The sequence below is a fragment of the Pseudomonas sp. UMAB-40 genome (genome assembly GCF_900095275.1).
In the GTDB taxonomy this organism is placed as follows: domain Bacteria; phylum Pseudomonadota; class Gammaproteobacteria; order Pseudomonadales; family Pseudomonadaceae; genus Aquipseudomonas; species Aquipseudomonas mandelii_B.
The window spans coordinates 46079-158265 of record NZ_LT607557.1 but is presented as its reverse complement, the minus strand read 5'-3'; the positions used below and the strand labels follow the sequence as shown (position 1 = coordinate 158265).

The window sequence follows — 112187 nt, the reverse complement described above, 5'->3', positions numbered from 1 at the left end:
GTCGTCCGGCACCACCGATGTGGTGTCAAGCAGCGAACCCGGCAGACCGCTGAAGATTCTGGTGGTCGAGGACGTGGCGCTGAACCGTGAAGTGGTCAGCGGCTTGCTGCAACGGGACGGGCATCAGGTCTGGCTCGCCGAAGACGGTGAGCAGGCGCTGACGCAATGCGCCGCGCAGACGTTCGATTTGATCCTGCTCGATGTGCACCTGCCGGGCATCAGCGGCGTCGAGTTGTGCTCGCTGATTCGCCGCACCGAAGGCCCGAACCGCCAATGCCGAATCTTCGCCTTGACCGCCAGCGTGCAACCGGCGCTGGTGCGCGGTTATCTGGACGCCGGGATGGACGGCATCCTCGCCAAACCGCTGAAGCTCGACAATCTGCGTCAGGCCCTGGCCGGGCATTCACCAATACTCGCGCCGCAACCTGTTGACGAGGCGATGGATTGGCCGTTGCTGGACACTCACCGCACCTTGCTCGGTGAACAGAAACTGCAGGGGTTGCTGGCGGTGTTGCGCGATTCCATCAGTCAGCATCGCGAAGCGCTCACGGAAGCGATCGAAGCCGACGATTGCACCGAAGTCGCTCACCTGGCGCATCGCCTGGCCGGCAGCAGCGACTCATTGGGCTTCCGTGCGTTGGCCACTTTTTTACGCGCGCTGGAGGAGGCCGCTCTGGTCAACGACGAATCAAGGTTGCGCGCATTGGCGCCGCAGGTTCATGCGCAATTGCAGCAGTCGCAACAGACGCTGATCGGCCTGCTGCACAGCTGACGTACAAGTTTGTTACGACTTTTTACAACTTCGAGCTTTAAGGTCAACGTGAGCTTACATGGTCTTCCAATAATCGAGACAACCGCCACAGCGCGGTCTTCGAAGCTTATTGGAGATAATAATAATGAACCGCCGTAAAGCTCATCCATCCTTGCGCCACGCGCACCTTGCTGATTATTGAGGTGCCGATATGAGCGAAGCTACCGAACGCAAAGGCATCCATCTGACCCGCGCCCTGAAGAGCCGGCACATTTTCATGTTGTCCCTGGGCGGCGTGATTGGCACCGGGCTGTTTATGGGCTCTGGCTTGACGATCAATCAGGGCGGGCCGGTGGGGGCGATTCTGGCCTACCTGGTCGCCGGTTTCCTGATGTACCTGGTGATGGTGTGCCTGGGCGAACTGTCCGTGCACATGCCGGTTTCCGGCTCTTTTCAAACCCATGCCACTAAATACATCGGGCCGGCCACCGGGTTCATGATCGGCTGGGTGTACTGGATGAGTTGGGCGACCACTGTGGGCCTGGAGTTCACGGCGGCAGGCATGCTGATGGAACGCTGGTTTCCAACCATTCCGATCTGGTACTGGTCGGCGCTGTTCGTGGTGGTGCTGTTCGGCCTGAATGCGTTGGCGACACGTGCTTTTGGTGAAGCGGAATACTGGTTCTCCGGGATCAAAGTCGCGGCGATTCTCGGTTTTATCGTGGTCGGTGTGCTGGTGATTTTCGGCGCCATCCCGCTGACCAGCGGCGCACCGGCGCCGATGGCGTCCAACTTGATCGGCGATTCATTGTTCCCGAATGGTCTGTCTGCGGTGTTCGCGGTGATGATGACCGTGGTCTACGCTTTCCAGGGCTGCGAGATCATGGGCGTGGCCGCCGGCGAAACCGACCAGCCGGAAAAAAGCATCCCGCGTGCCGTGCGCAACGTGGTGTTTCGCGTGTTGATTTTCTATGTGCTGGCGATCGTGGTGCTGTCGGCAATCGTGCCGTGGCAGCAGGCCGGGTTGATGGAAAGTCCGTTCGTGCAGGTGTTCGACATGGTCGGCATTCCTTATGCGGCTGACTTGATGAACTTCGTGATTCTTACGGCGATTCTGTCGGTGGGCAACTCCGGCCTGTATGCCTCGACGCGCATTCTGTGGGCGATGTCGAAGACCGGCATGGCGCCGAAAAGCCTGTCGCCGTTGAGCAAGCGTGGCGTGCCGTTGCGGGCGCTGAGCATCACCTTGTGCTTCGCGCTGGTGTCGTTGATGACCAGTTTCGTCGCGGCGGACACGCTGTTCATGGTGCTGATGGCGGTGAGCGGCATGTCGGGCACCGTGACCTGGATCGTGATCGCACTGGCGCAGTACAAATTCCGCAAGGCTTACCTGCGCGATGGCGGCAAGCTCAGCGACTTGAAATACCGCGCGCCGTGGTTCCCGTTGTTGCCGCTGACGTGCATTGCGTTGTGCTGTTCGCTGTTCGTTTTCCTGGCATTGGATGAAACGCAGCGCCCTTCGTTGTATTGGGGCTTCGGGTTTATCGCGGTGTGCTATGCCGCGTATTTCCTGACTCAACGCAAGCGCCAGGCGGTGCTGGCAGCGAGCTTGCCGACGGCGTAACCGCACACCCCAAGACAAAACCATGTGGGAGCGAGCCTGCTCGCGATGACGGTGGATCGGTCAACAGAGATGTTGAACCGAATTCCGTCATCGCGAGCAGGCTCACTCCCACAGTTGTTTGCGGCGGGCTGTAAATCGGCGATGCGGCACGCAGTTGTGCAAAGTTGTAACAGTGCAGTCGCTGCAAAGGCGGATGCGGAGAATTAATTCAATAAAATCAATTGGTTATTAAGTAAATGGCGTTGTTACAGCCTATTTCCCTGCCAATTGCCGTCTTACTGAACACTCGTTTAGTATGGCCTCAAGTCGCATCACCTCACGCCAAACACAATAATTCGAGGATTCGCATGACTACTCACATTTCTCTGCTCTGCCAGGTAAAAGCCGGCGTGGCCTGGATCACCCTCGATCGCCCCGCTCAGCGTAATGCGCTGGACATTCCGACCCTGAAAAACCTGCACGCCTTGCTCGATGAGTACAACGCCGATCCCGCCGTTCGGGTTGTCGTGCTGACCGGCAGCGGCCGCAGTTTCTGCTCCGGCGCGGATCTCGCCGAATGGGCCGAAGCCGAAGCCCGTGGCGCCCTCGAAATCTACGGCTGGACCGAAACCGCCCACGCCCTGATGAGCCGTTTGTACAGCCTCGAAAAACCGACCATCGCCGCCATCAACGGCACGGCCGTCGGCGCCGGGATGGACCTGACGCTGTGCTGCGACCTGCGCATCGCCGCGCAATCGGCGCGCTTCAAGGCCGGCTACACCAGCATGGCCTACTCGCCGGACGCCGGTGCCAGCTGGCATCTGCCTCGCCTGATCGGCACTGAACAAGCCAAGCGCCTGCTGTTCCTCGACGAGTTGTGGGGGGCTGATCGTGCCTTGGCGGCCGGTCTCGTCGGCGAAGTCTGCGCCGATGATCAACTGCACGACGTGACCACTGAATTGGCCACGCGCATGGCCAACGGTCCGACGTTCGCTTTCGCCCAGACCAAAAAACTCATGCGCGAAGGCGCCCAGCGCAGCCTCCCGGAGCAACTGCAAGCCGAGCTCGCCGCCGGCCTGCTTTGCGGTCGCAGCAAAGACGGCGCCGAAGCCTTGCGCGCCGCCATCGAAAAACGCCCGGCACACTTCAGCGGCCAATAGGCCCGTCGGTTGGCCCCGTACACCTACTCAGCACATGAACAACAGGTAGCCCCATGAATTTCCAACTGACCCAAGAACAAGACATGTTGGTGGACGCGGTACGCAGCTTTGTCGCCAAGGAACTGCTGCCTCATGAGGAAGCGGTCGACCGCGCCGACGAAGTCTCCCCGGAGCTGGCGGCACAGATCCGTGGCAAGGCGATTGCGGCGGGTTTCTATGCCTTCAACATGCCGGAAGAAGTGGGCGGTGGCGGCCTCGATTACCTGTCCCAGGCGCTGATCGAACGTGAACTGTCCAAGGTCTCGTGGGCGCTGCATGTATTCGTCGCGCGGCCGTCGAAAATCCTCATGGCCTGCACCGGTGACCAGATCAACGACTACCTGCTGCCGTGCATCCAGGGCGAGAAGATCGATTGCTTCGCGCTGACCGAGCCGGGTGCCGGTTCCGACGCCAACGCGATCAAGACCCGTGCCGTGCGCGATGGCGATGACTTCATTCTCAACGGCAGCAAGCACTTCATCAGCCACGCCGGTCATGCCGATTTCGCCATCGTTTTCGCCGTCACTGACACTTACGAACACAACGGCAAACAGCGCAACGCCGTGACCTCGTTCCTGGTCGACCGCGACACGCCGGGCATGACCATTCGCCGTGGTCCCAAGTGCGTGAGCAACCGCGGTTACCACACCTTTGAAATGTTCTTCGACGACTGCCGCGTCCCCGCCAATAAAGTGCTGGGCGAAGTCGGCAAGGGCTGGGACGTGGCCAACGCCTGGCTCACCGCCGGGCGGGTAATGGTCGCCGCCAACTGCGTCGGCCAGGCGCAACGCGCGCTCGACGTGTCGCTGCAATGGGCCGCCGACCGCAAGCAATTCGGCCAGCCGATCGGCACCTACCAGGGCATCTCGTTCAAGCTCGCCGACATGGTCACGCAGATCCGTGCCGCCGAACTGCTGACCTTGCACACCGCCTGGAAAATGGACCAGGGCACCATGACCGACGGCGAGGCCGGCATGGCCAAGCTGTTCGCCAGTGAAGTGCTCGGCAAGGTCGCCGATGAGGCGGTGCAGATCTTTGGCGGCATGGGCCTGATGGACGAATGCCCGGTGGAACGCATCTGGCGCAACGCGCGGATCGAGCGCGTCTGGGAAGGCACCTCGGAGATCCAGCGCCACATCATTTCCCGCGAATTGCTGCGGCCATTGTTGCGCTAACCGGCCCGGAGAATGGCTATGTCGCAGACGATTCGTGACAACCTCAAACGCTTGCTCGCACCGCGCCACCTGGCGTTTATCGGTGGCCGCAGCATGGCCCGCGCGCTCAAGCGCTGCGCCGACGGCGGCTACCTTGGCGAGATGTGGCTGGTCAATCCGCAGCACGACAGCCTTGAAGGCGTGCCGTGTGTGCGCAGCATCGCCGAACTGCCGTGCGGCCCGGACGCGGTGTTCATCGCGACCAACCGCGAGCTGACCCTGACCTGCGTTGCCGAACTGGCTGCCAAAGGCGCAGGCGGGGCAATCTGCTATGCCTCCGGGTTCGCCGAAACCGGTGCCGAGGGCCAGGCCTTGCAGCAACAATTGCTGAAAGCCGCCGGCAACATGGCCTTACTCGGCCCCAACTGTTACGGCCTGCTCGACTACTTGCACAGCTCCGCGCTGTGGCCGGTGGCCCATGGCGGCAAACCGGTGGAGAAGGGCGTCGCCGTCCTGACCCAAAGCGGCAACTTTGCCTACAACGTGTCCATGAGCGACCGCTCGCTGCCGGTGGCCTACATGGCCTCGGTCGGCAATCAGGCGCAACTGGGCGTCGCCGAACTGATGGACGTGTTGCTCGATGAGCCGCGCGTCACCGCCATCGGCTTGCACCTCGAAGGCCTGAAAAACGTCCCGGGTTTCGCCCGCGCCGCGCACAAGGCATTGGAGAAGGGCATTCCGATCATTGCCCTGAAAACCGGCGTGTCGCAGATCGGTGCCGAACTGGCGCTGAGTCACACCAGCTCGCTGTCCGGTTCCGATGCGCTGTACGACAGTCTGTTTGCGCGCCTCGGCGTGATCCGCGTCAGTGGCCCGGTGAGTTTTGTCGAAACTCTGAAAGCGGCGGCGTGCGGCAAGCTGCCCGCGGGCAACAGCCTGATCGCGCTGGCCTGTTCGGGAGGCGACGCCGGGCTGATTGCCGACTACGCCGAGCGTAACGACTTGAACCTGCCCAAACTCAATGAAGGCCAGATCGGAGAACTGGCGCAGGTGCTGCCGAGCTACGCCAATCTGGTCAATCCGCTGGATTTCACCACGGCGATCTGGGGCGACGGCGAAGCCTTGAACCACATGCTCGACAGCGCCCTGCGCACCGAAGCCGATGCGGCGATGCTGGTGCTCGATTACCCGGCGCAATTTACCGGCGAGCGCAAGGAATGCGACCTGCTGCTGGAGCTGTTCTGTGCTGCCCTTATCCGCCACGGCAAGACGGGTTTTGTCACCTCGGCCTTCCCGGAGTTGCTGCCGGCCCACGCTCGCGAACGTCTGCATGCCCAAGGTGTGGCGGCGTTGCAAGGGGTCGAAGACGGGCTGGCGGCGTGGGGCCGAATCGCGGGTTATCAGCGTAACCGTCAGGCGTTGCTGGCGCTCGGTGAATCGGCGCTGGTGCCGCACTGCCCTCAGGCGTTGGAAGGCGAAGGTCGCTTGCTCAATGAATGGGATTCGAAAAAAGCGTTGCGCGCCTTCGGCCTGCAGACGCCCAACGGCGTATTGAGCACCCCGGACGAGGCATTGAGCGACGCCAACGCGCTGGGTTATCCGTTGGTATTGAAAGCGGTCAGCTCCCAACTGCCGCACAAAACCGAAGCCGGCGCCGTGGCGTTGAACCTCAAGGACGGCGCCGCCCTGAGCGCCGCCCTGGAAAAAATGCGCGCCAGCATCGCCGATTACGCGCCGCACGTGCCGTTCGATCACGTGCTGCTGGAGCCCATGGCCAAGCCGCCGTTGGCCGAGCTGATCGTCGGTATCAAACGCGAAAACGACTTCGGCCTGGCCCTGGTCATCGGCGCGGGCGGGATTCTGGTGGAGTTGCTCAAGGACAGCCGTAGCCTGTTGCTGCCGACTACCGACGGCGCGATTCGCCAAGCGTTGCTCGGCCTGCGCAGTGCCCCGTTGCTGCAAGGTTTTCGCGGGCGCGAAGCGGCGGATCTGGACGCGCTGGTGGCGGCGATTCGTGCGGTGGCCGATTACGCCTGCGAGAACGCCGGGCAGTTGCTGGAACTCGATGTGAACCCATTGTTGGTCGGTGCCGATGGCACGACTGCGGTCGATGCGTTGATTCGCCTCGGCCACGAGTGAGGAAGTGAACATGCAAAGCACAATATTGACCGGCGGCCAGGCCCTGGTACGCCTGCTGGCCAACTACGGCGTCGACACCGTGTTCGGAATCCCCGGCGTACACACGCTGGAGTTGTATCGTGGCCTGCCCGGCAGCGGCATTCGTCATGTGCTGACGCGCCACGAGCAAGGCGCCAGTTTCATGGCTGACGGCTACGCGCGGGTCAGCGGCAAACCGGGTGTGTGCTTCATCATCACCGGGCCGGGCGTGACCAATGCCGCGACCGGCATCGGCCAGGCCTATGCCGACTCGATTCCGATGCTGGTGATATCCAGCGTCAACCACACCGCCAGTCTCGGCAAAGGTTGGGGGTGTCTGCACGAAACCCAGGATCAGCGTGCAATCACCGCGCCGATCACCGCGTTCTCGGCGGTGGCGCTCAGCGCCGAAGACCTGCCCGAGTTGATCGCCCGTGCCTACGCGGTGTTCGACAGTGAACGTCCACGTCCGGTGCACATCTCGGTGCCGCTGGACGTGCTGTCGGCAAAAGTCAGCCGCGACTGGAGTAATGAAGTGGTGCGTCGCCCAAGCCGTGGCGTGCCGGCAGCCACGGCGCTGGATCAGGCTGTCGCCAAACTGCAAAGCGCCAAACGACCGATGATCATCGCCGGTGGTGGCGCATTGAATGCGCAGCGGCAAGTGCATGAACTCAGCACCCGACTCGCCGCGCCGCTGTTCACCAGTGTCGCCGGCAAAGGCCTGTTGCCGCCGGATGCACCGCTCAATGCCGGCTCGACCCTGTGCGTAGAGCCGGGCTGGCAACTCATCGCCGAGGCCGACGTGGTGCTGGCGGTCGGCACCGAAATGGCCGACACCGATTTCTGGCGCGAGCGTCTGCCGCTGAATGCCGAACTGCTGCGCGTGGACATCGACCCGCGCAAATTCAACGATTTCTACCCGTGCGCGGTGGCGCTGCAAGGCGATGCGCAACACACCCTAGCCGCGTTGCTGGAGCGTCTGTCGCCCGCCAACCGCGATGCCAGTTCAGCGATCGCGTCTGTCGCAGCACTGCGTGAAGCGGTGAGAAACAGCCACGGCCCGTTGCAGTCGATCCATCAAGCGATTCTCGAACGTATCGCCGCCGAGCTGCCGGACGATGCCTTCATCAGCACCGACATGACCCAACTGGCCTACACCGGCAACTATGCCTTCAACAGCCTGGCGCCACGCAGCTGGTTGCATCCGACCGGTTACGGCACCTTGGGTTATGGCTTGCCGGCGGGCATCGGCGCCAAGTTCGGCGCGCCGCAGCGGCCAGGTCTGGTGTTGGTCGGCGACGGCGGTTTCCTCTACACCGCGCAAGAACTGGCCACCGCCGTCGAAGAGCTGGACAGCCCGCTGGTGGTGTTGCTCTGGAACAACGATGCGCTGGGGCAGATCCGCGACGACATGATCGGGCTGGATATCGAGCCGATTGGCGTGCTGCCGCGCAACCCGGACTTTGCCGCCCTTGGCCGCGCGTTCGGTTGCACGGTGACCGAGCCGCAAAGCCTGGCCGAGCTGCAAACCGATCTGCGCCACGGCTTCAAGCGCAACGGCGTGACCCTGATCGAGCTCAAGCATGCGTGCGCGCTCTGACGCCATTTTTACAATAGGGATACCGCCATGCGCTTCTCCGATCTGACGCAACGCATCGCTGGTGACGGCGCTGCCGCCTGGGACATTCATTACCGCGCACTGGCGCTGCAAGAGCAGGGTGAGGACATCCTGCTGTTGTCAGTCGGCGACCCGGATTTCGACACCCCGGTGCCGATTGTGCAGGCAGCCATCGACAGCCTGTTGTCCGGCAACACCCACTACGCCGATGTGCGCGGTAAACGCGCACTGCGTGAAAGCATCGCAAAACATTACGGGAAACGCAGTGGCCAGCACGTCTCGGCGGAGCAGGTCACCGTGCTCGCCGGGGCGCAATGCGCGTTGTTCTGCGTGGCTCAGTGCGTACTGAATCCGGGCGACGAGGTGATCGTCGCCGAACCGATGTACGTCACCTATGAAGCGGTGTTCGGTGCCTGTGGTGCGGTGGTGATTCCGGTGCCGGTGCGTTCTGAAAACGGCTTTCGGGTGTTGCCCGAAGACGTCGCTGCACGCATCACCCCGCGCACTCGGGCGCTCGCGCTCAACAGTCCGCATAACCCGTCGGGCGCCAGTTTGTCCCGTGGCACGTGGCAGGCGCTGGCGCAGCTGTGCATCACTCACGACCTGTGGCTGATTTCCGATGAGGTCTACAGCGAGTTGCTGTTCGACGGCGAACACATCAGCCCGGCGAGTTTGCCGGGCATGGCCGAGCGCACCGCGACGCTCAACAGCCTGTCGAAATCCCACGCCATGACCGGCTGGCGCATCGGCTGGTCAATCGCACCGCCCGCCTTGGCCGAACACCTGGAAAACCTCGCGCTGTGCATGCTCTACGGTTTGCCGGATTTCGTGCAGGACGCCGCCGTCGTCGCACTCGAAAGCCACTTGCCGGAACTGGAAGCCATGCGCGAAGCCTATCGCCAACGTCGCGATCTGGTCTGCGACTGCCTGGCCGATTGTCCCGGCGTGCGGGCCTTGAAACCCGATGGCGGGATGTTCGTGATGGTCGATATCCGCGACACCGGGCTCAGCGCCCAGGCGTTCGCCGACCGCCTGCTTGATCGCCACGGCGTCTCGGTGTTGGCCGGCGAAGCGTTCGGCCCGAGCGCTGCCGGGCACATTCGCCTGGGACTGGTGCTGGGGGCGGCGCCGTTGCGTGACGCCTGCCAGCGAATTACTCGTTGCGCCACTGAACTGATGGAAGCCCAAGTCTATGCATAACCACAAGACGCTGTTTATCGATGGCCGCTGGCAAACCCCGTCGGGGCAGGGCATCGCCGAGGTCATCAACCCGGCCACTGAAGAGGTCGCAGGTTCGGTGCCGCTGGGCGATGAGCGCGATGTCGACAATGCGGTGGCTGCGGCGCGCCGGGCCTTCGGTTCATGGTCGCGAACGCCGTCGAGTGTTCGCGCCGGTTACCTGCGTGCGCTCGCCGAGCAGTTACGTGCGCGGGCCGACGAGATGGCAGCGGTCATCACCACTGAGTTGGGGATGCCGGTGCAATGGTGCCGTTCGGTGCAGGTTGACGGACCCATCATCGGCCTGGAGCAATACGTCGAACTCGCCGGCTTGATGGATGAAGTGCGCGAGGTCGGCAATTCGCTGGTCATCCGCGAGGCGGTCGGTGTCTGCGCTTTCATCAACCCGTGGAACTACCCGCTGCATCAACTGATTGGCAAGCTCGCGCCGGCGTTGGCAGCCGGTTGCACCGTGGTGGTCAAACCGAGTCAGGAAACTCCGCTCCACGCGTTTTTGCTGGCGCAGATAATCGAAGCGATCGGCTTGCCGGCGGGGGTGTTCAACCTGGTCAGCGGTCCGGGTTCGAAGGTCGGCGAAGCGCTGGCCAAACACCCGGACGTGGACATGGTGTCGTTCACCGGCTCCACTGGTGCCGGGGTTCGCGTGGCACAAGCGGCGGCGCCTTCGGTGAAGCGTGTGTGCCTGGAACTGGGCGGAAAGTCAGCGCTGTTGATTGCCGAAGACGCGGACCTGGCCGCCGCCGTGCGCTACGGCGTGCAGGACGTGATGATCAACTCCGGGCAGACCTGCACCGCGTTGACCCGCATGTTGCTGCCCGCCAGTCGTTACGCCGAGGCCGTGGAACTGGCGATTGCCGAAACCCAAAGCCTGCGCATGGGCGATCCGCTGGACCCGCAGAGTTTCCTCGGGCCGATGTGTTCGGCGGCGCAACGGCGCACCGTGCTTGACTACATTCAGGTCGGCCAGCAGGAAGGCGCGCGGCTGCTGTGTGGTGGTGACACCGCGCTCGAATTCGAGCGCGGCTATTACGTCAGCCCTACGCTGTTCGCCGATGTCGACAACCGCATGCGCATCGCCCAGGAAGAAATCTTCGGCCCGGTGCTGTGCCTGATTCCCTACGCCGATGAAGCGCAAGCGATTCAGATCGCCAACGATTCGCCGTTCGGCTTGTCTAGCGGTGTCTGGGCCGGCAGCACCAAACGCGCTTTGCAGCTTGGGCGGCAGTTGCGCGCCGGGCAGTGCTTTCTCAACGGCGCGGCGTTCAATTATCAGGCGCCGTTCGGGGGCTACAAACAATCGGGCAATGGCCGGGAATGGGGAGAAGAAGGGCTCAACGAATTCGTGGAAGTGAAGGCGATCCAGGTGTGACCTTTGGCGATTCAAACGATCTGCGCACCGTTATCGTCCGCCCATACAAAACCTGTAAACGTTTAGGGAATTGCCATGAAAGTTTTGATTGTCCACGCTCACCCGGAGCCGAAATCCTTTACCGCTGCCCTGCGTGACCAGGCGGTGGCGACCCTTGAGGCCCAGGGGCATGAGGTCCGGGTCAGCGACCTGTACGCCATGAACTGGAACCCGGTGGCCAGCGCCGATGACTTTTCCTCGCGGGAGAATCCCGAGTACCTGGTGTATGCACTGGAGCAACGCCTGGGGGTGAAGAGCCAATCGCTGGCGCCGGACATCCAGCAAGAACTCGACAAGCTGTTGTGGGCCGACTTGCTGATCCTGAACTTCCCGATTTTCTGGTTCTCGGCCCCGGCCATGCTCAAGGGCTGGATTGATCGGGTGCTGGTGTCGGGTATCTGCTACGGCGGCAAGCGTTTTTACGATCAGGGCGGGTTGAGCGGCAAGAAGGCGCTGGTTACCGTCACCTTGGGCGGCCGTGAGCATATGTTCGGTGATGGCGCGATTCATGGTCCGCTGGAGGATATGTTGCGGCCGATCCTGCGCGGCACGCTGGCCTATGTCGGATTTGACGTGCTGGAGCCATTCGTGGCCTGGCATGTGCCTTACATCAGTGATGAAGCGCGCAAGGGATTCCTGCAAAGTTATCAGCAGCGTCTGGAGCATCTGAGTGATGACCGGCCGATGCAGTTTCCGCGGTTGTCGCAGTTTGATGAGGCGTTGTATCCATTGCCTGGTTAAAAAAGGCTTTTGGCCAGGGCTTGGAGGTGAACTCACTGGCCCTATCGCGGGCAAGCCCGCTCCCACAGGGTTTTGTGTCCATCGCGATAATGTGACCGACACAAAACCTGTGGAAGCGGGCTTGCCCGCGATGGGTCCCGAAAGCCCAACCCAAAAAACGAAAACTGCCGAAGCTGTTCATAGCCTGAACAGTTTCGGCAGTGTCCTCAGGTTTAGATCTCCTTCACCGGCGTTTCACCCTCAACCCCTTTGATCAACCCGATGGCATGCAGGCAATCCGCCTTGTTCACATACGATTCGCCACTGGCGATCGTCTCGTGGTTCCCCGCCCTCAAGCGCCAGCGCCATTGTCCTTTACCGGTGCTCGGCGTGCCTTTGGATTGCCTGTAAATCTCGAAATACATTCTGCTCGCTCCATGCGATGGGTCATTGCGACAACCTGTGTGCCGCATCGGGGGCAAGCCTAGCGGAGCTGGGTTTTTTGGCCATCAGGCATTTGTTTCCAGGCATTTGAAAATATTTCAGCCGGCGCAACCGGGCCGGTGCGACTGGCCAAAACCCCCGCAGTTTCGCCCTTGCATCACCTCCCTTGGTCCTGCTTAATACGACACGGCTCATGGCGTCGAGCAGCTGTCGGCGATCTCGGATTGTAGAAAAATCACTATAAAAAAGAGCAATCAATTGACTCATCAGCACGGAACGCAACTGACCGGGCATGTGCAGCTTTCGCTGGTGATCCCGGTGTTAAATGAAGCGGCGACCATTGATTTGTTCATCGCGCGGATCACTGACGTCTTCAAGGATGAAACGCTGATCGGTCTGGAAATGGTGTTCGTCAACGACGGCAGCACCGACACCACGCTCGACCTGCTGCTGGAACGTCAACAGACCGATACGCGCCTGCGCATCGTCGATCTGAGCCGCAATTTCGGCAAGGAAGCGGCCCTGACCGCCGGCTTGCAGACCGCCACCGGCCAGGTGGTGGTGCCGATCGATGTCGATTTGCAGGACCCGCCAGAAGTCATCCTCGAGATGATCGCCCTTTGGCGTGAAGGCTATGAAGTGGTGCTGGGGCATCGTGTGAGTCGCAAGACCGACTCCTGGGCCAAGCAAACCTCGGCCAACTGGTTCTACCGCCTGCACAACAAAATCGCTGAGCAACACCTGCCGGAAAACGTCGGTGATTTTCGGCTGATGGACCGTTGTGTGGTGGATGCCCTGCAAACCCTGCCCGAGTCCCGGCGCTTCATGAAAGGCCTGTTTGCCTGGGTCGGGTTTCGCACCACTCACGTGAACTACGAGCGCCTTGAACGGGTGGCGGGGGCGAGCAAGTTCAACGGCTGGCGGTTGTGGAACTTTGCGCTGGAAGGCATCACCAGTTTCAGCACCGAACCGCTGCGCATCTGGACCTATCTGGGGCTGTTTGTCTCGCTGATCTCGTTCTCGTTCGCCATTTTCATCATCTTGCGAACCTTGATCTCCGGTGTCGATTTGCCGGGTTATGCCTCGCTGATGGTCGCCGTCACGTTTCTGGGCGGCCTGCAATTGATCGGTATCGGCGTGCTGGGTGAATACCTGGGCCGGACGTATATCGAGTCAAAACGCCGCCCGGTGTACTTGGTGCGGCGTGTCTACGACCCCAAGGACTGAACCATGGATCTCAAGGAAACCGACATCCTCGGTTCAAGCATCGATCAGCACTGGTATTACGCCTCGAAAGCAGCGGCCACCACGCGAATGCTGGGTAACACGCCGTTCACAAGGATTCTCGACGTGGGCGCAGGCTCGGGGTTCTTTTCCCACCATTTGCTGACGCATTCGGCGGCCCGAGAAGCCTGGTGCGTCGACATCAGTTACGACGATGATTCGGACGTCACCACCGCCGGTAAACCGGTGCATTACCGTCGCGGCATCGACTCGGCGGACGCCGATCTGGTGCTGCTGATGGACGTGCTGGAGCATGTCGACGACGACGTCGGGTTGCTCAAGGCTTACGTCGATAAAGTCCCCTCCGGCAGCCGTTTCCTGATGACGGTGCCGGCGTTCCAGTTTCTCTGGAGCGGGCACGACGAGTTCCTGGAACACAGGCGCCGCTATACCTTGCCGCAGCTGGAAACGGTGGCTCGGGACGCCGGCCTGAGCGTGAAGCAGGGCGCGTACTACTTCGGTCTGGTGTTCCCGATTGCCGCCACCCTGCGTTTGTTGCCCAAGGGTGCACAACCGTCGCCACCACGCTCGCAACTCAAGCAGCACCATCCACTGGTGAATACGGTTTTGAAGACGCTGTGCAGCGTCGAACTGCCCTTCATGGGCGCGAATCGTCTGGCCGGGTTGACGGTGTTTGTCCTGGCGCAGAAGCCGTGACGTCAGCTGAAAAATCCGCCTTGATCCAGCGTGGCCTGCGTTTTGCCGTGACCGGGCTGTTCGTCACGGCCCTGCATGCGCTGGTGGCCGTGTTGTTTATCCATTACGTGCTGCCTCTGCCGCCCTTGGCCAATGGCGCGGCATTCGCCGTGGCGACCGTGGTGTCTTACCTGATCAATACCACCTGGAGCTTTTCCGCCCGGTTGCATGGCCGGACGCTGCTGCGCTTCATGATGGTTTCCGCTGCCGGTTTCCTGCTGGCGATGCTGGTGGCCTGGGCTGCGCAAATGGCCGGGCTGCATTATTTGCTGGGGATTGGCGCGGTGGCGCTGACCCTTCCGGCCTTCACCTTTGTATTGCATAACTTCTGGACGTATCGATGAAGGCTTCAGGCAAACAGTGGGTGGTCGCATGGCTGCCACTGTTAATGGGCGTTGTGTCGTTTCTCATGGTGATCGGGCCACGCGCGCTGGACCCGCAAAACATTGCCTGGCTGGAAAGCGGTGACCCGGCGACTCATTATTTGGGCTGGGCGTTTTTCCGACACGCTCCATGGACATTTCCGCTCGGGCTGAACCCTGCCTACGGGTTGGAACTGGGCAACGCGATCATCTTCTCTGACTCCAATCCGCTATTGGCTTTGCTGTTCAAACCCTTCAGTGCATGGCTCCCCGAGACGTTTCAATACTTCGGCATCTGGCTGTTGATGTGCTTTGTGCTGCAAGCCTGGTTTGCCTGGAAATTGATGGGGCTGGTAACACCCAGTGTCTTGCTCGGGCTGTTGGGAACGGGTTTGTTCCTGTTTTCGCCGCCAATGTTCTTGCGCATGGGCAGTCATCTGTCACTTGCCGGCCATTTTCTGATCCTCGCGGCGCTGTACCTGGCATTGCTGCCCAATGTGGCGCGACGCCGACTGGCTTGGGGTTCGCTGTTGGCGGCTACCGCGCTGGTGCATGCGTACCTGTTGGCGATGGTGGCCTTAATCTGGGTGGCCGATCTTGTCGGCAGAACTTTCAAACATCAGCTGAAATGGCGCACTGCACTGATCGAGTTGGCCCTGCTGTTTTTGCTGGTGAGTGTGTGCTGCTGGCAGGCCGGGTATTTCAGCGTCGGCGACGGTACCGTTTCCGCCGGTTTTGGTCTGTATCGCATGAATTTGCTGGCGCCGATCGATGCGAACGGTTGGTCGCTGGTATTGCCGAATCTGCCGGAAGGCAGCGGCGACTACGAAGGTTTCAACTACCTGGGGGCGGGCCTGCTGTTGCTGGCGATCTGCGCTGGCGTCGTGCTGTTTCGTCGCACGACGGGCGTTGGCAACACGCTACGTGGTCTTCCTGTTCTGTTGTTGACCCTGATCGGCTTGACGCTGTTTGCGCTCTCGAACGACATCGGCGTTGGCCGGTTCGGTTTTCATTACTGGCTGCCGGAGCGATTCGTCGATCGGGCCAACATTTTTCGCGCATCGGGACGGATGTTCTGGCCGGTGTTCTACGCCATCGTGCTTGTCGTCATTTATCTGGTGGTGCGCGGCCATCGACCGCGTGTTGCCGCCTGTTTGCTGGCGTTGGCGATGTGTGTCCAGGTCGTGGATACCCAGGATGGCTGGGCGGGGCTGCGTCAAAACCGGATGATGGCCAAGGCTTCGCAGTGGTCCACCCCACTGCGCGATCCATTCTGGGCCAGTGCGGCCTTGCACTATGCAAAGGTTCGTTCGTTGCAGCCACAGAATCAGTCGGATACCTGGCAGCCCATCGCCAATTACGCCGCCAGCCAAGGGCTGAAAACCGACACCGCTTATCTGGGCCGCATGAGTTCGAAGGCGCTGGAACGGGCTCGACAAAACGCCGCACGGATGCTGCAAACAGGCCAGTACGAGCCGGATTCGCTGTACATCCTTGATGAAAAATCGATGCTTGAGGCCGTCAAAAGTGTCCGCAGCGACACCGATCTGCTGGCCCGCATTGACGGACTGGTGGTGTTGGCTCCGGGCTGGAAGCAATGCGCTCAATGCCTTGCGATGGAAGACGGGGGACGCTCGATGCAGTCGGTCCCGTTGATCAGACAGGGGCAACAACAACTGTTCAACTACAGGACGTCGAGTCTGGCCAACGGGTGGTCGCCCCCTGAAACCTGGGGCACCTGGTCGGAAGGCGCAGAGGCCGAGATTCTGCTGCGGGTTTCGCCCAAGGCTCAGTCCATCGCAATCGAGGCGCTGGCCTTCGTGCAGCCCAATCACGAGAGTCAGACGATGGTCTTTACCATCAACGGCGTACAGGCGTTGTCGACTCGTCTGACGAGGTTGCAGGGTAATCACATCGAAATCCCCCTCACACCGGCCATTCACGACGCCATCGCCCGGGACTCGATGATGCGCATCCACGTGCAATTGCCCGACGCTATCAGCCCGAAACAACTGGGGCTGGGGGATGATCAGCGCGTCATGGGCCTGGGGTTGAAGTCGCTGACCGTGCAGTGATTCACCCGTACACGGCGCCCATGCGGATAGACGCCGGCCCCAAGGTCTTTCTACACTGCCTGCAGTGTTGAGGAACGGGGGCAAGGAATGAATCGCAACGAACTGCGCAAGGCTGACATCAACCTGATGGTGGTGTTCGAAACGTTGATGCTCGAGCGCAACGTCACGCGGGTGGCGGAGAAGCTGTTTCTCGGCCAGCCGACCATCAGTGCCGCGCTCAACCGACTGCGGACGATGTTCAACGATCCGCTGTTCATTCGGGTCGGCCATCGCATGGAGCCGACGGCGCGGGCCGAGGAAATTATCCTGCACCTGTCGCCGGCGCTGGACTCGTTGTCGGTGGCCCTGAGCCTGACCCACGATTTCGACCCGGCCAGCAGCACCATGACCTTTCGCATCGGGCTGTCGGATGACGTCGAGTTCGGCCTGCTGCCACCACTGCTGCGCGCCTTGCGCCAGGAAGCGCCGAAGGTGGTGTTCGTGGTTCAGCATGTCGATTACTGGCGCATTCCCGACTTGCTGGCCTCCGGCGATATCACGGTCGGCATCAGCCAGACCCGCGGCCTGCCAGCCAACGCCAAGCGCAAGTTGTTGCGGCACATCCAGCCGAGCATTTTGCGCGCCGATGCTTCGGACACCCCGCTGACCCTCGACGAATATTGCGCGCGCCCACATGTGTTGGTGTCGCACACGGCCAACGTCAGTGGCTACGCCGATGAATGGCTGGCGGAAATCGGCCGTACCCGTCAGGTCGTGCTTTCGGTGCCGCAATACAGTTCGTTGCCGGCCCTGCTGGCCGGCACCGACCTGATCGCCAGCCTGCCGGATTACGCGGCCGAGGCGATGGCCGCGTCCGGCCATCTATTCAAGGAACCCTTTCCGTTCAAGACCCCGACGCTGGACTTGTCCATGGTCTGGCTCAGCCACGTCGATACCGACCCGGCCGAACGCTGGTTGCGTGCGCGGCTGGAGGCGTTCATGAGTGAGCGCCCGGAGTTGCCGCTGCCCAAATGAGTCAGACGACGCTGTGTTATATGTAAGACCTTTCTGCACACTACCAGGAGCCAGACCATGCCCCACCTGCACATGGAATACACCGCCAACCTGCCCGGCCTGAACGCCGACGTGGCGTTGATCCGGCTCAATAATGCCTTGGTGGCTTCCGGTCAGTTTGCTGCGGAGTTCGATATCAAGAGCCGTGCGGTGAAGGTCGCGACGTTCAAGGTCGGCACGGCGATGGGGGAAAGGGCGTTTGTGCATGTGAAGCTGGCGCTGCTGAGCGGTCGCCCGCCGCAGATCAAAAAGCAGTTGTCCGATAGCCTGCTGGCCGTGGTGCAGGAACTGTGTGAATGGCCGACAGGGGTTGAAGTCCAGTTGTGCGTGGAGATCCTCGACATCGACCGTGAGTCCTACACCAAGACCGCCATTGGCCACTGAGTTTCAGGCCATTTCCTGCTCGGCGCAGGCTTTGATCACTTGCTCGCGCAGCCAGGTGTTGGCGCTGTCCTGATCGACGCTTTGACTCCACTGCATGTCCAGGGTGAAACCCGGCAAGCCGTTGGGCGCTTCGCAGTGATTGAAGATCGCCTCGTTGGCCAGCAATTGCTGGATACGGCGGGGCAACGTCAGGATGAAGTCGGTGCCGGTGATCATTTTCAGCGCCGCGCTGTAGCTGTTGGAGCGCGCGATAATTTGCCGTTTGTGCGCCTGTTGCGCCAGCCAGCCATCGACCATGTTGGTGGTGGATGTCCACGGCGTCGGAAACACATGCCGGCGTTCGACAAAAGCCTTCAGGCTTAAACGGGGTTCCAGTGGCGTGGCGCGCTTGTCAAAGACGCAGACCAGATCATCTTCCAGCAACAACCGGGATTTGAGGTCGCTGTGGCTGCGATGAAGATGGGGGCCGAAACAAATCACCAGGTCGAGGCTGCCATCGCGCAGGTCTTCGGCGGGGATGTCGGTTTCGAACTTGTGCATGTTGACCATCACCGGCAGGTCGGCGAAATCGAAGCTTTTCAACAGGCGCGGCAGGATCAACTGCTCGAAGTATTCCGGTGCGCAGATATTGAACGTGACCGGTTGCAAGGTCGGGTCGAACGACTGGGCGCCGGCGTGGCAGAGGTTGATGCTTTCGAGGATCTTCAGCACATGGGTGTACATGGTGCTGGCTTTGTAGGTGGGGCGCATACCCGTGCGGGTATTGATGAATAACTCGTCTTCAAAACTGGTGCGCAGTTTCTTCAGGCAGTAACTCACGGTGGACTGGCTGACGCACAGCGCCTCCGACACACCGGTGACGCTGCTTTGCTCATACACGGCGACAAACACCATGAGGTCCTGCATATCGAGCTTTCTAAGCAAGTTACTGTTCAGCATCCATTCGGTCTCGCTGTGCTCCTTGCGCTGACTGTGCGCAAACGTGTGCGAACGATCCTAACGGAACGATGGTGCCAGGAGAATGCCCCGTAGGACGTTTCACAGTCAGTTGTGGGACAGAAAATGTTACGAACACGACTTATGAATTTAATCCCACAAAACATGGCCGAAGGCCTTTACCCATGACCGGTGGCAGGCACTGCGCGGTAAGGTGCTGAACAGCGTGCTCAGGCAGCGGCAGGAAATTGCCTGGCGTAATGCCGCGGATTGAAACGCAGGGCCATCAGGATCATCAGCGCCATGACACCGGTCAGGCACCACCAGGCCGATTCGAAGCTGCCCGACTGATCGCGGACCATCCCGGCCATCAGCGGCGAGAGGCCGGCGATCAGGTAGCCGATGCCTTGTACGAAGGCCGTCAGCCCGCCGGCGCGTTGCGGGTTGTCGAGGTGATCCAGCGACACAATCAGGCTCATCGGGAACAGGCCGCCGATGCCCAGCCCCAACAGGCACGGCCATAGCAGGCTGAAGTGTTGCGGGCTGAGGATAAGCCCACAGAAACCGGCCATGATCAGCGCCAGCAACACCACCAGCACCAGGCGTCGGTCACGGCTGCGGTTGGCGATGGCGGGGGTCACCAGCCCGGACAGCACTTCCATGGCCGTCAAGAAGCCCAGCAGCAAACCGGCATTTTGTTCGCTCCAACCCTTTTCCACGTAGTACGGCGCCAGCCAAGCCAGCACACAGGTGTAGGACGCAGTGCCCAAACCGAAGAAGAGGGCGAGTAACCAGGCGCGGGAATGAGTGAAGAACGATGTGTTGCGTGGTGCCGGTGCCGGTGCCGTTGATGTCCCCGGCCGCCCGAGGGGCCAGAACAGCAATGCCACCAGGGCCAGCGCGGCCCAGATTGCCAGCCCCACGCGCCAACTGCCGGTGCGGGCCATCACCAGGGGCGCAAACGAGGCCGCTATCGCCGCTCCGCCCATGATCGACGTCACATAGAGTCCCATGCACACGGCAACGTTGTCGCTGAAGCGGGATTTGATCAGCGCCGGCATCAATGCCTGGATCAGCGCAATACCGATGCCGGCCAGCATGGCGCTGAGGATCAGTTCGGCGGCCGAGTCCACGAACAGCCGCAAGACCGTGGCCAGGCCAATGATCATCAGCGAAATCACCACTGTGCGCTGTTCGCCAAGGCGTTGGCTGACGCTCAGGCCGAAGAACATCGCCAGCCCCATGGCCATGACCGGCAACATGGTCAGCAGCGAGGCCAGGCTGAAACTCAACGGGATGTCCCCGCGAATGGCCGACAGCAAAGGCCCGACGGCCGCCATCGACGGACGCAGGTTCAGGGCGACGAGGACAATACTGACCATCAGCCAGAGGGCAGGGCGGGAGGTTGTGCGAACGTTTTCCATCAATCGGGCCTTCAATAACAAGGAGCCGATTAGGCGCGTGAGACCTGGAGGCCGCAAATCAGATAGTCCGCAGCGGTATTTAAAAATTAAATACCTCCGTCACACCACAATTCCCCCTGTGGGAGCGGGCTTGCTCGCGAAAGCGGTGTGTTAGTCGGCACATGCATTGACTGACACACCGCTTTCGCGAGCAAGCCCGCTCCCACAGGGGATATTGGGTGTCTGGGCAATTGATTGTTTAGTCTGCCCACACCCAAAGTTCTTCAAATCCTGATTTAACGACCTGACCGCCCGTGTGACGCTGCTGCTCATCTGTTTTCTGTGGTTTTTTCTATGGACGGTTGCCCCGTCGCACTTCCCTCCGAATTAGCCTTCTGGGCGCTCTGGCACTGCCGGCACGCGCGCCCGCCGGATTTCTGCCTTTCCCGTTGATTCTTCTGACAGGTCCCGCGCTGTGCGACGGGATCAAACCGGCAGCGCCTGCGCGTTGCCTGACGCGGAAACAAGAGAATTCCCATGAGTTGTGCCACGACCTCCTTCGCCACGAAGCAAGAAGCTTTGACCTTTCTCGAACAGAACCCGGATATCGAGATGTTCGAGCTGTTCATCCTCGACAACAACGGCGTGCCACGGGGCAAGTTGCTGCATCGTGATGAACTGCTTGCGGTGTACGAAAGCGGGCGGCCGTTGCCGAGTACCATTCTCGGCCTGACCATCAACGGCGATGACGTGGAAAACTCAGGCCTGGTCTGGGACGTTGGCGACATCGATTGCCGGGCGTACCCGATCAGCGGCAGCTTGACCCGCATGCCGTGGCGGTTGATTCCGACGGCGGCGGTGCAGGTCAGCATGCACCCGAAGGAAGGCATGCCGGCGACGATTGCCGATCCACGGCATCTGCTGGCGAAGGTGATCGAAGGCTTGCAGGCCGACGGTTATTACCCGGTGATGGCGGCGGAGCTGGAGTTCTATTTGCTCGATCAGCAGCGCGACAGCAACGGTCGGCCACAGCCGGCGCGGGACGTCGATGGTGGGCGACCGCGTTCGACGCAGGTCTACGGTTTACGGGAGCTGGAGCAGATCGAGCCGTTTCTGGCGGATCTCTACAGTGCCTGCAAACTGCAGGGTATTCCGGCACGCACGGCGATTTCCGAATACGCGCCGGGGCAAGTGGAAATCACCCTCGAACACCGCACCGACGCGCTGCAGGCGATGGACGAAGCGGTGCGCTACAAACGGCTGGTCAAAGGTGTCGCGCATAAACACGGGATGACCGCCTGCTTTATGGCCAAACCGTTCGATGACCTGGCGGGCACCGGCATGCACATGCACGTCAGCCTGGCGGACAAGGACGGCAACAACCTGTTCGCCAGTGAGTCCCCGGACGGCACGCCACTGCTCAAACACGCGGTCGGTGGCATGCTCAGTACCTTGCTCGATTCGTTGCTGATGTTCTGCCCGAACGCCAACTCTTACCGTCGATTCCAGACCAACAGCTATGCGCCGCTGGCAGCGACCTGGGGAGTGGACAACCGCACCGTGAGTTTGCGCGTGCCCGGTGGCCCGGCGTTCTCACGGCACATCGAGCACCGCATCTGCGGCGCCGACGCCAACCCGTATCTGGCCGCCGCAGCGATTCTGGCCGGCATCCATCGCGGCATTCGCGAACAGCTTGACCCGGGCGCACCCGTGGAAGGCAATGGTTACGCCCAGGCCACGGAACTGTTGCCAACCGATTGGCTGACCACCTTGCGGGCGCTGGAAGGTTCGACCTGGGCGCGTGAAGCGTTCGGCGCAGAATTCCTTGGCGTATACCTGGCGGTGAAGCGCGCCGAGTATCGGCAGTTCATGGGCGAAGTCGGGGAGCAGGACTGGCGTTGGTATTTACATCAGGCCTGAACAGAAGCTGAACCATTCTCAAATAAGTTAAAAGTGTCGATCTCATAACAGGAGCCCACTAATCGTTGGCTTCTTTTTCACAAAAAATTGATGGTTGACTGGCTAAAGTTAGTGCTGTCACGGTAAATGAAATTTTCACATTTGCCGAGGGCCCTTCTTTTCAGGAACAGCCAACCATCATGTTGAAGTTCAAACCCGTGCGCCCCGAATGGGTGACACTGATTGCCAGCGCCTTTCTTTTAACAGGCTTTAATTTAGTGCTCTGGCAGCACCTGTTTGATATCACCGCGTCCGACGGCAAGGGCATCGTCATGCGCGTCGCGTTCGGCGTGATGATTCTCGCGGCGTTCAATATTGTGCTGACCTTCCTGGCATTCCGACGCGTGATGAAGCCGGTCTTGATTCTGATCTTCATGATCAGCGCCGGGGTCGCTTACTTCATGAGCCAATACGGTGTGCTGATCGACACCGGCATGTTGCGCAACTTTGCGCAAACCAACGCGACGGAAGTGCGTGACTTACTCTCGTTGAAGTTGCTGGTCTATATTCTTCTGCTTGGTGTTTTGCCTTCATGGTTAGTGTGGAAAGTTCCGGTTAATTACCGCCGCTGGCACCGTGAGTTGTTAAGTAAGGCACTGGTGAGTGTCGCTTCAGTCGCGGTCATCGGCGGCGTCGCGCTGGTGAATTATCAGGGCTTGTCTTCGTTGTTTCGCAATCACCATGAATTGCGTCTGATGGTGGTACCGAGTAACTACATCGGTGCTTCGTTCGGTTTTATGCGCGAGCAAGTCGTCTCCGCCCGGCAACCCTTCGTCAAGGTCGGTGAAGATGCCCAGCGAAATCCCGCCTGGCAAACCCACGGCCGTAAATCCCTGACGGTGCTGGTCGTTGGCGAAAGTGCCCGGGCCGAGAACTTCGGCATTCTGGGTTACAACCGCGACACCACCCCAAAACTGGATAAGGAAGCCGGCCTGATCGCGTTCACCGACGTGCATTCCTGCGGCACGGAAACGGCCGTCTCAGTGCCGTGCATGTTCTCGAACATGGGCCGCAAGAATTACAACGCCAGCACGGCGAAGAATGAAGAGGGCCTGCTGGACGTGCTCAAGCGCGCCGGTCTCGACGTCATCTGGCGTGACAATCAATCGGGCTGTAAAGGCACGTGCGACCGGGTCACCCTCGATGACGTGAGCAACCTAAAGGACCCGGTGCTGTGCGCCAACAGTGAATGCCGCGACGAAATTCTCCTGCAAGGTCTGCAGCACTTCATCGATACGCTGGATAAGGACACCGTGCTGGTCCTGCACCAGATGGGCAGCCATGGCCCGGAATACTTCAAGCGCTACCCGAAAGAGTACGAACGCTTTACTCCAGTCTGTGAAAGTAATGCGCTGAACAATTGCAGTCGCGAAAGTATCGTCAACGGTTATGACAATACGCTGGTGTACACCGACCACGTGCTGTCGACCCTGATCGATCTGTTGCGCAGTAATCAGGACAAAGTGGATACCGCCATGTTGTATCTGTCAGATCACGGCGAATCCCTGGGCGAATACAACCTGTTCCTCCATGGCACGCCTTACATGCTGGCACCGGAACAACAGAAACACGTGGCCATGTTGGCGTGGTTCTCCGACAGCTACCAAAAGTCGTTCTCGGTGGACACCCATTGCCTGCAACTGAGCCGCGACAAACCCCTGAGCCAGGACAACCTGTTCCATTCGATGCTGGGTCTGCTGGAGGTCAACAGCAAAGTCTACAACCAAGGGCTGGATATGTTCGCGGGTTGCCGTGGTGCCGTGATCGACGGAGTGTTGGCCAAAGAGTAACTGTGTCGACCTTTTTTTCACGGACCGGTCGTTAACCTGCGGCCGGCATATTTTCCTACAAGAGTCATTACCCATGTCCGCGCAACCTCCATCCGCCATCGAGCTTGAGTTCGCCCGGCGCTACGATCAGGAACACGCCCGCGTCTGTCTTCAGCCGCGACCGCGAGGCCTGGCGGGGCGCTTGACGTTCTGGCGCGACGAGCAACTGGTGCGCAACGCGTTGAAGGTCGCCGGTGAGCCGGGCTTGATTCTTGATGTGGCCTGCGGTGCCGGGCGTTTCTGGCCGGTGTTGGCCGAGCATACGAACCGCGTGATCCTCGCGTCCGACCCTTCGCAGGACATGCTCAACCACGCCCAGACTCACCATTCGCCAAGCATGCTCAAGCGGATCAAGACGTTCCAGAGTTCGGCCTTCACCCTTGGCTTGTCGGCGAACGCGGTCGACAGCATTTTTTGCATGCAACTGTTTCAGCATATCGACAGCCCGGAGCATCGGTTGGCCCTGCTGGCAGAGTTCCACCGTGTGAGTCGCGATACAGTGATTGTGGCAGTACGGATCGATGCACATTTCAAGCTCCGCCGCTCGGGCGCAACGGGCGCTCACCCCCGGCCGCTGGCCGGCAAGGCGGAGTTCGAAGCCGAATTCAGGCTCGCGGGTTTCAGCTTGCTCAGTCACCAGGACTTCCTGCCCGGTTGTGCACGAATGCGGGTCTACGTGCTGCGCAAGGCCAGTTAACCTCCGCTTGTCAGACATTTCTTGCCGTCAGGCAGGTCTTTTCGCTAAAGCTCTTGTTCAGTGGATGCGCGGAAATCGCCGGGGGCGATATATACTGCGCGCCATTCTTCAAGGGAGAGCCGTGTGGCCATCGATATTCACTGGATTCGCGACAACGATAGCCTCGGTCAGTTTTGCGCCGAGTGGCAGCAGCTGCCCTACGTTGCCCTCGACACCGAATTCATGCGGGTCGACACCTTTTACCCGATCGCAGGCCTGCTGCAGATCGGCGATGGCGTACGCGCTTACCTGATTGACCCACTGACCATCGACAACTGGCAGCCTCTGGCCGCGTTGCTGGAAAACCCGGCGGTGGTCAAAGTCGTCCATGCGTGCAGCGAAGACCTCGAAGTGTTGCTGCGTCTGACCGGCAGCCTGCCAGCGCCGCTGTTCGATACACAATTGGCCGCCGCTTACCTGAACCTCGGTTTCTCGATGGGTTATTCACGGTTGGTGCAGGAAGTGCTCGGCATCGACCTGCCCAAGGGCGAAACCCGTTCCGACTGGCTTCAACGTCCGCTTTCCGATACCCAGATCAGCTACGCCGCCGAAGATGCCTTGCACCTGGCGGAAGTTTTCGTGCAGCTGCGTCCGAAGCTGTCCGACGACAAGTACGCCTGGGTCCTGGAAGACGGCGCCGAGCTGGTGGCCAACCTGCGCCGCGAGATCGATCCCTACGAGGTCTATCGCGAAGCCAAGCTGGCCTGGAAGCTCTCCCGCGCCCAGCTCGCCGTGTTGCGTGAACTCTGCGCCTGGCGTGAGCGCGAAGCCCGCGCCCGCGACCTGCCGCGCAATCGCATTGTCCGTGAGCACTCGCTGTGGCCATTGGCGCGCACGCAACCGGACAACCTCGGCGCGCTGGCGAAAATCGAAGACATGCACCCGCGTACCGTGCGTCAGGACGGCGAATTTCTGCTTGATCTGATCAAGCGCTCTGGCAGTGTGTCGCCAGATCAATGGCCGCCCGCCGTGCCAGAGCCGCTGCCGGTGGACGCCGCCAACCTGGTCAAACAGCTGCGTGCGATCGGCCAGGCCGAAGCCGAGCGCCTTAACATTGCGCCGGAACTGATGCTGCGCAAGAAAACCCTGGAAGCGCTGCTCAAGAGCGGCTACCCCAACGGTCCTTACCAATTGCCTGATTCGCTGCGTGGCTGGCGCCGCGAATTGATGGGCCAGGCGCTGCTCGACAGCTTGGCCACCGCCGGAGAACAGCCTTGAAACGTATTTGCTCCATCTATCGAAGCCTGAAGAAAAACGAGATGTACCTCTATGTGCTAAAAAGCGATGCACTGGAGCGCGTCCCGGAAAGTTTGATGGCCGCCTTCGGCAAACCTCATCACGCTTTCGATCTGGTGCTGACCCCCGAGCGCAAACTGTCGCGCGAGGACATCACCGTGGTCCTGGAAAACCTTGAGAAGCAGGGCTACCACCTGCAAATGCCACCGGCCGAAGACGAATACATCGAACACTTGCCGGAAGAATTGCTGCGACGCAACGACCCGATGTGATCGGCAGACAGGCTCTGTTCAGAGTCTGTGTGAAACACTGGAATGATTTTGGCGATGGCCAGGGCGACGGAGCGAAACTCCGTCGGCGGCCGTTTGCACTGTTTTCGAAAGGTTTGAACCATGCGCGTTCTGATTGCTGAACACGACCACCCCGTGTACGCCCAACTGTTACGTCAGGCTGCGCCTGATCTGGAAGTGCTGACCAGCGGCGACTCCGCCGAACTGGCCAGCCAGGCGGCCGACTGCCCGATCTGGCTGGGCCAGCCGGACCTGCTGGCAAACTTGTTGCGCCAGGGCCACCAGCCACAATGGCTGCAATCGACCTGGGCCGGCATCACGCCGCTGCTGGCCGACGGTTTGCGCCGCGATTATCGTCTGACGCGAGCGGTGGGGATTTTTGGTCAGGTCATGGCCGAATACGTCCTGACCTACATGCTCGGCCACGAGCGCGAAGTGCTGGCGCGGTTGGTCAGCCAGGTCGAGCGCAAGTGGGACAGTCGTCAGGGCCAGAGCCTGGCGGGACGCAAGGTGTTGATCGTCGGCACCGGTGACATCGGTCAGACCGTGGCAAAGTTCCTAGTACCGTTTGGCGTCGAGTTGTACGGCATCGCCAGCGAAGCCCGCGAGCAGGCGCCATTTGTTGAAGTCGGCGCGCTGGCGGACTTGCCACGGCTGGTCGGTGAAGTGGATTTCGTCATCAATCTGCTGCCCAACACCCCCAATACCCACGACTTGTACGACGCGGCGCTGTTCAAGCAGTTCAAGCCGACCGGGTTGTTCATCAATGTCGGGCGTGGCGTGGCCGTGGTCGACGCGGACCTGGTGGAGGCCTTGAAAGAAGGGCATCTGGCGGGCGCGGTCATCGACGTTTGCCGTCAGGAGCCGCTGCCGCAGCGTCATCCATTCTGGACTGCCTGGGGCTTGCTGCTGACCGGCCACAGCTCGGCACCGACCTCTCCCTCGATGATGGTCAACCTGTTTGTCGAAAACTTGCGGGCGTATCAGGCGGGCGAGGCGTTGCGCGGGGAAGTCGACTTCAACCGCGGCTACTGAACCCACCGCTCACTCGAATAGTGTGCAAAACCTGTGGGAGCGAGCCTGCTCGCGAAAGCGGTCTGTCAGTCAACATTGATGTTGAATGTGACAGCCCTTTCGCGAGCAAGTCGAATCGTCGCACCGCCACTCCCACATTGTTTTTGCGGGGTGGCTTAGAGGGTGAAACTGCCTTCGGCCGCCAGTTCGCTCAACGGGCGGCGCGGGCTTGGTTCTTCGCGCGCTTGCAGGTAATCGGCCAGCGTCGCTTTGTCGCCCAGTTTGCCCACGGCCACCGCCGCGTGCAGTGCGTACCCTTCAGGAATGTTCAGCTCTTTGCGGGTCAGGTCCTGGTCGAAACCGGCCATGCCGTGGGTGTGCCAGCCGCTGATGCTCGCCTGCAGCGCCAGATGGCCCCAGGCCGAACCGGTGTCGAAGGTATGCCACAAGGCCGGGGTTTCTTCGGTGGCGCCGGGTACCGCGAAGGTGGTTTTCGAGATCGCGATTACCAATGCCGAGGCGTGTTGCGCCCAGCCGCGGTTGAATTCATTCAGCAGGCCCAGAAAACGCTCCCAGTTCGGCGTATCGCGACGCGCGTAGAGAAACCGCCAAGGCTGCGAGTTGTAGGCCGATGGCGCCCAGCGTGCGGCTTCGAAGAAGCTCAGCAAGGTTTCTTCGGGAATGGTTTCGCCGGTGAAGGCGCGGGGCGACCAGCGATCGGTGAACTGAGGGTGGATCGCATACTCGGCAACGCGTGGATTTGCACTCATCAGAGATTCCTTGCTTCGTTTGAAAGTGAGGGGCGGCGAAAACCTGCGGGCGCAGTTGGGCTGGGCGCTAAGGTTTTTCCAGAGCCTGGCAGTTCACCTGAATGCAACGCGGTTGAGCGTTAATGGCATTTGGGCATGGCTCCTTGCGACTGGCAAAGCTACGTGGCGGCGCAAAAACTGACAAGCCCCGTTCTACCGGCAGTCGCCAATGCTTGGCCCGCAAGGGCCTTGGCACTAGACTGGCGGCCTTTTCACCACCTGATGTTGATGCTCGAACCATGGCCGCTAAAGTCGAACCGTTCTGGATACGCAAAACCCTCGATCAACTCGATCCGCAGGAGTGGGAATCGCTGTGCGACGGTTGCGGTCTGTGCTGCCTGCAAAAGCTCGAGGATGAAGAGGACAACTCGGTCTATTACACGCGCATCGCCTGCAAACTGCTGGACCTGAAAACCTGCCAGTGCACCGACTACCCGAACCGCCGTGACTTCGTGCCGGACTGCATCCAGCTCACGCCGGGCAAGGCCGAAGAATTCCGCTGGTTGCCGCCGACCTGCGGCTACCGATTGGTCAGTGAAGGCAAGGACTTGCCCCTATGGCATCACCTGGTGTGCGGTGATCGCGAGGCGGTGCACCACGAACGCATTTCCCAGTCCGGGCGCATGCTCGCCGAAGGCAGCGTGGCCGAAGACGATTGGGAAGATCATCTGATTTTCCGCGCGGGTTAATGTGGCGAGCGAGCTTGCTCCCGCCTGAGTGCGCAGCACTCACCAAACAGGCGATAACTACTAGAATTCGGGGCCGCTACGCAGCCCGACGCGAGCAAGTTCGCTCGCCACAACAGGAGTGTGTATGGCTGTCGGATTGCGGCTGGTGTTGGTCGTCGGGCTATGGGCCCTGAGTTCGTCCGTGTGGGCGGCGAAGAAGGTCGATCTGGATTACCACGTGCGCCTGTTGCCGCAAAGCGATCAGGCCGAAGTGCGGCTGACGCTGGCCCAGGGCTCGGCGGTGCGCAGTCTGGATTTCGATCTGGGCGACGGCAGTCACTACAGCGATTTCAAGGCTGACGGCCAATGGCAACTCACGCCGGGCAAGCAGACACGCGGCGTTTGGCGTCCGGCCACTGACAAGGCCAGCCTGACCTACCGCGTGCGCATCAGCCATGGGCGCAAGAGCGGCAGCTTCGATACGCGCATGACACCCACCTGGGCGCTGATGCGCGGTGACGACCTGGTGCCGCCGGCCAGACTCGATCAGCAGGATGGCATCGAGCTGGTGTCACGCCTTGAATTCGAATTGCCCACAGGCTGGAAAAGTGTGGAGACTGCCTGGCCGCGCATCGGCAAGAACAAATTTCGCATCGATAACGTCTCTCGACTGTTCGACCGACCCACGGGCTGGATGCTCGCCGGCCACCTCGGCAGCCGTCGCACGCGGCTGGGGGAAACCGAAGTCACCGTCGCCTCGCCCCAAGGCCAGGGCATGCGCCGCATGGACGTGCTGACGCTGCTGACCTTTGTCTGGCCGCAGGTTCAAGCCGTGTTCCCCCGTCATCCCGTCAAATTGCTGATCGTCGGCGCCAACGACCCGATGTGGCGCGGCAGCCTGGCTGCGCGTGAATCGATCTATCTCAACACGCGTCTGCCGCTGGTCAGTGAAAGCGGCACCAGCGCGGTGGTGCGTGAATTGGCGCAGGTGTTCGGGCGGATCAACGACAAACAGCGCAGTGACTGGATCAGTGAAGGGTTTGCCGAGTATTACGCCATCGAACTGGTGCGCCGCGCGGGTGGCATGAGTGATGAGCGGTATGAGAGTTTGCACGGTAAGTTGGTCAAGGACAGCCAGAAAGTCACGACTTTGCGTGGCGAGCAGATCAACCCGGCACAGGTGTCGAAAGCGGTGTTGTTATTGCAGGAGCTGGATCGCGAGATTCGTTTGAAAACGCGCAACAAGCGCTCGCTCGATGATGTGTTGCGCGGGGCGATGCATCTGGGGAGTGTGGATACCAAAGAGTTTGTTCAGCTCGCGCAAAGCGTGATTGGCGAGTATTCCAAGGTCCTTGATACCGAGTTGCTTCAGTAATACCGCCTTCGCGAGCAAGCCCGCTCCCACACTTGATCTGGTCGTACACAAGATCAATGTGGGAGCGGGCTTGCCCGCGAAGAGGCCGTCAGCCTCAGCGAAAATCCCGGATCAAACCCCGGTCTTGGGCGACTTCAACGAATCATTGCCTGTCACCGTCGCGGTATGGGTCGCCGCCTCGGCATTCGCCTTCAACTTGCTCAATTCTTCCCCGGCCCGCTCGATCTTCGCCCGAACGTTATTCATGTCCTGACGGCTTTTCTCCAGCAGGCTTTTCGCCGAGCTGTGCCCGGTAATCCCGCGAGCCAGCGCTACGCCGCCGATGGCCACCTGGATCAACCCGAAAATACCGCCGCGACGCAGGCCCTTGCTCATCATCACCACGCCACCGGCGAGGGAGCCGACACGCTCCCAGCCGTGTACGTTCTGTTCGGAATGAGTCTGGAACGGGGTGGATTCGATGCGTTCTACGCGTTTGAGTTCGCTCATGATCTGTCTCCAGGCAGGAAGGCTGCTTCAACAATAGATAGTTAAGCTGACTGCCGGGGCGGTCGGCTTGTTCCATCAAATGTGCGGCGATTCAGCGGAATTTTGCCCCGGAACGGGTATTGAGCCCCTTGGACATGCGGTCGTAGAGCACGACGTTGACGGTGGCGGCCAGGTTCATGCAACCGGTGGTCGGGATATAGACCACGTCTTCACACCAGTCGCGAATCTCTTTATCCAGCGAACCGTCTTCCGGGCCGAAGATGTACAGCGCGCGGTCCGGGTGGGTGTATTCGGGGAGTGAGCGGGCGCCTTCGACCAGTTCCACGGCGACGGGCACGCAGCCCAATGGCAGGATTTTCTTCAAATCGTCGATGCCGATCAGCGGGATGTCGTAGTGGACGCGCTTGGTGTCGGTGACGAAGTCGGCGGCGCGTTCATAACGCTTGCCGGTGTAGAACACGGACGCCACGCCATAGCAGCCGGCGGCGCGCATGACCGAGCCGACGTTTTCCGGTGATTTGGGGTTATACAAACCAATGCAGCTGTACCGTTTGTCTGCCACGAGCGGGGTGCCTTCGGGAAAAAACGGCGATTATACGGGGATTGGGGGAGGGGTGTCCGGTTTGGAGATTGGTGGTGTCTGGGTGATTGCTATCGCGGGCAAGCCCGCTCCCACAGTGATTGGCGGTGAGCACAAATGTTGTGTACGCCGCACAACCCTGTGGGGGCGGGCTTGCCCGCGAAGAGGCCAGTCCAGCCACTGAAAATCTTCAGTCGTCTTTTTTCATCAGGCCGGCCAACGCCGCAAACGGGTTATGCGTCGCCTTGGCGATTTTCGGCGTGCTCAGCGAGCCTTCGTGAAAATACTGCTGGTCGGTATACCGCGAGTGTTCGTTGTCGTGGCAATACAGGCACAACAATTCCCAGTTCGAACCATCCTGCGGGTTATTGTCGTGGTTGTGGTCGCGGTGGTGCACGGTCAGTTCGCTCAGGCGCTTGCCAGAGAACTCCCGGGCACAGCGGCCGCACACGTGCGGGTACATCTTCAGGGCCTTGTCGCGGTAACCCATTTCCTTGTCGCGCTGGTTGTCGGCGAGGATGCGATCCAGCTTCGAGGTATTGGTCGGCGTTGACGAACTCATGGGTTCACCTTTGTAAAAGACTAATGACGGTTATGACGTGAGTTTAGCTCAGCCCTTGAGCTTCTCGGCAATCCAGATGGTGTGGCGGGTGCCCTTGTTGCCGTGGGCGAAGACCTGGACTTCCTCGGCCTTGAAGCCGGCTTTCTTCAGTTTGTCGGAAAACTGCTTGTCGGCGCTGGCCGACCAGACCGCCAGCACGCCTTTGGGGCGCAAGGCCTTGGCGCAGGCGCTCAGACCACCGGCGGAGTAGAGCCAGCTGTTGGCCCGTTGGGTCAGGCCTTCGGGGCCGTTGTCGACGTCGAGCATGATTGCGTCGAAACCTTGTGGCTCGGCTTGCAGCACTTTGGCCACGTCTTCCATGCGGATCACGGTGCGTGGGTCGAGCAGCGGATTGCCGGCTTTCTCGCCCAGCGGCCCGCGATTCCACTCCACCACGCCGGGCACCAGCTCGGCGACCACCACTTCAGCGGTCTTGCCCAGATGCTTGAGGGCCGAGGCGAGGGTGAAGCCCATGCCGAGGCCGCCGATCAGCACCCGCGAGTTCGGCCGGCCGGCCACCTTGCGGCACGGGATCTCGGCCAGGGCATCTTCGGAACCGTGCATGCGGGTGTTCATCAACTGCCCGCCGTCACCGCCCTGGATCTTGATGACAAAATCCTCGCCATACTCGAACAGGCACAAGGCGCCGCCGTTTTCAGGGATGGGGGCGGTGTCGAGCAGAACGAAACGTTTCATGGAAATCTCAAATTGGGGGAAGGCAAACAGAGGCAGTTGGGAGTAGCCTGCCCATGACAACAAGGCCAACGGAGCCATTGATGAAGCGCACCATTCTAACGGTCATTGCCTTGGCCGCGCTCTCGATAACTGCAGTGCAGGCCCAGCAGTTGCAACCCGTTCCTATCAGCCCGGCGCCGCTGCCCGGTTCGCCCGGCACCGCGACCCCGACGCCTTATCCGCAAATTACCCCCTCCACTGCGCCCAGGACCGGGCCTGGCAGTGGCGGCCCACCGCTGGTGCCGATCGAGATGCCCAGTCCGCCGACCAAGGATCAACCGGTACCGGGTATTGAGCCGAACAGCACGAAGATCAAGTCGCCGGGCGGTTAAACCTGCTGCGAGAGCAGTTGCCCGTCGGCCATGCGCAGGCGTTTGGAGAGGGAGACGGCGAGGGCGCGGATGATCTTGGCAGCGATTTTCGGCGCATCGTTGATCATTTTTTCCAGAGAGTCCTTGCCCAGGTTCAGCAACTGGCAGTGGCTGGCGGCCACGCAACTGGCCGAACGGCGTTCGCCATCGAGCACGGCCATTTCGCCGAAGGAGCGACCGCTGCGCAGGGTGGCCATGGTCACCAACTGTCCGTCGCCGTTGGTCTTCTGCACCGACACTTGGCCGGTGTGGATGATGCACATGAAGCTGCCGGCATCACCCTCATGGAAAATCTCTTCGCCTTCGGCGATGGTGCTGATGCTGAAATAGCCGGAGGCAGCGGCGAAATCTGCCGGCAGCAGTTGATCGAACAGGCCGCAGTCCATCAGCCAATCGCGGATTTCGTTGTTCAGTAAGGTCGGTTCTGACATGTCGGCACGGTCTTTTTTTTGTGTCTGGTCTGTTCCAGGATCTGGCTTCACTACATATCCCTGTGGGAGCGAGGCCCGGTGTACAGGTCTTAAGACCGGATCACAGGGCCAAGTTCCTCAGGCAATCCCCAAAACCTTGAAAACAAATGCGTATTCGAGTGCTACGTCACGCAATCCCTGATAACGACCGCTCATCCCGCCATGCCCGGCGCCCAGTTCAGTCTTGAGCAGCAGGGGATGGATGTCGGTTTTGGTCGCGCGCAATTTCGCCACCCACTTCGCGGCTTCCCAGTACTGCACGCGGCTGTCGTTGTAGCCGGCGATCACCAGGGTCGCCGGATAGGCTTGCGCGGTGACGTTTTCGTACGGGGCGTAGGCCTTGATCCGATCATAGACTTCCGGCTCTTGCGGATTGCCCCACTCGTCGTATTCGGTGACGGTCAGCGGCAGGTCCGGGTCGAGCATGGTGTTGAGCACGTCGACGAACGGCACTTCGGCAATGGCCGCGCCGAACAGCTCCGGTCGCTGATTGAGCACCGCGCCGATCAGCAAACCGCCGGCACTGCCGCCGCTGATCGCCAATTGCGCTGAGGTGGTGAAGCCATTGTCGATCAAGTGCTCGGCACAGGCGATAAAGTCGCTGAAGGTGTTGTGCTTGTGTTCCTGCTTGCCGGCGCGATACCAGGCCTCGCCCAGTTCACCGCCGCCCCGCACGTGGGCGATAGCAAACGCCACGCCGCGATCCAGCAAACTCAGGCGGGCGTGGGAGAACCACGGGTCAAGGCTTTCGCCATAGGCGCCGTAGCCGTAGAGATACAGGGGCGTCGGCTGACCGAGGGCTTCGCGCTTGACCACCAGGCTGATCGGCACTTGCGTGCCATCGGGTGCCGTCGCCCACAGGCGCTGGCTGACGTAGGCGTCGGCGTCGAACGGGCCGAGCACCGGGGTTTCCTTGAGCACTTTCTGCTCGCCGCTGCCCAGCTCCAGCTGGCGGATTTGCGCCGGACGGTTCAAGGCTTCGTAACGCAGGCGGATCCGCTCGCTGACAAACTCCAGGCTGTTCTGCACATGCAGGCTGTAAGCCGCATCCGGCAGTTGCACGCGGTAGCTCGGCAGGTCCTGCGGATGGACTTCAATGACCGGCAAGCCGCCGACCCGCAGGCTCAGGGTCATCGCGCCGACGTTCAGGCTCATGCCCTCGATCATCGTGCTGTCGCTGTGGGGGATCAGGTTCTGCCAGTCGGCCTCGGTGGGCGCGACACCGGTATCGACGGCGGTGTACAGGGCAAAGTTGATGCCGTCGCGGTTGGTGCGGATAAACCAGGCCCACTCGCCGTTCAGCGTGCCGTGGTCGACGTCATATTCATGGTCTTCAACCCGTGGCGCCAGGCAGGTAAAGGCCTGCTGCGGCTGCGAGGCGTCGAGGGCCCAGACTTCGCTGGTGGTCTTGCTGCCCAGCGACAGCAGCAATTGCTGTTCGGAGCTGGAGCGATAGCAATGCAGGAAGAATCGGCCGTCCGGCTCGTTGAACACTTCTTCGGCCGCCGTGCCGTCCAGTCGATAGCGCAGCAGTTTGTGCGGACGGTGGGTGTCGTCCAGCTCGCCGAAAAACAGCGTCAGGCTGTCGTTGGCCCAGGTCATGCTGCCGTCGCAGTCCTGGAACTCAAGTTCGCTAACGCGGCCGTTGGACAATTCCTTCACGAACAGCGTGTAAATCTCATCGCCTGTGGAATCGATGCTGTAGGCCAGGCGCTGGTGGTCCGGGCTGATGCTGAATGCACCCAGGGAAAAGAAGCCGCCGTTGGCCAGTTCGTTTGGGTCCAGCAGCAGCTGTTCCTGGCTTTCGTCGAGTTGCAGGCTGTCATCCGTCGGGCGCGGGCAGCGGTAATGGCGGGCGTATTCGTCACCGGCGGTGGTGCGCGTGTAATACAGGTACGGGCCCCAGGGGGAGGGCAGCGACAGGTCGGTTTCGAGAATCCGGCCCTTGATCTCCTCGAACAGGGTTTCGCGCAGCCCGGCCTGATCGGCGGTTTGCGCCTCTTGATAGCTGTTTTCAGCCTTGAGGTAGTCGAGCACCGCGTCGGTGTCGCGCTCCTGCAGCCAGGCATACGGGTCAGGGCCGTCGGCCTTGTGGGCAATCGGGGCGCTGGTGACGTTGGCGGATAAGGGCATGAAGGACTCTCGGACAATGTACGAAAAATAGGGTTTTGCAGGCGCAATGCAACTCTTGATGCCTGTGCAGACCGGCTGCTCCCACAGGTTCTGTGTCTTGACCGACTGGCATTGGAGCAAGCCTGACGGGCGAAAAGTCGTTACTATAAGCGCCTCTTTGCCTGCCTTGCCATGGACACCATGACCGAGAACGACTATCTGATCGCCTGGGGCCTCTACGCCTTTGCCGCTTTAGGCTGCCTGTTGGTGTGGATGCGCATCACCCGCTGGATGTGGCGTTGGCTGCGTGAGCCATTGCGGCTGCTGGTTGCCGTGCTGCTGTTCAGTCCGACCATCATCGACCCTGTAAAGGAAAAAGTGGCCCCGGCCATCGCCATCACTGCGCTCGATCTGCTGTTCAAGGTGGGCAACAACGCCTGGCGGGCGGTATCCGACCTGTTCATGTACGGCATGATCGCCTTCGGCATTTACCTGGTGTTCGTGGCGATCCGGTTCCCTATTGAACGGGCTTCCAACGCTCGCAAGGAACAGGCCGCCGCTGCCAAGGCCGCGGCCCGGGCCGACGATCCTGACGACGATCATCCGTTCGGCGGTGCCGGCGACGATCGTTACGGTCGTCCGCCAGTGCCGAGCAACCCTCAGCGATTGCGGGTCGAACCGCGTTTGTAACCTTGCCCCTGCCTTCCATCGAGAGTCCGAGCATGTGTGAGTTATTGGGCATGAGCGCCAATGTGCCGACCGATATCGTGTTCAGCTTTACCGGGCTGATGCAGCGCGGCGGCCGCACCGGGCCGCACCGTGACGGTTGGGGCATTGCCTTCTACGAGGGGCGCGGCCTGCGGCTGTTTCAGGACCCGGCTGCCAGCAGCGAGTCGGAAGTGGCGAACCTGGTGCAGCGCTATCCGATCAAAAGCGAAGTGGTGATCGGGCACATCCGCCAGGCCAATGTCGGCAAGGTCTGCTTGTCCAACACGCACCCTTTCGTGCGTGAACTGTGGGGCCGCAACTGGTGTTTCGCCCACAATGGCCAGTTGGCGGATTTTCAGCCGATCAAAAGCTTTTACCGCCCCGTCGGTGACACCGACAGCGAAGCGGCATTCTGCGATTTGCTCAACCGTGTGCGCGCAGCCTTTCCCGAACCGGTCGAGATCGAAGCGCTGTTGCCGGATCTGGTGGCCGCTTGCGCTGAATACCGCAGCAAAGGCGTGTTCAACTGCCTGCTGAGCGACGGCGACTGGCTGTTCTGCTATTGCTCGACCAAATTGGCCCAGATCACCCGGCGCGCGCCATTCGGCCCGGCGCGGTTGAAGGATGTCGATGTGATCGTCGATTTCCAGGCCGAAACCACGCCCAACGATGTGGTCACGGTGATCGCCACCGAACCCCTGACCGAAAACGAAACCTGGACCCGCTACGAACCGGGCCAATGGAGCCTCTGGCGACGCGGCGAATGCGTCAGCCAGGGCAAGACCGAATAAGGATCTCACCCGATGTTGCTCAGTTATCTACGGCTGGTGTTGTTTGCGGCGGGCCTGTTGATCGGTGTCCAGGTGCCGGGGTTTATCAGCGATTACGCGAAACGGGTCGAAGCGCATCTGATTGAGGCGCAGACCAGCCTGAGCGGTTTCCAGGGCACCGCCAACCAGTTCTTCAAGGGCGATATGCAGGCGCTGGTCGCCCATTACCGCGCCAGCGAAGACCCGATTTTCCGCAGCGACGCCGAGAGCCTGAGTACCTTGCTCACCCGTCAGCTGGCGCTCGATAAACAGTTCCAGGCCATGCAGGGCCCGTGGTATATCCGCGTCCTGCAGGTGGCGCTGGCGGCTGATCCGGATATTCGCAAGGAAACCTGGAATGGCTACAGCTACCAGATCCTGCTGACACCGGAAGCGATGATCTGGGGAATGAGCGGTGCGTTGCTGCTGTCTTTCGGCATTGAATGCCTGTTCCGTCTGATTGACTGGGTGGTGCTGGGCGGCAAACGTCTGCGCCAGAGCCGGCCGATTGAAGACCGGGATGTGCGGGGGTTGTAAGAGCCAGATCAAAAGATCGCAGCCTCGTTTCACTCGACAGCTCCTACCAGGGTTTTGCGTTTCCCTGCAGGAGCTGTCGAGTGAAACGAGGCTGCGATCTTTTGCTTTTCAACGACTCAAAGTGATGTAGCCCTCGCCCACCTTGCGCGCATACCCCTCCAGCACCTGCTGACACAACGCCACAATCTCCTCGACCCACTCCACGCCAACACGCCACGACACCACGACCTGCAAATTAGGCAGCTGTTGATCGATGGCCAGCAGGGTCAATTCCCCTCGCGCCAGCTCCTCGGCCACCAGGACCGGCGGCAACGCACCAATGCCGAATCCGTCGCGCAGCAACCGGGTAATCGCCGACACCGAATTCACGCAATTCAGCCGGGGCGTCATCACCCCGTTCGCCTGCATCAGACTCAGAATGTCCTGATGCGGATGTGAGTTTTTCGAGTAAGTAATGATCCGCTCGCGCGCCAGATCGGCAATGCCCGTGTACTCGCGGTTGTAGATCGAATTGCTGGCCACAATCCAACCCATCGGATGGCTCGCCAGTTCAAGGCTGCGCACGCTTTCCTGACGTACCAGATCGGTTTGCAGGATCAGATCGAGAAAGCCTTTTTGCAGCTGATCGCAGAGGTTGAGCGCCGTATCGGCCACCAACTCGATTTCCACCAGCGGATAGTGATCCATCATCTGTGCCACCAGCGGGCTCAGCCATGTGTGAATCACCGTGTCCATCACGCCGATCCGCACGCGCCCGACCTTGCTTGAGCGCGTCTCGATCGACTGCTTGAGGGCTTGCATGGTGTCCATCATCTGCTCGGCGTACTCGAGCACTTTCAAGCCTTCGGGCGTCAGGCTCACGCCTCGCGAATCGCGCAGAAACAACTTCACCCCGAGCTCGCCTTCGAGCACCGCGATGCGGCTGGAAATCGACGCCTGGGTGGTGAAGAGCTTGTCTGCTGTCAGGCGAAAACTCTTGAGTCGGGCGACCCAGACAAAGGTCTCGAGAAACTTCAGGTTCATGGGGTCGGCTCGTGGCGGATAAAGTTTTCTTATGTCTAGGGCGGGGTTTTATTAGTTGGACGCAGTAGGGCCGGACAACCAAAAATCAGGCCATCCGGTTCCCACGATAGGCGTCGTCGGGGCTCAGAACAATACCAATAAAATTTGCACGGAGATTTGCCATGAGTGCGCCCGACACGCTCGACATCCCCAAAGCCACGCCTCGCCCGGGACCTTTCGACTGGTACCGCAACATCAATCAGCAGGAACGCCGCACCTTCTGGAGCTGCAAGATCGGCTATGGCCTGGACGGCATGGACACCCAGATGCTCAGCTTCGTGGTGCCGACCCTGATTGCCATGTGGGGCATCACCACCGGCGAGGCCGGGCTGATTCATACCAGCACGCTCATTGCGTCGGCCATCGGCGGTTGGGTGGCGGGGATTCTGTCGGACCGCATCGGGCGTGTGCGCACCTTGCAACTGACGGTGCTGTGGTTTGCCTTCTTCACCTTCCTCTGCGGCTTCGCGCAAAACTACGAGCAACTGTTGATCAGCCGCACCCTGATGGGCTTCGGTTTTGGCGGTGAGTGGACCGCCGGCGCAGTGCTGATGGGCGAGGTGATTCGCGCCAAGGACCGCGGCAAGGCAGTGGGCATGGTGCAATCGGGCTGGGCCCTGGGTTGGGGGCTGACGGCGATTCTCTATGCGCTGCTGTTCTCGGTCTTGCCGCCGGAAGATGCCTGGCGTGCTCTGTTCATCCTCGGAATCGTGCCAGCGATTTTCGTGATTTTCGTCCGTCGACTGGTCAAGGACCCGGAAATCTACCGTGAAGCCAAGGCCAAGCAGGAGCCGGGCAACGCCGCGAAGTTCTACGAGATCTTCGCCCCCGGCATCCTGTTTACCACGATTCGCGCTTCGGTGCTGACCACGGGCGCACTGGGCGGTTACTACGCGATCACGTCCTGGCTGCCGACGTTTCTGAAGAACGAGCGCGGTTTGAGCGTACTCGGCACGGGCGGGTATCTGGCGATGGTGATCGTCGGATCCTACGTCGGCTACGTCATCAGCGCGTATTTGACGGACATCCTTGGCCGCAAAAAGAACTTCATCCTGTTCGCGGTAGGCTCGTTCACCATCGTGCTGCTCTATACCCAATTGCCGGTCAGTAACGGCGTGATGCTGTGGCTGGGCTTCCCGCTGGGCTTCTTCGCCTCGGGGATTTTCAGTGGCATGGGCGCGTTTTTGACCGAGTTGTTTCCGACACGGATTCGCGGTTCGGGGCAGGGCTTTTGCTACAACATCGGTAGGGCTTTGGCCGCGTTGTTCCCGTTGCTGATCGGTTTGATGAGCCAGAAGGTGCCATTGAGCGTAGGCATCGGGGCGTTTGCGGCGGTGTCCTACGGTGTGGTGATCCTTGCGGCGTTGAGCTTGCCGGAAACCCGTGGCAAACAACTTGAAGCCGAGTAGCTGATAATCTGCGGGCATCTGCCCGACAGCAAAAAAAGAAAATGCCTACAGGAGTGTTCACCGTGAGCCGCCTGCTATTGAATTGCGACATCGGCGAGAGTTTCGGCAACTGGACCATGGGTCTGGACGCCGAGGTCATGCCCTACATCGATTGCGCCAACATCGCCTGCGGCTTCCATGCCGGCGACCCGAGCATTATGCGCAAGACCGTCAGCCTGGCCCTGAGCAATGGCGTGCAGATCGGCGCCCATCCGGCCTATCAGGATCTGGTGGGTTTCGGCCGCCGTTCCATGGCCTACGCCACCCAGGAGCTTCAGGACATTTTGCATTATCAGATCGGCGCCCTCGACGGCATCTGCCGGGCCCAGGGCGGACGACTGAGTTACGTCAAGCCCCACGGCGCGATGTACAACGACATGATGGCCAACCCGGCGCAATTACGCGCGGTGCTGCAGGCCGTGGCGGCGTATGACCGGACCCTGCCGCTGATGCTCATGGCCACGCGCGACAACAGCGCCGCCCAGCAACTGGGCGATGAGTACGGCGTGACCTTGTGGTTCGAAGCCTTCGCCGACCGAGCCTACGACAGTGCCGGCATGTTGGTTTCGCGGCAACTGCCGGGGGCGGTGCACCACGATCCCGAAAGAATTATCGAGCAAGCGCTGACCATCGCCCGTGGCGACACCCTCACCGCCAGCGACGGCAGCGCCTTGCTCTTGCAGGCCAACACCCTGTGCGTCCACGGCGACAACGCCAGTTCGGTGGCGGCGGTGCGCCGGATTCGCGAAGCACTTGATCAGCAGAGCGCACCATGAAACCGCGGGTTGAGGTGGTGGCGCTGGATTGCCTGATGGTGCGTCTGTTCGATGAAATTGCCGAAGCCAACATGCCGTGGATGCTGGCGGCCAGCGAAAATCTGCGCGCGGCGTTCGCCGGGCATCTGATCGATCTGGTGCCGTCTTACACGACGTTGATGGTGCATTACGACCTGACCGCGTTGAGTCCGGCTCAGGCCCGGGAATTGATCGCCGAAGCGCTGATTGACCTGTCGCCCAACGCGAGCACCGGCGGCAAATGTCATGTGCTGCCGGTCTGGTATGACTTGAGCGTCGGTCCGGAGTTGAGCCTGTTGTCGCAGCGCAGCGGGCTGTCGGTGGACGAGGTGGTCCGCCGCCATAGCGAGCGCGAATATCAGGTGTTCGCCTTGGGCTTCGCGCCGGGATTCGCCTTCATGGGGCTGGTGGAAGAAGTGCTCGCCGCGCCGCGCCTGAATACGCCGCGCAAAAAGGTGGCCGCCGGCAGTGTCGGTATCGCCGAGCGGCAAACTGCCGCCTACCCGGTGGTGTCCCCCGGCGGCTGGAACCTGATCGGCCGCACGCCAGCCAAATTGTTCGACCGCGAGCGCGACGGCTACAGCTTGATGCAACCGGGTGACACCGTGCGCTTTGAAGCGGTCAGCCATGCGGAGTTCATCAACCTGGGCGGTGACGACACGCCATTGGAGGCCCAGGCATGAGCCGTCTATTGATTGAGGCGAGTACGCCGCTGTGCCTGTTGCAGGACGCGGGTCGTTTCGGTGTGCGGCACCTGGGCGTCACCCAGGGCGGTGGGCTGGATTGGCGCTCGATGTCGTGGGCCAATTGGTTGCTGGGCAATGGCCTGGATGCGCCAGTGATTGAAATCACCCTCGGCGGCTTCAGCGTGGTGGCCGAGGACGATTGCGTGTTGGCGCTGGTCGGGGCGGACTTGGGCGCGCGAGTGGATGGCGAGGCATTGGCGCCGTGGCGCAGTTTCCGGCTGAACAAGGGCCAGCGATTGCAATTCACTCAGCCGCTGCTCGGGGCGCGAGCTTATCTGGCGGCGCCCGGCGGGTTCGACGCGCCAAAGGTGTTGGGCAGCAGCGCGACGGTGGTCCGTGAAGAACTTGGCGGGCTGGATGGCATGGGCCGGGCCTTGGCCAAAGGGGCACCGTTGAGCTATCGCGGGAGTGCGCTGTTATTGCTGCGGGAGTTACCGGCAGAACACCGGCCGGACTTCAAAGTCGATTCGCCACTGGATGTGGTCCTCGGCGCGCAGATTGGCGAGTTCAGCGGGCAAAGTCTGTTCGACGCCTTCAACAGCGTCTGGACCCTCGACAGCCGTGCCGATCGCATGGGCATTCGCTTGCTGGGAACGGCGTTGCAGTACCAGGGCAAACCGATGATTTCCGAAGGCATCCCGCTGGGCGCAGTCCAGGTGCCGCCGGACGGGCAGCCCATTGTGTTGCTCAATGATCGGCAGACCATTGGCGGTTACCCGCGTTTGGGGGCGTTGACGCCGCTGGCACTGGCGCGACTGGCGCAGTGCCTGCCGGGGGCTAAGGTGCGGTTGCGCCCGGTGGTGCAGGAGGTGGCGCATCGGGAGCAGGTCAAGTATTTGCAGCGGTTTTCAGACCGCTAAAAGCATCGCGGGCAAGCCCGCTCCCACAGGGGGAAATGGTGTTCACAAAATGTGTGAACAACACTGATCCTGTGGGAGCGGGCTTGCCCGCGATGGCGTCAGTACAGGCAACCGAGATTACTTGGAAAGAAACCGCATCCCTTCCTCCAACCCCCGCAACGTCAGCGGGTACATCTGGTCGTCAATCAAGTCCCGCACAATATTGGTCGACGACGTATAGCCCCACGTATCTTTCGGATATGGGTTGATCCAGATGACCTTCTTGTACTTCTCCATGAACCGCTGCATCCACACATAGCCGGCTTCTTCGTTCCAGTGCTCGACGCTTCCGCCGGCCTGGGTGATTTCATAAGGCGCCATCGCAGCATCGCCAATGAAGATCACTTTGTAGTCGGCACCGTACTTGTGCAGCAGGTCCTGGGTCGAAGTGCGCTCGGAGGTGCGGCGCATGTTGTTCTTCCACACCGATTCATAAATGAAGTTGTGGAAGTAGAAGTACTCCAGGTGCTTGAACTCGGTCTTGCAGGCCGAGAACAGTTCCTCGCAGATCTTCACGTGGGCGTCCATCGAGCCGCCGATGTCGAACAGCAGCAACAGCTTGACGGTGTTGCGTCGCTCCGGCCGCATCTGGATATTCAGCAGGCCGGCATCGCGCGCGGTGTGGTCGATGGTGCCATCGATGTCCAGCTCTTCCGCCGCACCCTGACGGGCGAATTTGCGCAAGCGGCGCAGGGCGACCTTGATGTTGCGCGTGCCCAGTTCCACCGAATCGTCGAGGTTCTTGTACTCGCGCTGATCCCACACCTTGACCGCTTTGCCTTGGCGCTTGCCGGCATCGCCGACGCGAATGCCTTCCGGGTTGAAGCCGCCGGAGCCAAACGGACTGGTGCCGCCGGTGCCGATCCATTTGTTGCCGCCGGCATGGCGTTCTTTCTGTTCTTCGAGGCGCTTCTTGAACTCTTCGATCAGCTTGTCCAGGCCGCCGAGGGACTGGATCGCGGCCCGTTCTTCTTCGGTCAGGGAGCGCTCGAATTCTTTGCGCAGCCAATCTTCAGGAATCAACGCCTGAAGGTGATTGTCGAGCTTTTCCAGGCCATTGAAGTAGGCGCCGAACGCGCGGTCGAACTTGTCGAAATGCCGTTCGTCCTTCACCAGAATCGCCCGGGACAGGTAATAGAACTCGTCCATGTCGGCGAAGGTCACGCGCTGTTTCAGCGCATTGATCAGGTCCAGCAGCTCACGCACCGAGACCGGCACCTTGGCTGCGCGCATTTCATTGAACAGGTTGAGCAGCATGGCGATCAGCCTCTTAGCGGGTGCCGCGACGGCTCATGAACGCAAGGCGCTCAAGCAATTGAACATCCTGTTCGTTCTTCACCAAGGCGCCTGCCAAGGGTGGGATCGCTTTGGTCGGATCGCGTTCGCGCAGTACCGCTTCGCCGATGTTGTCGGCCATCAGCAGTTTGAGCCAATCCACCAGTTCCGAGGTCGATGGCTTCTTCTTCAGGCCCGGGACCTTGCGAACGTCGAAGAACACGTCCAGCGCTTCGCTGACCAGGTCTTTCTTGATGTTCGGGTAGTGCACGTCGACGATCTTTTGCAGCGTCACGCGATCCGGGAAGGCGATGTAGTGGAAGAAGCAGCGGCGCAGGAAGGCGTCCGGCAGCTCTTTCTCGTTATTGGAGGTAATGATGATGATCGGGCGTTTCTTGGCCTTGATGGTTTCGTCGATCTCGTAAACGTAGAACTCCATCTTGTCGAGTTCTTGCAGCAGGTCGTTCGGGAACTCGATGTCGGCCTTGTCGATTTCGTCGATCAGCAGAATCACCCGCTCTTCGGACTCGAACGCTTCCCAGAGCTTGCCCTTTTTCAGGTAATTGCGAACGTCGTGGACTTTTTCCGTGCCCAGCTGCGAGTCACGCAGGCGGCTGACCGCGTCGTACTCGTACAGGCCCTGATGCGCCTTGGTGGTGGACTTGATGTGCCAGGTGATCAATTTGGCGCCGAAGGACTCGGCCAATTGCTCGGCGAGCATGGTTTTGCCAGTGCCCGGCTCGCCCTTGACCAGCAGTGGACGCTCCAGGGTAATGGCGGCGTTGACCGCCAGCTTCAGGTCATCGGTGGCGACGTAGGCCTGGGTGCCTTCGAACTTCATCTGCTAATCCTCGAACGGTAACGCCGACCTGAACGGGGCAGGGCGGGGCGCAATAAGTGTAGTACCCGACTATAACGCGCAGGCCGGTCGACTGTGAACGCATACGGCTTATTCAGTCCCTGAATGGGGCGTCACATCTTGACTCAGTCTCGGCGGCTGGCCAGTATTGATCTATCGCCATTTTGGCGATAGCTTTCGCGGCATGTCTACTAAATATCGATTTCGCGATACGTACCGCATTCAGTTGCGCGAGAAAGATCATCCGCCGCCCCATGTCCACCTGACCGGTGGCGGGCTCGATGTGATGCTTAGCCTGGAAACCGTCGACGTGATGGTGGGCAAGGCGCCGCCGCTGATTATCAAGGAAGCACTGGAGTGGGTCAGGGCCCATCAAGTGCAATTGCTGGAGGATTGGAAACGATGTTACCCATGAAACGACCACGGCTGGCGGCTGTGCAGGCGTTGCCGGACTACCGTCTGGCACTGACCTTTATCGACGGCCAGCAACTGACCCTCGACTTGAGCCGCGACTTGCACGCCTATCCAGGGTTGCAGCCGTTGCTGGAGGCGGGCGCATTCGAAACCGCAATGCCGGGTGATGATGGATGGAGCGTCGAGTGGCCCGAGCAAGATATCCAGATCGGCGCCGACACTCTGTATCTGGATGCGCTCGCGCAAAACGCGTCAGACGAAAACACCCGGATCTTTATCAATTGGCGCGCCCGTACCGGGCTGCCGCTCAATCAGGCGGCCGAGGCGCTGGGCGTTAGCGCCCGTAGCATCACCCGCTATAGCAGTGGACGGGAAGCAGTGCCGCGATCATTGGCACTGGCCTGTCTGGGCTGGGACTTCCTGCAGCAGCAATCGAACCCGGTACGGGCAGCCGAAGATACCGGTCGCTACACCGTGACGCGCAAACCTTAACCCGCCTCCGGCTTCGGCCGTTCATACCGGGCGTTAAACGCCTGGACAAAACCATTACGCAAAATCTGCAAAAACGCCTGGAACGCGCTGATATCTTGTCGATGCACATTGCCGCTGAGCTCAACGCGAGTGGCAAACTGGTTCTTGCCCTGGTTTTTCAGCACGGTTTCGGAGCCGCCGACAATGGCCTCCCAGATGGAACGGAAAAGTCCTTTGTCCTTGTTTTCCACGTCCTGCTGCCAGTTGAACACGTCCACGTCTTTGAGCAGCGGTTTGATGTAGCCCGTCAGTTTGGCTTTTTTGGCCTGCGCTTCGATCACCACGTCGCCGTGACCGGCGCTGAAGTCGAATTTGCCATAGGCCGAGGCAAAGTCGTTCATGCGTTTGAGTTCGATGTCTTTTGCCCGAAGTCGGAATTCGAAGTCTTCAAAGTTGCTTAGAGGGTCGAAGGTGGCCGTGGTTTCCAGAGGCGCGTGCCCCAGCAACAACGCCTTGCCTTCAAAACGGGCGTCACGCTTGCCTTCGGTATCGGCCACGTTGGTCAGGTTGTAAATGCTGGCGTTGACCTGTGTGGCGTTCATGTTGACGGGAGGCTTGGAATTGAAGTTTCGAAAGCTGATCTTGCCATCGTAGATGCGTATTTCGTTAAAGGTGAACGGCGCCAGTTTGCCCAACTGCGCGCGCCAGTCGGTGCCTTGACCTGTTTGGGAGTTCTGTTTGTTGGCGCCGCCGTCGACGAAGTTCACCTCTGGATTAAAGAACTTTACTTCGGCCACCACGGCATGGTCGTACAGGAGCGAATGCCAGCTGACGGCGAGGTCGATCAGCGGCGCATTGACGAAAGGCACCGGGACCTTGCCGTCGACCTTGACGATTTTCAATCCATTGATTTTGTAGGCTCCGCGCCACAGGGCCAGGTCCACGTCGGTCACCTGGCCTCGGTAATCGCCCATGTCCGCCAGCTTGTCGTTCAGGTAATCGCGCACCAGGTAGGGCAGGGCGATATGCAGGGCAACCAGCAGCACAACGAGGCCGGCGAGGGTCCACAGGGGCCAACGGTATCGACGTTTCATGGCGGTAAATCTCTGGCGATATAAAGCCATTGACTGCGGTGTTTACCGGACGTTCGACCCGACTGGACGACCACCGGCAACAGGCATACCTTTGGGAGCTTATTCAACGCTGTACAAGGACCCAGCCATGAGCCGTATTTACGCTGACAACGCCCATTCCATCGGCAACACGCCGCTGGTGCAGATCAACCGCATTGCCCCGCGCGGTGTGACCATCCTGGCCAAGATCGAAGGGCGCAACCCGGGTTATTCGGTCAAGTGCCGGATCGGCGCGAGCATGATCTGGGACGCCGAAAGCTCCGGCAAACTCAAGCCTGGCATGACCATTATCGAACCGACGTCGGGCAACACCGGCATTGGCCTGGCCTTTGTTGCCGCGGCCCGTGGTTACAAATTGATGCTGACCATGCCGGCGTCGATGAGCATCGAGCGACGCAAGGTCCTCAAGGCACTGGGCGCCGAACTGGTACTGACCGAGCCAGCCAAGGGCATGAAAGGCGCGATCGAGAAGGCTGCCGAGATCCTGGCCAGCGATCCGGCCAAATACTTCATGCCGTCGCAGTTCGACAACCCGGCCAACCCGGCCATTCACGAGAAAACCACCGGCCCGGAAATCTGGAACGATACCGACGGCGCGGTCGATGTGCTGGTGGCGGGCGTTGGAACCGGCGGAACCATTACCGGTGTTTCGCGGTATATCAAGAATACCCAGGGCAAACCGATTATCTCGGTAGCCGTGGAGCCGCTGGTGTCGCCGGTAATTTCCCAGGCGATGGCGGGTGAAGAGATCAAGCCGAGCCCGCACAAGATCCAGGGGATCGGTGCCGGTTTTGTCCCGAAGAATCTGGACTTGTCGATCGTCGATCGGGTTGAGTTGGTCAGTGACGACGAATCGAAGGCCATGGCCCTGCGCTTGATGCAGGAAGAAGGGATTTTGTGCGGTATTTCCTGTGGCGCCGCGATGGCGGTGGCGGTGCGTCTGGCCGAAACACCGGAAATGCAAGGCAAGACCATCGTGGTGATCCTGCCCGACTCCGGTGAGCGCTACTTGTCGAGCATGTTGTTCAGCGATCTGTTTACCGAGCAGGAGAATCAGCAGTAGGCGCTGACTGCGATCATTTGATCTTTTGGTGAGAGGGCTGATTCAGGTCAGCCCCCGTTCAGGAACCTTATGTTAATAAGTGCTTTATTGCACAAGCCTTAATACTGAATGTCGAGTTTTGCGGGTTTTTCCCGAGGCCGGTAGTGTTTATCATGGCCGGCTGCCACGTCGGGTAAATGGCGTTGTGCAAGAGCCTAATCTCAAGGAGCCGTAGATGACCTTTTCCTTTGCCGCGAAAGCGTCTGTGTTGCTGCTATTTCTTGGCAGCACGCTCTATGTGCATTTGCGCGGCAAGTCGCGATTGCCGGTTCTGCGTCAGTTCGTCAACCACTCGGCCTTGTTTGCACCTTACAACGCGTTGATGTACCTGTTCTCCAGCGTACCGTCCAAACCCTATCTGGACCGCAGCAAATTCCCGGAGCTGGACGTGCTCAAGGACAACTGGGAAGTCATCCGCGACGAAGCCATGCACCTGTTCGACGAGGGTTACATCCGCGCCGCCGAAAAGAACAACGACGCCGGTTTTGGTTCGTTCTTCAAGAAAGGCTGGAAACGTTTCTACCTCAAGTGGTACGACAAACCCTTGCCGTCAGCCGAAACCTTGTGCCCGAAAACCGTGGCGCTGGTGAGCGGTATTCCCAACGTAAAAGGTGCAATGTTTGCGTTGCTGCCGGGCGGGAGCCACCTCAACCCGCACCGCGATCCGTTTGCCGGTTCCTTGCGTTATCACCTGGGACTGTCGACGCCTAACTCCGATAATTGCCGCATCTTTGTCGACGGTCAGGTGTATGCCTGGCGCGATGGTGAGGACGTGATGTTCGATGAGACCTACGTGCATTGGGTCAAGAACGAAACCGAGAAAACCCGGGTCATTCTGTTCTGTGACATCGAACGACCGTTGAGCAACCGCGTCATGACCCGTATCAACCGCTGGATCAGCGGCTTGCTCGGTCGCGCCACCGCGCCTCAGAACCTTGATGATGAACGCGTCGGCGGGATTAACCAGGCGTATGCCTGGAGCAAGAACTCCAGCGACAAGGTCAGCGGCGTGGTCAAGCGCTGGAAGCGTCGTAATCCCAAGGCGTACCGCGTGCTGCGGCCGGTGCTGGCGGTGGCGGTGCTGACGTTGTTGGGGTATTGGTTGTTTGGCTGACTGGATTTAATAGAAAACCGCTCCTTGGGAGTGGTTTTTTTATGGGGGAAATTTAAATGATGCGCCCGCGACGAGGTGTCGTTACTGGCCCTTTGTCCAAGTCATTGCAATTCATGTCCGCCGCTGGTTATAGTCGGCGCTCGGTGGTGCTCTTACCCCACCGTCCACCTCATCAAAAAAGATCAGCCCATGCCAGCTTCCCTCATCAACGCGGTAGTCGATTCAGCGGTCAATGCTGGCGTCGTGCCGTGCGGGAATCAGCAGCCTGCGCAGATCAGTCATTACCCCCCACCTGTCAGTAGCACGCCGGTGTACGCAGTCGTATCACCGCCGGGCGTTGGCGTTTCGGGCTGATCAGCTTTTTTCTGCTGTTCCCATGCCCGTCTAAAAAGTTTTCGCCTGAAAAACTACTGAATTTCAGCTTCGGCTGACTTGGCTTTTTTGCCTGACTACAGGTGGTATTCATGTTTGTCCTGTCGAAAAAATCCGCGCTCGCGGCGGCGTCCACGAGCCTGTTCGTTCTGCTGTGGAGCAGCGGTGCGATCTTCTCCAAATGGGGCCTGGCCCACGCATCGCCTTTTGCCTTTTTGCTGATTCGCTTTGCCATCGCCTTGTGCGGATTGATAGTGCTGGTGCCGTTGCTCAAGCTGAAATTGCCCAAGGGCGGCAAGCCGATGTTGTATGCAATGGCCACGGGCGTGGTGTTGCTGGGGGCTTATCAGATTTTCTATCTGCTGGCCCTGGACCTCAAAGTCACCCCAGGCGTAATGGCCACGATCATGGGCGTGCAGCCGATTCTCACGGTGGTGATCATGGAGCGTCAGCGCTCGGCCAGCCGGATGTTCGGCCTGGCGCTGGGCCTGGCCGGGTTGATCATGGTGGTTTACCAGGGCATCGGTCTGGCCGGCATGTCTTTGGCCGGGATGCTCTTCGGTTTGCTGGCGTTGGCGAGCATGACGTTCGGCTCGATCATGCAGAAGCGCATCACCGACAACCCGCTCGGCACGCTGCCGGTGCAGTACCTCGCGGGGCTGTTGCTCTGCGGGATCTTCGTGCCGTTTCAGCCGTTTCATTTCGAACACAGCAGTGGGTTCATCGTGCCGGTGTTGTGGATGGGGTTGGTGGTGTCGGTGTTGGCAACGTTGCTGCTGTACCGCTTGATCGCCCGGGGCAATCTGGTGAATGTCACCAGTCTGTTTTACCTGGTGCCTGCCGTGACAGCGGTGATGGACTACCTGATTTTCGGTAATCGGCTGGCGGCATTGAGCATGCTTGGGATGGTGCTGATTATTGTCGGTCTGGTGTTCGTGTTTCGTAAAACCGCGTAAAGCAGCGTGAAAACGAAAAGGCCCGGAGCATCTGCCCCGGGCCTTTTTTTATTTGGCCAGCGCATGCTCAGCCCGTACCGAATTCATGAACGCCTGCATCGCCGACGATTGAATCCGGTGACGGCGGGTGATCAGCCCATACGGCGGCAGCCGTGCCTCAAATTTGATCGGCAACACCGCCAGCAGATCACGGCCCGGATAATCCTCCACCACCGACACCGGCGTGACGCCGAGCATGTCGGTCTGCTGGATCAAGGACAGCAAGGTCATGATCGAGGTGGTTTCAACGATGCTGCTGGGGATGTCGACCCGCGCATTGTGGAACACCTGATTGATGATCGCGCGCATCGGGCTCGGTTGTTGTTGCAGCACCCAGGTCATGTTCTGCAACTCGGCCCAGCTCAGGTTTTTCTCCTGGGCCAACGGGTTCTGTGCACCGGCAATGACGCACAAGGCTTCTTCGCCGAGGCTGTCGAACAGCAACTCTTCGGCCCGCGCGCCTGCCGGGATCCGGCCCAATACGATATCCAGTTGATCCTGCAACAGCGCCTGCACCAGCACGTCGCTGGTGTCGACCTGAATGCTCATCGACAAGCGTGGATGGCTTTGCTTCAAGGTCGCGATGGTGCGGGTCAACAGCCCCGAGGCCAGCGCGGGAATCGCCCCGACCGCGACCCGGCCAAGGTTGCCGGATTCGAGCGCGACCAATTCTTCACGCATGCCGCTCAGTTCAGCAAACACCATGCGCGCGTAGTAGATGACGGTTTCCCCGAACGGGGTCGAGCGCATGCCCCGGGGCAGACGCTCGAAGAGTTCGACGCCGAGCAGGTCCTCGGCTTCATGCAGCATCTTGGTCGCCGCCGGTTGGGTCATGCCGATGTGGTCGGCGGCGCGGCGCAACGAGCCGAATTCCTGCAACGCCAGCATCAGCCGCAGTTGGCGCAGACGCAGTCGACTGTGAATCACATTGGCAGCAGGAATTCGGGTCATGGGCCGTGCTCGCAATTAGGACTGCGGCAAGCCTGACAACAAATGCCAGGCGTTGCCAGCATTGCCGCGTTACAGCACCGATTTAGGCTTGGCGACCTGGGGTTTGCGCAACCCCATTAGGGTGCCCAGGGCCTTGGAAATCAACGGCCAGAACAGCATCAGCAACGCCGCCGTGGTCAGGCAGCCCACCAACGGGTTGGACCAGAAGATCCCCAGATGGCCATCGGAGAACAGCATCGACTGACGGAACGCATCTTCCGCCTTGTCGCCCAGTACCGCCGCCAACACCAGCGGAGCAATCGGGTAACCGAGTTTCTTGAACAGATAACCCAGTGCGCCGAAGCCCAGCATCAACACCACGTCGACGAACGAGTTGTGCACCGAGTAGGCACCGATGGCGCAGACCATGATGATGATCGGCGCAATAATCGAGAACGGAATGCGCAGGATCGAGGCGAACAGCGGCACGGTGGCCAACACCACAATCAAGCTCACCACGTTGCCGAGGTACATGCTGGCAATCAGGCCCCAGACGAAATCATGCTGCTCGACGAACAGCGTCGGGCCAGGATGCAGGCCCCAGATCATCAAGCCGCCGAGCATCACTGCCGCAGTGGCCGAACCGGGAATGCCGAGGGTCAGCATCGGCAACAGCGCGCTGGTGCCGGCGGCGTGGTCGGCGGTTTCCGGGGCGATCACGCCTTCGAGTTCACCCTTGCCGAAGTTCTCGCGGTTCTTCGAGAAGCGCCGCGCCAGGCTGTAGCTCATGAACGAGGCCGCCGTCGGACCGCCCGGCGTGATGCCCATCCAGCAACCGACCAGCGTGCTGCGCACAATGGTCCACCAGTAACGCGGCAACTTGGCCCAGGTGCGCAGGATGATCATCGGCGTGATGCGCGCATGCTCGCCGCGAAACACCAGGCCTTCCTCAACGGTGCAGAGAATTTCGCCGATCCCGAACAAGCCGATCACGGCCACCTCGAAGCTGATGCCCGTCATCAACGCTGGCTGATCGAAGGTCAGGCGCAGGTTGCCGGACACGGTGTCCATGCCCACGGCGGCCATGGCGAAACCGATCATCATCGCCACCACGGTTTTCAGCGGCGGGTTCTTGCTCATGCCGATGAAGGTGCAGAACGCCAACAGGTACACCGCGAAGAACTCCGGCGAGCTGAAGGACATGGCAAACGCGGCAATCTTGGTCGACAGGAACGTCAGCAACAACACCCCGGCCAGGGCGCCGATCAGCGCCGAACTGAACGCGGCGGTCAACGCTTCGGCAGCGCGACCTTCGCGGGCCATCGGGTAACCGTCGAATGTGGTCGCCACCGATGAGGGCTCACCGGGGATATTGAATAGAATCGAGGTGATCGAGCCGCCGAACAGCGCGCCCCAATACATGCACGACAGCAAAATGATCGCCGACACCGGCGACATGGTGAAGGTCAGCGGCAGCAGCAACGCCACGCCATTGGGGGCGCCGAGGCCGGGTAATACGCCGACCAGAATGCCCAGCAGCACGCCGATCACCATCAGGCCGATGTGGCCTGGGGTCAGGATCAGGTTCATGCCTTGCAGCAGGGAGTCGAATTCGCTCATTTGAAACTTCTCCCGGCCAGTGCAATCCAGTCGCCCATCGGGCCGGCATCCAGCGGGACCTTGAACCACAACGCGAAAATCAGGTAGCTGGCCAGCACCGCGCCGAGGGACACGGTGCCGATCATCCATTTGCCATAAGGCTTGGCGCGGACCTTGTCACGCCACATGAACCAGGCGATGAAACATGCCGAAGCCACGTAAATGCCGGTGAACGGCATGGCGCCGACGAACAGCGCTATCGGGATGAACACCGACAACACTTGGCGGAATGCACTGCGGCTGACGAATGCAATGCTCAGGGCTTGCCAGCGCACCACGGTCAACACGCCGTTGCCCACGCTCGCGGCGCTCAACAGCAAACCGATGTAGAAGGGGAAGTAACCCGGCTCGGGGCCGGAATCGCCCCAGCCGATACCTTGTTCGAGACTGCCAAACATCACCACCGCGCCGATCAGCGTGGTGAAGAGTGTCAGGCCGAGTTCGACCCAGCGGGTACCGACCAGCGCCGGTGAATCCGAAGAATGGGACATGAAAGCACCTCCAGAGGTGACGGCCGTGCGCACGCGCTCGGCCGTGAACAACTCAGTTTTTCAGCCAGCCGGCTTCTTTGAACACCGGCGTGACGCGGGCGGTGTCTTTCTCAATGTAGGCGGTCAGCGGCTCGCCTTCGAGGAAGGTCGGCACCAGCGCGTTCTGCTTCACGTAGGCCTTGAACTCTGGGGTCTCGGTGACTTTGCGCATCAGTTCGACATAGAACGCCCGCTGTTCGGCGGTGACTTCGCCGGGCATGAACACGGTGCGCGGGAAGCGGTACTGATCGATGCCCAGGCCTTCTTCGTGGCAGGTAGGGACATCGGCCCAGGATTTATCGCCGGCGACTTTCTCGGTATAGCTCATGCGCTCTTTACTGAACACACAGAGCGGCTCGACCTGGTCGCCACGCCATTGGCTGATGCTTTCGCTGGGATTGTTGACGTTCGCAGCGATGTGTTTGCCGGCCAGTTGGGTCGCGGCTTCGCTGCCGCTCTTGAACGGGATGTACACCAGTTTGCTGTTGTTGGTCTGGTTCAGCAGCAGGGTCAGGGTCTGGTCGACATCTTTGGACTGGCTGCCGCCCATGCGCAGATTCGACGGGTCAGCCTTGACCGCTGCATAGAAGCCTTTGGCGTCTTTCCACGGCGCGTCTTTGTAACTCCAGAGAATGAAGTCGTCCTCGGCGACGGCCGCGACCGGGGTCAGCTCCTGCCATTGATAGCCAAGCTTGGACACCAGCGGCAACAGGTAGATGTTGTTGGTGCCGATCACCAGTTTTTCCGGATCGCCCTTGTTCATTTTCAGGTCGAGGAAGGCTTCGGCGCCGTTGCCGCCGCCCTTGTTGAGGACGATGGTATTGACGTCGAGGAACTTGTGCGTGGTGATGATCGACTGGATCAGCCGACCGAGTTGGTCAGTACCGCCACCAGGGCCGCCGGCAACGACGATTTCGACATTCTTGTCCGGCTGCCAGGCAGCGTTGGCGAGCGCGGGGAGGGCGCCGGCGGCGATCAGCGTGCAGCCAAGAACCAGACGGGATGTGCGATGGACGAATGCATTTCGCATGGAAGGGCCTCGTTTTTTGTAATTGTTATGAATGACTTGTCGGTGCTCAGAAGCTGCAAGCCTGGCCTGAGTGTGGGAAGCCTCCGCTTCGGCGTCTAGTCAAAACAAAACATACACCGATAGCCTGTGGTTATAGGTCGCGACGGGCAAATCCGGGGTGATCGCTGGAAGCTTTGCGCCAGAGCCGTTTGGGAGGAAAGTCAGTAGAGACGGCCTGCGGTGAAAGCCCCCTGAAAGCGGGGTATGCCATAACCCGAGGCTATCGCCGTATCTCAATGATTGATTAGACGGTTATCACTGAGGCTTCGATAGTACTCACCAATGCCGTGAAAACGCGGCAGAACGCCGAGCCCTGTAGGAGCCGGCTCCTACAGAAATCGACGTCTGCACTTCACAAAAATAATAAAAGAGGTACGCACCATGGCTCGTCCCAGTGCTTCCCTGAATCTGCCCGGCGCAGGTGTCCAGCCAACGGCCACACCAATGACCGGCGTCACCAAAGCCAGCAGCGTGCGCTGGCGGATCTTTGCGATCGTCTTCGCGCTGACCATGGTCAACCTGATCGACCGGGTCTCGCTGTCGATCGCCATGCCGACCATTGCCCATGAATTTTCCCTGTCGCCAAGCATGCAAGGGCTGATCCTCAGCAGCTTCTTCTGGGCGTATGCACTGTTGCAGATTCCCGGCGGCTGGCTGATCGACCGCTTCGGCCCGCATCGGGTCATCAGTTGGTCCACGGGATTGTGGGGCACCTTTCAAGTACTCGCGGCGTTTGCCACCGGCGGCTTGTCATTGTTGTTCGCCCGGGTTGCACTCGGTGCCGCCGAGGCGCCGTTGTTTCCGTCCGGCGGCAAGCTGATTTCCCTGTGGCTGGCGCCGAGCGAGCGCAGTCGCGGCGCGGTGTTGATGGACAGCGGCAGCCCATTGGGCGTTGCGCTGGGCGGGTTGATCATTGCCTATCTGATTGCATCCCTGGATTCGTGGCGCCTGGCCTTCGTGATTGCCGGGATCGCAACCCTGGTGTTGGCCTGGCTGGCCCGGCGTTATCTGCGCGATGACCCGGCCACTCACCCGCAAGTGAATGCCGAAGAGCTGGAGAAAATCAACGCCGGGCGTGCGACGCCCGCTGCCGAAGCCGCCCGTGTGCCGGTCAAAGGCCTGGGCATCGCGGCCCGCTCCCTGAGCGGCTTGCTGATCGGCCGTGCCAGTTGGGCGATGGTGTATTTCGGTTTGCTGACCTGGGGTCCGAGTTATCTGGCGCAGGCTCGCGGCTTTGATATCAAAGGCATCGGCGCGGCGACTTTCGTGATCTTCGTGTGCGGCGCGTTGGGTTCGCTGACCGGTGGTTTCCTCTGCGACGGGCTGATCCGCAAGGGTGTGAGCCGTGGCGTGGCGGTCAAGAGCCTGCTGGCGTTTTCCGGTCTGGTCGCCCTCGGCGCCTTCCTGTTGTTGCCGACCCTGAGCAATCCTTTTGCAGCCGTGGCGTTGTTGGCCATGACCGCATTTTTCCTGATGTGGGGCAGCCTCTACTGGAGCTTCCCGGCGTTGCTGGCGGCACCGGCACGGGTCGGGTTGATCGGCGGCGTGATGAACATGGCCGGCAGCACCGGCGGTATCGCGGTGCCGATCCTGGTGGGGATCATTGTGCAAATGACCGGAGGTTTTGCGCCGGTGCTGGGGTTCTTTGCCGTGTGCTCGGCAGTCTTTGTGCTGGCGACGTTGTTCATCAGTCTCGACGAGGTGCGCCATGGGTGAACGCTTATCTGACAAAACATGGAACGGACCGATCATCGATGCCCATCATCACTTCTGGGACCCGGCGATCAATGACCATCCGTGGCTGGCGCCCGAAGCCAACATCCCGTTTCGCTACGGCGATTACAGCGCGATCAAGCGGCGCTATTTTCCTGAGGACTATTTCGCTGACGCCGGCCCGCACTGCGTGGTGCAAACGGTGTACGTCGAGACCGAATGGGACCCGCAAGACCCGATCGGCGAAACCGTTTTTATCGAGAGTCTGACGGCCCGTTACGGCGTACCCAATGCGGTCGTGGCGCAGGCCTGGCTCGATCACCCGGACGCCCTCGCGGTACTGACCGAACAAGCGAGCTTCAAATGCGTGCGCAGCGTGCGCCACAAACCGGGCGGAGCGACTTCACCGGCGCAGGTTGGCCATGTACGCAGCCTGATGAGCGACGAACACTGGCGACGCAGTTTTGCTGCGCTTGAAGGGCTGGGGCTGCACTTCGATTTGCAGACGCCCTGGTGGAACCTGCACGAGGCTGAACGGTTGGCCCGGGACTTTCCCGGCACTACGCTGATTCTCAACCACGCCGGGTTGCCCAATGACCGCAGCGCCGAGGGCCTGGCCGGTTGGCGCCTGGCGATGGCGCGCCTGGCTAATTGGCCAAATGTGCAGGTGAAGATTTCCGGCCTTGGCCAGAGGGGCCAGGCATGGCGCGCCAAGGACAACGCCTGGATCGTGCGTGAAGTGATCGCCATGTTCGGCACTGACCGGGCGATGTTCGCCAGTAACTTTCCGGTGGACAGCTTGTGCGGCTCGTTCGACGACATCTACAGCGGTTTCAAATCCATCGTTGCTGATCTGCCGAGCGCCGATCAGGAGCGACTGTTCTACAGCAACGCGCAGAGAGTCTATCGCTGCGAGCCTTGCGCCATTGACCGCCAATGGCCTGAATCCTTGAGGAGTGAAGCATGAACAAGACAACCATCGCGATGGTGCTGGGTGACCCGGCAGGCATCGGCCCGGAACTGATCGCACGCCTGCTTGCGGAGCCTCAAGTGCGCAGCCAGGCCAACGTGATTTTGATTGCCGACGAGGCCGAAATGCGTCGCGGCATGCGCATCGCCGGGACGGAGTTTCCTTACCGTCGCGTCGAGTCGCTGGATCAGTTGGAATTTCGTGATGACACGCCGCTGTTCTATGACTTTCGTGGCGACACCCTTGGTGAGTTTCCACGCAGTGAAGCCAGTGTCATCGGCGGTCGCTACAGCCTCGACACCCTGGAAAAAGCCCTGCGCCTGACCGAGGCCGGGACCACTGACGCGGTGCTGTTCGGGCCGTTGAACAAGACCTCGCTGCACATGGCCGGCATGGCCCACAGCGATGAGTTGCACTGGTTCGCCGAGTTGCTGGGTTTCCACGGGCCGTTCTGCGAATTCAACGTGCTCGACAACCTCTGGACCTCCCGCGTGACGTCCCACGTGGCGTTGGCGGAAGTGCCGGGCATGCTCAGCCAGACGCGGGTGGTGGAAGCGATCCAGCTGATCGACACCGCGCTCAAGCGCAACGGCTTGGAAAAACCGCGCATCGGTGTGTGTGGGCTGAACCCGCACAACGGCGACAACGGCTCGTTCGGACGCGAAGAACTGGACATCATCGGCCCGGCGGTTCGCTCGGCCCAGACGCTGGGGATTGCGGCCGAAGGTCCATACCCCGCGGACACGATTTTCCTCAAGGTCCAAGGCGATGCCAGTGCCTTTGACGCCGTGGTGACGATGTATCACGACCAGGGGCAGATCGCGATCAAGTTGATGGGCTTCTCCCGTGGGGTGACGGTGCAGGGCGGCTTGCCGATCCCCATCACCACACCGGCCCACGGCACCGCCTTCGACATCGCGGGGCAGGGCAAGGCAAACGTCGGCGCAATTCGCCAGGCATTCGAAATCGCCTGCCGGATGGGCGTCAACAGCTACTGATCCAATTCCTAAAACTGCATAAATCCCCTGTGGGAGCGAGCCTGCTCGCGATAGCGGTCTGACAGTCACTAGAAGTGCCTGGCCTGACGCCATCGCGAGCAGGCTCGCTCCCACATTTGTTTTTTTGTGTGGCTGATAACCCGATCTAACCAATATCCGCTTTTTCCTATCACCGCAGGTTATCGCCGGATACGCATAAGTGATTATCCGCACCCCCCGAGCGCTGGCTAAAGTCGCTTCATCGAATGCCGGAACCCGCCACCCGAGCGGCTCTGCGCAGCGACCCGACAACTACAAAAAACCGGCAGCGCAAGGAACTGTATTCATGAAAATCAAAGCCATCCGTACCCGCGTTTTTGAGTGGAAAGGCAAAGTCGTTCCGCCTCAAGCACACTTCTGCACCAACGCCAGCGACATCCTGTTCGAGCGCGGCGACGCCATGGGCTCGTTTCGTTTCCACGGTTGGCTGGTGGTAGAAGTCGAGACCGATACCGGCCTCGTCGGCATCGGTAACTGCGCCCTGGCGCCGCGTGTGGCCAAGGAAATCATCGACACCTACCTGGCGCCGATTGCGATTGGCGAAGACCCGTTCGACAACGAATACATCTGGCAGAAGATGTACCGCCAGAGCCACGCCTGGGGCCGCAAAGGCATCGGCATGGCGGCGATCTCGGCGATCGACATCGCGATCTGGGACATCATGGGTAAAGCCGTTAACAAGCCCGTGTTCAAACTGCTCGGCGGCCGGACCAAGGAAAAGATCTGGACCTACGCCTCCAAGCTCTACGCCAACGACAACCTCGACCTGTTCCTCGAAGAGGCCCAGGGTTATCTGAACCAGGGTTTCACCGCGCTGAAAATGCGTTTCGGCTATGGCCCGAAAGACGGCCCGGCGGGCATGCGCAAGAACATTGAGCAAGTGCGCGCCCTGCGTAATCTGGCCGGCCCTGACATCGACATCATGCTCGAATGCTACATGGGCTGGACCCTGGAATACGCCCGCCGTATGTTGCCCAAACTCGCCGAGTTCGAACCGCGCTGGCTCGAAGAACCGGTGATCGCCGACGACATCGAAGGCTACATCGAGCTGAAAAAAATGGGGATCATGCCGATCTCCGGCGGCGAGCATGAGTTCACCTCCTACGGCTTCAAGGACCTGCTGGAACGTCGCGCCGTCGACGTGATCCAGTACGACACCAACCGCGTCGGCGGCATCACCGCCGCGCGCAAGATCAACGCCCTGGCCGAGGCCTGGTCGGTGCCGGTGATCCCGCACGCCGGGCAGATGCACAACTACCACCTGACCATGTCCACCACCGCCTCGCCAATGGCCGAGTTCTTCCCGGTGTTCGACGTCGAGGTCGGCAACGAACTCTTCTACTACGTGTTCAAGGGCGAGCCGCAACCGGTCAACGGCTACATCCAGCTCGACGATGACAAGCCCGGCCTGGGCCTGGAAATCTCCGATGAGTACTTGAGCGACTTCAACATCATCGAGTGACCCCCTCGCCACAAATCACGAATTTCTGGAGGGCCGTCATGCGCCTGATTCAATTTGAAAACACTGCCGGTGAACGCCAGGTAGGTCTCGTCGAGGGCTCGCAGGTCCAGGTGCTGCAAGGCACCCGCAGCACCCGTGAACTGGCCCTCGCGGCAATCCGCGCCCAACGCAGCCTGCAAGAAGAAGTCGCCCAGCGCGGCACCGAACCGGGACCGGATTACTCAAAACTGTTGCAGCAGGGCAAAGTCCTGCCGCCGCTGGACCACGAAGACCCGGCCCATTGCCTGATCAGCGGCACCGGCCTGACCCACTTGGGCAGCGCCTCGGCACGGGACAAAATGCACCAGCAGGAGGGCGCGGTTGAAGCCGGCATGACCGACACCATGCGCATCTTCAAGTGGGGTCTGGAGGGTGGGAAACCGGCGGCCGGGCAGGTCGGCGCGCAACCGGAATGGTTCTACAAAGGTGACGGCAGCATTGTCGTGCGCCCCGGCGCGGACTTCCCGGTGCCGCCGTTTGCCGAAGACGCTGGCGAAGAACCAGAGCTGACCGGCCTCTACGTGATCGGCGACGACGGCCAGCCTTACCGCGTCGGTTATGCCTTGGGCAACGAGTTCTCCGACCATGTGATGGAGCGGCGCAATTACCTGTATCTCGCCCATTCGAAACTGCGTTTCTGCGCCTACGGTCCGGAGCTGCGTGTCGGTGAATTGCCCAGGCATCTTGCAGGCACCAGTCGGATCAAGCGCAACGGCGAAACGATTTGGGAAAAGGAGTTTCTCAGCGGCGAAGACAACATGTGCCACAGCCTCGCCAACCTCGAATTCCACCACTTCAAATACGCGCAGTTTTTGCGCCCCGGCGACGTTCACGTGCACTACTTCGGCACCGCAACGTTGTCGTTTGCCGACGGGGTGAAAACCCAGCCAGGGGATCGCTTCCAGATCAGCCTCGATGAGTTCGGCGCGCCCCTGGAAAACGGCATCGGCGAAAGTGCCCAGCCGTTGGCCATCGGCCAGGTGCGCACACTCTGACCCCCTGTAGGAGCCGGCTTGCCGGCGAATTGCGTCGTGTCGGTCGACATTGAGGTGGCCTGAGCCACCGCCATCGCCAGCAAGCCGGCTCCTACAAGGTCTGCAATTGATCAAGGAATCCACATGAGCCTATTTCTCGGACACAACTACATCGGCGGCCGGCGCAGCGCCAACGGTACGCAGCAACTGCAAAGCCTCGATGCCACGACGGGCGAAGCACTGCCGGGCCGTTTTTTCCAGGCCACTGAAACGGAAGTGGATTCGGCCGCCAACGCTGCGGCGGCCGCGTACCCGGTCTACCGCAACCTCAGCGCGGAAAAACGTGCGCTATTCCTCGATGCCATCGCTGATGAAATCGATGCCCTGGGCGATGACTTCGTGGCCACTGTGTGCCGCGAAACTGCGTTGCCGGCCGGGCGTATCCAGGGTGAGCGCGGGCGCACCAGCGGCCAGATGCGTTTGTTTGCCAAGGTCCTGCGTCGCGGCGATTTCTACGGCGCGCGCATTGATCGGGCACTGCCGGATCGCCAGCCGTTGCCGCGTCCAGACCTGCGTCAGTACCGCATTGCCTTGGGGCCTGTCGCCGTGTTCGGTGCCAGTAACTTTCCGTTGGCGTTTTCAACCGCCGGTGGCGATACCGCTTCGGCGCTGGCCGCCGGTTGCCCGGTGGTGTTCAAGGCGCACAGCGGGCACATGGCGACGGCCGAGTGGGTCGCCGACGCGATCATTCGCGCCGCCGAACGCACCGAAATGCCGACGGGCGTATTCAACATGATCTACGGTGGGGGTGTCGGCGAATGGCTGGTCAAGCACCCGGCGATTCAGGCCGTGGGCTTCACCGGTTCGCTCAAGGGCGGCAATGCCCTGAGCCACATGGCCGCAACGCGGCCGCAACCGATCCCGGTGTTTGCCGAAATGTCGAGCATCAATCCGGTGTTCCTGCTGCCCGAAGCCATCAAGGTGCGTGGCGAGCAAATCGCTGCGCAACTGGCCGGTTCGGTGACCCTGGGCTGCGGGCAGTTCTGCACCAATCCGGGCCTGGTCATCGGTCTGCGCTCGCCACAGTTCAGCCTGTTCCTGGAAACGTTTTGCGCCAGCATGAACCAGCAACCGGCCCAGACCATGCTCAATGCCGGCGCGCTGGTCAGTTACAGCCTCGGCCTTGGGGCGTTGCATGAACATCCGGGGCTGACGCACCTGGCGGGCAAGCCGCAACAGGGCAATCAGGCGCAACCACAGGTGTTCAAGGCGGATGTCAGCCTGTTGCTCAAGGGCGATGAGTTGCTTCAGGAAGAGGTGTTCGGACCGACCACCATCGTCATCGAGGTTGAGGACCGGGCGCAGCTGACGGCGGCGTTGCACGGTCTGCGCGGGCAATTGACGGCGACGTTGATTGGCGAGGCGGACGAATTGCTGGAGTACCGCTGGTTGGCGGAGTCGTTGCAGGAAAAGGTCGGACGGATCTTGCTCAATGGCTACCCGACCGGGGTCGAGGTGTGTGAGGCGATGGTGCATGGCGGGCCGTATCCGGCGACGTCTGATTCGCGCGGCACATCGGTTGGCACCTTGGCGATTGACCGGTTCCTGCGGCCGGTGTGCTTCCAGAATTACCCGGATGCGTTGTTGCCCGAGGCGTTGCAGAACGCCAATCCACTGGGGATTCGGCGGTTGGTGGATGGGGAGGTGAGTCAGTCAGCTTTGTAGTGCCTGGGCTGCCGCCATCGCGGGCAAGCCCGCTCCCACAGGGTTCGGTATTGATCACAGAATCTGTGTACGACATCAATCACTGTGGGAGCGGGCTTGCCCGCGATGGCGGCATCAGCCTCAACAAATTACTTGGCAGTCACCGCCGCAGCCTTCACCACCGAAGGCTTCAACACCAGCCACAACGCCGCCGCAATCAACACCCCGCCGTAGATATGCGCCATCGACAACGGCTCATCCAGCAACAGCGCTCCCCACAACACCCCGAACGGCGGGATCAGGAAGGTCGTGGTCATCGACCTCACCGGCCCGATCGAGCTGAGCAGGCGGAAGTAAATAATGTACGCCAGCGCGGTACACATCAGCCCCAACCCAAGTAACGACAACCAGACATTCCAGCCGCCCCAGCTTGCCGGTGGCTGGCTGATCACGCTGTAGCCGAACAACGGCAACAGGAACAGCGTCGCCCCGAGCATGCTGCCCAGCGCCGAAAGACGGCTGTCGAGACCGCCCGCGTGGTCAAGCCAGCGGCGCGCCAGGAACCCGGCAAAGCCATAACAGGTGGTGGCGAGCAGGCAGGCAACGGCGCCCATCAGCAATTCCATGTCGAACGCCACCGGCCCGGCGCGGGTCAGGACGCCCACGCCCAATAACCCGAGGAACACCCCGCCAAGCTTGGCTGCGGTGAGTTTTTCATGGAAGAACAGGCCGCCGATCAACACGCCCATCAGCGGCGTGGTGGCGTTGAAAATCGCCGAGTAACCGGCCGGCAGCACCTGGGCGGCCACGGAATAGAGGGTCGCCGGAATCCCGGAGTTGATCACCCCGAGCAACATCACGGTCTTGAGCTTGCCTTTAAAGTCCCAGCTGATGCGCATCAGGCCGAGAATCACCAGCAAGCCGACGGCGGCAATCGACACACGAAAAAAGGCCGTGGGGATTGTGCCAATCACGGGGGCGATGATGCGCATGAACAGAAAGCTCGCGCCCCAGATCGCGGCCAGCGACAGCAATCGGAAAATATCGACAGGACTCACGGTGCACTCCTTCCTTGATGGGGGCGAGAGTGTTGCCGAGCGCCTTATCCATGGCAACCGAAAAACGAGCATTTAACTCGAGCCGAAAATTACGCTTCTCCTGCACCCGGTTCACTGGCTAAGCTCAGGGCTCACGAATTCCCGCAGAGGTCTCACCCATGCCGCAGCAATGGCCAGCCGCCGACATCGCCCGAATGATCCTCGATGGCTTTGACGATTACCGCGAGCATTTCCGTCAGATCACCGACGGCGCCCGGGCCCGCTTCGAGCAGGCCAAGTGGCAGGAGGCGCAGGTCGCCTCGGCTGCGCGGATCAATCTGTACGAAGAAAAAGTCAGCGAAACGGTGGAACGGCTGCGCATCGCGTTTGACAGCGACACGCTGGACGTCAGCTGCTGGCCGCTGGTCAAAAGCGCTTACATCACGCTGATCGACCTGCGTTTCGACGATGAACTGTCCGAGACCTGGTACAACTCTATTTTCTGCGGGCTGTTCAGCCATGACCTGATCAGCGACGGCTGCATGTTTATCCACACCACCCGGCCCAGCCTGCGCCGGGCCCGCGCCGCGCAAACCCGAACCTATAAGCCCCAGGGCCAGTTGTCCGGCATGCTCGCGAGCATTTTTGCCGATTACAGCTTCAGCGAGGATTACGCCGACCTGGCCGGCGACCTGCACCGCCTCGAAGCCCAACTGCGCGAGAACCTGCCGGATTGGGTGTGCAAGGACCCGGAACTGAGCGTCGAGCTGTTTTCCTCGGTGCTCTACCGCAACAAGGGCGCGTACCTGGTGGGGCGCATCTACACCCGGGACGAACAATGGCCGCTGGTGATTCCGCTGCTGCACCGTGAAGGGCGCGGGATTCAGATCGATGCGCTGATCACCGATGAAGCCGATGTGTCGATCATCTTCTCGTTCACCCGCTCGTATTTCATGGTGGATGTGCCGGTGCCGGCGGAGTTCATCGGTTTCCTCAAGCGCATCCTGCCGGGCAAGCACGTCGCCGAGTTGTACACCTCGATCGGCTTCTACAAGCACGGCAAGTCCGAGTTCTACCGGGCGCTGATCAACCACCTGGCCAACACCGACGACCAATTCATCATGGCCCCCGGCGTGCGCGGCATGGTGATGAGCGTGTTTACCCTGCCGGGCTTCAACACCGTGTTCAAAATCATCAAGGACCGTTTCTCGCCGTCGAAAAACGTCGACCGCGCCACGGTGATCGAAAAATACCGGTTGGTGAAAAGCGTCGACCGCGTCGGGCGCATGGCCGATACCCAGGAGTTCGCCGATTTTCGCTTCCCGTTGAGCAAGTTCGACCCGGCGTGCCTGGAAGAGCTGCTGGAGGTGGCCGCGTCCACGGTGTCGGTGGAAGACGACACCGTGCTGATCCGCCACTGCTGGACCGAGCGGCGGATGACGCCGCTGAACCTGTACCTGGAAAACGCCAACGAGGCGCAGGTCCACGAGGCGCTTGAAGATTACGGTCTGGCGATCAAGCAACTGGCAGCCGCGAACATCTTTCCCGGCGACATGCTGTTGAAGAACTTCGGCGTCACCCGGCACGGTCGGGTGGTGTTTTATGACTATGACGAGATCTGCTTCCTGACCGAAGCCAACTTCCGCCACATCCCGCAACCGCGTACACCGGAAGACGAGATGGCCTCCGAGCCGTGGTATTCGATCGGGCCGCTGGATGTGTTTCCCGAGGAGTTTCCGCCGTTCCTGTTTGCCGATTCCGGGCAAAGGAAGCTGTTTGACCAGTTGCATGGCGAGTTGTACAACGCCGATTACTGGAAAAGCCTCCAGGAGGCCATTCGCGCCGGCAAAATCATCGACGTGTTCCCTTATCGCCGCAAAGGCCTCGATAACGAATAACCCCCTGAGTGAACACCCCTGTGGCGAGGGAGCTTGCTCCCGCTGGGTCGCGAAGCGACCCCAAAACCATCCACCGTCGTGTTTCAGATACACCGCGATGACCGGATTACGACTGCTGCGCAGCCGGGCGGGAGCAAGCTCCCTCGCCACAAAGGCAGGTTGAGTTCGTCGCCGCGCGCCCAAATCTGCGACAATCGCCCCCCTGCGCCACTAGACGACTTTTGCGTACCTGATGACTGACGAATCGCCTTCCATCGACAAACTGCTGAAAAACCTCGATCACGCCATGCTCGCCGACCGCCACCGGCTGCGGCGGCAGTTGCTTGAGCTGCGCAAGAAACCCGACGAGGCCAAGCTGGCCCAGTGGGTGACGCGCATGCAGGCGTCCTGTGACCAGGTGCTGGCGCGGCGTGCCAGCCTGCCGGTGATTCGTTACGACGACAGTTTGCCGATCGCCGCCAAGCGCGACGAAATCAAGGAAGCGCTGCTCAAGCATCAGGTGCTGATCATCGCCGGCGAGACCGGCTCGGGTAAAACCACCCAGTTACCGAAGATCTGCCTGGAAATCGGCCGCGGCCAGCATGGTTTGATCGGCCATACTCAGCCGCGTCGAATCGCTGCGCGCAGCGTGGCCAGCCGGGTTGCCGAAGAACTGGCGACGCCGTTGGGCGCGCTGGTCGGCTACCAAGTGCGGTTCGAGGACCAGAGCGATTCCAACACCCTGATCAAACTGATGACCGACGGCATCCTGCTGGCGGAAACCCAGAACGACCGCTACCTCGAACGCTACGACACGATCATCGTCGACGAAGCCCACGAACGCAGCCTCAACATCGACTTCCTGCTCGGCTACCTGAAAACCCTGCTGCCGCGCCGTCCGGACCTGAAAGTCATCATCACCTCGGCGACCATCGACCTGGAGCGCTTCTCCAAGCACTTCGACGATGCGCCGATTGTCGAAGTCTCCGGCCGGACCTTCCCGGTTGAAACCTGGTATCGCCCGCTGACGCTTGAGCAGGACGAGGAGGGCAACCGCGTCGAGGACGACTTGACCGTGGATCAGGCGATCCTCGCCACCCTCGATGAAATTGCCGCGTTCGAACGCAGCGAGCGCAAGAGCCCCGGTGATGTGCTGGTGTTCCTGCCCGGCGAGCGCGAGATTCGCGACGCCGCCGACATGCTGCGCAAGGCCCAGCTCAAGCACACCGAGATTCTGCCGCTGTACGCGCGCTTGTCGCCGGCCGAACAGCAGCGGATTTTCCAGTCGCACCCTGGCCGGCGCGTGGTGTTGGCGACCAACGTCGCGGAAACCTCGCTGACGGTGCCGGGCATTCGTTATGTGATCGACAGCGGCACCGCGCGCATCAGCCGTTACAGCTACCGCGCCAAGGTTCAGCGCCTGCCCATCGAAGCCATTTCCCAGGCCAGCGCCAACCAGCGTAAAGGTCGATGCGGTCGGGTCGAGCCGGGTATTTGCATTCGCCTCTATGGCGAAGAAGACTTTATCGGTCGCCCGGAATTTACCGATCCGGAAATTCTGCGGACCAACCTCGCAGCGGTGATTTTGCAGATGCTGCACCTGCGCCTCGGCGAGATCACCGATTTCCCGTTTATCGAACCGCCGGATGGCAAGGCGATCAGCGACGGTTTTAACCTGCTGCAAGAACTCTCGGCGGTCGACCGCAACAGCCAGCTGACCCCGCTCGGTCGCCAGTTGGCGCGCCTGCCGGTGGACCCGCGCATGGGCCGCATGCTGCTGGAAGCGGCGAAACTCGGCAGCTTGCAGGAAGTGCTGATCGTCGCCAGCGCCATGTCGATCCAGGATCCGCGCGAGCGTCCGCCGGAGCGTCAGCAAGCGGCGGATCAGGCTCACGCACAGTGGAAGGACGTGGACTCGGATTTCGCCGGGCTGGTCAATCTGTGGCGCGGTTTTGAAGAACAGCGCCAGGCGCTGACGGCGAGCCCGCTGCGCAACTGGTGCCGCAAGAACTTCCTCAATTACCTGCGCCTGCGCGAATGGCGCGACTCGCACCGTCAGTTGAGTCTGATCTGCCGCGACATGCAGTTGAGCCTGAACAAAGAGCCGGCGGATTACCCGAAGCTGCACAAAGCCGTGCTCTCGGGCCTGCTCAGCCAGATAGGTCAGAAAGCCGATGAAGGCGATTACCTCGGTGCCCGTCAGCGGCGCTTCTGGATTCACCCGTCCTCCGGGTTGGGCAAGAAGCGTCCGCAATGGCTGATGACCGCCGAACTGGTGGAAACCACCAAGCTCTATGCGCGCATGGTCGCCAAGATCGACTCGGACTGGATCGAGCCGCTGGCCGGGCACCTGATCAAGAAAAATCACTTTGAACCGCACTGGGAGAAGAAGCGCGGCCAGGTCGTGGCCTTCGAGCAGATCACGCTGTTCGGGCTGATCGTGGTCGGTCGCCGGCCGGTGCATTACGGGCCGATCGATCCGGTGGTGTCCCGTGAGTTCTTTATTCGCGAAGGCCTGGTGCGCGGCGAGATTCAATCCAAAGCCAAGTGCCTGACGGCCAATGCGCAGCTGCTGGAACAACTCGACGAACTGGAAGCCAAGGCCCGGCGTCGCGACATTCTCGCTGACGAAGAAACCCTGTTCGCTTTCTACGACGCGCGACTGCCGGCGGAGATCCACCAGACCGCGACCTTCGACAGCTGGTACCGGGTCAACAGCCAGAAAGACCCGCAGCTGCTGATCATGCGCGAAGAAGACGTGCTGGCCCGTGAGGCCAGCGAAGTCACCGCACTGCATTACCCGGACACCTTGCACATCGGCGATCTGGAACTGGCCCTGAGTTACCACTTCGAGCCGAATCATCCACGTGACGGCGTGACCCTGCGTGTGCCGGCGCCGCTGTTGCCGATGCTGCCGCCGGAACGTCTGGAATGGCTGGTGCCGGGCGTGATCGAGGCCAAGTGCATCGCGCTGGTGCGCAACCTGCCCAAGGCCCTGCGCAAGAATTTCGTGCCGGTGCCGGACTTCGTCAAAGCCGCGTTGCAGCGCATGACCTTCGCCGAGGGCTCGTTGCCGCACGCGTTGGGCCGCGAGCTGCTGCGCATGACGGGCGCGCGGGTCAGTGATGAGGCGTGGGCGGAAGCTTCGCAGCAGGTCGACAGTCATTTGCGGATGAACCTGGAAATCGTTGATGGCCAGGGCAAGTTCCTCGGCGAAGGGCGAGATCTGGCCGAGTTGACGGCACGCTTTGCCGAAGCCAGCCAAGCCGCGTTGGCCGTGCCGCAAACCGCGAAAAACCAGCAGCCGGTGGAGCCGAAAGTCTTTGCCGCCGTCGCCGAGAAAACCCAGCAGAAGATCGCCGGGTTGTCGATGACGGTGTATCCGGCGCTGGTGGAAGAGAGCGGTACGGTCAAGGAAGGTCGATTCTCGACCCCGGCCGAAGCCGAGTTCCAGCATCGCCGCGCCTTGCAACGATTACTGATGCAGCAATTGGCCGAGCCGGCGAAGTTCCTGCGCGGCAAGCTGCCGGGGCTGACCGAGTTGGGGCTGATGTACCGTGAACTGGGGCGCATTGATGCGCTGGTGGAAGACATTCTGCTGGCCAGCCTCGACAGCTGCATTCTCGAGGGCGAAGACCCGTTGCCGCGGGATGGCGCCGGGCTGGCCTCGTTGGCCGAGCGCAAGCGCGGTGGCTGGACCGAGCACGCCGAACGCCTGGCCAAGTTGACGCTGGAGATTCTCAAGCACTGGCACGGCCTGCAGAAACGCTTCAAGGGCAAGATTGATCTGGCGCAAGCCGTGGCCTTGAACGACATCAAGCAGCAGCTCAGTCATCTGGTGTATCCCGGGTTTGTCCGGGAAACACCGATGCAGTGGCTCAAGGAATTGCCGCGTTACCTGAAGGCCGTCGAGCAACGCTTCGAGAAGATCGGTGCTCAGGTGCAGAGGGATCGGGTCTGGAGTGGCGAATTGTCCGGTCTCTGGACCCAATACCAGACCCGCGCCAACAAACACGCCCAGGAAGGCAAGCGCGATCCGCAACTGGAGCTCTATCGCTGGTGGCTGGAGGAATACCGGGTTTCGCTGTTCGCCCAGCAACTGGGGACCAAAGTGCCGATCTCCGACAAGCGCCTGAACAAGCAATGGACCCAGGTAGAGCCATAGCACGACCCCTTGTAGGAGCCGGCTTGCTGGCGATGGCGTCTTTGAAATCGCCATCGCCAGCAAGCCGGCTCCTACAGGGCCTCATCCGCGATCATCATTACCAGAATCGCAAGGCCGCTTGACTCGCAAAATGGCGCCAAAACCCAATGTTTATGGCAAACTTCGCGCCTATAAACGCCGGCCCCGCGGTTTTGAGCCTCTCACGGTTCGGGCGGATCGGAATAAAGCGATGCCAGGTGTGCTTCCCGTGACGGAAACAGACCCTTTGTGTGTTGGTACGTCGGTGCCAACGCTTTCTGCCTGAACAGATTAGAGAAACGACCATGCATAACGTCGTCATCAGCGGCACCGGCCTGTACACCCCGGCCAACAGCATCTCCAATGAAGAGCTGGTGCAGTCTTTCAACGCTTACGTCGCGCAATTCAACGCCGATAACGCCGACGCCATCGCCCGTGGCGAAGTCGAAGCGTTGACCGAATCCAGCGCTGCGTTTATCGAAAAAGCTTCCGGTATCAAAAGCCGCTTTGTCATGGACAAGGACGGCATTCTCGACCCGCAACGCATGGCGCCGCGTCTGCCTGAGCGTTCCAACGACGAATGGTCGGTGCTTTGCCAAATGGCCATCGGCGCGGCCGAACAGGCCTTGCAGCGTGCCGGCAAGACCGCCGCCGACATCGACGGCGTCATTGTGGCGTGCTCCAACCTGCAACGCGCCTACCCGGCCATCGCCATTGAGGTCCAGGAAGCGCTGGGCATCCAGGGCTTCGGTTTCGACATGAACGTGGCCTGCTCCTCGGCGACCTTCGGCATCCAGGCCGCCACCAACAGTGTGCAACTGGGTCAGGCCCGGGCGATCCTGATGGTCAACCCGGAAGTCTGCACCGGTCACCTGAACTTCCGCGACCGTGACAGCCACTTTATCTTTGGCGACGCGGCGACGGCAGTGATCATCGAGCGTGCCGACCTGGCGACGTCCAAGCATCAGTTCGATGTGGTCAGCACCAAACTGCTGACCAAGTTCTCCAACAACATCCGCAACAACTTTGGCTTTCTCAACCGCGCGGCGGAAGAGGGCATCGGTGCCAAGGACAAACTGTTCGTGCAGGAAGGCCGCAAGGTGTTCCGCGACGTCTGCCCGATGGTCGCCGAGCTGATCGCTACGCACCTGGAAGAGAACAAGCTCAACGTCGGTGACGTGAAGCGCTTCTGGTTGCACCAGGCCAACCTCAGCATGAACCACCTGATCGTCAAGAAACTGCTGGGCCGCGAAGCCACCGAAGAAGAAGCCCCGGTGATTCTCGACACCTACGCCAACACCAGCTCCGCCGGGTCGGTGATTTCGTTTCACAAACATCAGGACGATCTGGCCGCCGGTTCCCTGGCCGTGCTCAGCTCGTTCGGCGCGGGTTACTCGATTGGTAGCGTGATTTTGCGCAAGCGTTGAGATTAACGGCTGTCGTTCTTTCTTCTGATTTGCGGTGGCTTTTCCTACAGCCGAAACAGTCGGGACGCTGTAACTTTCGGAAATGACAGCAGGACGTTGCCGACGGCGATGCCCTGCTGACTCATTTTTCGAAGTCAGGACAAGGGGTTTGTGAATGGCGGCTGACGACGCGCAACTGCTGCAACGATTGCTGGCAGGCGAACAACAAGCCTTCAAAGAGTTGGTCAGCACTTACCAGAGCCCGATGCGTGCTGTGGCTTATGCGATCGTCGGCAGCCGGCATGCTGATGAGGTGGTGCAGGACGCGTGGCTGTCTGTCGTGCGTAATCTGAGCAAGTTCGAGGCGCGTTCGAGCCTCAAGACCTGGTTGCTGACCATCACCGCCAATGCGGCGAAGGGCCGTTACAAGCAGAACCGTCGCGAGGTGCTGCTTGATGACCTTCCATCGCCCCATGGCACCATCGATGATGATCGTTTTTCGTCCGCTGATGGCCACTGGCTGGTGGCACCGTTCGCCTGGCATCAGGACACCCCGGAGGCGTTGCTCACCGAAAGCGAATTGCGCGAATGCCTCGAACACACGTTGCTCAACCTGTCGGAACTGCAAAGCAGCGTCTTGCTGTTGCGCGAGCGTCAGGGCCTGGAACTGGAAGAGATCTGTAATCTTCTGGAAATCTCGCTCTCCAATGTTCGCGTGCTGCTGCATCGGGCACGCTTGAAGGTCTTTGCGACCGTGGAGCATTTTGAGGAAACCGGCGAATGCTGACCTGTAAGGAGCAAGTGGCACGTTCCAGTGATTATCTCGATGGCCAGTTGAGCTTTCGGGAGAAGTTGCTGGTGCGGCATCATTTGATGTTCTGCCCCAATTGCCGGCGGTTCATTCGTCAGATGCGTTTGATGCAGGCGACGCTGCGTGCGATGCCGGAAGAAGCGGTGCCGGATGTGGACAAGATCGCCGAGCGTCTGGCCGCTGAACGTCTCAAGGATGTTCCCTGACCGGTAAAAGCCGGGAAGAGAAGCAGACTGGCGTGGATGAATCGAACGGATGATGGGGATCGATTCACCCACGCCAGGCTGAAAGCGCCTCGGGCATTCCATGGCCCGAGGCGTGTTGCGCGGTGTTTAGAACTTGGCTTCGGCATCCAGTTGCAGGGTGTTGATGTCCGAGTCCTTGAGCGTGGCGTTGGTGTAGTCCGAGTTAGCCATGAAGTACGTCGCGCCGAGGTTGAAGTTCTTGTCCAGCTCGTAGCTCACTTTCAACTTGCTGCCGCGCGAACCGGTGAAACCGTTGGCGAAGTCGGAGTCGGTGAAGGCACCGACCACGGCGTTACGCTGTACGTCGCGATAGTTGTAGTCCACGGCGAAGCCATAAATCTTGGTCTTGATACCGGCTAGCCAAGCAGAGTCCTGATCGTTGCTGGCATCTTTGTTGTTGACGTACTGACCGTACAGCGAGAGCGGCAGTGGCAGGCCGCCGATGTCGAGCTGACCGAAGCCTTCGTACAGTTTGAACTGTTCGTTCGGGCTGTTGCCGTTGATGGCCAGTTGGCCTGGGATGACGCCGGCAACCGGGGTGATGTCGTCGTCGTTGTCGTAGCCGTAGACGCTGCCACCCAAGGTGAATTTCAGGTTGTCGGTGATAGCGAAGCGCGCACCCAACTGGCCAGCGTACAGACGCAAGTCGTGTTTGAACTGCACACCGTCGCCGTCGACGTTGTCCTTGAGGGTGTAGTGACCGGCGCTACCGAACAGCTCGGTGCTGGCGCCCAGTGGGTATTTGTAAGACAGGGACAGACCTTCCGGGCTGATGTCGCTATCCCAGATGACGTCGCCCATGCTCACCCATTGCTGTGGCATCTTGCCGCCCACGACGTGCAGGTTTTTGGCGAAGTCGGGGTGGTAGTCGACGTAACCCTGGTCCAGCCAGATCTGCTTCTTGTCGAAGTAGTTATCCAGGCTTTGGTTGGTGGAACGAGGGTCATCGTTGTTGCCGGTGGCGATACGGATACCGGTGTCCACTTGCGGGTTGATTTCGGTGTAGGCACCCAGGCGGGCACGGATGCGCTGGCGATCCTGGTCTTTGTTGTTCGAAACGCCATCGTTGTGGACGGTTTCCTGACGGAAACGCACGTCGCCCTTGAATTGGGTCTTGGCGGCCCAGGCCAGTTTCTGGTCGAAGGTGCTCAGTTCATTGGTTTTCTTCGCGGTGGCCGCGATCTGCTCGTTGGTCTCTTGCTGAGCCTGACGGGCGATTTGCTGGTCTTTCTGATCCCTGGCCAGCTCGGCTTGCAGTTCGCTGTATTGCGCGTTGGTAATCGAGCCGTTTGCCTTAAGCATGTCGAGCAGTTTGGCGTCGACTGCGGCACTGGCCGGAACACTCATGGCCAGCAGCAGACCGCCACACAGGGCCGCCGCAGTTTTCGTGGAAGCAAGACGCATATCAATCTCCGAAGATGTAAGGGGATGACTGAGCCATCCGGGACACAACCGACCGTTGATGGACGGAAACAGTGGCCGGGTAGAACCCGACGCTCTAAAAACTGGCGCCAGTATCGCGATGGTTTATTACAGAGCAGTGGCAAAGTGATGGCGTCTCGATGACGATCCAGAGTCGGTCTGAACTTTTGATCCAGAGCCCTGTCGGCGCTTTGACGGATGTTTAATGGCGGGCGATAGGCGATACTCGCCGGGCTGTTACGCGAAGAAGTAGAGAGGGTGTCAATGCCGCTGCAACGTCTGGAAAGCCTGTCCGATATTGGTCCGCGCACGTGGGATGCTCTGGTGCCGGATAATCAGCCGTTTCTGCGCCATGCCTTTCTCAGTGCACTGGAAGACAGCGGCAGCCTCGGCCCCCATTCCGGCTGGCAGCCCGAGCATCTGTTGCACCTCGAAGAAGGGCGTCTGATCGCCGCGTTGCCCAGTTACCGCAAGTGGCACTCCTACGGCGAGTACGTGTTTGATCACGCCTGGGCTGATGCCTGCGAGCGTGCCGGCATCGACTATTACCCCAAGCTGTTGACCGCCGTGCCGTTCAGCCCGGTCAGCGGGCCGCGGTTGCTGGCACGTAATGTCGAGGACGGTTTTGAACTACTGAAGAGCCTGCCGGGCTACCTTGAGATCGAAGAACTCTCCAGCGCCCACATCAACTTCACAGACCCTTTCACCGACGCAGCATTGGCCGAACAACCCGGCTGGTTGCAGCGGATCGGCTGTCAGTACCACTGGCAGAATCGTGGCTATCGGGACTTTCAGGACTTCCTCGACGTCCTCAGTTCGCGCAAACGCAAACAGATGCGCAAAGAGCGCGAGCAAGTGGCGGGGCAGGGTATTGAGTTCGAATGGCTGGAAGGTCGGCAGCTGGATCAGGCGCAGTGGGATTTCGTCTATGCCTGCTACGCCAATACCTACGCGGTGCGTCGGCAAAGGCCCTATCTGACGCGAGAATTTTTCAGCCTGCTGGCGGAGCGCATGCCCGAAGCCATTCGCGTGGTGCTGGCCAAGCAAGGTTCACGACCCGTGGCCATGGCCTTCAGCCTGGTGGGCGGCGACAGTTTTTACGGCCGCTATTGGGGCTGCCTGGCGGAGTTCGACCGCCTGCATTTCGAGACCTGTTTCTACCAGGGCATGGACTACGCGATTGCCCATGGCTTCCAGCGTTTTGACGCCGGTGCCCAGGGCGAACACAAGCTGATTCGCGGGTTCGAACCGGTGATCACCCATTCCTGGCATTACCTGCGTCACCCCGGCCTGAAAGCCGCGGTCAAAGACTTCCTGCACCAGGAGCGTCTGGGGGTGTTGGCGTATGCCGAGGAAGCGAGGACCGCGTTGCCTTATCGGCAAGCATGATCCTCGCCGGTGGCCTCAAGTGCCTTCCTTGCCGAGCCAGCGATAGGTCACGCCACCGATCACCGCGCCCAGCAGCGGTGCCACCCAGAACATCCACAATTGCGCGATGGCCCAGCCGCCGACCATCAACGCCGGACCGGTGCTGCGGGCCGGGTTGACCGAGGTGTTGGTGACGGGAATCGAGATCAAGTGAATCAGCGTCAAGGCCAGCCCGATGGCAATCGGTGCAAGCCCGGCGGGCGCACGTTTGTCGGTGGCGCCGAGGATGATCAGTACGAACATCGCGGTCATCACCAGTTCACAGACAAAGCCTGCGGCCATTGAGTACTTGCCCGGGGAATGTTCGCCGTAGCCGTTGGAAGCCAGGCCGGCGGAGAGATCGAAGCCTTCCTTGCCGCTGGCGATGTAGTAGATCAGCGCGGCGGCGATAATGGCGCCAATCACCTGGGCGATGATGTACGCGGGCAACTCCCGCGCCGGAAACCGACCGCCGACGCACAGGCCGACGGAGACGGCTGGGTTGAGGTGACAACCGGAGATATGGCCAATGGCGAATGCCATGGTCAACACGGTGAGACCGAACGCGATGGCCACACCCAGCACCCCGATTCCGAGGGGCGAAGACGCAGCGAGCACCGCGCTGCCGCAACCGCCCAAGACCAGCCAGAACGTACCTAACAACTCAGTGACTGAACGTTTGAACAGCGACATGAGAGCGTCCTTGATAGGCGACCTATCGAGACTGTATCGCGTGATGCATCCTGCAGGTTTACGACAGGTTCATTTCCAGAACCTTGGCTGAGTACAGCAGGGTTTCTGCGGATTTCCAGCGGCCATGAAAAAACCGCCAGGGCCTGTGGGTAGCAGGCTGTGGCGGTTTATCAGGGTGTAGATAGTCCCTGTGGGAGCGAGCAAGCTCGCTCCCACAGGGTTGGTGGTGAGTTCAATCAATCGATACCGACAAACCCGCCCGTCTGGTGCTGCCACAGCCGCGCATACAATCCACCCTGCGCCAGCAGCTCGGCGTGGGTGCCGGTTTCGGCGATCTTGCCTTTTTCCAGCACCACCAACCGGTCCATCCTGGCGATGGTCGAGAGCCGGTGGGCGATGGCGATTACGGTTTTGCCCTGCATCAGGGTTTCCAGACTTTCCTGGATCGCCGCTTCGACTTCCGAATCCAGTGCCGAGGTCGCCTCGTCCATGATCAGGATTGGTGCGTCCTTGAGCAGCACGCGAGCAATCGCAATCCGCTGACGCTGGCCGCCGGAAAGTTTCACCCCGCGCTCACCCACATGCGCATCGAAACCGGTACGGCCTTCGGCGTCCGACAGCAACGGAATGAACTCATCGGCGCGCGCCTTGTGCACCGCTTCCCACAGCTCGGCGTCGGTGGCATCGGGTCTGCCGTAAAGCAGGTTGTCGCGGATCGAACGGTGCAGCAACGAGGTGTCCTGAGTGATCATGCCGATGCGCTCGCGCAGGCTTTCCTGACCGACTTCGGCGATGTTCTGCCCATCGATGAGGATTCGCCCGCCCTGCACGTCATAGAGGCGCAGCAGCAGGTTGACCAGGGTCGATTTGCCGGCGCCGGACGGTCCGATCAAGCCGATTTTCTCACCGGGTTTGATCGTCAGGTTGAGGTCGCCAATGATCCCGCTCTTCTTGCCGTAGTGGAAATCCACGTGTTCGAAGCGCACTTCGCCACGGGGCACGGTCAGCGGTTTGGCCTGATCGCGGTCGGTGATGCTGACCGGTTGGGCGATGGTCCGCAAACCGTCCTGGACCATGCCGATGTTTTCGAAGATGCCAGTGACCACCCACATGATCCAGCCGGACATGTTGACGATGCGAATGACCAGGCCTGTCGCCAGGGCAATCGCGCCCACCGAGATCAGCGACTGCGTCCACAGCCACAGGGCCAGGCCGGTGGTGGTGACGATCAGCAGGCCGTTCATGCTGGTGATGGCCACGTCCATGCTGGTGACCACGCGCCCGGCCAGTTGGGCTTTTTCGGTTTGCTCCTTGATGGCTTCCTTGGCGTATTGCTGTTCATGGTTGGTGTGGGCAAACAGCTTCAAGGTGGTGATGTTGGTGTAGCCGTCGACGATCCGCCCCATGAGTTTGGAGCGCGCATCGGAGGATTGCACCGAGCGGTCCTTTACCCTTGGCACGAAGTAATAAAGCGCGCCGATGAACCCGGCGATCCAGGTCGTCAGCGGGATCATCAGGCGCCAGTCGGCTTCGGCAAACAGCACCAGCGCGCTGATGGCGTAGATCAGCACATGCCACAGGGCGTCCACCGCTTGCACGGCGGAATCGCGCAGGGCGTTGCCGGTCTGCATGATGCGCTGGGCGATGCGCCCGGCGAAGTCGTTCTGGAAGAAATTCAGGCTCTGTTTGAGCACGTAGCGGTGGTTCTGCCAGAGAATCAGGCTGGTCATGCCGGGGTTCAACGTCTGGTGTACCAGCAGGTCGTGCAGACCGAAGAAAATCGGTCGCAGCACCAGGGTCACCACCACCATCCAGGTCAGCTCAAGTGCGTGTTCCTGGAAGAAGTCCGGGTTCGGCGTGCCTTGGGCCAGGTCGATGATGCGGCTCAGGTAGTTGAACAGCGCGACTTCAATCAAGGAGGCGAACAGGCCGACAATCAGCAGGGCGGCGAAACTCGGCCAGACCTGCTTCAAATAATAGGTATAGAAGGGGAGAACCCGATCTGGCGGAGCCGCCGTCGGAGCGTCGCGGAATATGTCGATCAGTTTCTCGAAACGGCGATAAAGCATCAGTTCTCCGCCCGCGCACGGGCTCTCCTTTAAACGGTATGAGCGGCGCCGGATAGCGGCCGCCGCTCAAGCACTCCTGTGCAGATTAGTCGATGACTTTGGCTGACTTGATGAACACAGGGTCGGCCGGCACGTCTTTCATGCCGCTTTTGGTGGTGGTCTGGGAGTTGACGATGACATCGACCACATCCATGCCTTTGACGACTTTACCGAACACGGCATAACCATCACCGCTGTCGAGGAAATCGTTGTCCTTGACGTTGATGAAGAACTGGCTGGTGGCCGAATCCGGGTTCGAGGTGCGGGCCATGGACAGCGTGCCACGCACGTTATGCAGACCGTTTTTGGACTCGTTCTTGATCGGTGCCTTGGTGTCTTTTTGCGTCATCTCTTTGGTGAAACCACCGCCCTGGACCATGAAGCCAGGAATTACCCGGTGGAAAATCGTGTTGTTGTAGAAGCCGCTGTTGACGTACTCAAGGAAGTTCTTGGTACTGATCGGTGCCTTGACCGGGTCCAGTTCGATTTCGATCTGGCCGTTGGTGGTTTCCAGCAATACGTGCGGCGCCTTGGCGGCGGGCGTTGCGGCCATCAGGTTGGCGGCAAACAGAACGGAGCCGGCGACGAGGGCGATTTTTTTCAGCATGGGTCAGTGATCCTGAGTGAGGGGGTGTCAACTGCGGTGAGAAACTCGAGCAGGGTTTGGTTGAAGCGTTCGGGTTGATCCAGCGGGGTGGCGTGGCGCGAATCGGCGATCACCACCAGCCGCGCATCGGGCAGCAGTTTTACGTAGGTTTCCTTTAGCGAGACCGGCGTGTAATCGCGGTCGGCGCTGACGATCAGGGTTGGACAGGCGACTTTGGAAAGTCGTTCCTGAACACCCCAGCCAACAATGGCATCGAAGCTGGCGAGATAAGCATGTTTGTCGTTTTTTGCCCAGCGCTCAGCCATTTTCTGGCGCAAATCAGCTTGTTCGGGTTTGGGGAACAGCTTGGCGCCCAAGGCCTTGCCGATGGTGCCCAGACTGAGGACACGCATCAGGCTCCAACGCTTGAACCACTGCCAGTAATCGTCGCGGCTGCGCAGTTTGACCTCCGGCGCGCTGTTGACGATGCACAGGCTTTTGAGCATGTGCGGCTGATCCACGGCCAGTTGAAAACCGATCATGCCGCCCATGGACAAGCCCACGTAATGGGTGGGGCCGAGGTTCAGGTGTTCCATCAGGGCGACCAGGTCGGCGCTGAACCCGGCAATGCTGTAACGCTCGCGGGGTTTATCGGAGCGACCGTGACCGCGCACATCCGGCACGATTACCCGGTATCGGGTCGACAGCGCCGGGATCTGCTTTTCCCAGTCCAGGGTGCTGGAACCCAGCCCGTGGACCAGCAGCAACGGCGTGCCGTGGCCATATTCCTCATAGTGCAGGTTGCAACCTTCATGTTCGAAATAGGCCATGTAGATACTCCGTGTCAGGCTTGTTCAGGGGCGGCGAACGGCGCATCCAGCGGCGCGGTGTCGAAGGTACGCAGCAGTTCGATCAGGATCTGCGTCGCCGGGCCCAAGGGTTTGTCCTTGTTCGAATACAGATAAAAACTCGGGTTGCGGCTGCCGCCCTGGTCCAACGGTAGCAGCTTGAGCGTGCCTTCCTTGAGTTCGCGTTCGATCATGTGCCGGGGCAGCCAGGCGAAACCCAGGCCACTGCTGACAAAAGTCGCCGCGGTGGCCAGGCTGCCGACGGTCCAGCGCTGTTCGGCACCGAGCCAGCCGACGTCTCGTGGTTGCTGGCGACCGGAGTCGCGGATGACCACTTGCAGCTGGCTTTCAAGGTCCTGGAAATTCAGTTCGCGGTTGAGGCGATGCAAGGCATGTTCGGGGTGGGCGACCGCGACAAACTCGACGTCGCTCAATTCCGCACCCAGATAGCCCGGAATGCTGAAACCACTGATGGCCAGGTCGGCCACGCCTTCGAGTAACACCTCCTCGACGCCCGACAACACTTCTTCGCGCAGGCGCACCCTGCAACCACGGCTCTGCGGCATGAACGCGGTCAACGCGCGGACGAGGCGGGCGCTCGGGTAAGCCGCATCGACCACCAGCCGCACTTCCGCTTCCCAGCCTTGCTCCATGTGATGGGCCAGGTCTTCCAGCTGGCTGGCCTGTTTCACCAGTTGCCGCGAGCGACGCAACAACACGCCGCCGGCTTCGGTCAGCACCGCTTTGCGGCCGTCGATGCGCAACAGCGGCACGCCGAGTTGGTCCTGCATACGCGCCACGGTGTAGCTCACGGACGATTGCGAGCGGTGCAGCGCTTCGGCGGCCTGGGCGAAACCGCCGTGGTCGACCACGGCTTGCAAGGTTCGCCATTGATCAAGGGTCACGCGGGGCGCTTTCATGAATAGCTCCTCTTGTCCTAAGCTGGCAGTCCTTATTGGAGACTGCTGAATGAAAAAATTCTGTTGTTTGGTGCTGGCGCTGCTGCCGCTGACTGCGTTTGCTTATCCGATCGATGTGGAGAAAAACCTCAACGGCATGAAGATCGACTACAACGCCTACGACACGGATAACGACATCGCGTCCATTCAAGTCAACAACTACGGCGACACCGATGCGATCTGCAAGGTGGTTTTCAACAATGGCCCGGAAGCGCCGCGCACCCGCTCTATCGAAGTGGCCGCCGGCAAACACAAAAATGCCACCGCCAAGTTCACCCGCTCCATTATCAAGATGCGAATCAACCTGACCTGCACCCCCAAATGACGTTCAACCCTGTGGGAGCGAGCCTGCTCGCGATGGTGGCGTAACATTCACTCTCTATGTTGCCTGACACACCGCCATCGCGAGCAGGCTCACTCCCACAAGGGATGCTCAGCTTATAAACGAATTTATTGATGGGTTATAGCAGTTATTTGCGCTTTTTCATCGATATGACTCTGTTTAACCTTCACTCCATCGCCTTACAGCATTCTCAGATGGAGCCTACATCCCATGTCACGCGTTCTGATCATCGAAAGCAGCGCCCGTCAGCAAGACTCGGTTTCCCGTCAGTTGACCCAAACGTTCATCAGCCAGTGGAAAGCCGCTCACCCGAACGACCAGATCACCGTGCGTGACCTCGCCGTCAACCCGGTGCCGCACCTGGACATCAATCTGCTGGGCGGCTGGATGAAACCCGCCGAACAGCGCAGCGACATCGAACAGGTCTCCCTGGAACGCTCCAACCAGTTGACCGACGAACTGCTGGCCGCTGACGTGTTGGTCATGGCCGCGCCGATGTACAACTTCGCTATCCCCAGCACCCTCAAAGCCTGGCTCGACCATGTGCTGCGTGCCGGCGTAACCTTCAAGTACACCGACACCGGCCCGCAAGGTTTGCTCAGCGGCAAGCGCGCCTATGTACTGACCGCTCGCGGCGGGATCTACGCCGGTAGCACCGCCGATCACCAGGAACCGTACCTGCGCCAGGTGATGGGTTTCATCGGGATTCACGACGTGACCTTCATTCACGCCGAAGGCATGAACCTGGGCGGTGACTTTCAGGAGAAAGGCCTGAACCAGGCCAACGCCAAGCTTTCCCAAGTGGCTTGAGGCTTTAATCGCCAGATAATCCCTTGATGTTCAAGTGGCCTGGCGCAACCCCTTCAAGGCTTTACGCGCATCGAACCTCCCTTTGCACTTGTTGCTCCTGAGTGCTGTTGCCCGATTGAACGCTTTAGCGAGATCGGGCTTTTTTTTGCCTGGGATTTGGCGGGCATACCCCTAACCCTGTGGGAGCGGGCTTGCCCGCGATAGCGGTGCATCAGGCAGCATTGAAGTCGAATGACACACCGCAATCGCGGGCAAGCCCGCTCCCTCAGGGGATGTGTGTTGGCTGACGGTTCGCGATAACGGGAAAAACCCGTTATCGTCGCCGCCATTCGAAACGAGGCGAGCATGGGCTATCTACTTTTTGTCACGCTGATCCAGGCGTTTTCCTTCAGTCTGATCGGCGAGTACCTGGCCGGTCATGTCGACAGTTACTTTGCGGTGCTGGTGCGGGTGTTGTTGGCCGGGCTGGTGTTTATCCCGTTGACGCGCTGGCGCTCAGTCGAGCCGGCGTTCATGCGCGGCATGCTGTTGATCGGCGCGTTGCAGTTCGGCGTGACCTACGTCTGCCTGTACCTGAGCTTCCGGGTGCTGACGGTGCCGGAAGTGCTGCTGTTCACCATCCTCACACCGCTGCACGTGACCCTGATCGAAGATGCCTTGAACCGGCGCTTCAATCCGTGGGCGCTGGTGGCCGCACTGGTGGCGGTGCTCGGCGCGGCGGTGATTCGTTACGACAGGATCAACCCGGATTTCTTCATGGGCTTCCTGCTGCTGCAACTGGCCAACTTCACCTACGCCGCCGGGCAGGTCCTTTATAAGCACCTGGTGGCGCGTCATCCGAGCGATCTCCCGCACTACCGACGCTTCGGCTACTTCTACCTGGGCGCGCTGGCGGTGGCATTGCCGGCATTCCTGATGTTCGGCAAACAGAATTTCCTGCCTGAGGCGCCGCTGCAATGGGGCGTGCTGGGGTTCCTCGGCCTGGTCTCGACCGCGCTGGGTTTGTACTGGTGGAACAAGGGCGCCTGCCTGGTGAATGGCGGGACGCTGGCGGTGATGAACAACCTGCATGTGCCGGTGGGGTTGCTGATCAATCTGCTGATCTGGAATCAGCATGAAGAGTTGGGGCGGTTGTTCTTGGGCGGGTCGGTGATTTTGATGGCGGTGTGGATAAGTCGGCTGGGTATACGTAAACCGGCAATCGCACACTGAACCCTGTGGGAGCGGGCTTGCCCGCGATGGCGGTGTGTCAGGCGATATCGATATTGACTGACACGACCTCATCGCGGGCAAGCCCGTTCCCACAGGTTAGAGGTGGATTACATGATGTGTTTTTCGGGTTCGGGAATGTGGTTCGCGCCTAACATGGCCGGGAGCAACCCCGCCCGCAAATCCCCGCCACTCGGCTGCTGATACAGGCTCAGCCCGAACTCCGGCAGCACCGCCAGCAGGTAATCGAAAATATCCCCCTGAATCCGCTCGTAATCCGCCCACGCCGTGGTGCGGGTGAAGCAGTAGATTTCCAGCGGAATACCCTGCGCGGTGGTTTGCATCTGGCGGACCATGCAGGTCATGTTCGGCTGGACCTCCGGGTGACTCTTCAGATACGCCAGCGCATAGGCCCGGAACGTCCCGATGTTGGTCATCCGCCGACGGTTGGCCGACATCGCCGCGACGTTGCCCTGCGCCTCGTTCCAGGCCTTGAGCTCGGCCTGTTTGCGGCTGATGTAGTCGGTGAGCAGATGCACCTGGCTCAGCTTCAGCTCTTCGTCATCACGGATAAATCGCACGCCGCTGGCATCGATGAACAGGCTGCGCTTGATCCGTCGTCCGCCAGACTGCTGCATGCCGCGCCAGTTCTTGAACGACTCGGACATCAGGCGCCAGGTCGGGATCGAGACGATGGTCTTGTCGAAATTCTGCACCTTCACCGTGTGCAGCGTGATGTCGACCACGTCACCGTCGGCACCGACTTGCGGCATCTCGATCCAGTCACCGACCCGCAGCATGTCGTTGCTGGTCAGTTGCACGCTGGCAACGAACGACAGCAGCGTGTCCTTGTAGACCAACAGAATCACCGCCGACATGGCGCCCAGGCCGGACAGCAGCAACAGGGGCGAACGGTCGATCAGCGTGGCGACGATGATGATCGCGCCAAACACGTACAGGACCATTTTCGTCAGTTGCACGTAGCCTTTGATCGAGCGGGTGCGCGCATGTTCGGTGCGCGCGTAGATGTCCAGCAAGGCGCTGAGCAGGGCGCTGACCGCCAGCATCAGGAACAGGATGGTGAACGCCAGCGCGACGTTTCCGAGGAATATCAGGCTGGTCTTGCTCAGTTCCGGCACCAGATGCAGGCCGAACTGGATCACCAGTGACGGCGTCATTTGTGCCAGGCGATGGAAGACCTTGTTATGCCGAAAGTCGTTGACCCAGTGCAGGGCCGGTTGCCGGCCGAGTATTTTGGTCGCGTGAATAATGAGGTAGCGCGCCACTCGTCCGAGGACTAGCGCCACCACCAGCAACAGGATCAGCGCCAGGCTGGAATGCAGGAGCGGGTGCTGATCGAGGGCACCCCAGAGGTCTTGGATGTTGAGCCAGAGCTGTTTGATATCCATGGGTAAAAACGGTTCTTCTGTAGGACGCGACGGGGCGATTAGAGCATCTAAGACGCTTTGCATGACGTTTTGAGACAAATCAGGCAACAAAAAAGCCACTGTTTACCGCCGTTTGCATAAAGAAACTCGGCCTCGGCGCTCGAAACCGTTACCCTATGCAGCTGTTTTTTTGTATTTCTTCGAGGTAGCACCCGTGTTTTCCCAATTCGCCCTGCACGAACGCCTGCTCAAAGCCGTGGCCGAGCTTAAATTTGTCGAGCCAACGCCTGTGCAAGCAGCGGCTATTCCGCTGGCGCTCCAAGGGCGTGACCTGCGGGTGACAGCGCAAACCGGTAGCGGCAAGACCGCTGCATTTGTTTTGCCAATCCTCAACCGTCTGATCGGCCCGGCGAAAGTCCGCGTCAGTATCAAGACCCTGATCCTGCTGCCGACCCGCGAGCTGGCCCAGCAGACCATCAAGGAAGTCGAGCGTTTCGCTCAGTTCACGTTCATCAAGTCCGGTTTGATCACCGGCGGTGAAGACTTCAAGGTCCAGGCCGCCATGCTGCGCAAGGTGCCGGACATCCTGATCGGTACGCCGGGCCGGATGATCGAGCAGCTGAACGCCGGCAACCTCGACCTGAAAGAAGTTGAAGTGCTGGTGCTCGACGAAGCCGACCGCATGCTCGACATGGGTTTCGCCGAAGACGTGCAGCGTCTGGTGGAAGAATGCACCAACCGTCAGCAGACCATGCTGTTCTCGGCCACCACCGGCGGTTCGGGCTTGCGCGAGATGGTCGCCAAGGTCCTGAACAACCCGGAACACTTACAACTGAACAACGTCAGCGATCTGAACGCGACCACCCGTCAGCAGATCATCACCGCCGACCACAACCAGCACAAAGAACAGATCGTGAACTGGCTGTTGGCCAACGAGACCTATCAGAAGGCTATCGTGTTCACCAACACCCGGGCCATGGCCGACCGTATCTACGGCCGCCTGGTGGCACAGGAATACAAAGCGTTCGTGCTGCACGGTGACAAAGACCAGAAAGATCGCAAGCTGGCCATCGACCGCCTGAAGCAGGGCGGCGTGAAAATTCTCGTTGCCACCGACGTTGCCGCTCGCGGTCTCGACGTGGAAGGCCTGGACCTGGTGATCAACTTCGACATGCCGCGCAGCGGCGACGAATACGTTCACCGTATCGGTCGCACCGGCCGCGCCGGCAACGATGGCCTGGCCATCTCGCTGATCTGCCACGGCGACTGGAACCTGATGTCGAGCGTCGAGCGCTACCTTAAGCAGAGCTTCGAGCGCCGCACCATCAAGGAAGTCAAAGGCACCTACGGCGGACCGAAAAAGGTCAAGGCCTCGGGCAAAGCTGTTGGCGTGAAGAAGAAAAAAGTCGACGCCAAAGGCGACAAGAAGAAAACCGGCGCCAAGGCACCGACCAAACGCAAGATCGCCAACCGCCCGAAGACCGACGCTTTGTCGCTGGTCAGCAAGGACGGCATGGCACCGCTCAAGCGCCGCAAGCCGGAAGCGCCGGCTGCTGAATAAAGCGCCGTAGCGATCCAATAAAAACCCGGACAATGTCCGGGTTTTTTTACGTCCAGCGTTTGTCAGCTCCCCAACAGCCCACTGGTGTCCGCATCAAAGTGTTGCTTGGCCTGATCCGCCACCGGTTTGAGCAAAGCGAGCAGCGCAGCCTCGCTGTACAACTGAGTGACCGCCAATTCCCTGGGCGTCGGCTCAATCGGGATCAGCACATCGCTATCGTCGGCATGCAGCCAGATCGCCACCAAGTGCAGCGCCGAAACAAACAGCACCCGCAGCTCAACGGTTTTACCCTGCAGTTGCGGCGATTGTTCCGCCAGTTTCAACGCACCGACGGTCGCGGCCGCCATGGCCCCGTGGTTCAGCGAGGCGAACTCGACATGACCGCGGACGTCGGCCAATTGCGCATCGGCAATCGTCACACCATCGGAAAACACCAGGTAATGCCAATCGCCGACCTTGGCGTCTTTCAGGCCTTTGCCCTGGCTCACGTCCTCCAGGCTCAGCGAGTAACCACGGTAGGCTTCGCTGAGGCTGATCTTGCTGGCCGTGGCGTTGGCAAACTGGCGATTGATGCCGAAGCCTTGGGATTGCAGGGCGGCTTGCAGCGCCGGACGCAAGGTCTGTACGCCGTTGGAAGGCGCCTTTGGATAAGTCAGTTGCATGATGTCGCCCTCCTAGTTTTTTACGGTGAAGTAAGTGTTGGTCCAGTTGCCGCCGCCGTTGTAAGAGCCGGGGAACGCGTTCAACGCTCGGGTCGAGTAGCCGTAGATCGAATCTGCGACCAGCACGTAGTTGCCGTTGGTGCCATAGATCGTCAGGAAGTGCGCGCCGCCACCGTACCAGGCACAACGCAAACCGATCGGTCGGCCCATGTTGATCTGGTTCTGAATGGCCGACATCTGCAGCGAACCCTGATTCATGCCGTTGAAACTGCGGGTGATCCTCAGGGCTGTATCCAGATAGCCATACACGTTGCACGGCCCCGGTTGATTACAGCAGTTGCGGTCCAGCGCAGTGGTGGCCACGCCGCATTGGGTCCAGGACCCGGTGCCGTAATAGTTTCCGACCGAGGCGGAAACGGCTGCCCAACACCAGTTGGTCTGGGTTTGTGGCTGCATCGTGAAGTTGAGGCTGGCAGCGGCCAGTGCATTGAGGGGGGCAGCCGATTCGACATCGGACAGTTGCGGGTTGAGCAGATGACCGGTCAGGCACCTTGGCAGGGTTTCGCCGGTGAATGACGTGGCTTCAGTGGTTAACATTTTCAATCCTCCATGAGTGAAAACTAGCGTCCAGCTAGTGGGTCTGTAGCGGTGTGGCTGAGCGATCGGCGTGTGCGGTTTGCCATGGTTGATGGCCGGCTCCGATCCGGGCTCGAGGTAACCTTAGGCATGAATATGCGTTTGTGCAAATAATTAAATGCGCTAGTGCAAATTCCAGATCGAAAGAACGGCGCCTGTGACAGCGCCGGAGGAACCGTCGTTGTTTGCGTAGGAGCGATCCGAAGGCCCTGGTTTCAGCTCTCAGCCTTTTTATCCGCCGTCTGCAGCTCTTTCAACCGCTGATCAATCAGCTGGCACTTGTCGGGCAAATCCGCGCTGGCGGTACCCAGATCCATCTTTTGCAGCTCGGCGTTGATCTCTTTGGCCTTCTTCGGATTCTGTTCCGTGAGCCTGGTCACTTCCTTGGCCAGTTGTTCGCGCTTGGCGGTGGCTTCTTCGGGGGTGCAGGCCCAAGCGGGGAGGGCGCTGGCGAGGGTGATGGTGAGGGTGAGTTTCAGCAGGGTTTTCATATCAGGCCTCGAATTCCGTATTGGGCGGTTAAACGGTTGAGGCTGCGGCCTGCTGAAAGTTCACCTGTCTGTAGGGCGCGTCGCTCTTCGGAAATAACCCGTCAGATGTTCAACACCAACGGAGTGATCAACAGCACCGACCTTCTCACCGGTAATGTCGGTCGACTGAACAACAACAGCGGCGAAGTCAGCAGCCTGAGCACCAGCGTGCCTTCGCTGCTGACCAGGCCTTGCTGGTTGTTTTTGATGCCGTCGAAGGTCAACGCCAGGTTGTTCTGGCTGACGATCTTGCCGCCCGAGTTGTCGAGCCCGACGCCACTGAGCGTAACCGCGCCTTTGCTGACAATCTGGCCGGCGGTCTGGTTGATGATCTGACCGACCTTGAGCGCCAGGGCGGTGTTGGACAGCACTTTGCCGCTGTCGCTGTTGTTCAGGGTCGCGCCGTTGATGTACACGTCGGTCTGACTGGACAGCGACCGGCGACGTTATCCAGTGTGATTACGCTCAGGGTCATGTCGGCCACCCAAGAGTACGAGTTGCTCAATAACCCGAGTGCCAGAAGCCCGGACACCCGCTATAAACTGGATAATGGCGACAGCTTCAAGACCAACAGCAAGGGCCAGTCGAAGAGCTGACCTTTACCCCGACCAATACCAAGGTCCCTCGAGACTCGAGACAGACCGCGGCTGGTAAGGAAGGGCGGGACACAGGCGTTGGCGGGCATGCTCAGGCGTGTAGCCAAGGCGGGACCTGTGATGCCTATAATCTGTTCCCGCAGGATCAGAATTTTAATAACTCAGCGTATAAGGTTTTCTACGAACACAAAATCAGGGCGGCTTTGAATGATCCAGCTCAAACGGTGGGGCCGACGACGATAAGGTTTAACCGGAAAGAACCAGGTATGGCGCGGCCAGATACCCTGGAATTGACCTATACAATAAATGGCGAGACAAAAACGTTGTCCTTTAAAAATGGAGCACATGAAGTGCGGGAGATTGTATTGTGATTACTGAAGATCTAGAGTTGGTGAAGAAGATTTTTGCCTTGATAGAATCAGGGATTGTTCACGACTATGACTCTTTCAGCTATGAGGTTGAGGTTGGCGAAGGCTATCTGGAATGGCAGCTAAAAGTTGAGATTAACGGCGTTTCCGTAACAAACGCCGAAACTAACTTCAATGGTGCAATACTGCACTCGCTGGTGGATGAACTGAACGCGAACGCAGTTAAGCGTGGTGAAAAATGGGTTTCGTTTGTAATGTCTTACACCCATGGTGGAGAAGTAAAAACCAATTTTAAATATTGAGTTTTCGAACAGAAAATCTGTATACCCCAGGATCGGACATGTTTCCAAAATTAATATTAATGGTGCTAGCCCTGTCGCTATCCGCTTGCGGACCTTCTCGTTCAGCATGGATTGACAGCGCGAACAGCCTGGTCGGGCAGCCCATGCCCAACATCGAGAGCGGCCCCTGCGATGTTCGCTGTCGGGTCATGTTGTGGTCCCCGAACAATCACGAACACCGCTATGAGCGAGTGGTCGAGGGCGACGGTAATCGCTACTACTTCAACTGGCTATTCGACTGCAGTTACTCGGTGTACACCACGGCCGATGGCGTGATCCGGTCGTGGCGGTTCGAGACCCATCGGCCTGAAAGTTGTTATGTGTTTTAACGCGCACTATCCAGCATGGCAGCAACTGGGCGACGCCTTGTCTTCGTATTTGTCGTGATGCTGTACCCATTCCATGATTTCCTCCTCGTTGCGCCCCTTGGGCGTCAGGTCGAGGTAGTTGTAGGCGCCGACCAGCAGGTCGAGGCCTCGGGCATAAGTGGAATAGGTGTGAAAGATTTCTCCCGCTTCATTGCGATAAAACACGCTGAGGCCGGGAAGTTCTTCCTCGGCACCGTCAGTTTTTTCGTAGTTGTAGGTGGCCTTACCGGCAGCGACGTCTTCGGCTCGGGCGGTGACGCCAAAGTCGTAGTTGAAATCGCAGCCTTCTGACGACACCCAGTCGAATTTCCAGCCCATGCGCCGTTTAAATGCCTGGAATTCGGCAAACGGTGCGTGGGAAACCGCCACCACGGCGACGTCATGGTGAGTCAGGTGCTGGTTGGCGCCGTCGATGTGGTCGGACAGGAACGAGCAGCCGGGGCATCCCTCATCCCATCCAGCGGCGAACATAAAGTGGTAGATGACCAATTGGCTGCGGCCGCCGAACAGGTCGGCGAGTTTGAGTTCGCCGTGGGGGCCTTGGAAGTGGTAGTCCTTGTCGATTTTCACCCAGGGCAGGGCGCGGCGTTCGGCGCTGAGTTTGTCCCGTTCCTTGGTGAAGGCTTTTTCGTGGGCCAGGTGTTGTTTGCGGGCGGCGAGCCATTCTTCACGGGACACGACGGGATGGTTCTGAACGTTCATCAGGTTTCTCCTTCGCAATGCTGGGAGGTGTCTTACAGAGCCTAGTCGTTTGACCTGCGTCCAAATCGACATGCCGTCGGTCGTTAGCCGCAAAAAACTCGGCTGAACGGCTGCGTGTGGTGTCGGTCACAACTTAAGAAGGCCCTCTCTCTCACAGGCTTTGGAGGTTGAATCAGGATGACAACTTACAACTGGGATTTGATTGAACGCTTGCTGCACGAAGTGCAGAAAGGTGAAAACAGCTTCACGCCGCGCCCGTATGCCGAGCAGTACGCTGCGGAGAAAGCGTCGGAAGGCGAAGCGACTGAAAACCTCGATCACCTCAAAGCGGTGGCCGGCGAGTACGAAAAGTTACTGCTGCAGCGTGGTTACATCGAGCCTCGGCCAGAAGAGCAGGGCGGCACCGGCTCCAATTACATTTTGACGCCGCGGGGCTCGAGTTTGTTGAGCCTGATCGACAGCAGCATTCCGGGTAATGATCATCCGCGGCAGGTATTGGATGAGCAGGAAGATGCGCTGGATGAGCTGACGTTTGATGAGGTGGCGTCGAAGGCTCAGATCGCCTGAAGACCACCGGTTACCAATGTGGGAGCGGGCTTGCTCGCGAAGGCGCAGTGTCAGGCAATTATGATGTTGACTGACACTGCGCCTTCGCGAGCAAGCCCGCTCCCACAGTTTGATTTGTGTTGTGTTTAGCCCTGTTTCGCGGCTTTCAGGCATTTCAGATCGTTGAAGTCCTTGCGCACCCCTTCAATCTTTTTCAACAGCCGCTGACGCTGAGCCGGCGTGCTCTCGGCCATCAGATCCACAAACAATCCCCGTGCTTGCGCTTCAGTGTTGGCGTAAGCCTGACGGTACGCCGGCGTCCATAAACTCTCGCGATTCACGAGAAGCGTCTCGATTCGTTGTGGGAATTCCGGACTCTGGCGCTGCGCAACGGCCGCACTGAATTGCTTCTGCCAATGCGCTCGGTTGGCGATCCATTGCGTGTTTTGGTCACCCAAGGCGTTCGACCATGTCACCACCCGTTGTTGCTGGGTCGGGCTGAGCGGGCCAAGCCAGTCATTCAGGCGTTTTTGCATGCGCTCGCTACGTTCCTTGATCTGCTGGTCGAGCGTTGGTTTGACGTATTCGTCTTGACGCTTGCGTTGGTCCTTGGCGAAGGCGTCGTTCATTTCCGCGACTTGCTTGTCGTCCAGCCCCTGTAACAATTCGATGGCCGAAGGGGTGATTTCCCGAGCGGTCTGGGCGATGGCAGCCTTGGCTTCTTGAGTGCGGGATTGCAGTGCGGCGTCGGTGACCTGATTGGTCTCGACCATGGTTTGCAAGCGGTCCAGCCAGTCGAGATAGCCCGGCAGTTGCGTGGTGCAGTGCCAGCTCAAGTGTTCCTTGAGGCGCTCGTTGAACCAGCCTTTCTGTTCGCCGTTCATGTCCAGATAGTCGCTGAGCGTCCACGGAATGATCACGTCGAGGTTGCGGTAGGCCAGGCCCACGCGGCTACAGGCGCCAAGGGCGAGGCTGAGAGTGATGATGACGGCGAGATATTTTAACCAGCGCGACATGAGCGAATCCTTGCGAAAGCCTGGCTTCGTGAGGGGGATTCTTATGTGAACGCAGAATGGGCCCGGCAGTTCAGCCGATCAATAGAAGGCGCGTTCGGCCTTGAGGGTGACCAACCCGTCGCACTGGCTGTTGTGCCCGGAGTAGGCGGAACAGTCGCTACCGCTGAGGCTTGAGTCGCTGTAGATCAAGTTCAGGTCGACACCCATGAACGGCCGGGAAAGTTGCACGGACCAATCGGTGAAACTGCCGATATAGCCGCCGTCGACGGACGCTGGCGTGTTGAGTTGGTGGGTGGTGTATTTCATGCTGATCCCGATGCCGAACGGCTGATTGCCGCCCAGGTCGGCGAAGACGGTGCTGTTCTGTTTGTCCGGGTCGTTGCTGAACGCGGCGCCGAAACGGCTGCCGAGAAAGGTCAGGCCACCGAACAGCTCCTGGCTGTCGAGGGTGTCCACTTTTGGATAGCTGTAGCGGATCATGCCGACTTCGTAGCCGAGGGTATTATCGAAAGGCTGTTTAAAGCCCATGTAGGAGTCGACTTCAAGGTTGGCTCCCGGCGTTAAACCCATGCTCGGTGCCCATTGCCCCACGTAAAAGCCACTGTCATGGCTCAGGTCCAGGCCACCGTGAAACGAGCCGGTGCTGGAAGGCTTGACCAGCCCCTGGGCCATGCTGCGGCTGGGGGTGGTGCCGAGTTTGAGATCGAAATCGCCCAATTCACGCTGGAAGACTTGCGCGTTGGCGACCGAACACGACAGCAGGGTGCCGAGCAATAGATAGGAGGGTTTGAGCATGCGTCACTCCATGACCGCGAGGAGCAGGAACAAAAACCTACTGAAACGCTTGATCTAGACGTGTGCAAGCATACCGGCGAATGCACGGCATTGAAGGCCGTTCGTCGATTTTTGAAATATTGATGTGTTTGGCGGGGTGTTGCGGGGAGGTTCCAGTCCAAGCGCTTCGAAGCTCAAAGCGCTTACGGACCAGGTGACGCGGCGGATCTTTGGGGGAAGTGTTACTTCTTGCCCAAAGTGATCTGCTTGGACGGGCCGAACGTCTGGCCGCTCACGCCTTTGGCAATTTGCTGGATCTCGCCACCGGACTTGAGGAACGCAGCAATCTGGTTGTTGATCGATTCGCTGGTTTCAACGGCTGGAGCTGGCTTTGCTTTGCTGTTGGATGCTTTTACACGCATGGCGGCCATTAACCTGTAGAAAATTAACTTGGCCAGGCATCGTACAGGAAATACTTGACAATTGCTTGGCTAATATCCCCCCAAAATACACATCGCAGGGGCGTCATTAATCACAAGCTATTATTCGAAATACGTCCCTAAGCCGCTGTTTTAAATAAGAACGACGGTAGAAAAACACAGGTTTCAGATCCGTTGGCGAGGGTGGCGATCACCCGTTCGGCCTGACGAGCGGCCAAAAGCCCGAGGCAGAACCCAGGAAAATGAAGGCCTGCAGAAGAATTTCTGCTGTCACCGGGCTGGCTACGGGAACGCCGCCCGCAAAACCGGGTAGAATGCCGCCCACGCAATGAGGGTATTGGAAATGGCTTTAGTCGGGCGCTACAACAGTTTGCAAGTGGTTAAACACACTAACTTCGGTTTATATCTTGACGGTGGCGCGGACGGCGAAATCCTCCTGCCTAATCGTTATATTCCCAAAGATATTCCCAGCGAAGATGAAGATTGGCTCAACGTTTTTGTTTATCTGGACAGCGATGACAAACTCATCGCAACTACCGAAAAGCCGAAAGTTCAGGTCGGTGACTTCGCCAGTTTGAAAGTCGTTGAAGTCAACAGCATCGGTGTTTTCCTGGATTGGGGCCTGCCGAAGGACCTGTTGCTGCCGTACTCCGAAGAAAAACGTCAGATGACCGCCGGCGAATATGTCGTGGTGCACGTCTACCTCGACAAGCACACCCGCCGCATCACCGCGACAGCGCGCCTGGACCGCTACCTCGACAAGACCCCGGGCAACTACGCCCCGGGCCAGGAAGTTGATTTGCTGGTGGCCGAAGCGACCGACATGGGTTTCAAGGCGATCATCAACAACAAGCACTGGGGCTTGATCCACAAGAACGAAATCTTCAAGTTCATGCGCGCCGGCAAGGAAGAGAAGGGCTTTATCAAAGAAGTCCGTGCCGACGGCAAGATCAGCCTGAGCCTGCAACCGGTAGGCGAAGAAGCCGCCACCAGCCTCAACTCGAAGATCCTCGCCAAGTTGCGTGAAAACAACGGCACCCTGCCGGTCAGCGACAAGAGCGACCCGACAGTGATCACCAGCCTGTTTGGTGTCAGCAAAGGCAATTTCAAGAAGGCCATCGGTGCGCTGTACAAGAACGGCCAGATCGTCATTCATGCCGATCGCATTGAACTAAGCTGACCTCGCTCCGGCCCCATGTAGGACGATTACATGGGGTTGGGCGGCTATGAAAAAAATGCTGTTTGCTTACGCGGGCACCTTGCTCGCGTTTCTCGTGCTCGACGGCCTCTGGCTCGGCGTGCTGATGGCGCCGACTTATCGGGCGCTGCTCGGTCCGCTGATGCTCGACCAACCGCTGCTGGCCCCGGCAGCGGTGTTCTATCTTCTCTATGTATTCGGTTGTGTGGTGTTCGTGGTGTTGCCGGCAAAGACTTGGCGACGAGCCTCGGCGCTGGGCGCGTTGTTAGGGCTGGTGGCTTACGGCACGTATGACTTGAGTAATTGGGCGACGTTGAACGGATGGTCGGCGCAGTTGGCGTTGATGGACATGGCCTGGGGCACGTTGGCCACCTGCGTTGCCTGCACTGTTGGGTATTGGGTTGCGCGAAAGATGCTGTGATCCAGTTGCCTGCGATGACGTTATCGCGGGCAGGCTGGCTCCCACGGGTGATTTTTTGTCGTACCTACCAGGGAATTTAAAAGTCCTCCGCAGCGGCATTTTCTGGCCATCTGGTTAATAATCGACAGCATAACTTTTCGCCCCGAAACCGTTTGTCCAGCAAGCAGGCCGGGGCTTTGTTTTTACTGTCGAGTCACTGCCATGTTTGTTGTTGTCGAGGTGTTCCGGTGAGCGCCAGCCGGCGTAGCGCCGATGGGTTTGCCCTGCAAGTAATGATCGGGTTGTGCCTGATCTGGGGCGTGCAGCAAGTAATGATCAAATGGGCGGCGCCCGACATCGCGCCGGTCATGCAGGCGGCGGGGCGGTCGGGTATTTCCGCGTTGCTTGTAGGACTGTTGATCTGCTGGAAGGGCGGCTGGGATCAGGTCAGCAACACCTGGCGCGGTGGTTTGCTGGCCGGTGCGCTATTTGGTCTGGAGTTCTTCTTCATTTCCGAAGGCTTGCAACTGACCACGGCTGCGCACATGTCGGTGTTCCTCTACACCGCGCCGATTTTCACCGCATTGGGCGTGCACTGGCTGCTGCCGAGCGAACGGTTGAGACCCGTGCAGTGGCTGGGGATTTTCCTCGCGTTCGTCGGGATCGCCATCGCGTTTGCCGGCGGCGTGTCCTGGGACAACCTCGATCACCGCATGTTGATGGGCGATGCGTTGGGTGTGCTGGCCGGGGCATCCTGGGGCGCGACCACGGTGGTGGTGCGCGCCTCGCGGCTGTCGGAAGCTCCGGTGACGCTGACTCTGTTCTATCAACTGATCGTCGGATTCGTCGGGCTGCTGCTGATCGCGACCCTCAGCGGTCAGGTGACCCACGTCAGCCTGACCACCGTGGCGGTGGCGAGCGTGCTGTTCCAGGGGCTGGTGGTGTCGTTCTTCAGCTACCTGACATGGTTCTGGCTGTTGCGCCGTTACCTGGCCGCGAACCTGGCGGTGTTTTCGTTCATGACACCGCTGTTCGGTGTCACGTTCGGCGTGGTGTTGCTGGGTGAAGAACTGAGCGTTAACTTCGTCATCGGTGCCGTGCTGGTATTGTTGGGCATCACGTTTGTCAGCGCTGAGCAGTGGGTGCGCCGTCGTTTGCGCAAAGCCCTTGGGCAGCAGTGACCGGACGCAACAACAACCCACCGGCGACAAGCAAGCCACTGCCGGCAACCACCAGTGCTGGCTGCAAACCGCCACTGAAGTTGCTGCTCAGCGCCGCCAGCAACGGTCCTGCGAGCTGACCCACGGCGAAGCACGCCGTCAGCAACCCGGCGTTGCGTTGGGTGGCGTGGGGCGCCAGTTCCCGGGAGCGTTGCATCACCAATTGCATGCAGGCCAGGAACGGCGTGCCGCAAAGAATGACGCCCAAGGCCAAGCCCGGCCCGCTGCCCAACAGGCAGGCAAAGACGCCGGCGGCTTGCAGCCACAACGTCACCATCAGCCAGTGGCGAGTGCCATTCGGGGTTTGTCGACGCAGACTGACCAGTACCACTCCGATGGCCGACGCCAGGCCGAAGCACGGCCAGAACAGGTCGGCCTGCCATTGACCATGGAATTGGGCGCTGGCCATTTGCGAAAGAAACGTGGCGGGGATGATGTAGCCCAAACCGTACAGTCCGTAGATCACACCTAGACGGCCAATGCCTTGCTGACTCGAAGTGCCTGAGCTCGGTGCGGCAACCGCAGCGGCGGTCGATTGCGGCAGAAACGGCAGAATCCCCAGCAGCATCGCCAAGGCGACACCGGCATACACCAGCCACAGGGTGGCAGACGTCTGCCCCAGCAGGTGTGAGCCCAAGGCCAACATTCCTGTAAGAAAAATCCCCAAACCCGGTCCGGCGAATACCTGGGCGCCCAGTCGTGGGCGACCGGCTGCCGCGGCCAGTGGCTGGCTCAACGCCGTGATCATCACCAATACCCAGGCGCTGGCCACGCCGGTACCGAATCGCAGCACCAGATGCGACCAGAACCCGTTGGCCCAGAAAGACGCCAATGTCAGCAGCACACACAACCACAGACCACCGAGCAGTCGCCGACGAACCTGTTCGGGGCGACGAGAGAACATGGCATCCACGGCGCCGACGAAGTAACCGAGGTAGTTGGCAGCCGCAATCAGACCGGCGGCGGTCAGGTCGATTTGACCTTCACTGAGCAAGTGCGGCATTTGCGGCGTGAGGGCGAAACGCCCGATGCCCATGGCCATCATCAGGGCGATAAAGCTGGCGAGTAAGCGAATCAAGGGAGACATGGTCTGAATTCCGGTAAAGGCTCAATGACCGTCAGGCTAGGACTGATTGACTTTCTTTAAAAATGAATAATAGTGAGTAACTTGTTCTGATTTGGAGAAGATCGTGGAGTTCAGCCAATTGCGGATCTTCCAGGCCGTGGCGCAGGAGGGATCGATCACCCGTGCTGCCGAACGGTTGCACCGGGTGCCGTCGAACCTGTCGACGCGGCTCAAGCAACTTGAAGAGCAGCTCGGTGTAGAGCTTTTCGTCCGCGAGCGTCAGCGTTTGCAGTTGTCACCTGCGGGAAAAGTCCTGCTGGACTACACCGCCAAGCTGTTCAACTTGCGCGATGAAGCTCAGGCGGCGGTGCAGGGCGGGCAACCGGCCGGGGACTTCGTGTTGGGCACCATGTACAGCACGGCGGCGATTCATCTGCCGGGGTTGTTGGCGCGTTATCACCGCACGTACCCGGCGGTGAACCTGCAAGTGCAATCCGGGCCCAGCGGCGAATTGCTTGAGGGCTTGCTCACCGGTCGTCTCGATGCGGCCTTGGTGGACGGCCCGCTGGAACTGGCCGGACTGGATGGCGTGCCGTTATGCGACGAGCGGCTGGTGCTGATCAGCGAGGCCGATCACCCGCCGGTGCGTAGCGCGTTGGATGTGGAAGGGCGCTCGGTGTTTACCTTTCGTCAGGGCTGTTCCTACCGGATGCGTCTGGAAGCCTGGTTCGCCCATGACCATGCGGCCATGGGCCGGGCGATGGAGATCGAGTCTTACCCGGGCATGCTGGCGTGTGTGATTGCCGGCTCAGGCGTGGCGCTGATGTCGGAGTCGATGCTGGCCAGCCTGCCGGGCCGCGAAAGCGTGGCGGTGCACCCGTTGGCGGAGCCGTTTGCCCACGCAACAACCTGGTTGATGTGGCGCAAAGGCATGGTCGGGGCCAACCTGAACGCGTGGATTGAGCAGCAACAGACGGTCTATCCATCGGCGCCAGTGCAGGCTTCGGCGATTGCTTGAACTATCGGTCAGGTATTCTGATCAATTCAGTAACAGATCATTGCGGATTTGGCCGAGCATTGCGTAGGACTTCGGACTATTATCAGTGCGAAGGGGCTACAGAATTTCAGCCGCTCGGCACTACCCTGAAGGGGGCACCATGAAAGAGAAAATCCAAAACTGGCTGCACGATCTGGGTGTTGCACTCGGTTTGATCGAACCGCCTCTGCAACCGGTGCCAATTCGCACTGACGACGAACAGCGTCGACGCCAGCCGCGCCGCCGGTAAGTCTGGCCCGCACTGGCTAAAACCTGGCAAATCCTCTGTGGCGAGGGAGCTTGCTCCCGCTGGGGCGCGCAGCGCCCCTTGGTAGCCTCAGAATTGTCAGGGAATACTCGGAACATGCTGCGCAGCCGAACGGGAGCAAGCTCCCTCGCCACAGTTCACCACGAGCGCGCGCTTGGCATTCGTACTCAATGCCGCCCGATCTCCACCAAAAACCGACTCAAATCATTCGCCGTCCTGGCCTCCTTGAGCATCCGGTCTTCTTCCGCCGTAAACGCCGTCAACCCCAGCTCATCCTCCAGATGGAAGATCAGCTCTTCGATATCCTGTTTATCCAATCCCAACTGCGCCAGGCTGGCGTTGTCGTCGAAGTCATCCTGACCCTCCAGCAGACGACTGATGAAGCGATGCACGGCGGCACGAACGGCAGCTCTTTTCATGGTGGTTCTTCGAGGGCGTCATTGTTGTTGTCCCTGGGCTTGAGTACAGCAGGCTTCAGGCGTGTGAGCGCTGCCACTCGTCAATCATCGTGCGCAAATGCTCCCCGGAAAAACTGCCGAAATGCCCGCCGTGCACCGTGCGGATCGGCAACCCGCGCAAACGCTGCAGGCTGCGAGCGTAGTCGTCGAGATTGGAATGGTAGGCGTCTGCGATCAGCGGGCCGTCGTAGATAATGTCGCCGCTGAACAGCGTCTCGGTTGCCGCCTCGTACAGGCTGATGCCGCCCGGTGAATGCCCCGGCGTGTGCAGCACCTGCAGCACGCGATTGCCCAGATCCAGCACATCGCCTTCTTCAATCATCCCCGTGGCCGGTGCGGCTTTGACTCGATATTCGGCGTAGCACAATGGGCAGTCCGGGTGCGCCTCGAACATCTCGTCACCGACAAACGCCCGGCTCAAATCGTTTTCGCCGTCGGGTGCCGCCAGGATGTCGGCCTCGGCCGGATGCACCAGCCGTTCCGGAAATTCGTGATGCCCGGCAATGTGGTCGAAATGGCAATGACTGGCGACCGCCACCAACGGCCGTTCGGTGATCCACGGCAACTGTTCACGCAGGCTCACCAGCCCGGAACCGCTGTCCAGCAGCAAGTCCTTGTCGCGGCCCTGAATGTGCCAGAGGTTGCAGCGATAGAAAGGCCGGATGTAAGGCTCGTGAATCAGCCGAATGCCGTCACTGAGCTGTTTGACCTCGAACCACTGATCGCGAGAAACAATCTTCATCAAAGGTTTTCTCCAGACGAAAAAAAACGGGTGTGGCAACCGACGCCACACCCGTCGAAGAAAGCATCAAGTCGTTATGTTCAGCTTAGGCGGCGCTGGCCACCGTTGCCGGACGAGGGGACAGCAAGCTGACCAGCACGAAGCTCACCAGACCCACGCCGAGGCTGTAGTAGATCGGAGTGTTGGCGTCCATACCGTCCTTGATCATGAACAGCAGCGCGGTGGCAAAACCCATACCCATGCTGGCGATGGCGCCGGCGGTGGTTGCGCGTTTCCAGAAGATTGCACCGATCAGCGGGATCAGCATGCCGCCCACCAACAGGTTGTAGGCCAGGGTCAGCGCGCTGATCACGTCGTTGACTACCAGCGCGATGCCAAGAACCACGATGCCGGTCAGCAGGGTGAACAGGCGGTTGATACCCAGGCTCGACTGTTTACCGCCACGCAGTTTCGGCAGCAGGTCTTCGGTCAGGGTGGTGGCGGCGGCGAGCAGGCCGGCGCTGGCGGTGGACATCATGGCCGCCAGGGCAGCGGCGATCACCAGGCCACGGATACCGTCCGGCAGGGACAGTTTGACGATGGCGGCGAAGGCGTTGTTGACGTTGTCCAGGTCCGGGATCAGCACGTGAGCGGCCATGCCGATCAGGGCGCAGGCCAGTCCGTAAAGGATGCAGTAGAAGCCTGCGAATGTACCGGCGACCTGTGCAACCTTGGCGCTCTTGACGGTGAACACACGCTGCCAGATGTCCTGGCCGATCAGGATCCCGAAGAAGTAGATCATGAAGTAGGTGATGATCGTGTCCCAACCGATGGTGGTGAAGCTGAAGGCGGTTGCCGGCAGTTTCAACACCAATTCATCCCAACCGCCGACGCGGTACAGGCAGATTGGCAACAGGATGAACATCAGGCCCACGGTCTTGATGACGAACTGGACGATGTCGGTCAGGGTCAGTGACCACATGCCGCCGATCGCCGAATAAATCACCACCACGCCACCGCCGACCAATATCGAGAGCCAGAACGGCAGGTCGAACAGCACTTGCAGCACGGTGCCAATGGCCAGGATCGAGACCACGCCGATCATCAGCGCATACGCCAGCATGATCACCGCGCTCGCAGTGCGGGCCATTGGGTTGTAGCGTTTTTCCAGCACCTGGGTAACGGTGTAGATCTTCAGTTTCAGCAGCGGTTTGGCGAGGAACAGGTTCAGCGCCACGATCCCGCAACCCAGTGCGGCGCAAAGCCAGAAACCGGAGATGCCATGAACATAACCCAGACGCACGGTGCCCACGGTGGACGCGCCGCCCAGAACGGTAGCGGCCATGGTGCCCATGTACAGGCTCGGGCCGAGGTTACGACCGGCGACCAAAAAGTCTTCGTTGGTCTTGGCCTTGCGCATGCCGTAGTAGCCGAGTATCAGCATCGCGGCGGCGTAGATGAGTACGACGAATAAATCCAAAGCCATGATGGCGTGTCTCCGATTGTCTTTTTTATGGTGAGGCGAAAAATCAATCCCTGTGGACAAACCGTCCCCACAGGTAATGCGTTGACCACAGGTAATGCGTTTGATCAGGCGGCTTGTCGCATCGCCGGTTTACCGAGCGAATCCGTGCCCTTGCTGCGTGCATCATTCGGCCCGAACACCGCAGCCGGTTCCGGGAACAGACTCAGCAGCGTCAGATACACCAGCGACGCCAGGCCGAGGGTCACCGGCAGGCTGATGTCGATACCGCCCGCCAGTTCGCCCAGCGGGCCAACGAATTGCCCCGGCAGGTTTACAAAGCACAGACCGACCGCAGCACTCGGGATCCAGGCACCCAGCCCACGCCAGTTCCAGCCGTGGGTGAACCAGTAGCGGCCACCTTTCTCGCCGCGAGTGAACACTTGCAGGTCATCCGGGCAATAGAAGCCGCGACGCACCAGCAGACCGATAATCATGATTACCATCCACGGGGTGGTGCAGGTGATGATCAGCACAGCGAAGGTCGACACGCTCTGCACCAGGTTCGCCGCGAAGCGCCCGATGAAGATGAAGGCAATCGACATCACCCCGATCAGCAGCGTCGCCTTGACCCGCGACAGCACCCGAGGGAACACGCTGGACATGTCCAGTCCGGTGCCATACAGCGAGGTGGTGCCGGTGGACATGCCGCCGATCACCGCGATCAGGCACACCGGCAGGAAGAACCAGCTCGGCGAAACCGCGAGCAGACCGCCGACGTAGTTGTTGGCCGCGATGTAGTCCGGTGCCTTGATCGCCACGATGGTGGCGGTGGCGAGGCCGAACAGGAACGGAATGAACGTCGCGATCTGCGAGATCACCACGGCGGCCATGATCCGGCGCTTGGAGGTGTCACGCGGGATGTAACGCGACCAGTCACCGAGGAACGCCCCGAAGGAAATCGGGTTGCTCATCGCTACCAGCGCAGCGCCAATGAAGGCTGCCCAGAAACCCGGTTGACCCATGCTCACGGTGCCGGCGTAGTTCACATCGAAAGGCCCGGCGAAGGCGAAGATGCCCAGCAGGAACAACAGACTGGCGCTCCACACCGCGATCTTGTTGACCCACAACAGGAAGCGGAAGCCATAAATGCAGACCGTCAGCACCAGGATCGCGAACAGACCGTAAGCCAGGCCCAGGGTCAGGTCGGTTTCCGGCAGGCCGATCAGGCGTTTGGCGCCACCGATCAGCGCATCACCCGAGCTCCACACCGAGAGCGAGAAGAAGGCGATGGCGGTCAACAGCGACAGGAACGAACCGACGATCCGCCCGTGCACGCCGAAGTGCGCACCGGAAGACACGGCATTGTTGGTGCCATTGAGTGGCCCGAACAGGCCCATTGGCGCGAGGATCAGCGAGCCCAGCAGCACGCCCAGCACAATTGCCCAGACGCCGGCCTGAAAAGACAGGCCGAACAGTACCGGGAAACTACCGAGCACGGCGGTGGCAAAGGTGTTGGAACCGCCGAAGATCATCCGGAACAAGTCCGTCGGGCCTGCGGTGCGTTCGTTGTCCGGGATCTGTTCGACCCCGTAGGTTTCAATGTGCGTAAGGCTTTGGTCTTTGTTGTTGTTATTCATGATCAGCTCCGATCATAAAGGCGCGCTCATCGTGTGTGAGCGTCACCTGTTTGGCTAAGGGGGTGGCAGCCCTTCCGGCATCGCGGACAAATGTTCGTGGCAGGCCAGCCATAGGCCTTGTTGTTGTCGGCGAAACACAATCGTCTCGCGCTCCTGGCTGAAGTGTTGCTCCCCTTGCATGCGCAGCTCGGTGGCTACGTCATGGATGAAAATCGCCACGTCACCCTGCAGGCTGACGAAAGCGTTGCTCGAGGTGCACGCAAGCACCTCGAAGCCATCCTCGGCGCGCCAGGTGTCCCACAACGCCTGATAGGCATCGCGCGACAGCAAGGGCTGTTCGAGGGTGTAGAAGACGAAGCTGGCGTCGGCGCTGAACGCGCCGAAGTAGGCTTCGCGATCGTTACGGGCAAACGCCGTCACCAGATCGGCGGCGGCGTTCAACACCTGATCACGTTCGTTCATGACCGATCCTCAGCGGTGGGCCACGCCCGGCAGTACGCAGAGCATTTCGTACAGCAAGTTGGCGGCCAGCAGCGAGGTGTTGCCGGTGGTGTCGTAAGCGGGCGAGACTTCTACCAGATCGCAGCCGATCAGGTCGAGGCCTTGGCAGCCGCGAATGATCTCAATCGCCTGAATGGTCGTCAGACCACCGATTTCCGGGGTGCCGGTGCCTGGCGCCCAAGCCGGGTCAATGCCGTCGATGTCGAACGTCAGGTACACCGGGCCGCCGCCGACTTTCTCGCGGACTTCAGCCATCAGCGGGGCCAGGGATTTGTGCCAGCACTCTTCAGCCTGAACCACACGGAAGCCTTGTTTACGGCTCCAGTTGAAGTCTTCGGAGGTGTAACCCTGAGCGCGCAAGCCGATTTGCACCACGCGATCGCAGTCGATCAGGCCTTCTTCAGCCGCGCGACGGAAGGTGGTGCCGTGGGCAACTTTCTCGCCAAACATGTGATCGTTCACATCAGCGTGAGCGTCGATGTGCACCAGGCCGACCTTGCCGTGCTTCTTGTGAATGGCACGCAGGATCGGCAGGGTGATGGTGTGGTCGCCGCCCAGGGTCAGCGGGATCACGTTGTGTTCGAGGATGGCGTCGTAGGATTCTTCGATGATCCGCACGGCGTCCAGCAGGTTGAACGTGTTGATCGCCACGTCGCCGATGTCGGCCACCGACAGCGAGTCGAACGGTGCAGCGCCGGTCGCCATGTTGTACGGACGGATCATCACCGATTCAGCGCGGATTTCGCGAGGTCCGAAACGGGTGCCGGGGCGCAGCGAGGTGCCGATGTCCAGCGGCACGCCAACAAAGGCAGCATCCAGACCGGCAGCGGTAGGCAAATGGGGAAGTCGCATCATGGTGGCGATGCCGCCGAAGCGCGGCATTTCATTGCCGCCCAGTGGTTGGTGAAGAATCTTGTCCACGGGTAAGGCCTCATCGTCGTTGTTTTATTTATGTCGGTTGCGCCGCTCCGGGGAGGTTCGGGCACCGTTGGGGGCCGATTCTGCGAAATGTAGTGACCGGGAAGAATCGCTACGGGCAAATACTTAGTTCAGATTTTTCTAAACTAATGCGGAGCGCACAGATAGACTTGTCGGCGTGTACAGAGCCCCAGTGGCGAGGGAGCTTGCTCCCGCTCGGCTGCGCAGCAGTCGTAAAATCCCTCATGCGGTCCGTCTGACACAACGAGGTGAATGATTTTGGGGCCGCTTCGCAGCCCAGCGGGAGCAAGCTCCCTAGCCACAAAAGCGACAGACGGAGAGCCCCCATGGCCAACGCTTTACCCGACCTGAAACTGTTACGCATCTTCGTCAGCGTGGTCCGTCATCAGGGGTTCGCCAATGCCCAGCAAGAGCTCAACCTCTCGACCTCGGCCATCAGCACCTACATGAGCCAGCTCGAATCCGCCCTCGGCCTGGTGCTCTGCCATCGCGGTCGCGGTGGTTTCAGCCTGACCAGCAAGGGCGAGTTGTTCCATCAGGAAACCCTGCGTCTGTTGGGCGAGCTTGAAGGCTTCGAACAATACGCGGCGGCGTTGAAGGGCGAACTGCGCGGCACCCTCAACCTTGGGGTGATCGACTCCACCGTCAGCGACAAGGCCTTGCCGTTCGCCGAAGCCATCGGCGCCTACAGCCAGGAACACCCGGCCGTGCATTTGCACCTGTCGGTCATGAGCCCCTACGAATTGCAGCTCGGCGTCCAGGACAACCGTCTCGACCTGGCCATCGGTGCGTTTTCCACGCGCATGAGCGGCCTGGTCTACATGCCGCTCTACCGCGAACAACACTGGTTGTATTGCAGCAGCCGTCATCCATTGTTCACCGAGCGGCGCATCCCCGAGCAAGTCATCACCCAGCAGCGCATGGTCGGCCGTGGTTACTGGAGCCAGGCCGAACTGGCGCGCCATGGTTTCAAACACAGTGCCGCCACCGTAGAAAGTATGGAAGCGCAGCTGATTTTGGTGCTCTCGGGCGCCTACATCGGCTACCTGCCGGAGCACTACGCCCAGGCTTGGGCGGACAAGGGCGACTTGCGCGTCCTGCTGCCGGCGACGTTTGGTTATCAGGCGCCGTTTTCGATGATCGTGCGTCGTGGCCGCAGCCGCGAGCCGCTGATCCAGACCTTCCGCGATCTGCTCAAAGCACAACTGAACCAGGCCTGAGAACATGTCCAGAATCCAGTGTCCACGCTGCCTGCGCCCACAAACCCATTGCCTGTGCCCGCTGATCCCGAGCCTCGATAGCCGCACCCGGGTGTTGCTGTTGCAGCATCCGAGCGAAGTGAATCATGCGCTGAACACCGCGCGTTTAGCGGCGTTGGGCTTGAAGAATGCCGAGTTGATTGTGGGGGAAGTATTCGAGGATCTAGCGGCGCTGCTGAACCCGCCGGGGTATCAGGCGCGGTTGTTGTTTCCGGCCGACGAAGCGCAGCCGTTGCAGGCGTACACCACGAATGAAGAGCCGCTGCTGCTGGTCGTCCCGGACGGCACCTGGCGCAAGGCGCGCAAGATGTTGCACCTCAATCCGTTGCTGGCGGCGTTGCCGAGGGTGACGTTGGTGGATGGCGGCGTGTCTCGATATCGACTGCGCAAAGCCCCCGGGCCAGGAGCGTTGTCGACAGTGGAAGCGATTGTTCAGGCGTTGCAGACGCTGGAAGCGCCGGCCTCTTTTGAACCCTTGTTAAAACCGTTCGAGGCGTTGATCGAGGGGCAGATTGCGGCGATGGGGGAAGAGGTTTTTCAGCGCAATCATGGGCCGAAATAGGCGGTGTTTGTGAGGGCCTCTTCGCGGGCAAGCCCGCTCCCACAGGATTTGTGTTGTACACAAAAGATGTGAACACCACGAACACTGTGGGAGCGGGCTTGTCCGCGAAGACGACAGCAAAAACACCAACAATTCCGGCAAGAGACTACCTTTCCCGCATCGCCTCGGTCCGCGCTTTCAACACCGGTTTCAAAAGGTAATCCAGCACACTTTTCTCCCCGGTAATGATGTCCACCGTCGCCACCATCCCCGGAATAATCAGCAACGGCTTCACATCCCCGCCCAAGTGATTCTTGTCGGTCCTCACCTGAATCAGATAAAAGCTGTTGCCCTTGTCATCGGTAATCGTGTCCGCACCAATCAACTCCAGCTTGGCAGTCAGTCCGCCATAAATCGTGTAGTCGTAAGCACTGAACTTGACCATCGCTTTCTGCCCCGGATGTAGAAACGCCACGTCCTGCGGCCGCACCTTGGCTTCGATCAGCAGGTTGTCTTCAATGGGGACGATTTCCACCATGTCGCTGCCCGGTTGGACCACGCCGCCGATGGTATTGACCTTCAGCACTTTGATAATCCCGTGCACCGGCGACACCACCGTGGTGCGGGTCACGCGATCATCGATGGCGATGCTCGACGCTGTGATTTTCGACAGGTCGGTGCGTTTTTCATTCAGCTCTTTCGCCGCGTCCGAGCGGAAGGATTGTTCCGATTCATCAATCTTGCTTTTGATCTCATTGATCGCCGATTCCGCCCGGGGAATCGCCAGCGTCGTGGCGTTCAACGAGCCGCGAATCTCCACGGCGCTGCGTTTGAGCCGCAGGATTTCCACCGGTGAAACCGCCCCGGTGCCCACCAGTGGCGCTGACATGTTCATCTCTTGTTGCAGCAAGGCCAGGCTCGAACTGAACTGCCCCTGCTTGGAGCGAAATTCCGCCAGTTCCTGGGTTTTCTGCCGCAGTTGTTCACTCAGCGTCCGTTGCTCACTGGCCAGTCGACGTTGGCGTTGTTCATACAGCGAGCGCTCATCCTCGGCCACTTGCGGCGCCTTGGCGATCACCTCCGGCGACAGCTTGAACGGCCGGCCTTCGGCTTCGGCCGACAGGCGTTCGACCTGTGCGGTCAACGCGTAACGATCCGCTTCGCTTTCGCCCTTATTTGACAGGAATCGAGTGTCATCGAGGCGCAGCAAGGTGTCGCCCTTGTTCACCATTTGCCCTTCGCGCACGAAGATCTCGGTGACGATGCCGCCCTCAAGGTTCTGGATCACCTGGACCTTGCTCGACGGGATCGCCTTGCCTTCGCCCATGGTGACTTCTTGCAGCACCGCAAACTTGGCCCAGACCAGCGCGGTAATCAGCAAGGCTGCGGCCAGCCACACGGTGATTCGCGACCAGCGCGGAGAATCCTGCAGCGAAGCGCCGGCGGTTTCCGGCATGAATTCGCTCTCGGCGGTTTTGCCGAAGCTGCCGAAGTAGCCCCGGTCTTGTGGCGTGTCGGATGATGAACGGGCCATGAGTAGCTCCTAGACAGCCGCAGAGCCGACACGGCCCTTGCGCAGTGCATCGATGACCGCTTCTTTCGGACCGTCGGCAACGATCCGCCCGTTATCCAGCACCAACAGCCGATCCACCAGGCTGAGCATCGAGGTGCGGTGAGTCACCAGCAGCAAGGTCTTGCCCTGAACCCAGCCGTGGAGTTTCTGCCGCAAAACATCTTCGCTGCTGTTGTCCATGGCGCTGGTGGGTTCGTCGAGCAGCATGATCGGCGGATCCAGCAACAAGGCCCGGGCCAGCAGCACCGCCTGACGCTGACCGCCGGACAGCAACTGCCCGCGTTCGCCCACGGGCCGGTCAAAACCTTGCGGATGCTGGCGCGCCAGCTCGGTGACACCGGTCAGTTCGGCGACTTCGAGCATCCGTGAATCGCTGATGTAACGCGCACCCAGGGTCAAGTTGTCGCGCAGGCTGCCGGCCAGCAGCGGCAGGTCATGGGCGACGTAACCGATTTGCTGGCGCAGGTCGGCGACATCGAGTTGCCGCAAGTCCAGGCCATCGAGCAGTAACTGGCCTTCTTCCGGTGCATAGAACCCCATCACCAATCGCGCCAGGGTGCTTTTGCCCGAGCCGCTGCGACCGATGATGCCAATCCGTTCGCCGGGTTTGACGCTGAAGCTGACATTGGACAGGGCCGGGGCGTTCTGGCCGTTGTAGTGGAAGGTCACGCCGCTGACATCCATCGCGCCTTGCAACTGCGTGCGCTCCAGCGGCCGCTGGTTGGCGTCGCGCTCTTGCGGCAAGGACATCAGCGCATCGGTGCTTTTCATCGTCAGTTGCGCTTGTTGGTAGCGCGTGATCAAACCGGCGATCTGCCCCAGTGGCGCGAGCACACGGCTGCCGAGCATGTAGGTCGCCACCAGCGCACCGACGCTGAGGTTGCCGGCGATGATGCTGTAGACCCCGGCGACGATGGTCGCCATGCCGGAGAATTGCTGGATGAACAGCGTGCCGTTGGTCGCCAGTGCCGAGAGGTTGCGCGCATGGCTGTCGAGGCGGGTGAGGGCGCCGTGGGTGCTTTCCCATTTGTGCTGGCGTTCGCTTTCGGCGCTGCACGCTTTCAGGGTTTCCAGGCCACCGAGGGTTTCGATCAGCAAGGCCTGGCGTTCGGCGCCGAGGCTCAGGCTTTTCTGCACGGTATCGCGCAGGCGGACCTGAATCACCATCGCGAAAATGATCGTAATCGGAAAGGCGAGCAATGGAATCACCACCAGCCAGCCGCCGAGCAGGCCGATCACCACCAGCATCAGCACGGCAAAGGGCAGGTCGATCAGGCTGGTCAGCGTGACGGCGGTGAGGAATTCGCGCAGGCCCTGGAAGTCATGGATGCTCTGGGCGAAACCGCCAATGGTCGCCGGCCGCGCTTTCATCGCCATGCCGGTGATGCGTTCGAACAAGGTCGCGGAAAGAATTACGTCGGTTTTCTTCCCGGCGGTGTCCAGCAAGTGCGCGCGCACTACCCGCAGCACCAGTTCGAAACCGGTGCCGATCAGCAAGCCGATCGACAACACCCACAAGGTCGACGTGGCCTGGTTCGGCACCACGCGGTCGTAGGTTTGCATCACGAACAGCGGCACCATCAACCCCAAAAGGTTGATCAGGAAACTCGCCAGAATCGCATCGCTGTACAGCCATTTCGACAGCTTCAAAGTGTCGCGGAACCACGCCTCCACGCGCGGCACCAGCGGCGAGCGCAAGTCTTCGAGTTCATGGCGTGGCCGGGCGAACAAGGCCTGGCCACTGTAATTTTCGGCCAGTTCTTCACGGCTGACCCATTGTTCGCCGCCGTCCGCTTCGCTGGGCAGGATCAGCAACCGGCCGTCATCGCCAAAACGTCGCAGGATGGCGGTGCGGCCGTTGTTGAGGATCAGCATCACAGGCAGGTTGAGCGCGGAAATGTCCGCCAGTTCGCGGCGCAGCACCCGCGCCTGCAAGCTGGCCCGCGCTGCTGCACGAGGCAGCAGGTCCAGGCTCAGACGTTGTTTGTTGAGCGGTAGCCCGGCGCTCAGGCTGGCGCGACTGACTGTCGCGCCGTGGAGTTTGCAGAGGATCAACAGACCGTCCAGTAGCGGGTCATCGAAGCTCAGGCGCGGATCGACACCGGTGTTGCCGGGTTCCATGCTGGTCAAATTGATCTCTCCACAGGCCTACTTCAGTTCAGGCAAACGGGCTTCGTTTTTCACTTCGGTGGAGGCGATCGCATCGGCGGGCAATACCACCCGTTGCTTGCTCAGCAACTCGCCCATGTTCGCCAGCACGCGGTACATCGAGTATTCCTCGGTGTAGCGCACTTCGGTGTAGCGACGGTTGGCGTTGTAGAGCTCGTTTTCACTGTCGAGCAAGTCGAGCAGAGTGCGTTGGCCGAGGCCGAACTGGTCCTGATACGCCAGGCGCACGCGCCGGCTGGTATCGGCGTATTCGCGCGCAGTCGGGGTCTGTTTCTTGGCATTGACCATGGCGTTCCAGGCCAGGTGGATGTTCTCGTTGAGTTGGCGCAGGGCGTTGTTGCGGATGTCCATCGCCTGGTTGATCTGGTGCGCATCGGAAGCAAGGCGAGCCTTGTCGCTGCCGCCGCGGAACAGGTTGTAGTTCATCACCACGCCCACGCGCCATTCGTTATCGTGGCCTTCATCGCCTTGCACATTATTGTTCGCGCCCACCGCGGCTTCGGCATCGAAACGTGGATAGAACGGCGACTTGGCGACTTCGTACTGGCTCTCGGCCGATTGCACGTCAGCCTGGGCGGATTTCAGGTACGGGTTGTTTTCCACCATGCTCTGCTGAGCTTCCGGCAGCGTGGCGGGCAGTTCGCCGCGGATCGACGGCGGGGCTTCGAGTTCATCCGGCAGGCGTCCCACAACGGCGGCGAAATTCGACTCGGCATCGGCCAGATCGACTTCGGCGGTGTCGAGGTTGTTTTGCGCCAGTGCCCGGCGAGCGCTGGACTGATCGGAGTCGGCGTTGCTGCCGACGCCACGCTGGGTGCGCAGGCCGATCTGGTCGTTGACCCGCAAGTGAGCCTGCAGGTTGTTCGTGGCCAGGGTCACCAGTTCGCGGCGCTTGAGCACTTCGAGGTAGACCTCGATGGTGCGCAATGCCAAATCCTGTGCGGTGCCTTGAGCGTAATAGGCTCGGGAGTTTACGACTCCTTTGGTGCGTTCGACTTCATTCGCGGTGTTGAAACCGTCGAACAGCATCTGCCGCAGGCGCAGCTCCGATTGGGTGTAGGTGAGGATTCTGGTGTCGTGATTGCCGAACGCCCGGGTGTTGGTGTTATCGCTGTACCCGCGCCCGTAGGCGGCGTTCAGATCAACTGATGGATAAAAGCCCCCCTTCGCGACTTTGACTTGCTCATCCGCGGACAGGCGCGAATCTACGCGCGAGGCCAGTTCCGGGTGGGTTGCGATGGTGCTCTGGATCGCCTCGGTCAACGATATGGCTTGGGCCTGGGATGTGCAGGCCATGGCCAGCAGAATTGCGCTGCAAAGGGGGGTTAAAACGCGCATAGGTACATCTCCCTGATTCCTGATGGTTCTTTATCAGTCGCCAATTATTTGACGACATTTATAGGCAAAACCGTTTCATGCTTGTAACAACGTAGCTAAGAACATTCTAGAGCGTAGCTAAGAAATTTTTTTCATAGGGGTTATTCCAAAAAAAACTTATGCGCTCTGCAAAATCCAGCACATTGTTCACTCTGAAAGCCCTTGATTCACGAGCTCTAGGGAGCATTCGAGGGTTCAAGGAAAGTTCCATCCACTTATCGACATAGGGCGGAGAAGTGCTGGAGGGGAGGGAAGCGATACGGTTTTGAGGCGACAGTTTTTTGTCGCTCTACAGGTTCAAAATCGTTACGCATCGCACTTAAGGCAATTTGGCTGCGATTGGACCCCCAAGGTTGTTGATTAAATTGGGGTTTTTCAAAAAACGGACACATTGCCCACGAGCGACACGCTTGGCGAGACTATCGCCGGGGCAGCGGCTTACTTGGGTAAACGCACCTCGCAGGCGATCCGCCAGGCAACCTGCTTCAACCATGAGCACGTTCTTCGCACAAACAGGGTGCCGACAGCGGTTGGCAGCGGAGGAAATGCACATGGCAACGCTCATCGGTATCGTCAGTAAAGTCATTGGTCAGGTGTTCGCGGAAACGAGCGGCGGCACACGACGTGCGCTGGTCGAGGGCGATCGATTGTTCGCCGGCGACCAGTTGATCACCGGGGCCGAAGGCGCGGTGGCCGTGCATTTGCAAAATGGCCAGGAACTGACCCTCGGGCGGGGTAGCAGCCTGCAAATGACCTCCCAGCTACTGGCGCATCAGGCGCCCCATGTGGATACCGCTGAAGCGGTGACGCCGACTCAGGCGCAACTGACCGATGTCGAGCAACTGCAAAAAGCCATCGCTGCCGGCGATGACCCGACTCAAACGGCTGAAGCCACGGCGGCCGGCCCTACATCGACCGGTGCACCCGGTGGAGCGGCGGGCGGCGGCCACAGTTTCGTCATGCTCGAAGAAGTGGGCGGGCGGGTCGATCCCACCATTGGCTTCCCCACCGCAGGCTTCAACGGCATTCCCGAATTTCCGCTGGAACGCTTGGCCGGTGATCTGGACAACGGCGACAATGCAATCGCGGCCCCCATCGTTCCTGACGTCCCCAACAATCCGGTGACCCTCGCGGGCCTGTCGGTGGCGGGGGGCGAACTGACCCTCAACGAAGCCAACCTCGCCGACGGTTCTGCCAGCAATCCGGGTGCGCTGATCCAGAACGGCACCTTCACCGTGTCTGCGCCCGACGGGCTGACCAGCCTGAGCATCGGCGGGATCAATGTGATCACGGGCGGGGTGGCTGTCGGCTTCCCGCAGTCGATCACCACACAACTGGGCAACACCCTGACGATCACCGGTTACAACCCGGCCACCGGCGTGGTCAGTTACAGCTACACCCTGGTCGGCAACGACACCCATTCGGCCGGCGAGGGGGCTAACAACCTCAGCGAACAGTTCACCGTCGTCGCTAATGATTCCAATGGCGATACTGCCACCGGCACGCTGGACGTCAACATCACCGACGACGTGCCCAAAGCGGTCGATGACACCAACGCCAGTACCGCCTCGGAAACCCTGCTGACCCTGACCGGCAGCGTGCTGCCCAACGACTCGCAAGGCGCTGACCGCATTCCCACCGGCCCCAACAGCGGGCCGATCATCGGCGGCACCTTCACCGGGACATACGGCACCTTGGTGCTCAATCCCAACGGCACTTACACCTACACGCTGAACACCAGCGACGCCGACTTCAAGGCGCTGCACGGCGGTGGCAGCGGCACCGAAACCTTCACCTACACCCTGACGGATGCCGATGGCGACACCAGCACCGCCAACCTGGTGTTGGAAATCCACAACAACGATGATCCGGTCACCCTCGGCGGCCTCAACGTTGAAGGCG

The 112187-nt window shown here is 60.2% G+C and carries 108 protein-coding genes and 1 pseudogene (1 of these 109 cut by a window edge); 65 read left to right on the top strand and 44 right to left on the bottom strand.

What is annotated here, in order from left to right; genetic code table 11:
* From K0F88_RS11960 to K0F88_RS11920, 9 genes are all read left to right on the top strand, one after another.
* Positions 1-772 carry the 3' portion of an ATP-binding protein gene (locus K0F88_RS11960; RefSeq protein WP_094468653.1) on the top strand. The gene continues 1490 nt to the left of window position 1, outside the view, so only the last 772 of its 2262 coding nucleotides appear in the window; its start codon lies beyond the left edge, outside the window; the stop codon is at positions 770-772.
* A 190-nt stretch (positions 773-962) separates the two neighbouring features.
* On the top strand, positions 963-2375 hold the full coding sequence (locus K0F88_RS11955; RefSeq protein WP_094468652.1) for an amino acid permease: 1413 nt from the start codon (positions 963-965) through the stop codon (positions 2373-2375).
* Positions 2376-2722: 347 nt separating this feature from the next.
* Complete coding sequence (locus K0F88_RS11950) at positions 2723-3514, top strand: enoyl-CoA hydratase/isomerase family protein (protein ID WP_219095195.1); 792 nt, start codon at positions 2723-2725, stop codon at positions 3512-3514.
* Between the two features lie 53 nt (positions 3515-3567).
* Positions 3568-4728, top strand: a complete 1161-nt coding sequence (locus tag K0F88_RS11945) for an acyl-CoA dehydrogenase family protein (protein ID WP_219095194.1) — start codon at positions 3568-3570, stop codon at positions 4726-4728.
* A gap of 18 nt (positions 4729-4746) precedes the next feature.
* Positions 4747-6846, top strand: coding sequence for an acetate--CoA ligase family protein (locus tag K0F88_RS11940; protein WP_219095193.1), 2100 nt, complete (start codon positions 4747-4749; stop codon positions 6844-6846).
* Between the two features lie 10 nt (positions 6847-6856).
* Entirely contained in the window at positions 6857-8464 is a 1608-nt protein-coding gene (locus K0F88_RS11935; RefSeq protein ID WP_219095192.1) for a 5-guanidino-2-oxopentanoate decarboxylase, read from the top strand.
* Between the two features lie 27 nt (positions 8465-8491).
* Positions 8492-9682: a pyridoxal phosphate-dependent aminotransferase gene (locus K0F88_RS11930; protein ID WP_094468647.1), complete on the top strand. Its 1191-nt coding sequence runs from the start codon at positions 8492-8494 to the stop codon at positions 9680-9682.
* The gene (locus tag K0F88_RS11925; RefSeq protein ID WP_094468646.1) at positions 9675-11090 is read left to right on the top strand and encodes an aldehyde dehydrogenase family protein; all 1416 of its coding nucleotides are present in this window, start codon (positions 9675-9677) and stop codon (positions 11088-11090) included. Before K0F88_RS11930 ends, K0F88_RS11925 begins: the two co-directional genes overlap by 8 nt.
* 75 nt (positions 11091-11165) lie before the next feature.
* On the top strand, positions 11166-11870 hold the full coding sequence (locus tag K0F88_RS11920; protein WP_219095191.1) for an NAD(P)H-dependent oxidoreductase: 705 nt from the start codon (positions 11166-11168) through the stop codon (positions 11868-11870).
* A gap of 212 nt (positions 11871-12082) precedes the next feature.
* Here K0F88_RS11920 and K0F88_RS11915 read toward each other — a convergent pair whose 3' ends face one another.
* Positions 12083-12274, bottom strand: coding sequence for a DUF1508 domain-containing protein (locus tag K0F88_RS11915; protein WP_010462174.1), 192 nt, complete (start codon positions 12272-12274; stop codon positions 12083-12085).
* Positions 12275-12551: 277 nt separating this feature from the next.
* Here K0F88_RS11915 and K0F88_RS11910 point away from each other — a divergent pair, with 277 nt between their 5' ends.
* From K0F88_RS11910 to K0F88_RS11885, 6 genes are all read left to right on the top strand, one after another.
* On the top strand, positions 12552-13520 hold the full coding sequence (locus K0F88_RS11910) for a glycosyltransferase family 2 protein (protein WP_094468644.1): 969 nt from the start codon (positions 12552-12554) through the stop codon (positions 13518-13520).
* Between the two features lie 3 nt (positions 13521-13523).
* Entirely contained in the window at positions 13524-14234 is a 711-nt protein-coding gene (locus tag K0F88_RS11905; protein ID WP_094468643.1) for a bifunctional 2-polyprenyl-6-hydroxyphenol methylase/3-demethylubiquinol 3-O-methyltransferase UbiG, read from the top strand.
* Entirely contained in the window at positions 14231-14617 is a 387-nt protein-coding gene (locus K0F88_RS11900) for a GtrA family protein (protein ID WP_094468642.1), read from the top strand. The genes K0F88_RS11905 and K0F88_RS11900 overlap by 4 nt, the downstream gene beginning before the upstream one ends.
* Entirely contained in the window at positions 14614-16710 is a 2097-nt protein-coding gene (locus K0F88_RS11895; protein ID WP_219095190.1) for a DUF6311 domain-containing protein, read from the top strand. The genes K0F88_RS11900 and K0F88_RS11895 overlap by 4 nt, the downstream gene beginning before the upstream one ends.
* An 87-nt stretch (positions 16711-16797) precedes the next feature.
* Positions 16798-17724 carry a LysR substrate-binding domain-containing protein gene (locus K0F88_RS11890; RefSeq protein ID WP_219095189.1) on the top strand — a complete coding sequence of 309 codons (927 nt, stop codon included), beginning with the start codon at positions 16798-16800 and terminating at the stop codon, positions 17722-17724.
* A 57-nt stretch (positions 17725-17781) separates the two neighbouring features.
* Positions 17782-18147 carry a 5-carboxymethyl-2-hydroxymuconate Delta-isomerase gene (locus tag K0F88_RS11885; protein ID WP_094468640.1) on the top strand — a complete coding sequence of 122 codons (366 nt, stop codon included), beginning with the start codon at positions 17782-17784 and terminating at the stop codon, positions 18145-18147.
* Positions 18148-18150: 3 nt separating this feature from the next.
* Here the strand turns inward: K0F88_RS11885 and K0F88_RS11880 are convergent, their stop codons facing one another.
* A complete protein-coding gene (locus tag K0F88_RS11880; RefSeq protein ID WP_219095188.1) occupies positions 18151-19086 on the bottom strand; it encodes a LysR family transcriptional regulator in 936 nt (311 codons plus the stop codon).
* Between the two features lie 227 nt (positions 19087-19313).
* Positions 19314-20507, bottom strand: coding sequence for a cyanate transporter (locus tag K0F88_RS11875; RefSeq protein ID WP_219095187.1), 1194 nt, complete (start codon positions 20505-20507; stop codon positions 19314-19316).
* A 516-nt stretch (positions 20508-21023) separates the two neighbouring features.
* On the opposite strand from K0F88_RS11875, the gene K0F88_RS11870 reads away from it, so the two are divergent.
* From K0F88_RS11870 to K0F88_RS11845, 6 genes are all read left to right on the top strand, one after another.
* Complete coding sequence (locus K0F88_RS11870; RefSeq protein WP_219095186.1) at positions 21024-22406, top strand: glutamine synthetase family protein; 1383 nt, start codon at positions 21024-21026, stop codon at positions 22404-22406.
* 179 nt (positions 22407-22585) lie between these two features.
* Positions 22586-24235 carry a phosphoethanolamine transferase gene (locus tag K0F88_RS11865; RefSeq protein WP_094468636.1) on the top strand — a complete coding sequence of 550 codons (1650 nt, stop codon included), beginning with the start codon at positions 22586-22588 and terminating at the stop codon, positions 24233-24235.
* A gap of 73 nt (positions 24236-24308) precedes the next feature.
* Entirely contained in the window at positions 24309-24971 is a 663-nt protein-coding gene (locus tag K0F88_RS11860; protein ID WP_094468635.1) for a class I SAM-dependent methyltransferase, read from the top strand.
* Between the two features lie 123 nt (positions 24972-25094).
* The gene (rnd, locus tag K0F88_RS11855) at positions 25095-26228 is read left to right on the top strand and encodes a ribonuclease D (RefSeq protein ID WP_219095185.1); all 1134 of its coding nucleotides are present in this window, start codon (positions 25095-25097) and stop codon (positions 26226-26228) included.
* Positions 26225-26518, top strand: coding sequence for a YcgL domain-containing protein (locus K0F88_RS11850; RefSeq protein WP_007898694.1), 294 nt, complete (start codon positions 26225-26227; stop codon positions 26516-26518). Before rnd ends, K0F88_RS11850 begins: the two co-directional genes overlap by 4 nt.
* Positions 26519-26638: 120 nt before the next feature.
* Positions 26639-27571 (top strand): D-2-hydroxyacid dehydrogenase, encoded by a 933-nt coding sequence (locus K0F88_RS11845; RefSeq protein ID WP_219095184.1) that lies wholly within the window; start codon positions 26639-26641, stop codon positions 27569-27571.
* 155 nt (positions 27572-27726) lie between these two features.
* Here the strand turns inward: K0F88_RS11845 and K0F88_RS11840 are convergent, their stop codons facing one another.
* Positions 27727-28320: a nitroreductase family protein gene (locus tag K0F88_RS11840; protein ID WP_219095183.1), complete on the bottom strand. Its 594-nt coding sequence runs from the start codon at positions 28318-28320 to the stop codon at positions 27727-27729.
* Between the two features lie 278 nt (positions 28321-28598).
* Between K0F88_RS11840 and K0F88_RS11835 the strand changes: the two genes are divergently transcribed.
* The gene (locus K0F88_RS11835) at positions 28599-29048 is read left to right on the top strand and encodes a YcgN family cysteine cluster protein (RefSeq protein WP_219095182.1); all 450 of its coding nucleotides are present in this window, start codon (positions 28599-28601) and stop codon (positions 29046-29048) included.
* A 124-nt stretch (positions 29049-29172) separates the two neighbouring features.
* Positions 29173-30402, top strand: coding sequence for a hypothetical protein (locus K0F88_RS11830; RefSeq protein ID WP_219095181.1), 1230 nt, complete (start codon positions 29173-29175; stop codon positions 30400-30402).
* 111 nt (positions 30403-30513) lie between these two features.
* Here the strand turns inward: K0F88_RS11830 and K0F88_RS11825 are convergent, their stop codons facing one another.
* The 4 genes from K0F88_RS11825 to K0F88_RS11810 form a co-directional block, all read right to left on the bottom strand.
* Entirely contained in the window at positions 30514-30891 is a 378-nt protein-coding gene (locus K0F88_RS11825; RefSeq protein ID WP_094468629.1) for a DUF2892 domain-containing protein, read from the bottom strand.
* Positions 30892-30982: 91 nt separating this feature from the next.
* The gene (locus K0F88_RS11820; RefSeq protein WP_008153126.1) at positions 30983-31453 is read right to left on the bottom strand and encodes an RNA methyltransferase; all 471 of its coding nucleotides are present in this window, start codon (positions 31451-31453) and stop codon (positions 30983-30985) included.
* 208 nt (positions 31454-31661) lie between these two features.
* A complete protein-coding gene (locus K0F88_RS11815) occupies positions 31662-32033 on the bottom strand; it encodes a YajD family HNH nuclease (RefSeq protein ID WP_010462132.1) in 372 nt (123 codons plus the stop codon).
* A 48-nt stretch (positions 32034-32081) separates the two neighbouring features.
* Positions 32082-32768, bottom strand: a complete 687-nt coding sequence (locus tag K0F88_RS11810; protein ID WP_027925870.1) for a spermidine synthase — start codon at positions 32766-32768, stop codon at positions 32082-32084.
* Between the two features lie 80 nt (positions 32769-32848).
* On the opposite strand from K0F88_RS11810, the gene K0F88_RS11805 reads away from it, so the two are divergent.
* Positions 32849-33139, top strand: coding sequence for a hypothetical protein (locus tag K0F88_RS11805; protein WP_094468627.1), 291 nt, complete (start codon positions 32849-32851; stop codon positions 33137-33139).
* Here K0F88_RS11805 and K0F88_RS11800 read toward each other — a convergent pair.
* Both K0F88_RS11800 and K0F88_RS11795 read right to left on the bottom strand, forming a co-directional pair.
* Positions 33136-33609 (bottom strand): cyclic nucleotide-binding domain-containing protein, encoded by a 474-nt coding sequence (locus tag K0F88_RS11800; protein WP_094468626.1) that lies wholly within the window; start codon positions 33607-33609, stop codon positions 33136-33138. The genes K0F88_RS11805 and K0F88_RS11800 overlap by 4 nt on opposite strands.
* A gap of 117 nt (positions 33610-33726) precedes the next feature.
* Positions 33727-35781, bottom strand: coding sequence for a S9 family peptidase (locus K0F88_RS11795; RefSeq protein ID WP_219095180.1), 2055 nt, complete (start codon positions 35779-35781; stop codon positions 33727-33729).
* A 171-nt stretch (positions 35782-35952) separates the two neighbouring features.
* Between K0F88_RS11795 and K0F88_RS11790 the strand changes: the two genes are divergently transcribed.
* The 3 genes from K0F88_RS11790 to K0F88_RS11780 are packed head-to-tail and all read left to right on the top strand — an operon-like array spanning position 35953 to position 37814.
* The gene (locus K0F88_RS11790; RefSeq protein ID WP_010462122.1) at positions 35953-36450 is read left to right on the top strand and encodes a hypothetical protein; all 498 of its coding nucleotides are present in this window, start codon (positions 35953-35955) and stop codon (positions 36448-36450) included.
* A 32-nt stretch (positions 36451-36482) separates the two neighbouring features.
* On the top strand, positions 36483-37259 hold the full coding sequence (locus K0F88_RS11785; RefSeq protein ID WP_083374803.1) for a class II glutamine amidotransferase: 777 nt from the start codon (positions 36483-36485) through the stop codon (positions 37257-37259).
* Positions 37260-37271: 12 nt separating this feature from the next.
* Positions 37272-37814, top strand: a complete 543-nt coding sequence (locus tag K0F88_RS11780) for a DUF2937 family protein (RefSeq protein WP_219095179.1) — start codon at positions 37272-37274, stop codon at positions 37812-37814.
* 108 nt (positions 37815-37922) lie between these two features.
* Here the strand turns inward: K0F88_RS11780 and K0F88_RS11775 are convergent, their stop codons facing one another.
* The gene (locus tag K0F88_RS11775; RefSeq protein WP_219095178.1) at positions 37923-38837 is read right to left on the bottom strand and encodes a LysR family transcriptional regulator; all 915 of its coding nucleotides are present in this window, start codon (positions 38835-38837) and stop codon (positions 37923-37925) included.
* Between the two features lie 161 nt (positions 38838-38998).
* On the opposite strand from K0F88_RS11775, the gene K0F88_RS11770 reads away from it, so the two are divergent.
* The 4 genes from K0F88_RS11770 to K0F88_RS11755 all read left to right on the top strand — a co-directional run bounded on the left by K0F88_RS11770 (position 38999) and on the right by K0F88_RS11755 (position 42724).
* Entirely contained in the window at positions 38999-40285 is a 1287-nt protein-coding gene (locus K0F88_RS11770; RefSeq protein WP_094468621.1) for an MFS transporter, read from the top strand.
* 62 nt (positions 40286-40347) lie between these two features.
* Positions 40348-41100, top strand: coding sequence for a 5-oxoprolinase subunit PxpA (locus K0F88_RS11765; protein ID WP_219095177.1), 753 nt, complete (start codon positions 40348-40350; stop codon positions 41098-41100).
* Positions 41097-41801, top strand: a complete 705-nt coding sequence (locus K0F88_RS11760) for an allophanate hydrolase subunit 1 (protein ID WP_219095176.1) — start codon at positions 41097-41099, stop codon at positions 41799-41801. The genes K0F88_RS11765 and K0F88_RS11760 overlap by 4 nt, the downstream gene beginning before the upstream one ends.
* The gene (locus K0F88_RS11755; protein ID WP_219095175.1) at positions 41798-42724 is read left to right on the top strand and encodes a biotin-dependent carboxyltransferase family protein; all 927 of its coding nucleotides are present in this window, start codon (positions 41798-41800) and stop codon (positions 42722-42724) included. Before K0F88_RS11760 ends, K0F88_RS11755 begins: the two co-directional genes overlap by 4 nt.
* A 117-nt stretch (positions 42725-42841) precedes the next feature.
* Here the strand turns inward: K0F88_RS11755 and K0F88_RS11750 are convergent, their stop codons facing one another.
* Positions 42842-44020 (bottom strand): VWA domain-containing protein, encoded by a 1179-nt coding sequence (locus tag K0F88_RS11750; RefSeq protein ID WP_219095174.1) that lies wholly within the window; start codon positions 44018-44020, stop codon positions 42842-42844.
* 13 nt (positions 44021-44033) lie between these two features.
* Complete coding sequence (locus tag K0F88_RS11745) at positions 44034-44879, bottom strand: MoxR family ATPase (RefSeq protein WP_010462104.1); 846 nt, start codon at positions 44877-44879, stop codon at positions 44034-44036.
* Positions 44880-45081: 202 nt separating this feature from the next.
* Here K0F88_RS11745 and K0F88_RS11740 point away from each other — a divergent pair, with 202 nt between their 5' ends.
* Together K0F88_RS11740 and K0F88_RS11735 are read left to right on the top strand one after the other, a co-directional pair.
* Entirely contained in the window at positions 45082-45312 is a 231-nt protein-coding gene (locus K0F88_RS11740) for a DUF4160 domain-containing protein (protein ID WP_219095173.1), read from the top strand.
* Positions 45300-45803: a DUF2442 domain-containing protein gene (locus tag K0F88_RS11735; protein ID WP_219095172.1), complete on the top strand. Its 504-nt coding sequence runs from the start codon at positions 45300-45302 to the stop codon at positions 45801-45803. The genes K0F88_RS11740 and K0F88_RS11735 overlap by 13 nt, the downstream gene beginning before the upstream one ends.
* Here the strand turns inward: K0F88_RS11735 and K0F88_RS11730 are convergent.
* Positions 45800-46876 carry a DUF748 domain-containing protein gene (locus tag K0F88_RS11730; RefSeq protein WP_219095171.1) on the bottom strand — a complete coding sequence of 359 codons (1077 nt, stop codon included), beginning with the start codon at positions 46874-46876 and terminating at the stop codon, positions 45800-45802. The genes K0F88_RS11735 and K0F88_RS11730 overlap by 4 nt on opposite strands.
* Positions 46877-47003: 127 nt before the next feature.
* Here K0F88_RS11730 and cysK point away from each other — a divergent pair, with 127 nt between their 5' ends.
* The 4 genes from cysK (at position 47004) to K0F88_RS11710 (ending at position 50459) form a co-directional block, all read left to right on the top strand.
* Positions 47004-47978 carry a cysteine synthase A gene (gene cysK, locus K0F88_RS11725; RefSeq protein WP_219095170.1) on the top strand — a complete coding sequence of 325 codons (975 nt, stop codon included), beginning with the start codon at positions 47004-47006 and terminating at the stop codon, positions 47976-47978.
* Positions 47979-48192: 214 nt separating this feature from the next.
* On the top strand, positions 48193-49131 hold the full coding sequence (locus K0F88_RS11720) for an aspartyl/asparaginyl beta-hydroxylase domain-containing protein (RefSeq protein ID WP_219095169.1): 939 nt from the start codon (positions 48193-48195) through the stop codon (positions 49129-49131).
* A 189-nt stretch (positions 49132-49320) separates the two neighbouring features.
* Positions 49321-49485: a hypothetical protein gene (locus tag K0F88_RS11715; RefSeq protein ID WP_219095168.1), complete on the top strand. Its 165-nt coding sequence runs from the start codon at positions 49321-49323 to the stop codon at positions 49483-49485.
* A 110-nt stretch (positions 49486-49595) separates the two neighbouring features.
* A complete protein-coding gene (locus K0F88_RS11710; protein ID WP_219095167.1) occupies positions 49596-50459 on the top strand; it encodes a DMT family transporter in 864 nt (287 codons plus the stop codon).
* Between the two features lie 48 nt (positions 50460-50507).
* On the opposite strand, the gene K0F88_RS11705 is transcribed toward K0F88_RS11710, so the two are convergent.
* From K0F88_RS11705 to K0F88_RS11690, 4 genes are all read right to left on the bottom strand, one after another.
* Positions 50508-51449, bottom strand: coding sequence for a LysR family transcriptional regulator (locus tag K0F88_RS11705; RefSeq protein ID WP_094468614.1), 942 nt, complete (start codon positions 51447-51449; stop codon positions 50508-50510).
* A gap of 69 nt (positions 51450-51518) precedes the next feature.
* Positions 51519-53048, bottom strand: a complete 1530-nt coding sequence (locus tag K0F88_RS11700) for a tripartite tricarboxylate transporter permease (protein ID WP_094468613.1) — start codon at positions 53046-53048, stop codon at positions 51519-51521.
* Positions 53045-53578, bottom strand: coding sequence for a tripartite tricarboxylate transporter TctB family protein (locus K0F88_RS11695; protein ID WP_094468612.1), 534 nt, complete (start codon positions 53576-53578; stop codon positions 53045-53047). Before K0F88_RS11695 ends, K0F88_RS11700 begins: the two co-directional genes overlap by 4 nt.
* A gap of 52 nt (positions 53579-53630) precedes the next feature.
* Positions 53631-54647 (bottom strand): tripartite tricarboxylate transporter substrate binding protein, encoded by a 1017-nt coding sequence (locus K0F88_RS11690; RefSeq protein ID WP_094468611.1) that lies wholly within the window; start codon positions 54645-54647, stop codon positions 53631-53633.
* Positions 54648-55130: 483 nt separating this feature from the next.
* Between K0F88_RS11690 and K0F88_RS11685 the strand changes: the two genes are divergently transcribed.
* The 6 genes from K0F88_RS11685 to K0F88_RS11660 all read left to right on the top strand — a co-directional run bounded on the left by K0F88_RS11685 (position 55131) and on the right by K0F88_RS11660 (position 62606).
* Positions 55131-56402 (top strand): MFS transporter, encoded by a 1272-nt coding sequence (locus tag K0F88_RS11685; protein WP_255141787.1) that lies wholly within the window; start codon positions 55131-55133, stop codon positions 56400-56402.
* Positions 56395-57366, top strand: coding sequence for an amidohydrolase (locus tag K0F88_RS11680; RefSeq protein WP_094468609.1), 972 nt, complete (start codon positions 56395-56397; stop codon positions 57364-57366). The genes K0F88_RS11685 and K0F88_RS11680 overlap by 8 nt, the downstream gene beginning before the upstream one ends.
* A complete protein-coding gene (locus tag K0F88_RS11675) occupies positions 57363-58367 on the top strand; it encodes a 4-hydroxythreonine-4-phosphate dehydrogenase PdxA (protein WP_094468608.1) in 1005 nt (334 codons plus the stop codon). The genes K0F88_RS11680 and K0F88_RS11675 overlap by 4 nt, the downstream gene beginning before the upstream one ends.
* Before the next feature lie 325 nt (positions 58368-58692).
* Positions 58693-59868 (top strand): L-rhamnonate dehydratase, encoded by a 1176-nt coding sequence (locus K0F88_RS11670; RefSeq protein ID WP_094468607.1) that lies wholly within the window; start codon positions 58693-58695, stop codon positions 59866-59868.
* 38 nt (positions 59869-59906) lie between these two features.
* Positions 59907-60902, top strand: coding sequence for an AraD1 family protein (araD1, locus tag K0F88_RS11665; protein ID WP_219095166.1), 996 nt, complete (start codon positions 59907-59909; stop codon positions 60900-60902).
* A 123-nt stretch (positions 60903-61025) separates the two neighbouring features.
* Complete coding sequence (locus tag K0F88_RS11660) at positions 61026-62606, top strand: aldehyde dehydrogenase (NADP(+)) (RefSeq protein WP_094468605.1); 1581 nt, start codon at positions 61026-61028, stop codon at positions 62604-62606.
* Positions 62607-62734: 128 nt separating this feature from the next.
* Here K0F88_RS11660 and K0F88_RS11655 read toward each other — a convergent pair whose 3' ends face one another.
* A complete protein-coding gene (locus K0F88_RS11655) occupies positions 62735-63643 on the bottom strand; it encodes a DMT family transporter (protein ID WP_219095165.1) in 909 nt (302 codons plus the stop codon).
* A gap of 158 nt (positions 63644-63801) precedes the next feature.
* Here K0F88_RS11655 and aceK point away from each other — a divergent pair, with 158 nt between their 5' ends.
* The 5 genes from aceK to K0F88_RS11630 all read left to right on the top strand — a co-directional run bounded on the left by aceK (position 63802) and on the right by K0F88_RS11630 (position 72105).
* Positions 63802-65520: a bifunctional isocitrate dehydrogenase kinase/phosphatase gene (gene aceK / locus K0F88_RS11650; RefSeq protein ID WP_219095164.1), complete on the top strand. Its 1719-nt coding sequence runs from the start codon at positions 63802-63804 to the stop codon at positions 65518-65520.
* Positions 65521-65752: 232 nt separating this feature from the next.
* Positions 65753-69664, top strand: coding sequence for an ATP-dependent RNA helicase HrpA (hrpA, locus tag K0F88_RS11645; protein WP_219095163.1), 3912 nt, complete (start codon positions 65753-65755; stop codon positions 69662-69664).
* 323 nt (positions 69665-69987) lie between these two features.
* Positions 69988-71109, top strand: a complete 1122-nt coding sequence (locus tag K0F88_RS11640) for a beta-ketoacyl-ACP synthase III (RefSeq protein ID WP_219095162.1) — start codon at positions 69988-69990, stop codon at positions 71107-71109.
* A 154-nt stretch (positions 71110-71263) separates the two neighbouring features.
* The gene (locus tag K0F88_RS11635) at positions 71264-71875 is read left to right on the top strand and encodes an RNA polymerase sigma factor (RefSeq protein WP_219095161.1); all 612 of its coding nucleotides are present in this window, start codon (positions 71264-71266) and stop codon (positions 71873-71875) included.
* Entirely contained in the window at positions 71869-72105 is a 237-nt protein-coding gene (locus K0F88_RS11630) for an anti-sigma factor (protein WP_094468599.1), read from the top strand. Before K0F88_RS11635 ends, K0F88_RS11630 begins: the two co-directional genes overlap by 7 nt.
* Before the next feature lie 126 nt (positions 72106-72231).
* On the opposite strand, the gene K0F88_RS11625 is transcribed toward K0F88_RS11630, so the two are convergent.
* A complete protein-coding gene (locus K0F88_RS11625) occupies positions 72232-73548 on the bottom strand; it encodes a putative porin (protein ID WP_219095160.1) in 1317 nt (438 codons plus the stop codon).
* A 282-nt stretch (positions 73549-73830) separates the two neighbouring features.
* On the opposite strand from K0F88_RS11625, the gene K0F88_RS11620 reads away from it, so the two are divergent.
* The gene (locus K0F88_RS11620) at positions 73831-74955 is read left to right on the top strand and encodes a GNAT family N-acetyltransferase (protein ID WP_219095159.1); all 1125 of its coding nucleotides are present in this window, start codon (positions 73831-73833) and stop codon (positions 74953-74955) included.
* A gap of 15 nt (positions 74956-74970) precedes the next feature.
* Here K0F88_RS11620 and aqpZ read toward each other — a convergent pair whose 3' ends face one another.
* From aqpZ to K0F88_RS11595, 5 genes and pseudogenes are all read right to left on the bottom strand, one after another.
* On the bottom strand, positions 74971-75666 hold the full coding sequence (aqpZ, locus tag K0F88_RS11615) for an aquaporin Z (RefSeq protein ID WP_010462058.1): 696 nt from the start codon (positions 75664-75666) through the stop codon (positions 74971-74973).
* Between the two features lie 236 nt (positions 75667-75902).
* Positions 75903-77735: an ABC transporter ATP-binding protein gene (locus K0F88_RS11610; protein ID WP_219095158.1), complete on the bottom strand. Its 1833-nt coding sequence runs from the start codon at positions 77733-77735 to the stop codon at positions 75903-75905.
* An 85-nt stretch (positions 77736-77820) separates the two neighbouring features.
* A complete protein-coding gene (locus K0F88_RS11605; protein WP_219095157.1) occupies positions 77821-78381 on the bottom strand; it encodes a peptidylprolyl isomerase in 561 nt (186 codons plus the stop codon).
* 3 nt (positions 78382-78384) lie between these two features.
* A pseudogene (locus K0F88_RS11600) lies at positions 78385-79190 on the bottom strand (alpha/beta fold hydrolase).
* Positions 79191-79204: 14 nt separating this feature from the next.
* Positions 79205-80128, bottom strand: a complete 924-nt coding sequence (locus K0F88_RS11595; protein WP_010462050.1) for a LysR family transcriptional regulator — start codon at positions 80126-80128, stop codon at positions 79205-79207.
* Between the two features lie 49 nt (positions 80129-80177).
* On the opposite strand from K0F88_RS11595, the gene K0F88_RS11590 reads away from it, so the two are divergent.
* From K0F88_RS11590 to K0F88_RS11580, 3 genes are all read left to right on the top strand, one after another.
* Positions 80178-80492 (top strand): 3-phosphoglycerate kinase, encoded by a 315-nt coding sequence (locus K0F88_RS11590; protein WP_219095155.1) that lies wholly within the window; start codon positions 80178-80180, stop codon positions 80490-80492.
* Positions 80493-80720: 228 nt separating this feature from the next.
* A complete protein-coding gene (locus K0F88_RS11585; RefSeq protein ID WP_219095154.1) occupies positions 80721-81320 on the top strand; it encodes an FMN-dependent NADH-azoreductase in 600 nt (199 codons plus the stop codon).
* A 345-nt stretch (positions 81321-81665) separates the two neighbouring features.
* Positions 81666-82532 carry a carboxylate/amino acid/amine transporter gene (locus K0F88_RS11580; protein WP_219095153.1) on the top strand — a complete coding sequence of 289 codons (867 nt, stop codon included), beginning with the start codon at positions 81666-81668 and terminating at the stop codon, positions 82530-82532.
* Positions 82533-82639: 107 nt separating this feature from the next.
* Here K0F88_RS11580 and K0F88_RS11575 read toward each other — a convergent pair whose 3' ends face one another.
* Complete coding sequence (locus tag K0F88_RS11575; RefSeq protein WP_219095152.1) at positions 82640-83938, bottom strand: mechanosensitive ion channel family protein; 1299 nt, start codon at positions 83936-83938, stop codon at positions 82640-82642.
* A gap of 193 nt (positions 83939-84131) precedes the next feature.
* Between K0F88_RS11575 and K0F88_RS11570 the strand changes: the two genes are divergently transcribed.
* Positions 84132-85478: a DEAD/DEAH box helicase gene (locus K0F88_RS11570; RefSeq protein ID WP_008153197.1), complete on the top strand. Its 1347-nt coding sequence runs from the start codon at positions 84132-84134 to the stop codon at positions 85476-85478.
* A 62-nt stretch (positions 85479-85540) separates the two neighbouring features.
* Here K0F88_RS11570 and K0F88_RS11565 read toward each other — a convergent pair whose 3' ends face one another.
* From K0F88_RS11565 to K0F88_RS11550, 4 genes are all read right to left on the bottom strand, one after another.
* Positions 85541-86140 (bottom strand): hypothetical protein, encoded by a 600-nt coding sequence (locus tag K0F88_RS11565; protein ID WP_219095151.1) that lies wholly within the window; start codon positions 86138-86140, stop codon positions 85541-85543.
* Between the two features lie 12 nt (positions 86141-86152).
* A complete protein-coding gene (locus tag K0F88_RS11560; RefSeq protein ID WP_219095150.1) occupies positions 86153-86737 on the bottom strand; it encodes a papain-like cysteine protease family protein in 585 nt (194 codons plus the stop codon).
* 254 nt (positions 86738-86991) lie between these two features.
* Positions 86992-87267, bottom strand: a complete 276-nt coding sequence (locus K0F88_RS11555) for a hypothetical protein (protein ID WP_094468585.1) — start codon at positions 87265-87267, stop codon at positions 86992-86994.
* A gap of 101 nt (positions 87268-87368) precedes the next feature.
* Positions 87369-87740 carry a hypothetical protein gene (locus tag K0F88_RS11550; protein ID WP_257605248.1) on the bottom strand — a complete coding sequence of 124 codons (372 nt, stop codon included), beginning with the start codon at positions 87738-87740 and terminating at the stop codon, positions 87369-87371.
* A gap of 39 nt (positions 87741-87779) precedes the next feature.
* Between K0F88_RS11550 and K0F88_RS32345 the strand changes: the two genes are divergently transcribed.
* The 3 genes from K0F88_RS32345 to K0F88_RS11540 all read left to right on the top strand — a co-directional run bounded on the left by K0F88_RS32345 (position 87780) and on the right by K0F88_RS11540 (position 88940).
* On the top strand, positions 87780-87902 hold the full coding sequence (locus tag K0F88_RS32345; protein WP_257605244.1) for a hypothetical protein: 123 nt from the start codon (positions 87780-87782) through the stop codon (positions 87900-87902).
* 367 nt (positions 87903-88269) lie between these two features.
* The gene (locus K0F88_RS11545; RefSeq protein WP_219095148.1) at positions 88270-88572 is read left to right on the top strand and encodes a hypothetical protein; all 303 of its coding nucleotides are present in this window, start codon (positions 88270-88272) and stop codon (positions 88570-88572) included.
* 143 nt (positions 88573-88715) lie between these two features.
* A complete protein-coding gene (locus K0F88_RS11540) occupies positions 88716-88940 on the top strand; it encodes a hypothetical protein (protein WP_094468584.1) in 225 nt (74 codons plus the stop codon).
* 6 nt (positions 88941-88946) lie between these two features.
* On the opposite strand, the gene K0F88_RS11535 is transcribed toward K0F88_RS11540, so the two are convergent.
* Complete coding sequence (locus K0F88_RS11535; protein WP_094468583.1) at positions 88947-89681, bottom strand: thioredoxin family protein; 735 nt, start codon at positions 89679-89681, stop codon at positions 88947-88949.
* A gap of 177 nt (positions 89682-89858) precedes the next feature.
* Between K0F88_RS11535 and K0F88_RS11530 the strand changes: the two genes are divergently transcribed.
* Positions 89859-90248 carry a transcriptional regulator gene (locus tag K0F88_RS11530; RefSeq protein WP_094468582.1) on the top strand — a complete coding sequence of 130 codons (390 nt, stop codon included), beginning with the start codon at positions 89859-89861 and terminating at the stop codon, positions 90246-90248.
* Positions 90249-90373: 125 nt separating this feature from the next.
* Here the strand turns inward: K0F88_RS11530 and K0F88_RS11525 are convergent, their stop codons facing one another.
* The 3 genes from K0F88_RS11525 to K0F88_RS11515 form a co-directional block, all read right to left on the bottom strand.
* Entirely contained in the window at positions 90374-91243 is an 870-nt protein-coding gene (locus K0F88_RS11525) for a DUF6279 family lipoprotein (protein WP_219095147.1), read from the bottom strand.
* Positions 91244-91321: 78 nt separating this feature from the next.
* Positions 91322-92038 (bottom strand): TorF family putative porin, encoded by a 717-nt coding sequence (locus tag K0F88_RS11520; RefSeq protein WP_094468580.1) that lies wholly within the window; start codon positions 92036-92038, stop codon positions 91322-91324.
* 221 nt (positions 92039-92259) lie between these two features.
* The gene (locus K0F88_RS11515) at positions 92260-92448 is read right to left on the bottom strand and encodes a hypothetical protein (RefSeq protein ID WP_017337097.1); all 189 of its coding nucleotides are present in this window, start codon (positions 92446-92448) and stop codon (positions 92260-92262) included.
* Between the two features lie 352 nt (positions 92449-92800).
* On the opposite strand from K0F88_RS11515, the gene K0F88_RS11510 reads away from it, so the two are divergent.
* The 3 genes from K0F88_RS11510 (at position 92801) to K0F88_RS11500 (ending at position 95236) form a co-directional block, all read left to right on the top strand.
* The gene (locus tag K0F88_RS11510; RefSeq protein WP_219095146.1) at positions 92801-93637 is read left to right on the top strand and encodes a S1 RNA-binding domain-containing protein; all 837 of its coding nucleotides are present in this window, start codon (positions 92801-92803) and stop codon (positions 93635-93637) included.
* 46 nt (positions 93638-93683) lie between these two features.
* Positions 93684-94076, top strand: a complete 393-nt coding sequence (locus K0F88_RS11505; protein ID WP_094468578.1) for a DUF2177 family protein — start codon at positions 93684-93686, stop codon at positions 94074-94076.
* Positions 94077-94303: 227 nt separating this feature from the next.
* Positions 94304-95236 (top strand): DMT family transporter, encoded by a 933-nt coding sequence (locus tag K0F88_RS11500; RefSeq protein WP_219095145.1) that lies wholly within the window; start codon positions 94304-94306, stop codon positions 95234-95236.
* Here the strand turns inward: K0F88_RS11500 and K0F88_RS11495 are convergent.
* Positions 95181-96362, bottom strand: a complete 1182-nt coding sequence (locus K0F88_RS11495; protein WP_094468576.1) for an MFS transporter — start codon at positions 96360-96362, stop codon at positions 95181-95183. The two genes, K0F88_RS11500 and K0F88_RS11495, sit on opposite strands and share 56 nt — an antisense overlap.
* Before the next feature lie 103 nt (positions 96363-96465).
* Between K0F88_RS11495 and K0F88_RS11490 the strand changes: the two genes are divergently transcribed.
* Together K0F88_RS11490 and K0F88_RS32340 are read left to right on the top strand one after the other, a co-directional pair.
* Entirely contained in the window at positions 96466-97359 is an 894-nt protein-coding gene (locus tag K0F88_RS11490; protein ID WP_219095144.1) for a LysR family transcriptional regulator, read from the top strand.
* Positions 97360-97498: 139 nt separating this feature from the next.
* Positions 97499-97627, top strand: a complete 129-nt coding sequence (locus tag K0F88_RS32340) for a PA1414 family protein (protein WP_003184145.1) — start codon at positions 97499-97501, stop codon at positions 97625-97627.
* Between the two features lie 185 nt (positions 97628-97812).
* Here the strand turns inward: K0F88_RS32340 and K0F88_RS11485 are convergent, their stop codons facing one another.
* From K0F88_RS11485 to speB, 6 genes are all read right to left on the bottom strand, one after another.
* Positions 97813-98064: a phosphopantetheine-containing protein gene (locus K0F88_RS11485; protein ID WP_094468574.1), complete on the bottom strand. Its 252-nt coding sequence runs from the start codon at positions 98062-98064 to the stop codon at positions 97813-97815.
* Positions 98065-98119: 55 nt separating this feature from the next.
* On the bottom strand, positions 98120-98845 hold the full coding sequence (locus K0F88_RS11480) for an MBL fold metallo-hydrolase (RefSeq protein WP_094468573.1): 726 nt from the start codon (positions 98843-98845) through the stop codon (positions 98120-98122).
* Positions 98846-98930: 85 nt separating this feature from the next.
* On the bottom strand, positions 98931-100310 hold the full coding sequence (locus K0F88_RS11475; RefSeq protein WP_219095143.1) for a sodium:solute symporter: 1380 nt from the start codon (positions 100308-100310) through the stop codon (positions 98931-98933).
* A 104-nt stretch (positions 100311-100414) separates the two neighbouring features.
* Positions 100415-101926, bottom strand: a complete 1512-nt coding sequence (locus K0F88_RS11470) for a cytosine permease (RefSeq protein ID WP_219095142.1) — start codon at positions 101924-101926, stop codon at positions 100415-100417.
* Between the two features lie 54 nt (positions 101927-101980).
* Positions 101981-102388 carry a nuclear transport factor 2 family protein gene (locus K0F88_RS11465; RefSeq protein WP_219095141.1) on the bottom strand — a complete coding sequence of 136 codons (408 nt, stop codon included), beginning with the start codon at positions 102386-102388 and terminating at the stop codon, positions 101981-101983.
* Between the two features lie 9 nt (positions 102389-102397).
* A complete protein-coding gene (speB, locus tag K0F88_RS11460) occupies positions 102398-103348 on the bottom strand; it encodes an agmatinase (RefSeq protein ID WP_010462004.1) in 951 nt (316 codons plus the stop codon).
* 344 nt (positions 103349-103692) lie between these two features.
* Here speB and K0F88_RS11455 point away from each other — a divergent pair, with 344 nt between their 5' ends.
* On the top strand, positions 103693-104586 hold the full coding sequence (locus K0F88_RS11455) for a LysR family transcriptional regulator (protein ID WP_219095140.1): 894 nt from the start codon (positions 103693-103695) through the stop codon (positions 104584-104586).
* A 4-nt stretch (positions 104587-104590) separates the two neighbouring features.
* The gene (locus K0F88_RS11450) at positions 104591-105187 is read left to right on the top strand and encodes a tRNA-uridine aminocarboxypropyltransferase (protein ID WP_219095139.1); all 597 of its coding nucleotides are present in this window, start codon (positions 104591-104593) and stop codon (positions 105185-105187) included.
* Positions 105188-105332: 145 nt separating this feature from the next.
* On the opposite strand, the gene K0F88_RS11445 is transcribed toward K0F88_RS11450, so the two are convergent.
* From K0F88_RS11445 to K0F88_RS11435, 3 genes are read right to left on the bottom strand one after another with little or no spacing between them, the layout of a single operon-like run.
* Positions 105333-106700, bottom strand: coding sequence for an HlyD family type I secretion periplasmic adaptor subunit (locus K0F88_RS11445; RefSeq protein ID WP_094468566.1), 1368 nt, complete (start codon positions 106698-106700; stop codon positions 105333-105335).
* Positions 106701-106709: 9 nt separating this feature from the next.
* Positions 106710-108869 (bottom strand): type I secretion system permease/ATPase, encoded by a 2160-nt coding sequence (locus K0F88_RS11440; RefSeq protein WP_094468565.1) that lies wholly within the window; start codon positions 108867-108869, stop codon positions 106710-106712.
* An 18-nt stretch (positions 108870-108887) separates the two neighbouring features.
* Positions 108888-110246, bottom strand: a complete 1359-nt coding sequence (locus K0F88_RS11435) for a TolC family outer membrane protein (RefSeq protein ID WP_094468564.1) — start codon at positions 110244-110246, stop codon at positions 108888-108890.
* Between the two features lie 590 nt (positions 110247-110836).
* Here K0F88_RS11435 and K0F88_RS32335 point away from each other — a divergent pair.
* The coding region (locus tag K0F88_RS32335; protein ID WP_257605243.1) for a retention module-containing protein at positions 110837-112187 on the top strand (1351 nt) is incomplete at its 3' end.

What these genes read in the sequence shown, in the direction of transcription:
- K0F88_RS11955 (WP_094468652.1), top strand. Translation starts at nt 963, where the DNA reads ATGAGCGAAGCTACCGAACGCAAAGGCATCCATCTGACCCGCGCCCTG.
- K0F88_RS11950 (WP_219095195.1), top strand. Translation starts at nt 2,723, where the DNA reads ATGACTACTCACATTTCTCTGCTCTGCCAGGTAAAAGCCGGCGTGGCC.
- K0F88_RS11945 (WP_219095194.1), top strand. Translation starts at nt 3,568, where the DNA reads ATGAATTTCCAACTGACCCAAGAACAAGACATGTTGGTGGACGCGGTA.
- K0F88_RS11940 (WP_219095193.1), top strand. Translation starts at nt 4,747, where the DNA reads ATGTCGCAGACGATTCGTGACAACCTCAAACGCTTGCTCGCACCGCGC.
- K0F88_RS11935 (WP_219095192.1), top strand. Translation starts at nt 6,857, where the DNA reads ATGCAAAGCACAATATTGACCGGCGGCCAGGCCCTGGTACGCCTGCTG.
- K0F88_RS11930 (WP_094468647.1), top strand. Translation starts at nt 8,492, where the DNA reads ATGCGCTTCTCCGATCTGACGCAACGCATCGCTGGTGACGGCGCTGCC.
- K0F88_RS11925 (WP_094468646.1), top strand. Translation starts at nt 9,675, where the DNA reads ATGCATAACCACAAGACGCTGTTTATCGATGGCCGCTGGCAAACCCCG.
- K0F88_RS11920 (WP_219095191.1), top strand. Translation starts at nt 11,166, where the DNA reads ATGAAAGTTTTGATTGTCCACGCTCACCCGGAGCCGAAATCCTTTACC.
- K0F88_RS11915 (WP_010462174.1), bottom strand. Translation starts at nt 12,274, where the DNA reads ATGTATTTCGAGATTTACAGGCAATCCAAAGGCACGCCGAGCACCGGT.
- K0F88_RS11905 (WP_094468643.1), top strand. Translation starts at nt 13,524, where the DNA reads ATGGATCTCAAGGAAACCGACATCCTCGGTTCAAGCATCGATCAGCAC.
- K0F88_RS11895 (WP_219095190.1), top strand. Translation starts at nt 14,614, where the DNA reads ATGAAGGCTTCAGGCAAACAGTGGGTGGTCGCATGGCTGCCACTGTTA.
- K0F88_RS11890 (WP_219095189.1), top strand. Translation starts at nt 16,798, where the DNA reads ATGAATCGCAACGAACTGCGCAAGGCTGACATCAACCTGATGGTGGTG.
- K0F88_RS11885 (WP_094468640.1), top strand. Translation starts at nt 17,782, where the DNA reads ATGCCCCACCTGCACATGGAATACACCGCCAACCTGCCCGGCCTGAAC.
- K0F88_RS11880 (WP_219095188.1), bottom strand. Translation starts at nt 19,086, where the DNA reads ATGCTGAACAGTAACTTGCTTAGAAAGCTCGATATGCAGGACCTCATG.
- K0F88_RS11875 (WP_219095187.1), bottom strand. Translation starts at nt 20,507, where the DNA reads ATGGAAAACGTTCGCACAACCTCCCGCCCTGCCCTCTGGCTGATGGTC.
- K0F88_RS11870 (WP_219095186.1), top strand. Translation starts at nt 21,024, where the DNA reads ATGAGTTGTGCCACGACCTCCTTCGCCACGAAGCAAGAAGCTTTGACC.
- K0F88_RS11865 (WP_094468636.1), top strand. Translation starts at nt 22,586, where the DNA reads ATGTTGAAGTTCAAACCCGTGCGCCCCGAATGGGTGACACTGATTGCC.
- K0F88_RS11860 (WP_094468635.1), top strand. Translation starts at nt 24,309, where the DNA reads ATGTCCGCGCAACCTCCATCCGCCATCGAGCTTGAGTTCGCCCGGCGC.
- K0F88_RS11845 (WP_219095184.1), top strand. Translation starts at nt 26,639, where the DNA reads ATGCGCGTTCTGATTGCTGAACACGACCACCCCGTGTACGCCCAACTG.
- K0F88_RS11840 (WP_219095183.1), bottom strand. Translation starts at nt 28,320, where the DNA reads ATGAGTGCAAATCCACGCGTTGCCGAGTATGCGATCCACCCTCAGTTC.
- K0F88_RS11835 (WP_219095182.1), top strand. Translation starts at nt 28,599, where the DNA reads ATGGCCGCTAAAGTCGAACCGTTCTGGATACGCAAAACCCTCGATCAA.
- K0F88_RS11830 (WP_219095181.1), top strand. Translation starts at nt 29,173, where the DNA reads ATGGCTGTCGGATTGCGGCTGGTGTTGGTCGTCGGGCTATGGGCCCTG.
- K0F88_RS11825 (WP_094468629.1), bottom strand. Translation starts at nt 30,891, where the DNA reads ATGAGCGAACTCAAACGCGTAGAACGCATCGAATCCACCCCGTTCCAG.
- K0F88_RS11815 (WP_010462132.1), bottom strand. Translation starts at nt 32,033, where the DNA reads ATGAGTTCGTCAACGCCGACCAATACCTCGAAGCTGGATCGCATCCTC.
- K0F88_RS11810 (WP_027925870.1), bottom strand. Translation starts at nt 32,768, where the DNA reads ATGAAACGTTTCGTTCTGCTCGACACCGCCCCCATCCCTGAAAACGGC.
- K0F88_RS11805 (WP_094468627.1), top strand. Translation starts at nt 32,849, where the DNA reads ATGAAGCGCACCATTCTAACGGTCATTGCCTTGGCCGCGCTCTCGATA.
- K0F88_RS11800 (WP_094468626.1), bottom strand. Translation starts at nt 33,609, where the DNA reads ATGTCAGAACCGACCTTACTGAACAACGAAATCCGCGATTGGCTGATG.
- K0F88_RS11795 (WP_219095180.1), bottom strand. Translation starts at nt 35,781, where the DNA reads ATGCCCTTATCCGCCAACGTCACCAGCGCCCCGATTGCCCACAAGGCC.
- K0F88_RS11790 (WP_010462122.1), top strand. Translation starts at nt 35,953, where the DNA reads ATGGACACCATGACCGAGAACGACTATCTGATCGCCTGGGGCCTCTAC.
- K0F88_RS11785 (WP_083374803.1), top strand. Translation starts at nt 36,483, where the DNA reads ATGTGTGAGTTATTGGGCATGAGCGCCAATGTGCCGACCGATATCGTG.
- K0F88_RS11780 (WP_219095179.1), top strand. Translation starts at nt 37,272, where the DNA reads ATGTTGCTCAGTTATCTACGGCTGGTGTTGTTTGCGGCGGGCCTGTTG.
- K0F88_RS11775 (WP_219095178.1), bottom strand. Translation starts at nt 38,837, where the DNA reads ATGAACCTGAAGTTTCTCGAGACCTTTGTCTGGGTCGCCCGACTCAAG.
- K0F88_RS11770 (WP_094468621.1), top strand. Translation starts at nt 38,999, where the DNA reads ATGAGTGCGCCCGACACGCTCGACATCCCCAAAGCCACGCCTCGCCCG.
- K0F88_RS11760 (WP_219095176.1), top strand. Translation starts at nt 41,097, where the DNA reads ATGAAACCGCGGGTTGAGGTGGTGGCGCTGGATTGCCTGATGGTGCGT.
- K0F88_RS11755 (WP_219095175.1), top strand. Translation starts at nt 41,798, where the DNA reads ATGAGCCGTCTATTGATTGAGGCGAGTACGCCGCTGTGCCTGTTGCAG.
- K0F88_RS11750 (WP_219095174.1), bottom strand. Translation starts at nt 44,020, where the DNA reads ATGCTGCTCAACCTGTTCAATGAAATGCGCGCAGCCAAGGTGCCGGTC.
- K0F88_RS11745 (WP_010462104.1), bottom strand. Translation starts at nt 44,879, where the DNA reads ATGAAGTTCGAAGGCACCCAGGCCTACGTCGCCACCGATGACCTGAAG.
- K0F88_RS11740 (WP_219095173.1), top strand. Translation starts at nt 45,082, where the DNA reads ATGTCTACTAAATATCGATTTCGCGATACGTACCGCATTCAGTTGCGC.
- K0F88_RS11735 (WP_219095172.1), top strand. Translation starts at nt 45,300, where the DNA reads ATGTTACCCATGAAACGACCACGGCTGGCGGCTGTGCAGGCGTTGCCG.
- K0F88_RS11730 (WP_219095171.1), bottom strand. Translation starts at nt 46,876, where the DNA reads ATGAAACGTCGATACCGTTGGCCCCTGTGGACCCTCGCCGGCCTCGTT.
- cysK (WP_219095170.1), top strand. Translation starts at nt 47,004, where the DNA reads ATGAGCCGTATTTACGCTGACAACGCCCATTCCATCGGCAACACGCCG.
- K0F88_RS11720 (WP_219095169.1), top strand. Translation starts at nt 48,193, where the DNA reads ATGACCTTTTCCTTTGCCGCGAAAGCGTCTGTGTTGCTGCTATTTCTT.
- K0F88_RS11715 (WP_219095168.1), top strand. Translation starts at nt 49,321, where the DNA reads ATGCCAGCTTCCCTCATCAACGCGGTAGTCGATTCAGCGGTCAATGCT.
- K0F88_RS11710 (WP_219095167.1), top strand. Translation starts at nt 49,596, where the DNA reads ATGTTTGTCCTGTCGAAAAAATCCGCGCTCGCGGCGGCGTCCACGAGC.
- K0F88_RS11705 (WP_094468614.1), bottom strand. Translation starts at nt 51,449, where the DNA reads ATGACCCGAATTCCTGCTGCCAATGTGATTCACAGTCGACTGCGTCTG.
- K0F88_RS11700 (WP_094468613.1), bottom strand. Translation starts at nt 53,048, where the DNA reads ATGAGCGAATTCGACTCCCTGCTGCAAGGCATGAACCTGATCCTGACC.
- K0F88_RS11695 (WP_094468612.1), bottom strand. Translation starts at nt 53,578, where the DNA reads ATGTCCCATTCTTCGGATTCACCGGCGCTGGTCGGTACCCGCTGGGTC.
- K0F88_RS11690 (WP_094468611.1), bottom strand. Translation starts at nt 54,647, where the DNA reads ATGCGAAATGCATTCGTCCATCGCACATCCCGTCTGGTTCTTGGCTGC.
- K0F88_RS11685 (WP_255141787.1), top strand. Translation starts at nt 55,131, where the DNA reads ATGACCGGCGTCACCAAAGCCAGCAGCGTGCGCTGGCGGATCTTTGCG.
- K0F88_RS11680 (WP_094468609.1), top strand. Translation starts at nt 56,395, where the DNA reads ATGGGTGAACGCTTATCTGACAAAACATGGAACGGACCGATCATCGAT.
- K0F88_RS11675 (WP_094468608.1), top strand. Translation starts at nt 57,363, where the DNA reads ATGAACAAGACAACCATCGCGATGGTGCTGGGTGACCCGGCAGGCATC.
- K0F88_RS11670 (WP_094468607.1), top strand. Translation starts at nt 58,693, where the DNA reads ATGAAAATCAAAGCCATCCGTACCCGCGTTTTTGAGTGGAAAGGCAAA.
- araD1 (WP_219095166.1), top strand. Translation starts at nt 59,907, where the DNA reads ATGCGCCTGATTCAATTTGAAAACACTGCCGGTGAACGCCAGGTAGGT.
- K0F88_RS11660 (WP_094468605.1), top strand. Translation starts at nt 61,026, where the DNA reads ATGAGCCTATTTCTCGGACACAACTACATCGGCGGCCGGCGCAGCGCC.
- aceK (WP_219095164.1), top strand. Translation starts at nt 63,802, where the DNA reads ATGCCGCAGCAATGGCCAGCCGCCGACATCGCCCGAATGATCCTCGAT.
- hrpA (WP_219095163.1), top strand. Translation starts at nt 65,753, where the DNA reads ATGACTGACGAATCGCCTTCCATCGACAAACTGCTGAAAAACCTCGAT.
- K0F88_RS11640 (WP_219095162.1), top strand. Translation starts at nt 69,988, where the DNA reads ATGCATAACGTCGTCATCAGCGGCACCGGCCTGTACACCCCGGCCAAC.
- K0F88_RS11635 (WP_219095161.1), top strand. Translation starts at nt 71,264, where the DNA reads ATGGCGGCTGACGACGCGCAACTGCTGCAACGATTGCTGGCAGGCGAA.
- K0F88_RS11630 (WP_094468599.1), top strand. Translation starts at nt 71,869, where the DNA reads ATGCTGACCTGTAAGGAGCAAGTGGCACGTTCCAGTGATTATCTCGAT.
- K0F88_RS11625 (WP_219095160.1), bottom strand. Translation starts at nt 73,548, where the DNA reads ATGCGTCTTGCTTCCACGAAAACTGCGGCGGCCCTGTGTGGCGGTCTG.
- K0F88_RS11620 (WP_219095159.1), top strand. Translation starts at nt 73,831, where the DNA reads ATGCCGCTGCAACGTCTGGAAAGCCTGTCCGATATTGGTCCGCGCACG.
- aqpZ (WP_010462058.1), bottom strand. Translation starts at nt 75,666, where the DNA reads ATGTCGCTGTTCAAACGTTCAGTCACTGAGTTGTTAGGTACGTTCTGG.
- K0F88_RS11610 (WP_219095158.1), bottom strand. Translation starts at nt 77,735, where the DNA reads ATGCTTTATCGCCGTTTCGAGAAACTGATCGACATATTCCGCGACGCT.
- K0F88_RS11605 (WP_219095157.1), bottom strand. Translation starts at nt 78,381, where the DNA reads ATGCTGAAAAAAATCGCCCTCGTCGCCGGCTCCGTTCTGTTTGCCGCC.
- K0F88_RS11595 (WP_010462050.1), bottom strand. Translation starts at nt 80,128, where the DNA reads ATGAAAGCGCCCCGCGTGACCCTTGATCAATGGCGAACCTTGCAAGCC.
- K0F88_RS11590 (WP_219095155.1), top strand. Translation starts at nt 80,178, where the DNA reads ATGAAAAAATTCTGTTGTTTGGTGCTGGCGCTGCTGCCGCTGACTGCG.
- K0F88_RS11585 (WP_219095154.1), top strand. Translation starts at nt 80,721, where the DNA reads ATGTCACGCGTTCTGATCATCGAAAGCAGCGCCCGTCAGCAAGACTCG.
- K0F88_RS11580 (WP_219095153.1), top strand. Translation starts at nt 81,666, where the DNA reads ATGGGCTATCTACTTTTTGTCACGCTGATCCAGGCGTTTTCCTTCAGT.
- K0F88_RS11575 (WP_219095152.1), bottom strand. Translation starts at nt 83,938, where the DNA reads ATGGATATCAAACAGCTCTGGCTCAACATCCAAGACCTCTGGGGTGCC.
- K0F88_RS11565 (WP_219095151.1), bottom strand. Translation starts at nt 86,140, where the DNA reads ATGCAACTGACTTATCCAAAGGCGCCTTCCAACGGCGTACAGACCTTG.
- K0F88_RS11560 (WP_219095150.1), bottom strand. Translation starts at nt 86,737, where the DNA reads ATGTTAACCACTGAAGCCACGTCATTCACCGGCGAAACCCTGCCAAGG.
- K0F88_RS11555 (WP_094468585.1), bottom strand. Translation starts at nt 87,267, where the DNA reads ATGAAAACCCTGCTGAAACTCACCCTCACCATCACCCTCGCCAGCGCC.
- K0F88_RS32345 (WP_257605244.1), top strand. Translation starts at nt 87,780, where the DNA reads ATGTCGGCCACCCAAGAGTACGAGTTGCTCAATAACCCGAGTGCCAGA.
- K0F88_RS11540 (WP_094468584.1), top strand. Translation starts at nt 88,716, where the DNA reads ATGCCCAACATCGAGAGCGGCCCCTGCGATGTTCGCTGTCGGGTCATG.
- K0F88_RS11535 (WP_094468583.1), bottom strand. Translation starts at nt 89,681, where the DNA reads ATGAACGTTCAGAACCATCCCGTCGTGTCCCGTGAAGAATGGCTCGCC.
- K0F88_RS11530 (WP_094468582.1), top strand. Translation starts at nt 89,859, where the DNA reads ATGACAACTTACAACTGGGATTTGATTGAACGCTTGCTGCACGAAGTG.
- K0F88_RS11525 (WP_219095147.1), bottom strand. Translation starts at nt 91,243, where the DNA reads ATGTCGCGCTGGTTAAAATATCTCGCCGTCATCATCACTCTCAGCCTC.
- K0F88_RS11520 (WP_094468580.1), bottom strand. Translation starts at nt 92,038, where the DNA reads ATGCTCAAACCCTCCTATCTATTGCTCGGCACCCTGCTGTCGTGTTCG.
- K0F88_RS11515 (WP_017337097.1), bottom strand. Translation starts at nt 92,448, where the DNA reads ATGGCCGCCATGCGTGTAAAAGCATCCAACAGCAAAGCAAAGCCAGCT.
- K0F88_RS11510 (WP_219095146.1), top strand. Translation starts at nt 92,801, where the DNA reads ATGGCTTTAGTCGGGCGCTACAACAGTTTGCAAGTGGTTAAACACACT.
- K0F88_RS11505 (WP_094468578.1), top strand. Translation starts at nt 93,684, where the DNA reads ATGAAAAAAATGCTGTTTGCTTACGCGGGCACCTTGCTCGCGTTTCTC.
- K0F88_RS11495 (WP_094468576.1), bottom strand. Translation starts at nt 96,362, where the DNA reads ATGTCTCCCTTGATTCGCTTACTCGCCAGCTTTATCGCCCTGATGATG.
- K0F88_RS32340 (WP_003184145.1), top strand. Translation starts at nt 97,499, where the DNA reads ATGAAAGAGAAAATCCAAAACTGGCTGCACGATCTGGGTGTTGCACTC.
- K0F88_RS11485 (WP_094468574.1), bottom strand. Translation starts at nt 98,064, where the DNA reads ATGAAAAGAGCTGCCGTTCGTGCCGCCGTGCATCGCTTCATCAGTCGT.
- K0F88_RS11480 (WP_094468573.1), bottom strand. Translation starts at nt 98,845, where the DNA reads ATGAAGATTGTTTCTCGCGATCAGTGGTTCGAGGTCAAACAGCTCAGT.
- K0F88_RS11475 (WP_219095143.1), bottom strand. Translation starts at nt 100,310, where the DNA reads ATGGCTTTGGATTTATTCGTCGTACTCATCTACGCCGCCGCGATGCTG.
- K0F88_RS11470 (WP_219095142.1), bottom strand. Translation starts at nt 101,926, where the DNA reads ATGAATAACAACAACAAAGACCAAAGCCTTACGCACATTGAAACCTAC.
- K0F88_RS11465 (WP_219095141.1), bottom strand. Translation starts at nt 102,388, where the DNA reads ATGAACGAACGTGATCAGGTGTTGAACGCCGCCGCCGATCTGGTGACG.
- K0F88_RS11455 (WP_219095140.1), top strand. Translation starts at nt 103,693, where the DNA reads ATGGCCAACGCTTTACCCGACCTGAAACTGTTACGCATCTTCGTCAGC.
- K0F88_RS11450 (WP_219095139.1), top strand. Translation starts at nt 104,591, where the DNA reads ATGTCCAGAATCCAGTGTCCACGCTGCCTGCGCCCACAAACCCATTGC.
- K0F88_RS11445 (WP_094468566.1), bottom strand. Translation starts at nt 106,700, where the DNA reads ATGGCCCGTTCATCATCCGACACGCCACAAGACCGGGGCTACTTCGGC.
- K0F88_RS11435 (WP_094468564.1), bottom strand. Translation starts at nt 110,246, where the DNA reads ATGCGCGTTTTAACCCCCCTTTGCAGCGCAATTCTGCTGGCCATGGCC.